At 61.2% G+C, this 115343-nt stretch carries 106 protein-coding genes, 1 tRNA gene, 1 other RNA gene and 1 riboswitch; of the genes, 54 read left to right on the top strand and 54 right to left on the bottom strand.

What is annotated here, in order from left to right; genetic code table 11:
• Window positions 1-166 precede the first annotated feature (166 nt).
• From AC3EA7_RS14780 to AC3EA7_RS14770, 3 genes are read right to left on the bottom strand one after another with little or no spacing between them, the layout of a single operon-like run.
• Window positions 167-1321: a DUF711 family protein gene (locus AC3EA7_RS14780; RefSeq protein ID WP_488614832.1), complete on the bottom strand. Its 1155-nt coding sequence runs from the start codon at window positions 1319-1321 to the stop codon at window positions 167-169.
• Entirely contained in the window at window positions 1322-1993 is a 672-nt protein-coding gene (locus AC3EA7_RS14775) for a Uma2 family endonuclease (RefSeq protein WP_488614831.1), read from the bottom strand.
• Window positions 1994-2003: 10 nt separating this feature from the next.
• Entirely contained in the window at window positions 2004-4133 is a 2130-nt protein-coding gene (locus AC3EA7_RS14770; protein ID WP_488614830.1) for a DUF5107 domain-containing protein, read from the bottom strand.
• 71 nt (window positions 4134-4204) lie between these two features.
• Between AC3EA7_RS14770 and AC3EA7_RS14765 the strand changes: the two genes are divergently transcribed.
• Window positions 4205-4480, top strand: a complete 276-nt coding sequence (locus AC3EA7_RS14765) for an AbrB/MazE/SpoVT family DNA-binding domain-containing protein (protein WP_488614829.1) — start codon at window positions 4205-4207, stop codon at window positions 4478-4480.
• Window positions 4480-4887: a type II toxin-antitoxin system VapC family toxin gene (locus AC3EA7_RS14760; protein WP_488614828.1), complete on the top strand. Its 408-nt coding sequence runs from the start codon at window positions 4480-4482 to the stop codon at window positions 4885-4887. The genes AC3EA7_RS14765 and AC3EA7_RS14760 overlap by 1 nt, the downstream gene beginning before the upstream one ends.
• A 14-nt stretch (window positions 4888-4901) precedes the next feature.
• Here the strand turns inward: AC3EA7_RS14760 and AC3EA7_RS14755 are convergent, their stop codons facing one another.
• The 4 genes from AC3EA7_RS14755 to AC3EA7_RS14740 all read right to left on the bottom strand — a co-directional run bounded on the left by AC3EA7_RS14755 (window position 4902) and on the right by AC3EA7_RS14740 (window position 7342).
• On the bottom strand, window positions 4902-5246 hold the full coding sequence (locus AC3EA7_RS14755) for a nucleotidyltransferase domain-containing protein (protein ID WP_488614827.1): 345 nt from the start codon (window positions 5244-5246) through the stop codon (window positions 4902-4904).
• Window positions 5218-5607 (bottom strand): HEPN domain-containing protein, encoded by a 390-nt coding sequence (locus AC3EA7_RS14750; RefSeq protein ID WP_488614826.1) that lies wholly within the window; start codon window positions 5605-5607, stop codon window positions 5218-5220. Before AC3EA7_RS14750 ends, AC3EA7_RS14755 begins: the two co-directional genes overlap by 29 nt.
• Window positions 5608-5735: 128 nt before the next feature.
• Window positions 5736-6425, bottom strand: a complete 690-nt coding sequence (locus AC3EA7_RS14745) for a 2-phosphosulfolactate phosphatase (RefSeq protein ID WP_488614825.1) — start codon at window positions 6423-6425, stop codon at window positions 5736-5738.
• Between the two features lie 371 nt (window positions 6426-6796).
• Window positions 6797-7342: a GNAT family N-acetyltransferase gene (locus AC3EA7_RS14740; RefSeq protein ID WP_488614824.1), complete on the bottom strand. Its 546-nt coding sequence runs from the start codon at window positions 7340-7342 to the stop codon at window positions 6797-6799.
• Between the two features lie 443 nt (window positions 7343-7785).
• Between AC3EA7_RS14740 and AC3EA7_RS14735 the strand changes: the two genes are divergently transcribed.
• Window positions 7786-8976, top strand: coding sequence for an acetyl-CoA C-acyltransferase family protein (locus AC3EA7_RS14735; protein WP_488614823.1), 1191 nt, complete (start codon window positions 7786-7788; stop codon window positions 8974-8976).
• A 309-nt stretch (window positions 8977-9285) separates the two neighbouring features.
• Window positions 9286-10029 (top strand): 3-oxoacyl-ACP reductase family protein, encoded by a 744-nt coding sequence (locus AC3EA7_RS14730; protein ID WP_488614822.1) that lies wholly within the window; start codon window positions 9286-9288, stop codon window positions 10027-10029.
• 217 nt (window positions 10030-10246) lie between these two features.
• Here the strand turns inward: AC3EA7_RS14730 and AC3EA7_RS14725 are convergent, their stop codons facing one another.
• Window positions 10247-10540, bottom strand: coding sequence for a hypothetical protein (locus AC3EA7_RS14725; protein ID WP_488614821.1), 294 nt, complete (start codon window positions 10538-10540; stop codon window positions 10247-10249).
• A 132-nt stretch (window positions 10541-10672) separates the two neighbouring features.
• On the opposite strand from AC3EA7_RS14725, the gene AC3EA7_RS14720 reads away from it, so the two are divergent.
• Complete coding sequence (locus tag AC3EA7_RS14720; protein WP_488614820.1) at window positions 10673-13918, top strand: AfsR/SARP family transcriptional regulator; 3246 nt, start codon at window positions 10673-10675, stop codon at window positions 13916-13918.
• Here AC3EA7_RS14720 and AC3EA7_RS14715 read toward each other — a convergent pair.
• The 3 genes from AC3EA7_RS14715 to AC3EA7_RS14705 form a co-directional block, all read right to left on the bottom strand.
• Entirely contained in the window at window positions 13896-14894 is a 999-nt protein-coding gene (locus tag AC3EA7_RS14715; RefSeq protein ID WP_488614819.1) for a 2-dehydropantoate 2-reductase, read from the bottom strand. The two genes, AC3EA7_RS14720 and AC3EA7_RS14715, sit on opposite strands and share 23 nt — an antisense overlap.
• The gene (locus AC3EA7_RS14710; RefSeq protein WP_488614818.1) at window positions 14891-16411 is read right to left on the bottom strand and encodes an acyl--CoA ligase; all 1521 of its coding nucleotides are present in this window, start codon (window positions 16409-16411) and stop codon (window positions 14891-14893) included. Before AC3EA7_RS14710 ends, AC3EA7_RS14715 begins: the two co-directional genes overlap by 4 nt.
• Before the next feature lie 321 nt (window positions 16412-16732).
• Complete coding sequence (locus tag AC3EA7_RS14705; protein ID WP_488614817.1) at window positions 16733-17380, bottom strand: RNA polymerase sigma factor; 648 nt, start codon at window positions 17378-17380, stop codon at window positions 16733-16735.
• Window positions 17381-18059: 679 nt separating this feature from the next.
• Here AC3EA7_RS14705 and AC3EA7_RS14700 point away from each other — a divergent pair.
• Window positions 18060-20966 (top strand): insulinase family protein, encoded by a 2907-nt coding sequence (locus AC3EA7_RS14700; protein WP_488614816.1) that lies wholly within the window; start codon window positions 18060-18062, stop codon window positions 20964-20966.
• On the opposite strand, the gene AC3EA7_RS14695 is transcribed toward AC3EA7_RS14700, so the two are convergent.
• Window positions 20950-21645, bottom strand: coding sequence for an ABC transporter ATP-binding protein (locus AC3EA7_RS14695; RefSeq protein ID WP_488614815.1), 696 nt, complete (start codon window positions 21643-21645; stop codon window positions 20950-20952). The two genes, AC3EA7_RS14700 and AC3EA7_RS14695, sit on opposite strands and share 17 nt — an antisense overlap.
• A gap of 84 nt (window positions 21646-21729) precedes the next feature.
• Here AC3EA7_RS14695 and AC3EA7_RS14690 point away from each other — a divergent pair, with 84 nt between their 5' ends.
• The 8 genes from AC3EA7_RS14690 (at window position 21730) to AC3EA7_RS14655 (ending at window position 34169) form a co-directional block, all read left to right on the top strand.
• Window positions 21730-22437 (top strand): PIN domain-containing protein, encoded by a 708-nt coding sequence (locus AC3EA7_RS14690; RefSeq protein ID WP_488614814.1) that lies wholly within the window; start codon window positions 21730-21732, stop codon window positions 22435-22437.
• Window positions 22438-22496: 59 nt separating this feature from the next.
• Window positions 22497-22733: a hypothetical protein gene (locus AC3EA7_RS14685; RefSeq protein WP_488614813.1), complete on the top strand. Its 237-nt coding sequence runs from the start codon at window positions 22497-22499 to the stop codon at window positions 22731-22733.
• A gap of 143 nt (window positions 22734-22876) precedes the next feature.
• Entirely contained in the window at window positions 22877-24019 is a 1143-nt protein-coding gene (locus AC3EA7_RS14680) for a DNA double-strand break repair nuclease NurA (RefSeq protein WP_488614812.1), read from the top strand.
• Window positions 24020-24030: 11 nt separating this feature from the next.
• Window positions 24031-26130, top strand: a complete 2100-nt coding sequence (locus AC3EA7_RS14675) for an ATP-binding protein (protein ID WP_488614811.1) — start codon at window positions 24031-24033, stop codon at window positions 26128-26130.
• 112 nt (window positions 26131-26242) lie between these two features.
• Window positions 26243-28150 carry a hypothetical protein gene (locus AC3EA7_RS14670; protein WP_488614810.1) on the top strand — a complete coding sequence of 636 codons (1908 nt, stop codon included), beginning with the start codon at window positions 26243-26245 and terminating at the stop codon, window positions 28148-28150.
• 218 nt (window positions 28151-28368) lie between these two features.
• Complete coding sequence (locus tag AC3EA7_RS14665) at window positions 28369-29568, top strand: hypothetical protein (protein WP_488614809.1); 1200 nt, start codon at window positions 28369-28371, stop codon at window positions 29566-29568.
• Between the two features lie 85 nt (window positions 29569-29653).
• Entirely contained in the window at window positions 29654-31051 is a 1398-nt protein-coding gene (locus AC3EA7_RS14660; protein WP_488614808.1) for a hypothetical protein, read from the top strand.
• A gap of 13 nt (window positions 31052-31064) precedes the next feature.
• Window positions 31065-34169 carry a tetratricopeptide repeat protein gene (locus tag AC3EA7_RS14655; RefSeq protein ID WP_488614807.1) on the top strand — a complete coding sequence of 1035 codons (3105 nt, stop codon included), beginning with the start codon at window positions 31065-31067 and terminating at the stop codon, window positions 34167-34169.
• On the opposite strand, the gene AC3EA7_RS14650 is transcribed toward AC3EA7_RS14655, so the two are convergent.
• Entirely contained in the window at window positions 34097-35656 is a 1560-nt protein-coding gene (locus tag AC3EA7_RS14650; RefSeq protein WP_488614806.1) for a radical SAM protein, read from the bottom strand. The genes AC3EA7_RS14655 and AC3EA7_RS14650 overlap by 73 nt on opposite strands.
• 1125 nt (window positions 35657-36781) lie before the next feature.
• Between AC3EA7_RS14650 and AC3EA7_RS14645 the strand changes: the two genes are divergently transcribed.
• Window positions 36782-36961 carry a hypothetical protein gene (locus AC3EA7_RS14645; protein ID WP_488614805.1) on the top strand — a complete coding sequence of 60 codons (180 nt, stop codon included), beginning with the start codon at window positions 36782-36784 and terminating at the stop codon, window positions 36959-36961.
• Window positions 36962-36971: 10 nt separating this feature from the next.
• Here AC3EA7_RS14645 and AC3EA7_RS14640 read toward each other — a convergent pair whose 3' ends face one another.
• From AC3EA7_RS14640 to trxB, 6 genes are all read right to left on the bottom strand, one after another.
• Window positions 36972-37163 carry a hypothetical protein gene (locus AC3EA7_RS14640; protein WP_488614804.1) on the bottom strand — a complete coding sequence of 64 codons (192 nt, stop codon included), beginning with the start codon at window positions 37161-37163 and terminating at the stop codon, window positions 36972-36974.
• A 55-nt stretch (window positions 37164-37218) separates the two neighbouring features.
• A complete protein-coding gene (locus AC3EA7_RS14635; RefSeq protein ID WP_488614803.1) occupies window positions 37219-38280 on the bottom strand; it encodes a thermonuclease family protein in 1062 nt (353 codons plus the stop codon).
• 688 nt (window positions 38281-38968) lie between these two features.
• Entirely contained in the window at window positions 38969-39076 is a 108-nt protein-coding gene (locus AC3EA7_RS14630; RefSeq protein ID WP_488614802.1) for a DUF3253 domain-containing protein, read from the bottom strand.
• Window positions 39077-39127: 51 nt separating this feature from the next.
• Window positions 39128-39679, bottom strand: coding sequence for a Uma2 family endonuclease (locus AC3EA7_RS14625; RefSeq protein ID WP_488614801.1), 552 nt, complete (start codon window positions 39677-39679; stop codon window positions 39128-39130).
• Between the two features lie 104 nt (window positions 39680-39783).
• Window positions 39784-41052 (bottom strand): molybdopterin molybdotransferase MoeA, encoded by a 1269-nt coding sequence (locus AC3EA7_RS14620; RefSeq protein ID WP_488614800.1) that lies wholly within the window; start codon window positions 41050-41052, stop codon window positions 39784-39786.
• Between the two features lie 13 nt (window positions 41053-41065).
• On the bottom strand, window positions 41066-42028 hold the full coding sequence (gene trxB / locus AC3EA7_RS14615) for a thioredoxin-disulfide reductase (RefSeq protein WP_488614799.1): 963 nt from the start codon (window positions 42026-42028) through the stop codon (window positions 41066-41068).
• A gap of 229 nt (window positions 42029-42257) precedes the next feature.
• Between trxB and AC3EA7_RS14610 the strand changes: the two genes are divergently transcribed.
• The 3 genes from AC3EA7_RS14610 (at window position 42258) to ffs (ending at window position 45200) form a co-directional block, all read left to right on the top strand.
• Window positions 42258-44009, top strand: coding sequence for a lamin tail domain-containing protein (locus tag AC3EA7_RS14610; RefSeq protein WP_488614798.1), 1752 nt, complete (start codon window positions 42258-42260; stop codon window positions 44007-44009).
• A gap of 80 nt (window positions 44010-44089) precedes the next feature.
• Window positions 44090-45064 carry an ROK family protein gene (locus AC3EA7_RS14605; RefSeq protein WP_488614797.1) on the top strand — a complete coding sequence of 325 codons (975 nt, stop codon included), beginning with the start codon at window positions 44090-44092 and terminating at the stop codon, window positions 45062-45064.
• A gap of 39 nt (window positions 45065-45103) precedes the next feature.
• Window positions 45104-45200, top strand: an RNA gene (ffs, locus tag AC3EA7_RS14600) — signal recognition particle sRNA small type.
• A 33-nt stretch (window positions 45201-45233) separates the two neighbouring features.
• Here ffs and AC3EA7_RS14595 read toward each other — a convergent pair.
• Window positions 45234-45671 (bottom strand): NUDIX hydrolase, encoded by a 438-nt coding sequence (locus AC3EA7_RS14595; RefSeq protein ID WP_488614796.1) that lies wholly within the window; start codon window positions 45669-45671, stop codon window positions 45234-45236.
• Window positions 45672-45920: 249 nt separating this feature from the next.
• On the opposite strand from AC3EA7_RS14595, the gene AC3EA7_RS14590 reads away from it, so the two are divergent.
• Window positions 45921-46304, top strand: a complete 384-nt coding sequence (locus tag AC3EA7_RS14590) for an STAS domain-containing protein (protein ID WP_488614795.1) — start codon at window positions 45921-45923, stop codon at window positions 46302-46304.
• Window positions 46291-46692: an anti-sigma regulatory factor gene (locus AC3EA7_RS14585; protein WP_488614794.1), complete on the top strand. Its 402-nt coding sequence runs from the start codon at window positions 46291-46293 to the stop codon at window positions 46690-46692. The genes AC3EA7_RS14590 and AC3EA7_RS14585 overlap by 14 nt, the downstream gene beginning before the upstream one ends.
• Window positions 46693-46996: 304 nt before the next feature.
• Here AC3EA7_RS14585 and AC3EA7_RS14580 read toward each other — a convergent pair whose 3' ends face one another.
• A complete protein-coding gene (locus AC3EA7_RS14580) occupies window positions 46997-47356 on the bottom strand; it encodes a response regulator transcription factor (RefSeq protein WP_488614793.1) in 360 nt (119 codons plus the stop codon).
• A gap of 409 nt (window positions 47357-47765) precedes the next feature.
• Between AC3EA7_RS14580 and AC3EA7_RS14575 the strand changes: the two genes are divergently transcribed.
• Window positions 47766-47906: a PH domain-containing protein gene (locus AC3EA7_RS14575; RefSeq protein ID WP_488614792.1), complete on the top strand. Its 141-nt coding sequence runs from the start codon at window positions 47766-47768 to the stop codon at window positions 47904-47906.
• 213 nt (window positions 47907-48119) lie between these two features.
• A complete protein-coding gene (locus AC3EA7_RS14570; protein WP_488614791.1) occupies window positions 48120-48320 on the top strand; it encodes a GDCCVxC domain-containing (seleno)protein in 201 nt (66 codons plus the stop codon).
• 221 nt (window positions 48321-48541) lie between these two features.
• On the opposite strand, the gene AC3EA7_RS14565 is transcribed toward AC3EA7_RS14570, so the two are convergent.
• From AC3EA7_RS14565 to AC3EA7_RS14550, 4 genes are all read right to left on the bottom strand, one after another.
• A complete protein-coding gene (locus tag AC3EA7_RS14565; RefSeq protein ID WP_488614790.1) occupies window positions 48542-49336 on the bottom strand; it encodes an ABC transporter ATP-binding protein in 795 nt (264 codons plus the stop codon).
• 82 nt (window positions 49337-49418) lie between these two features.
• Window positions 49419-50408 (bottom strand): ABC transporter substrate-binding protein, encoded by a 990-nt coding sequence (locus tag AC3EA7_RS14560; RefSeq protein WP_488614789.1) that lies wholly within the window; start codon window positions 50406-50408, stop codon window positions 49419-49421.
• Window positions 50405-51223: an ABC transporter permease gene (locus tag AC3EA7_RS14555; RefSeq protein ID WP_488614788.1), complete on the bottom strand. Its 819-nt coding sequence runs from the start codon at window positions 51221-51223 to the stop codon at window positions 50405-50407. Before AC3EA7_RS14555 ends, AC3EA7_RS14560 begins: the two co-directional genes overlap by 4 nt.
• Complete coding sequence (locus tag AC3EA7_RS14550; RefSeq protein ID WP_488614787.1) at window positions 51213-51509, bottom strand: thiamine-binding protein; 297 nt, start codon at window positions 51507-51509, stop codon at window positions 51213-51215. Before AC3EA7_RS14550 ends, AC3EA7_RS14555 begins: the two co-directional genes overlap by 11 nt.
• A 52-nt stretch (window positions 51510-51561) precedes the next feature.
• Window positions 51562-51676: riboswitch (TPP riboswitch) on the bottom strand.
• A gap of 450 nt (window positions 51677-52126) precedes the next feature.
• Between AC3EA7_RS14550 and AC3EA7_RS14545 the strand changes: the two genes are divergently transcribed.
• A complete protein-coding gene (locus tag AC3EA7_RS14545) occupies window positions 52127-53290 on the top strand; it encodes a PQQ-dependent sugar dehydrogenase (RefSeq protein WP_488614786.1) in 1164 nt (387 codons plus the stop codon).
• Here AC3EA7_RS14545 and AC3EA7_RS14540 read toward each other — a convergent pair.
• From AC3EA7_RS14540 to AC3EA7_RS14530, 3 genes are read right to left on the bottom strand one after another with little or no spacing between them, the layout of a single operon-like run.
• Complete coding sequence (locus AC3EA7_RS14540; RefSeq protein ID WP_488614785.1) at window positions 53277-54587, bottom strand: ABC transporter ATP-binding protein; 1311 nt, start codon at window positions 54585-54587, stop codon at window positions 53277-53279. The two genes, AC3EA7_RS14545 and AC3EA7_RS14540, sit on opposite strands and share 14 nt — an antisense overlap.
• 18 nt (window positions 54588-54605) lie before the next feature.
• Complete coding sequence (locus AC3EA7_RS14535; protein WP_488614784.1) at window positions 54606-55517, bottom strand: ABC transporter permease subunit; 912 nt, start codon at window positions 55515-55517, stop codon at window positions 54606-54608.
• 21 nt (window positions 55518-55538) lie between these two features.
• Window positions 55539-56234 carry an ABC transporter permease subunit gene (locus AC3EA7_RS14530; RefSeq protein WP_488614783.1) on the bottom strand — a complete coding sequence of 232 codons (696 nt, stop codon included), beginning with the start codon at window positions 56232-56234 and terminating at the stop codon, window positions 55539-55541.
• 511 nt (window positions 56235-56745) lie between these two features.
• Here AC3EA7_RS14530 and AC3EA7_RS14525 point away from each other — a divergent pair.
• On the top strand, window positions 56746-58497 hold the full coding sequence (locus tag AC3EA7_RS14525; protein ID WP_488614782.1) for a pseudouridine synthase: 1752 nt from the start codon (window positions 56746-56748) through the stop codon (window positions 58495-58497).
• 139 nt (window positions 58498-58636) lie between these two features.
• Here AC3EA7_RS14525 and AC3EA7_RS14520 read toward each other — a convergent pair whose 3' ends face one another.
• The 4 genes from AC3EA7_RS14520 to AC3EA7_RS14505 form a co-directional block, all read right to left on the bottom strand.
• Window positions 58637-59275 (bottom strand): CAP domain-containing protein, encoded by a 639-nt coding sequence (locus tag AC3EA7_RS14520; protein WP_488614781.1) that lies wholly within the window; start codon window positions 59273-59275, stop codon window positions 58637-58639.
• 145 nt (window positions 59276-59420) lie between these two features.
• On the bottom strand, window positions 59421-60503 hold the full coding sequence (gene dprA / locus AC3EA7_RS14515) for a DNA-processing protein DprA (RefSeq protein WP_488614780.1): 1083 nt from the start codon (window positions 60501-60503) through the stop codon (window positions 59421-59423).
• Between the two features lie 78 nt (window positions 60504-60581).
• Window positions 60582-61436, bottom strand: coding sequence for a fused MFS/spermidine synthase (locus AC3EA7_RS14510; RefSeq protein WP_488614779.1), 855 nt, complete (start codon window positions 61434-61436; stop codon window positions 60582-60584).
• A gap of 9 nt (window positions 61437-61445) precedes the next feature.
• Window positions 61446-63092 (bottom strand): ABC1 kinase family protein, encoded by a 1647-nt coding sequence (locus AC3EA7_RS14505; protein ID WP_488614778.1) that lies wholly within the window; start codon window positions 63090-63092, stop codon window positions 61446-61448.
• A 182-nt stretch (window positions 63093-63274) separates the two neighbouring features.
• On the opposite strand from AC3EA7_RS14505, the gene AC3EA7_RS14500 reads away from it, so the two are divergent.
• Entirely contained in the window at window positions 63275-63892 is a 618-nt protein-coding gene (locus AC3EA7_RS14500) for a histidine phosphatase family protein (RefSeq protein WP_488614777.1), read from the top strand.
• 181 nt (window positions 63893-64073) lie between these two features.
• Here the strand turns inward: AC3EA7_RS14500 and AC3EA7_RS14495 are convergent, their stop codons facing one another.
• Complete coding sequence (locus AC3EA7_RS14495) at window positions 64074-64409, bottom strand: DMT family transporter (RefSeq protein ID WP_488614776.1); 336 nt, start codon at window positions 64407-64409, stop codon at window positions 64074-64076.
• Window positions 64410-64442: 33 nt separating this feature from the next.
• Between AC3EA7_RS14495 and cobS the strand changes: the two genes are divergently transcribed.
• On the top strand, window positions 64443-65246 hold the full coding sequence (gene cobS, locus AC3EA7_RS14490; protein WP_488614775.1) for an adenosylcobinamide-GDP ribazoletransferase: 804 nt from the start codon (window positions 64443-64445) through the stop codon (window positions 65244-65246).
• Between the two features lie 137 nt (window positions 65247-65383).
• Here the strand turns inward: cobS and AC3EA7_RS14485 are convergent, their stop codons facing one another.
• Window positions 65384-65863: a DinB family protein gene (locus AC3EA7_RS14485; RefSeq protein ID WP_488614774.1), complete on the bottom strand. Its 480-nt coding sequence runs from the start codon at window positions 65861-65863 to the stop codon at window positions 65384-65386.
• 81 nt (window positions 65864-65944) lie between these two features.
• Between AC3EA7_RS14485 and AC3EA7_RS14480 the strand changes: the two genes are divergently transcribed.
• Window positions 65945-66700, top strand: coding sequence for a DUF5995 family protein (locus AC3EA7_RS14480; protein ID WP_488614773.1), 756 nt, complete (start codon window positions 65945-65947; stop codon window positions 66698-66700).
• A 20-nt stretch (window positions 66701-66720) separates the two neighbouring features.
• On the opposite strand, the gene AC3EA7_RS14475 is transcribed toward AC3EA7_RS14480, so the two are convergent.
• Window positions 66721-67164, bottom strand: coding sequence for a TlpA family protein disulfide reductase (locus AC3EA7_RS14475; protein ID WP_488614772.1), 444 nt, complete (start codon window positions 67162-67164; stop codon window positions 66721-66723).
• Window positions 67165-67273: 109 nt separating this feature from the next.
• Complete coding sequence (locus AC3EA7_RS14470) at window positions 67274-67720, bottom strand: DUF4395 domain-containing protein (RefSeq protein ID WP_488614771.1); 447 nt, start codon at window positions 67718-67720, stop codon at window positions 67274-67276.
• A gap of 278 nt (window positions 67721-67998) precedes the next feature.
• Here AC3EA7_RS14470 and AC3EA7_RS14465 point away from each other — a divergent pair, with 278 nt between their 5' ends.
• The 15 genes from AC3EA7_RS14465 to AC3EA7_RS14395 all read left to right on the top strand — a co-directional run bounded on the left by AC3EA7_RS14465 (window position 67999) and on the right by AC3EA7_RS14395 (window position 85043).
• Complete coding sequence (locus tag AC3EA7_RS14465) at window positions 67999-68985, top strand: lysylphosphatidylglycerol synthase transmembrane domain-containing protein (protein ID WP_488614770.1); 987 nt, start codon at window positions 67999-68001, stop codon at window positions 68983-68985.
• Window positions 68982-70325: an NAD(P)/FAD-dependent oxidoreductase gene (locus AC3EA7_RS14460; protein WP_488614769.1), complete on the top strand. Its 1344-nt coding sequence runs from the start codon at window positions 68982-68984 to the stop codon at window positions 70323-70325. The genes AC3EA7_RS14465 and AC3EA7_RS14460 overlap by 4 nt, the downstream gene beginning before the upstream one ends.
• A gap of 5 nt (window positions 70326-70330) precedes the next feature.
• On the top strand, window positions 70331-70669 hold the full coding sequence (locus AC3EA7_RS14455) for a hypothetical protein (RefSeq protein WP_488614768.1): 339 nt from the start codon (window positions 70331-70333) through the stop codon (window positions 70667-70669).
• A 117-nt stretch (window positions 70670-70786) separates the two neighbouring features.
• The gene (locus AC3EA7_RS14450; RefSeq protein ID WP_488614767.1) at window positions 70787-73258 is read left to right on the top strand and encodes a glycogen/starch/alpha-glucan phosphorylase; all 2472 of its coding nucleotides are present in this window, start codon (window positions 70787-70789) and stop codon (window positions 73256-73258) included.
• 239 nt (window positions 73259-73497) lie between these two features.
• A complete protein-coding gene (locus tag AC3EA7_RS14445; RefSeq protein WP_488614766.1) occupies window positions 73498-74493 on the top strand; it encodes a 2-hydroxyacid dehydrogenase in 996 nt (331 codons plus the stop codon).
• Window positions 74494-74496: 3 nt separating this feature from the next.
• Window positions 74497-76128: a glucose-6-phosphate isomerase gene (gene pgi, locus AC3EA7_RS14440; protein ID WP_488614765.1), complete on the top strand. Its 1632-nt coding sequence runs from the start codon at window positions 74497-74499 to the stop codon at window positions 76126-76128.
• Between the two features lie 449 nt (window positions 76129-76577).
• Entirely contained in the window at window positions 76578-77093 is a 516-nt protein-coding gene (tsaE, locus tag AC3EA7_RS14435) for a tRNA (adenosine(37)-N6)-threonylcarbamoyltransferase complex ATPase subunit type 1 TsaE (RefSeq protein WP_488614764.1), read from the top strand.
• 4 nt (window positions 77094-77097) lie between these two features.
• Window positions 77098-77748: a tRNA (adenosine(37)-N6)-threonylcarbamoyltransferase complex dimerization subunit type 1 TsaB gene (tsaB, locus tag AC3EA7_RS14430; protein WP_488614763.1), complete on the top strand. Its 651-nt coding sequence runs from the start codon at window positions 77098-77100 to the stop codon at window positions 77746-77748.
• A gap of 53 nt (window positions 77749-77801) precedes the next feature.
• Window positions 77802-79592, top strand: a complete 1791-nt coding sequence (locus AC3EA7_RS14425) for an aldehyde ferredoxin oxidoreductase family protein (RefSeq protein WP_488614762.1) — start codon at window positions 77802-77804, stop codon at window positions 79590-79592.
• Window positions 79593-79727: 135 nt separating this feature from the next.
• Window positions 79728-80495 carry an aminoglycoside phosphotransferase family protein gene (locus AC3EA7_RS14420; RefSeq protein WP_488614761.1) on the top strand — a complete coding sequence of 256 codons (768 nt, stop codon included), beginning with the start codon at window positions 79728-79730 and terminating at the stop codon, window positions 80493-80495.
• 192 nt (window positions 80496-80687) lie between these two features.
• Entirely contained in the window at window positions 80688-82613 is a 1926-nt protein-coding gene (ftsH, locus tag AC3EA7_RS14415; protein WP_488614760.1) for an ATP-dependent zinc metalloprotease FtsH, read from the top strand.
• A gap of 124 nt (window positions 82614-82737) precedes the next feature.
• Window positions 82738-83505, top strand: coding sequence for a YebC/PmpR family DNA-binding transcriptional regulator (locus AC3EA7_RS14410; RefSeq protein ID WP_488614759.1), 768 nt, complete (start codon window positions 82738-82740; stop codon window positions 83503-83505).
• A 3-nt stretch (window positions 83506-83508) separates the two neighbouring features.
• The gene (ruvC, locus tag AC3EA7_RS14405; RefSeq protein WP_488614758.1) at window positions 83509-84015 is read left to right on the top strand and encodes a crossover junction endodeoxyribonuclease RuvC; all 507 of its coding nucleotides are present in this window, start codon (window positions 83509-83511) and stop codon (window positions 84013-84015) included.
• Between the two features lie 74 nt (window positions 84016-84089).
• Entirely contained in the window at window positions 84090-84755 is a 666-nt protein-coding gene (locus AC3EA7_RS14400; RefSeq protein WP_488614757.1) for a class I SAM-dependent methyltransferase, read from the top strand.
• Window positions 84756-84761: 6 nt separating this feature from the next.
• On the top strand, window positions 84762-85043 hold the full coding sequence (locus AC3EA7_RS14395; RefSeq protein ID WP_488614756.1) for a YkoF family thiamine/hydroxymethylpyrimidine-binding protein: 282 nt from the start codon (window positions 84762-84764) through the stop codon (window positions 85041-85043).
• Between the two features lie 236 nt (window positions 85044-85279).
• On the opposite strand, the gene AC3EA7_RS14390 is transcribed toward AC3EA7_RS14395, so the two are convergent.
• The gene (locus tag AC3EA7_RS14390) at window positions 85280-86821 is read right to left on the bottom strand and encodes a glycosyltransferase family 4 protein (protein WP_488614755.1); all 1542 of its coding nucleotides are present in this window, start codon (window positions 86819-86821) and stop codon (window positions 85280-85282) included.
• Window positions 86822-87198: 377 nt separating this feature from the next.
• Between AC3EA7_RS14390 and AC3EA7_RS14385 the strand changes: the two genes are divergently transcribed.
• The 3 genes from AC3EA7_RS14385 to AC3EA7_RS14375 all read left to right on the top strand — a co-directional run bounded on the left by AC3EA7_RS14385 (window position 87199) and on the right by AC3EA7_RS14375 (window position 89736).
• On the top strand, window positions 87199-87846 hold the full coding sequence (locus tag AC3EA7_RS14385) for a GNAT family N-acetyltransferase (protein ID WP_488614754.1): 648 nt from the start codon (window positions 87199-87201) through the stop codon (window positions 87844-87846).
• A gap of 49 nt (window positions 87847-87895) precedes the next feature.
• Window positions 87896-89161, top strand: a complete 1266-nt coding sequence (locus AC3EA7_RS14380; protein WP_488614753.1) for a Glu/Leu/Phe/Val family dehydrogenase — start codon at window positions 87896-87898, stop codon at window positions 89159-89161.
• 173 nt (window positions 89162-89334) lie between these two features.
• Entirely contained in the window at window positions 89335-89736 is a 402-nt protein-coding gene (locus tag AC3EA7_RS14375; protein WP_488614752.1) for a response regulator, read from the top strand.
• Window positions 89737-89740: 4 nt separating this feature from the next.
• Here AC3EA7_RS14375 and AC3EA7_RS14370 read toward each other — a convergent pair whose 3' ends face one another.
• From AC3EA7_RS14370 to AC3EA7_RS14345, 6 genes are all read right to left on the bottom strand, one after another.
• Entirely contained in the window at window positions 89741-90319 is a 579-nt protein-coding gene (locus tag AC3EA7_RS14370) for a VTT domain-containing protein (RefSeq protein ID WP_488614751.1), read from the bottom strand.
• Between the two features lie 23 nt (window positions 90320-90342).
• The gene (locus AC3EA7_RS14365) at window positions 90343-91134 is read right to left on the bottom strand and encodes an anti-sigma factor (RefSeq protein ID WP_488614750.1); all 792 of its coding nucleotides are present in this window, start codon (window positions 91132-91134) and stop codon (window positions 90343-90345) included.
• A gap of 56 nt (window positions 91135-91190) precedes the next feature.
• Window positions 91191-91796 (bottom strand): sigma-70 family RNA polymerase sigma factor, encoded by a 606-nt coding sequence (locus tag AC3EA7_RS14360; protein ID WP_488614749.1) that lies wholly within the window; start codon window positions 91794-91796, stop codon window positions 91191-91193.
• Window positions 91797-92396: 600 nt separating this feature from the next.
• Entirely contained in the window at window positions 92397-92531 is a 135-nt protein-coding gene (locus tag AC3EA7_RS14355) for a hypothetical protein (protein ID WP_488614748.1), read from the bottom strand.
• A 245-nt stretch (window positions 92532-92776) separates the two neighbouring features.
• A complete protein-coding gene (locus tag AC3EA7_RS14350) occupies window positions 92777-93058 on the bottom strand; it encodes a sensor histidine kinase (RefSeq protein ID WP_488614913.1) in 282 nt (93 codons plus the stop codon).
• Between the two features lie 132 nt (window positions 93059-93190).
• Window positions 93191-95146, bottom strand: coding sequence for a histidine kinase (locus AC3EA7_RS14345; protein WP_488614747.1), 1956 nt, complete (start codon window positions 95144-95146; stop codon window positions 93191-93193).
• A 431-nt stretch (window positions 95147-95577) separates the two neighbouring features.
• Here AC3EA7_RS14345 and AC3EA7_RS14340 point away from each other — a divergent pair, with 431 nt between their 5' ends.
• Complete coding sequence (locus AC3EA7_RS14340; protein WP_488614746.1) at window positions 95578-97035, top strand: O-antigen ligase family protein; 1458 nt, start codon at window positions 95578-95580, stop codon at window positions 97033-97035.
• A gap of 16 nt (window positions 97036-97051) precedes the next feature.
• Here the strand turns inward: AC3EA7_RS14340 and ltaE are convergent, their stop codons facing one another.
• A complete protein-coding gene (ltaE, locus tag AC3EA7_RS14335; RefSeq protein WP_488614745.1) occupies window positions 97052-98104 on the bottom strand; it encodes a low-specificity L-threonine aldolase in 1053 nt (350 codons plus the stop codon).
• 533 nt (window positions 98105-98637) lie between these two features.
• Between ltaE and AC3EA7_RS14330 the strand changes: the two genes are divergently transcribed.
• The 6 genes from AC3EA7_RS14330 (at window position 98638) to cdd (ending at window position 103642) form a co-directional block, all read left to right on the top strand.
• Window positions 98638-99504: a bifunctional 5,10-methylenetetrahydrofolate dehydrogenase/5,10-methenyltetrahydrofolate cyclohydrolase gene (locus tag AC3EA7_RS14330; protein ID WP_488614744.1), complete on the top strand. Its 867-nt coding sequence runs from the start codon at window positions 98638-98640 to the stop codon at window positions 99502-99504.
• A 276-nt stretch (window positions 99505-99780) separates the two neighbouring features.
• A tRNA-Gln gene (locus tag AC3EA7_RS14325) sits at window positions 99781-99854 on the top strand.
• 44 nt (window positions 99855-99898) lie between these two features.
• Window positions 99899-100963, top strand: a complete 1065-nt coding sequence (locus tag AC3EA7_RS14320) for a bifunctional UDP-N-acetylglucosamine diphosphorylase/glucosamine-1-phosphate N-acetyltransferase GlmU (RefSeq protein WP_488614912.1) — start codon at window positions 99899-99901, stop codon at window positions 100961-100963.
• Window positions 100964-100968: 5 nt separating this feature from the next.
• Window positions 100969-101907, top strand: a complete 939-nt coding sequence (locus AC3EA7_RS14315) for a ribose-phosphate diphosphokinase (RefSeq protein WP_488614743.1) — start codon at window positions 100969-100971, stop codon at window positions 101905-101907.
• A 33-nt stretch (window positions 101908-101940) separates the two neighbouring features.
• Window positions 101941-103245 carry a hemolysin family protein gene (locus AC3EA7_RS14310; protein ID WP_488614742.1) on the top strand — a complete coding sequence of 435 codons (1305 nt, stop codon included), beginning with the start codon at window positions 101941-101943 and terminating at the stop codon, window positions 103243-103245.
• Entirely contained in the window at window positions 103238-103642 is a 405-nt protein-coding gene (cdd, locus tag AC3EA7_RS14305; protein WP_488614741.1) for a cytidine deaminase, read from the top strand. The genes AC3EA7_RS14310 and cdd overlap by 8 nt, the downstream gene beginning before the upstream one ends.
• Before the next feature lie 11 nt (window positions 103643-103653).
• Here the strand turns inward: cdd and AC3EA7_RS14300 are convergent, their stop codons facing one another.
• From AC3EA7_RS14300 to AC3EA7_RS14280, 5 genes are all read right to left on the bottom strand, one after another.
• The gene (locus tag AC3EA7_RS14300; protein ID WP_488614740.1) at window positions 103654-106152 is read right to left on the bottom strand and encodes a sugar phosphate nucleotidyltransferase; all 2499 of its coding nucleotides are present in this window, start codon (window positions 106150-106152) and stop codon (window positions 103654-103656) included.
• 719 nt (window positions 106153-106871) lie between these two features.
• Window positions 106872-107261 (bottom strand): phasin family protein, encoded by a 390-nt coding sequence (locus AC3EA7_RS14295; RefSeq protein WP_488614739.1) that lies wholly within the window; start codon window positions 107259-107261, stop codon window positions 106872-106874.
• Window positions 107262-107457: 196 nt separating this feature from the next.
• Window positions 107458-108606 (bottom strand): hypothetical protein, encoded by a 1149-nt coding sequence (locus AC3EA7_RS14290; RefSeq protein WP_488614738.1) that lies wholly within the window; start codon window positions 108604-108606, stop codon window positions 107458-107460.
• Window positions 108603-109046 carry a hypothetical protein gene (locus AC3EA7_RS14285; RefSeq protein ID WP_488614737.1) on the bottom strand — a complete coding sequence of 148 codons (444 nt, stop codon included), beginning with the start codon at window positions 109044-109046 and terminating at the stop codon, window positions 108603-108605. Before AC3EA7_RS14285 ends, AC3EA7_RS14290 begins: the two co-directional genes overlap by 4 nt.
• The gene (locus tag AC3EA7_RS14280; RefSeq protein ID WP_488614736.1) at window positions 109046-109498 is read right to left on the bottom strand and encodes a hypothetical protein; all 453 of its coding nucleotides are present in this window, start codon (window positions 109496-109498) and stop codon (window positions 109046-109048) included. Before AC3EA7_RS14280 ends, AC3EA7_RS14285 begins: the two co-directional genes overlap by 1 nt.
• A gap of 183 nt (window positions 109499-109681) precedes the next feature.
• Here AC3EA7_RS14280 and AC3EA7_RS14275 point away from each other — a divergent pair, with 183 nt between their 5' ends.
• The gene (locus AC3EA7_RS14275) at window positions 109682-109858 is read left to right on the top strand and encodes a hypothetical protein (RefSeq protein ID WP_488614735.1); all 177 of its coding nucleotides are present in this window, start codon (window positions 109682-109684) and stop codon (window positions 109856-109858) included.
• Window positions 109859-110209: 351 nt separating this feature from the next.
• Here AC3EA7_RS14275 and hypE read toward each other — a convergent pair whose 3' ends face one another.
• The 5 genes from hypE to AC3EA7_RS14250 form a co-directional block, all read right to left on the bottom strand.
• Window positions 110210-111268, bottom strand: coding sequence for a hydrogenase expression/formation protein HypE (gene hypE, locus AC3EA7_RS14270; RefSeq protein ID WP_488614734.1), 1059 nt, complete (start codon window positions 111266-111268; stop codon window positions 110210-110212).
• Window positions 111265-112380 (bottom strand): hydrogenase formation protein HypD, encoded by a 1116-nt coding sequence (gene hypD / locus AC3EA7_RS14265; protein ID WP_488614733.1) that lies wholly within the window; start codon window positions 112378-112380, stop codon window positions 111265-111267. The genes hypE and hypD overlap by 4 nt, the downstream gene beginning before the upstream one ends.
• On the bottom strand, window positions 112377-112643 hold the full coding sequence (locus AC3EA7_RS14260; protein WP_488614732.1) for a HypC/HybG/HupF family hydrogenase formation chaperone: 267 nt from the start codon (window positions 112641-112643) through the stop codon (window positions 112377-112379). Before AC3EA7_RS14260 ends, hypD begins: the two co-directional genes overlap by 4 nt.
• Before the next feature lie 260 nt (window positions 112644-112903).
• Window positions 112904-114007, bottom strand: a complete 1104-nt coding sequence (locus AC3EA7_RS14255) for an NHL repeat-containing protein (RefSeq protein ID WP_488614731.1) — start codon at window positions 114005-114007, stop codon at window positions 112904-112906.
• Between the two features lie 10 nt (window positions 114008-114017).
• Window positions 114018-114893, bottom strand: coding sequence for a NifU family protein (locus AC3EA7_RS14250; protein ID WP_488614730.1), 876 nt, complete (start codon window positions 114891-114893; stop codon window positions 114018-114020).
• Window positions 114894-115068: 175 nt separating this feature from the next.
• Here AC3EA7_RS14250 and AC3EA7_RS14245 point away from each other — a divergent pair, with 175 nt between their 5' ends.
• The gene (locus AC3EA7_RS14245) at window positions 115069-115338 is read left to right on the top strand and encodes a hypothetical protein (RefSeq protein ID WP_488614729.1); all 270 of its coding nucleotides are present in this window, start codon (window positions 115069-115071) and stop codon (window positions 115336-115338) included.
• Window positions 115339-115343 lie beyond the last annotated feature (5 nt).

The following is a 115343-nucleotide window of genomic DNA, read 5'->3' as shown; positions in this document are numbered from 1 at the left end:
GCATCGGCTTCAGAAGCCCCGGCGGGGCTTTCACGTGCTCAGCGAGGGCTTTCGCCCGCAGCGCCCCAGCGTCCTGCGGCACGCTCCGGCGGTATGGTACGAATGACCGCGCCTGAGTATAAAAACGCTCCACGTGCGAGCGCCTCTCGCCCCTTGCCTCCTGTTGTTAGAGCGCCATGACGCGCGTATTGACGAAGTACGGGAAATTGAACGCCGTCATATCGCCTGTGCGCAAGCCGGGGATGGGCATCAGACGCGCCGTGAGCGGCTTGCGTAGCGCGCCTGCCAGCGCTGCGACTTCCGCCAGTATGCCTTCGATCTGCTCGATGGGCGTGTCCCCCGGCAGCGGAATAGTATCGAGACCCGTGCCACACACCGTGCTGAACGCCAGCAGGTCGCGCCACCCATAGCGCCCCTCAGCGTTGCGCTGCGCGAGCACAGCATCCTCCAGCACCGGCAGCATCACCCCGCTGAACCCAATCAGGACGACCCCCGCAGCGCGAATAGCATCGGTACAGGCGCGAATAACCGCCAGTGTGCCGGGTCCGCCGAATGGTGCGCCGCTGACGCGCTCGATAGCCGCGCCAATACTGCAAGTCGGGTCGGGATGCGGCGCCAGCGACCAGTCACATCCCGCGACGTACACGCCATGCGCCTCATCGATTCCTTTGAGTGCGCCACGGATGTGTGCATCATGCTCTGCGATTCGCGTTTTCAGGTTTTCCTCGAAGTGCTGGATTCTGGCAGCCACTGCCTGAAACGATGAGGAAACGCCATCATCTTCGATCTCGTGCGCCGCTTCCACTGCCAGCGCCGCCGCTTCTGGCCCGACAGCGAGCCACGGGTCGCCGCCGCTGTGGTAACTCGCCGGAAAGAACGGCGATCCCGGCGCAACCGACGCCAGCGCCGCAAACCGCAGATTGCCAAACCCATTCGGCGTCGCCGATGACAGCGCGGCAATCACGCGCGCTGCGGCTGCGATTGCCGCTGCGTCCGTCCTGCCATCGCGCCTGGCAAGACGCGCCGAGGTAAACACGATCTCCGTCGCTGCCAGCGCCTCCGCCAGCAACGCCAGACGGTCAGTTGCCACCCTTCCGATCGAAACATAATCGAACCCGGCATCGCGCGCCAGCGCTTCAGCATCATGCGCTATAGTCACAAGATCGGCGGGACGGTTCATCCCGCTCATATCGAGCGCCAGGCGCAGCGTCTGCACCACATACCCGGCATCTTCGAGCCGCCGCCGCGCCTCCTGTGCTGCCCGCGCCGCCTGCGCCACATCGCCCTCACAAGCGCTAGCCGTTAGTGTGCGAATGCGCATTTACACCTTGTCCTGCAATACACTCATCACCCGTTCAGCCCCCACAATCCGTCCCAACGCGGCGAGCGGATTCGGATCGGGACGCCACAACCACGCCACATCAAGCCAGAAACCAGGCAGAACCATCGAACGGTAGATATTGTCGTCGTCCGGCGGAACGGCGCGATACTGACCGCGCGTGTCGAGAACATAGAAATCGGCGCGCAACCGACCAGAGCGCGGGTCGATGATCCAGTACTCGCGCACGCCGACCGCCTGGTATTCATAGAACTTCTCGTCGCGATTGCGCGCCACGCTGTCGTCAGAAATCACCTCGACCACCAGATCGGCGGGTCCGGCGAGTTCGTGACGGGTCAGTCGCTCTTTGTGCTCCTCCGCCAGGAAGAACAGGTCCGGTTCCCGTCCAGGACCGTCCGGCAGCGCACGCACGGCAAACGGCGCGCTGCGCACGACGCCGAGACGCAGCGCACGCACAAACAGTCCCAGCAGCCGGTTGAGAAGATCGACAACGCGCTGATGCTCCTCTTCTATCGGCATATGGACGATAACCTCGCCGTTGATCCACTCACTCAGCCCCTCGTGGTCCCACGCCAACCACTCAGCATAGGTCATCCTGAGTGGCGCGGGATGCTGCGCCGCAGCCGAGGGATCAACCGCAGTCGGCGCACTCATGGCAGCCTCCTCATGAACCGGGCGATGCCTCCAGCGCCCATCCGCCAGCCTCGACCCGCAGTGTACCATCCGCGCGCCCCGGCGGCAACTCGATCGTCAACGGCAGGTCGGGGCGCAACCCAATCGGCGCGCTGCGGAACACCTCACGCCCGTCGAGCAGGATGCGCACCGGCGTCGCCGTCTGAACACGCGCCGCAACGACGCTGACCGTTAGCGCTCCGCCAGCCCGGCGCTGCACCCCAAGCGCGCCGGACTCGTTCGCCACAGCGAGATCGCCCAACCCCTGCAACGGCATCCAGTTGGCGCGGATCACGCGCTGATCACCGGCGTTCAGCGGCGGATCGTCCCAGAAGGTCGGTTGTGCGCCAATCCAGAGTTCAGCATAATCGCTGCCGTCGTCGGTGAACAGGCGGCGGTCGAAGTTCGCGCTGAACGCAAATACTTTTGTCCCGGCGAACCCGGCGTCGGACAGCGCCACCATCCCCGCGTCCGCCTGAGCGTCGTAGAAGCCAGCGAAGCGCACCGGTCGCACGGCGAACAGCCCCACATACCCGTTCCACGCCGACGGACGCGACAGGTCGCGTTGTTGATGGCGCGGCCAGCCCGCCGTCGCGCGCGGCGGCGGCAGATCGCGGTCTTCCGTGGCGTGAACGATCATCTGATCCACCGGCACAACGAAGCGCGCCGCAGGTCCAACCCGATTGGCAGCAGAGGCAAGCGCAGCATTCATCCACATTTGAAGTGGTTGAGGAGTGGCAGAAGCATTGCGCGCCGTCAGTTGCGTACTGAAAAGACCCTCATCGGCGCGCAGGACGACAGCGGCGGTCATATCCAGACCACGCTGACGCTCGACCGTTGTCATGCGCACGGTGATGGCATTGGTTTGCCGTTCGACCGTCATATCCCACGGGAAGGCTTCCAGGTAGCCATGTTCCTCAGTTGGCGCCGCCCATTCCAGCCCGCCGGCGCCCAACCACCAACCGCGCTGACCGAACGGCGCCGGTTTGACCACCGGGTTCTGGTAGAACGCATTCTGCCCGGTAGACTTGATCACTGCACGGTACAACCGTCCGCCGAGTTCGGGGAGGAACGTGAGTTCCAGAAAGCGATTTTCGACTATGACGGCGGGGTAGGTGCGCGGTTGCGGCAGACCGACGCGCGTCGGATCGAGGCGCGGGTAGGGATAGATCGGGTCGCCGGGATTGGTGGGCGCCAGCGCCAACTCGTAGTCATAAGTTGGAATGGTTAGCGTCGTCTCGCGGACGCGCACGCCAGAGAAGGGTGGCGCGGCGTAGCGCAGCGGGCGCCCATAGCGCCAGAGAAAATAATGCTGCCCGACATTCCCCATCTCGACCTGCCAGCGCGACGGGTTGGCGGGATTATAGGTCAGCAGGCGGCGCTCGAACGCCTGGAACATCACCGGCATCTCGTTCCCGCCGACGCGAACCAGCGCCCAGTATGGCTCACTGATCGGATAGCCGAAGGCGAACAGCGCGTCAACCGGCGCGGCTCTCATAAAATCGCGAAAGACGCGCGGCACGTTATGGCCCGTCACCGGCTCATAGCGCACAATCGTCGTCGCCGGCAGCGCCAGGTCGGTCCGTTCGGCAAGACCGTCGGGACCGAGCAGCGTGCTGACCCGTGCGCCGATGCGTTGAGGCGCGCGCCCGCCGCCATCGAACGCGACATACGCGGCAAGTTGTGCATACGTCGGCGCCTGCGGATTATCGACCGGATCGCCGGCGACGGGGATGGCGGCGGGCGCGCGCTGCTCGAAAGTCTCGAATCCGGTTTGAATCCTGCCGGTGATCAACTCGACCACCAGCCGTCCGCCGGTGACAAACCAGGGGGATCGGCGGTTGCCGTTCGGATCATTGATTTCCATCCGCGCTTTATCGAAATACTGCACCAGGCGCGTATCTCCCGGTGCGCCTGGAAAGTATTCGTAGCGCATCTCGCCGGGAGCGGCGCCATACGTCCACGAGCGCTGCACCACACCAGTCGCAACAGCCCGGTCAGTGCGCGTCCACAACGCAGCAAAGGCGGAGTCGGCGAAACCATCGGGAAGGGGTGCGGCAGAGACCGGCGCAGCGGGAACCAGCAGCGCAACGGCGACGAGGAGCGCCAGGAGTGGTTTCATAAGGATGACTCTCTTCTTGACGTATATTGTATACCCATGCTATAGTCATACTATCCCAGAAAGGTATGACCATGGCATCCATTGTAGGACAAAAAGGGCAGATTGTCATCAATAAAGATATCCGCGAACGTTTGGGAGTCAAACCCGGCTGGATCGCACTTCAGCGTCTGGTAGACGGGCATGTGGAACTTTACTTCGTTCCGCCGGAGCATGATCAATCACTGAAAGGAAGTCTGGCAGCACACATCACGACCGGCGTCAGCAACGGGTCGTGGGCGGAGACGCGCATGCGAGCCTGGGAAACGGCGGCCCGACGGAAAGAAGATCTGTCAGGAGAGGACTCCTGATGAGCGGATTGCTGGATACAAGCGTGGTAGTGCGGTATCTCACCGGCGAGCCGCCGGATCTGGCGATGCTGGCCGCACAGGTGATCGACAGTGACGAACATCTGCTCATCACTGATGTTGTTCTTGCCGAAACCGCGTATGTTCTCACCTCCGTCTACGGCATCCCGCGTGAAGCTGTGGTAGATACGCTGGTTCTTTTTCTCCAGAAGCGCAACATCTTCCCATCTGCGCTGCGCAAAGAGACGCTGCTCCAGGCATTATTGCTCTGCCGCCCGTCAGGACGCATTTCCTTCGCAGATGCGCTCGTCTGGGCAGCCGCCATTGAAACGGACGACAAAATCGTCTACTCCCTCGACGCCCGCTTTCCGCGCGATGGCGTCGAAGTGCGACGCAGCAGGGCATCATAGCGCGAACAGGCAGATCAAGGTCTCGCCAGATCTTTGCCGGAGGCGATAGCCTGGAACCAGCCGGGAGATTCCGCTTTCAGGCGCTCAAATTCGGCGCGTGTGCAGACAAACAAGTCAATTCCCACCGGGAATCCGACCGGCAGAAAGCCAACAGCACGTTCACGCATCGGCGTATCCGTCGAGGAGAGGATCAGGCACAGGTCAACATCGCTCCCAGGTCTGGGGATGCCGTTTACCCACGAGCCGAACCAGATGATGCGCTCAATCTCCGGATGCGCAGCAAACAGGCGATTTGCATATTCCCTGACAGCCTGTTCGACGCGCGCTCGATCAATTGATTTGATGACGACAGAACTCAAGGATGGTCTCCGCATATCGGATGGCTTCTTCTGCTTCCTCTTTCGTGTAAAAATCGGTCGGCGCGCCGGAAGCAAACCCATTCGGATAGTGGGTAGGGATGTAGTGCTTGTCCAGGACGCGGCAATGGTCCACCAGTTTGGGCGGCGTCTGGATGTCTGGCGGCAGATTTCCGATCAGCGCGGTAAGCGTGTGCCCCCACGCCTCCATCCCCAACCGCTGAAACAATGACTTCAAAGCTTTTTCTGCGGCCTGCTGGGCGGCAAAGCAACTCCACTCATAATCGCCATCGTCCAGGGCATTCCGGGCATGGCGCAGGTCCGCCTCAGCCTGTCGAAACCAGTCTGCGTACCTGTTGGTCATCGTTCCGGGGCCTTTCATGCGATGTTCAGGCTCAGCGTTCATGGCTCTATTGTACTCCGATATGTAGACCGCCATCGATACACGTTACGCCTTTACGTCTCGTGCGTGAACCTTTCTGGAGAGCGCCATCATCCTCGAACCACCATCATTATCCCGTCCTGGTGCACAATCGGCATCGCAAAGTTGAACACATCCGCCTGCGCGCAGAGTTCCATATCGGCAAGCGGGAGGTGGGGATGGGCAGGATCGCCAAAGCGTCTGCCGAAGGTCGACTCGCGCACCCGGCGCTCGAACGGCGCCGGGTCGGGCGTCTGGCCGCGCAGATGCGCCGCAAGATACTCGGCGCACGCAATATCCTCATCGCCATCACGGTCGATATAGACCCCAGTAACCAGGAGGGTGACGCGTGACGGATCGAGGCGGCGCAGCAAACGTGCAGTAGCGACGGCGCACACCAGCGAGCCGCCAAGGAGCAGAGCGGCGTGTCGGGCGATGGTTGCGCCACGAACGCCGCCAGCCGTACAGAGCACAACATCCCGATTGGTCAGGCAAACATTGCGCAGAGCGGCAGGTGAATTGCCAAAGTCGAACCCATCAATGGGGAAACCGCCGGGCACTGCGCCAACCGTTGCAGCGGAAGGGAAACGGCTCGCCAGCACGCGGGCTTCGTCGGGGGTCGCTGCAAGCAGAAGCGCGCGCGCGCCGGCATGGAACAGGTAGGCAGCAGTTGTAAATGAGCGCAACACGTCAATGACAACAACCGCCTCATTGGGTGCAGCGCCGCAGTAGGTTTGCAGATCGGCGAGTGCGATCTCCATTGCAGTTCAGAGGGTGTCTGAAAACTCGCCTCACGAGGTGCAGTCGGGCGGGCGAAGGGAGCGCCTTTACCCGCCCGATTGACGTTTCAGACACGCTCTCATAGAGCGATCAACCAAACCTGGATCATCAAAGACGTGGAGCGGCTGAGCCCGTCGCAGCCGACGTTGGCTGAGCTTGTCGAAGCCAACGTCAGCAAATATGCGCGAGCGGTTCGACCGACTTCAGTGGAAGAAGCCGACGTTGGCTGAGCCTGTCGCAGCCAACATCAGCCGCAAGGCGGTCAACACGGGCAAGTATTGTGCACCATCTGGTTGATCGTTCTATCAGGCGTTGCGGATCGTTTGCAGTTGGCGACATCCAGGAGCACGCATCAGATGATGTGGTAGGCAAGGATATACAAGTGATGCCGCCTGCCCACATGGTCACGCGCGTGATCGCTAAACGTCCCTTCGATCTTGAACCCCAGGCGCTCGAAGATCGCAATGCCGCTCGTCTGCTCCTGCAGAATCTCAACGATCACCTTTGCCACCCCCAGGTCGCGGGCTGCATCGAAAATCGCCTGCGCCATGGCAGTGCCAAGGCCGCAGCGGCGATAATCTGTACGCACGATCAGATGAATATCACCGACGTGGCTCGACCATCCCGGCAATCGCCGCACCGCACTGTAGCCGACAATCTCGCCGCTCTCCGTCACCGCAACCAGCTGGCGCCAGTTTTCTGCCGCATATGCGTTGACCAGACGGTTGATGATCTCGGGGTTGTGCAAGTCGGTCTCAAGGTAGAGCCAGTCATCGTCCGGCAGCGAACGACCAAACTGGAGCAACGCATCGCGATCATGCTCAGCGAGCGGGCGAATCGTCACAGTCTGGCCGTTGCGCAACGTTGCGGCAATCGGCGCTTCTACGCGCTCAACCATACAATCACCTCCTGTCATGATACTACGGTTCGCTATCGCCTTCCGGCGTCGTCCAGTTCATTGTCGTTCGCCGATGGATCAGGCAGCACGCCCATGGATGTGGAGTGCTCTTACTTTACTATATCACAGACGCTGCCGCATGAGCGTCTTCGCCATATCTGGTGAAGAAATGGTTACTCGCTACAAAAACATCCTAACACCACATTGATAACCCTGCCACTACAATGGTACAATAGGAGTTGCAACCTATTCCTGCATACCTGCTGCGACGACGGATGTTGAGGGCTGTTCTGCATGCTGGCTGTCGCTCCGCGATACGATAACAGCCAGAGTGCAGGCAGTTGGGCGCTCACATGAATTACTCCAGAGCCGGATAATTTCACCTGGCGGCATCGCTGATGTGATGGCGCAGCTTTGCTATCGCAGACATTAAGGAGGAAGCAATGGCGACCAACGGACGCGACGTGGTGGTGCTGAGCGGTGTACGCACCCCCATCGGCAATTTTGGCGGCAGTCTCAAGGATCAACCGCCAAGCGAACTGGCGGCGCAGGTCGTGCGTGAGGCAGTGAAGCGGGCAGGGGTCGAGCCAACGGAGATCGGGCAGGTGGTGTTTGGCAACATTATTCATACGGATGGGCATGATCACTATCTGGCGCGGGTCGCGGGCGTGAAAGGCGGTCTGCCGGTGGACGTTCCGGCGCTGACGCTGAATCGTCTGTGCGGCAGCGGGTTGCAGGCGATCATCTCAGCAGCGCAGACGATTATGCTGGGCGATGCCGACGCTGCTGTCGCCGGCGGCGCCGAGTCGATGAGCCGCAGCCCGTATTGGGCGCCGGCGATGCGCTGGGGCGCGCGCATGAATGATGTCACGATGGTCGATGTCATGGTTGCAGCGTTGAGCGACCCGTTCGACGATGTGCACATGGGGGTGACCGCCGAGAACGTCGCTCGCAAATGGGAAATCACCCGCGAGGATCAGGATGCGCTGGCGGTCGAGAGCCACAAACGCGCCGCAGCAGCTATTGCCGAAGGGCGCTTCAAGGATCAGATTGTCCCAATTGAGATCAAAGTCAAGGGTGGGACGCAGTTGTTCGATACCGATGAGAGCGTTCGCCCCGACACAACCCTGGAGAAACTCGCCAAACTGCGCCCGGTGTTCGACAAGCAGGGCACGGTCACGGCGGGGAACGCGTCGAGCATCAACGATGCTGCGGCGGCTGTGGTGCTGATGGATCGCAGCGTCGCCGAGCAGCGCGGCTACAAGCCAATGGGTCGTCTGGTTGGATACAGTATGGTCGGCGTCGATCCCAAGTACATGGGCATCGGTCCGGTGCCGGCGGTGCGCAAGGTGCTGGAGCGGACCGGGTTGACAATCAGCGATATCGATGTCTTCGAGGTGAACGAAGCGTTTGCAGCGCAGGCGCTGGCAGTGCTCCGCGACCTCGAACTGCCGATGGACAAAGTCAATCCGAACGGCAGCGGCATTTCGCTCGGCCACCCGATTGGCGCCACCGGCGCGATTTTGACGGTGAAAGCGCTTTACGAACTGCACCGCACCGGTGGTCGCTATGCATGTGTCACCATGTGTATCGGCGGCGGTCAAGGCATCGCTGCGATCTTCGAGCGGATGTAGCAAGGTTTGGCAGCGGAAACGTTGAACCCATGCCTCGGCAGGCGTGCGGGTTGAACGTGGAAACCTTGAAGGGAGGGGCGTCCCCGGTGGGCGCTCATCAGGTTGCAAGTCGCAGAAGGTACGAGACATTAGAAGTCGAAGGGGTTGGGGGAAGGAGCGCTGGTTTCGGGTTCTCGGTTCTCGGTTCTCAGTTCTCGGTTCTCAGTTCTCAGTTCTCAGTTCTCAGTTCTCAGTTCTCAGTTCTCAGTTCTCAGTTCTCAGTTCTCAGTTCTCCTAACCCCTAACCCATACTAGCAAGGAGGTAACGGCATGGGTCGTCTCGAAGGAAAGTACGCAATCGTGACAGGCGCTTCGCGTGGAATTGGGCGCGCCATTGCAGTGGAACTGGCGCGTGAAGGGTGCACCGTTGGCGTCAATTATCAGCACAACCAGGCGCTGGCAGAAGAGGTCGCGGCAGAAATCAAGTCGATGGGGCGCGAATGCATGTTGTTGCAGGCGAATGTCGCCGATCCAACCGAAGCGCGCGCCATGGTCAGGCGATTCCTCGACGCCTACGGGCGACTCGATATTATGGTCAATAACGCGGGTATTACCCGCGACCGGTCGCTGCGGAAGATGACCGATGAAGACTGGCTGCAGGTCATTCAGACCAACCTCAACGCCGTCTTCTTCTGCACCACTGCTGCGATGCAGCCGATGATCGAACAACAGTACGGCCGGATTATCAACATCAGCTCGATGAATGGTCAGACTGCTGCGTTTGGTCAGGCGAACTACGGCGCCAGCAAAGGCGGAATTATCGCCTTCACCAAAACCGCAGCGCTCGAACTGGCGAAGTTTGGCATCACGGTCAATGTCGTCGCTCCAGGGTTCACGCTCACCGACATGCTCTCGAAAGTCCCCGAGGATGTGCAGAATCAGATCAAGGCGCGCATCCCCCTGGGACGTTTCGGCCTGCCGGAGGAAATGGCGAAGGCGGTTGTCTTCCTTGCCGCTGATGGCGATTACATCACCGGACAGCAGATCAACGTCAATGGCGGCGCGTATATGTAAGGCGCGAGGCGAGCGGGGTTGAGGGTTCAACCTGCAAAGATAGAGCCGTTGCACCGTAACGCGAGAAGGTAGATTCGTTGCATCGCAACGGCTGTCAGTGGAAGGTGAGCAGCGAGAGGGGTTACAGGCGGAAGGCAAAAGGGTGACAGGGGAAAACAAACATCACCTTTGAAGAGTGACCTCAAAGGCTTGCGCCGCCTGCGGCGCGTCTCCGGCATCATTCTTTTCGGGTTGTCTTGCTGATGATGTCGGAGACGCTCTCGGCATAATCCTTCCAGACGCCCATCATTTCTTTGGCAAAGCGCGCCTGCGTGTTGATGGCGTCTTCTATGGCCTGTTCCGCCGAGCTGCGAATGCTGCGGCTGTAGTTCCAGTTTTTCAGCACCATATCGTAGGCCATGTCGGTGCTGACAGCAACCAGGTCCGTCCAGGCTTTGACCGATTTGCCAACCATCTCTTGAGCGCTGCTGTAGGTTTTGCGCACGGCGTCTTCAGCGTTTTTGTTCGTCATGGGTCTGCTCCTTTCCGAACACAGCGCTTCCGGTCGAAAGATAGCAGTATTGAGTACTGTTCAAATTGAGTATAATACAATATACCATATCACATGCTAGTTTCACGAGTTACGGGTGAGTTCGGCGCTGCTGTGTCTCTTGTATCGACGGTATTGCTTCCGCGCCTGGAACCGCCGCCACAACCGGCTCGAACCATCGAGCGCCCGCGGATTGATGGGTTGCTCGCTGCGGTCGCCGATTATCCGGTGACTCTCGTTCTGGCGCCGGCCGGCAGCGGCAAAACGGTTGCGCTTACCAATTTTGCGCGCCACGGCGGATGGCCCGCAGCCTGGTGCCGACTAGATTCCGCAGATACGCCGTTGTCGCTGGCGCTGCATCTGATGTCCGCGTTTCGCCCGATGACCGGATGGGATCAGGTCTCGCTTGCGGCTGCGCATCCGGTTGATCTTCTCGATCAACTGATCAATGCGCTGACGGCGTTGGGTGATGAGACGTTACTGATCCTGGACGATCTCCACTGCGCCGACCGACGCCCTGAATTGCGCGTTCTGATTGAGCACCTGATTGATCGTCTGCCGCCTCGTCTCCACCTGGTGCTGGTCAGCCGGGAAATGCCTGCGCTCGCGTCCCTGCCGACCATCGCGGCGCGTGGCGAACTCTATCGCCTGAGCCGGGCGCAACTGGCGTTCACCGATGCAGAGGCGCGCGATTTCTTTGCGGCATACGGCCTGCCGCCCCATCCAATCGATGCCGACCTCAATGCCCTGGCGCGCGGGTGGCCCCTGGCGCTCCGCTTCTTTGCCGCAGCACGCATCGACTCCGCAACGCTCCCCGACCAACCGCCGACTCCAGAGCGCCTGCACGACATCATCGCGCCGCATCTCGATGCGTACCTGGCGCGTGAAGTCCTGGGCGATCTACCGTTCGCCGTGCGGACGTGGGTGCTTGGCACGGCATTGATGCGCTGGATCGACGAAGCGGCATGCGCCGCCGTTGCAGAACTGGCGAACCTCCATATCACCGTCGAATCGCTCGAACGATGGGAGTTGTTCATCGAAACCCTGCCGGATGGTCGGCGCGTCTACCAACCACTCCAGGCAGCCGGTTTTGCGCGCCTGGCGGAGCGCGACCTGCCCGACTGGCGCGCCATCCATGCGCAATTGGGACGATACTATGCCGCGCACGGCGACGACCACGGCGCAGCGCACCATTTTCTCGCCGCCGAACGATGGGATGACGCCGCTGCTGCATTGAGCCGGATGGCATTTTCCGGTATGTCCGGTTCGCAGGCTGCGGCGCTGCTGGACTGGATTGACCAGATTCCGCCGGCGCATCGGAGTCGCGCCGTATTGCTCGAGGCGCGCGCTGTCGCCGAACGCCGTCTCGGTCGCTATACGCAAGCAGTGGAGTTATACCGTAAGGCGGAAGAACTGTACCGGGCGCAGGGCGATACGGAAGGACAGGTGCGCGCCTTGCGCGGTCAGGCGGAGGTGTATATCGATACGGTGCAACCGGCGCCGGCTGCGGTTCTGCTGAAGCGTGCCATGAAACTCTTGCCGCGTCATCGCCATGCTGAACGCGCCACGATCCTCAGCCTGCAAGCGGAAAACTGGATCAACCGCGGTCGCGCCGATGTGTCGATCTTGATTATTGCAGCTGCGCACCGTGAGGCGTATGGCAAAACAGCGCACACTGACGCTGTCGGAGGCTATCGCCGTTCCGCCATCCTGTCGCCCCGCCTGTTGCTGCGCAGCGGCAGGTTGATTGAGGCGCGTCGTCTGCTCGAAGAAGAACTCGGTCTGGAAGCCGGTAGAGCGCGTTCGGAATGCTCACTGCATCGCGATCCGCTCCTGTTGCTGGCGTTGATTGAGTGTATGCTGGGCAATGGCGTGCGCGCATTGGCGCTTGCCCAACGCGGGTTGCTCGAGGCGCAACGCGGCGACTCGCCATTAACCGAGGCGATTGCTCATATGCGCCTTGGTCATGCCTGTCTGGTGACGGCATCGAGCGATGAGATGGCGCGCTACCACTACAGCGCTGCGCTCGAAATCATCGAGGCTGTCGGCATTCCGCGGGCGCGCGCTGAGGTGATGCTGGGGCTGACCTTGCTCGAGGGGCATGCCGGCAATCTTGCTGCTGCCGAAGCCTATGCCCGCGATGGTCTCGACCGCGCGTTAGATGCGGGTGATGAGTGGACGGCGGCGCTCATCTGGCTGGCGTTTGGCAGCGTTGCCGCCGCCGCCGGCGATCCGCGCGCGCTCGAATGGCTTGGCGAAGCATATCAGCGGTTTGTTCGCGGCGACGATCAGTACGGTCAGACGGTTGCGCTTCTCTGGGAAGCGCACGTCCATTTGCAGTCTGGCAACGAAGCGGAAGCCGACCGAAAGATCGAACGTCTCCTGGAACCGGTCGGCACGCATGGGTTCGATGGCGTCTTGACGACACGCACGCTGTTCGGTCCCTACGATCTGGCAATCCTGGTTCCGCTGCTCCTTCGAGGACGGTCATTGCGCGGTGCAACACAGCGTCAGGCAACGACAGCGCACCGCCTTTTGCGGCAGGGCTTCCCGTCAATTGCCGCTGACGACGCCGTTGATATCTACCATCCCGGCTATACCCTGCGGGTCTGTATGCTTGGGCGCTTTCGCATCTTCCGCGGCGCGCACGAGATTCAGGCGCGTGAGTGGCAACGCGAGAAAGCGCGGCAACTGTTGCAACTGTTGCTGACCTACCGTGGCATGTGGTTGCAGCGTGAACAGATCTGCGCCTGGCTCTGGCCCGATAGCGAACCGGCAGCCGCCGAGCGGCAGTTCAAGGTGACGCTCAATGCGCTCAACAATGTGCTGGAGCCGCGCCGACCGCCGCGCGTTGCGCCGTTTTTCATCCGGCGCCGGGGGTTGGCATACAGTTTTGCGCCATCCTACGGCTGCTGGATCGATGTGGATGAGTTCGAACTGCGTACCGCTGGAGCGCCAGGACGCGATGCGGAGGTCGAAATTCGCAGCCGTCGCACAGCATTCCAGTTGTACCGCGGCGACTATCTCGCCGAGGCGCTGTACGATTCCTGGACGCTCGAAGAACGCGAGCGTTTGCTGGCGCGTCATCTGGCATCAACAGCGACTCTTGCCAGATTACTGGTTGATCGCGGCGAATTTGATGAAGCCATTGATCTGTGCGAGCACATCATTCGCCGCGACCGCGGTTACGAAGAAGCCTACCAGACCCTCATGCGCGCCTATGCCCGCGCAGGGAGCCGTTCTCAGGCGTTGCGCGCCTATGCGCGCTGCGTTCAGGCATTGCAGGATGAACTTGGGATCGAACCGCTCCCGGAGACGACCGACCTCTGGGAGCGCATCAAGCGGAACGAGACCGTGTAGTGTGCGTTACCGTATGTTCCAGCAGTTTGACGGCGGCATAGATCGCATCAATATGCGGCGTTGGCACGTTCGTCAGCCTGCCGAGTTCAGCCACTGCCCCCACCAGCGCATCCACTTCGGTTGCACTGCCGGCCTCGATGTCCTGGAGCATCGAAGTCTTGTGCGCGCCAACCTGTTCGGCGCCGGCGATGCGCTGATCGATGGTGAGGCCGAACGTGATGCCCAATCGCTCGGCGACTGCCTGCCCTTCTTCCATCATAGCGACGATCAGCGCACGCGCCTGCGGATGGCGGCAGATGTCGATCAGCGTGGCGCGTGTCAGCGCGCTGACCGGGTTGAACGCCAGGTTGCCCCACAGTTTGATCCAGATGTCGGTGCGAATACGCGGGCGCACCGGCGCTTTCAGCCCTGCGCGCGCCAGTGTCTGTGAGAGATGCTGCACGCGCTCGCTGCGCGATCCATCGAGTTCGCCAAGCGTAAACCGGTCGCCTTCGATATGGCGGACGATCCCCGGCGCCTCCAGTTCGGTCGCCGGGTAGACGACACACCCGATAATGCGTTCGGTCTCGATGTTCGCAGCGATGACACCGTCGGGATCGACCGACTCGATGCGCCGTCCCTCGAACGGTCCGCCATGCCGCTGGAAGTACCACCAGGGAATGCCGTTCTGTGCCGGAACGACGATCGTTTCGTCGTGAAACAAGGGGCGGATCAGAGGCGCAACTCCCGGCAACTGATGCGCTTTGACGGCGACAATTACCACGTCGTGTGCGCCCGCGACTGATGGGTCGTCGGTTGCCAATGCAGGATGGACGGTCAACATCGTCCCGTCGGACTCGATGAGCGTCACGCCGCGTTCGCGGATGGCAGCCAGATTTGCGCTACGGGCAATCAGCGTGACCTGCTCACCCGCGTGCGCCAGCCGCGCCCCCAGATAGCCGCCGATCGAACCTGCGCCAACGATACAGATCTTCACTGCGCCCTCCCCGATGAGTCGTCGGTCAGTCCCAGCAGTTTCGCCATTGCGATCCGTTGCAATTTCCCGGTTGCGCCGCGTGGAATCTCCGGCAGGATGTGAATGACGCGCGGCACCTTGAAATCCGCCAAAAACGCGGCGCAGTGCTCGCGCAGTTCCTGCTCGGTCGCTTCGGTGCGCAGCACGACGGCGGCATGCACTTCTTCACCGAGCGTCCGATGCGGCGCAGCGAACGCGACAGCCTCCGCCACTGCCGGATGCCGGAGCAGAACATCGTCGATTTCGAGCGGGGAGATCTTCTCGCCGCCACGGTTGATCAATTCCTTCAGGCGGCCCGTCAGCCACAGATACCCCTGGGCATCGATCCGCCCCTGATCGCCGGTGCGAAACCAGCCGTTGGCGAACGCAGTCGCAGTGGCTTCGGGGTTATTCTCGTAGCCATCGAACACACTCGGTCCCCGCACCGCCACCTCGCCGCGTTCGCCGCGCGGCAGTTCGGCGCCGTGTTCATCAAGAATCGTCACCTCAACGCCGAAGCCATACCCGACAGACCCGGCGTAGTGCGGCAGCGGCGGCAGCGGATTGGTCGTCATCTGGTGGCTTGCTTCGGTCATCCCGTAGGACTCGATCACCGGCGCCTGAAACGTCGCTTCGAGCTGTTCCAGGACGACCGGCGGCAGCGGTGCGCTGCTGGAGCGAATGAAGCGCAGCGGCACGGCGCGAATCGCGGCCGTCTGGCGTTCGGCGCGCGCCAGCAGCATCTGGTGCATCGTCGGCACAGCCGAAAACCACGTTGGGCGAAACGCAGTCAGCCAGCCCCAGAAGCGCAGAGCGTCGAAGCCGGGGGGAATGACGACCGACCCGCCCGAGGCGAGCGGCGCGAACAGGGTGGCGACAATACCGTGGATGTGGAAGAGGGGCATCACACACAGCGCCCGATCAGCGGGCGTCAACCGGTACGCGCCGACGATATTGCGCGCCGAGGCGACCAGATTGCGCTGGCGCAGCGGCACGCGCTTAGGGCGGCTGGTGGTGCCGCTGGTGTGCAGAATCAGCGCCACATCATCGGGCTGTGGCGGCGTCAACGTCTGCGCCGGGCGCGCGCCGCGTTCGAGCGCCAGGTCGAGCGTGCTATCGGCACGGAGCGCCGCCGTCACAACGGTCATGCCGGGCGCTGCGGCGGCGCGCGCCGCTTCCATCCCGACAGGCGGCACGATCAGCGTCGTTGCGCGGGTATCCTCGAAGTAGAACGCAAACTCGTCCTGGCGATACTTCGGGTTGAGCGGCGCGGCGGTTGCGCATGTCGCCGCTGCAAGGAAACTCAGCGCCATTGCAGGACCATTGCCGAGCGCGATCGCCACTCGCTCGCCGCGCGCCACGCCAAAGGCAGCGAGGCGCTCTGCCAGTTCCAGCACATGCTCGCGCAACCGGGCGAATGGCAACGGAGGCGTGTCCGGCGCCAGCAATGCGAGAGCATCGGGTTCGCCGCGCGTCAGAATATCCAGGAGAGTAAGCACCAGTATTCCTTACAGTATCCAGAGTCGTGATTCCTGCCCCTATTATACCGCGCATCTCCGGTTTGCCTTATTTCTCCCTTACTGAACGGCGCCGGGCAAAAAAGATGCGCTTCCGCTCAGGGAGCGCAGCGCTTCAACCTGTATGTGCGCCAAGCGTGCAGGTGCGCTACCATAGATCAACAATCGCATTCTCTCTGTATACATCCGGCATGCACCGCGTGGGTATCATTGGCTGATCGCGTGCCTGAAAAAGTCAATTGGGTGGGCAAAGGCGCCGCCTTCTCCCACCCAACCAAGTACCTGGCAACACTCAAACTGTCCTTACGACGCATCCCCCGGCTGCAACCCGCGTGCCATCAGCAGCGTCCCGAGTTTCTGCAACCCAAGACGCACGCGCGTCTTGATCGTACCAAGCGGCCGATTGAGTTTCGTGGCAATCTCCTGGTGCGACAGACCGCCAAAATACGCCAGTTCAACCGCCTGTCGCTGCGCTTCGGGCAAGTGACCGAGGGCATCACGAATGACGCGCTGTTGCTCGAAGGCCCACGCGGCTTCTGGCACATCGGTCTGTTCATCGGCAAGTTGCTGAATAACCGGTTGATCGACATCCTCATAGACTTGGGTCGGGCGAGCGCGCATGCGGCGCAACTCATCGATGCACAGGTTGTGCGCAATTCCGAACAACCACTGCGCTACACGCCCGCGCTCGACATCGAAGCTTGTGCTACGTCGCCAGACGCGCCAGAAGACTTCCTGGACAACCTCCTCCGCCAGTTCACGATTTTTCAGCATCCGCAGCGCCATGCGATAGATCACAGACGAATAGCGATCATAAAGCACTTCGAGCGCATTGCTGTCACCTTCGGCAATTGCTGCAATCAGCACGTGATCGTCTGGCGTATCGGTGCGCGATGATAACGGCGCTGTGGTCGCTGGGCGGATGTGTTCACTAGTGTGTTGGTTGTCCATGGAAGACCCTCTTTCTCTTCCCCTGCTATGGCGAACATCTCTGCACTTGTTTGCACAGATTATACCCCCCATGCACTGTATTGTCAATGTTTTGAAAAGGCTTTGAACAGGTTTCTCATCGTTCTTTCATCCCAGGACTGAAAGGCGTTTTTGGTCATCAGGAAGCAAATGAAACGAGATAGCCAAAGGATTAGTTGATAAGAGGTTGCACAGGTTTATCATTGTCTTGCACAGGATTGGGTGTGCGGCGTGGCGGCGCGCGGTCGATAGATCCCCCCTCTCACCTTGTGGGAGAGAGGGGTGAGAAAGGTGTTGCCACGCGCAAAGCGCAGGTTTGATCGGCTCGCTCTCATGAAGAAGAGAGGACGCCTCCTTCGGATAAATCTGGTACAATTTGAGTCCACTGCAAAAAGGCTTAACCACAAGGGACACAAAGCACACGAAGGTGAATAAAAATGAAAAGCATTTCCTTTGTGTCCCTTTGTGACCTTCGTGGTTGCTTTTTGTAGTGAAGTCACAATTTTCAATACGTGTCTGTCTGGAAAATCTCGTTGGGCAAGCGAAGGCGTTGCCTTCGTCCATCTAGCGGTCGCTGGGTGGGTCGAAGCGCCGCACGTCACGCGGCGATTTTTTGGATAGCCTCTCAATGCCACTTGTGTATAAAAGAATCGAGGCAGCGATGAACGTATTCCATGGCTTTGAACTGGTTCGCGAGCAGCAGATCCCTGAACTGAACTCGCTGGCGCGCCTGTATCGCCACGTGGCAACCGGCGCTGAGCTGCTCTCCCTGATCAACGATGATGAAAATAAGGTCTTTGGCATTGCCTTCCGCACGCCGCCGCCCGACTCGACCGGTGTGGCGCATATTCTTGAGCACAGCGTGCTCTGCGGGTCCGAAAAATATCCTCTGAAAAAACCGTTTGTTGAGTTGCTCAAAGGGTCGCTCAAAACATTTCTCAATGCGATGACCTATTCGGATAAAACGGTCTATCCGGTTGCGTCCACAAATACAAAGGATTTCTACAATCTGGTCGATGTGTACCTCGATGCCGTCTTCCACCCGCGCATTACACCGGAGGTGTTGCAGCAGGAAGGGTGGCGCTACGAGGTCAACGAGGATGACTCGCTCGGCTATCGTGGCGTGGTGTTCAACGAAATGAAGGGCGCCAATGCGTCACCCGACCGCGTGCTCTACCTGGCAGTGCAGCGTTCGCTCTTCCCCGGTCATGTGTACAGTGTCGACTCCGGCGGCGATCCGGCGGAGATTCCGAATCTGACCTACGAGCAATTCAAGGCGTTCCACGAGCGTTACTACCACCCCTCGAATGCGCTGATTTTCTTCTACGGCGATGACGATCCGGAGGAGCGCCTGCGCCTGCTTGATCGTGTCTTGTCCCCATTCGAGCGTATCTCTGTCGACTCGACGATCCCGTTGCAACCGCCGCTCAGCGAACCGCAGCACGTTGAGGTTCCCTATCCCGCCGGTCCGAACAGCGCTGGCAAGCATATGGTGACGGTCAACTGGCTGCTCCCTGAACCGCCCGGCATCGAAGAGGCGCTGGCGCTCGACATCCTGGAGCACGCGCTGGTTGGCACGCCAGCCTCGCCACTGCGTAAGGCGCTGATCGACTCCGGTCTGGGTGAAAACCTCACCGGCTCCGGGTTCGCTCGCCTGCGGCAGACCTACTTTACCGTCGGCTTGAAAGGGGTCAAAGGCGAGCATGTCAGCGCAGCCGAGGATTTGATTATCGGGACGCTGGGACGCCTGGCGCGCGACGGGATCGATCCGCAAACGATCGAGGCGGCGGTCAATACCGTCGAGTTTCAGTTGCGCGAGAACAATACCGGTTCCTATCCGCGCGGTCTGGCAGTGCTGATCCGCGCGCTCGACACCTGGCTCTACGGCGATGATCCGCTGGCGCCGCTCATGTTCGAGGCGCCGCTGCGTGCGGTCAAGCAGCGGTTGAGCGACGGGGAACGCTTCTTCGAGCGCCTGATCGAGCAGAAGCTATTGCGCAACCCGCATCGCACGACGGTGGTGCTCGTTCCCGATCTGGAACTGACGAATCGCCAGAACGCCGCCGAACGCGAACGCCTGGCAGCGATCCGCGCAACGCTCGATGATGCACAGATCGAAGCGATCAACGCAACTGCCGCGCGTCTCAAGCAGATCCAGGAAACCCCCGACCCGCCGGAGGCGCTCGCGTCATTGCCTGGCCTGACGATTGCCGACCTCGACCGGACGATCAAGACCATCCCCGCCGAAGCGTTGGAGATTGGCGCAACGCGTGTGCTGCTCCACGATCTGTTCACCAGCGGCATCGTGTATGTGGACATTGGTATGAACCTGCGCGCGTTGCCGCAGGAGTTTCTGCCGTATGTCACCATTTTTGGGCGCGCGCTCCTCGAAACCGGCACGCAGCGCGAGGATATCATTCAGCTCATCCAGCGCATCGGGCGTGATACCGGCGGCATCTTCCCGCAGTCGTTCACCTCGGCGATGCGCGGACGCAGCATTGGCGCCGCCTGGCTGTTTCTGCGCGGCAAAGCGATCGTCGAAAAGAGTGATGCGCTGCTCGACATTCTGCACGATGTGGTGCTGTCGGCGCGGCTCGACAACCGTGAGCGCATCCGGCAGATTGTGCGCGAAGAGCGCGCCGCGCACGAAGCCAGCCTGATCCCCGCCGGCCATGCCGTCGTCAGCACGCGCCTGCGTGCGCGTTTCAGCGAAGCCGACTGGGTCGCCGAGCAGATCGGCGGCGTCAGTTACCTGCTGTTCCTGCGCCGGATCGAGCAGGCCATTGATGACGATTGGGAAACGGTGCGCGCGGTGCTCGAACAGATGCGCGTGCGGCTGGTCGATCGCAACGCGCTGCTGGTCAATGTGACGGTGGATGCCGCCGGATGGGAGCGGTTCCGTCCCCATCTCGAAGCGTTCCTCGACCGCCTGCCGGTCGGGACGCCGACGCCGGCTGCGTGGAATCCGCACAAGGGCGCGCCATCGGAAGGGTTGATCATTCCTGCGAATGTCAACTATGTCGCTAAAGGCGCCGACCTGTACCGCCTGGGGTATCGGCTGCACGGCTCGGCGCTGGTGGTGACGCGCTACCTGATGACAACCTGGCTGTGGGAGCAGATCCGTGAGCAGGGAGGCGCATACGGCGGCTTCTGTTCGTTCGACCCGCGTTCGGGCATGTTCAGTTACACGTCGTACCGCGATCCCAATCTGTTGCGCACGATCGATGTGTACGACCGTTCCGCCGCATTTTTGCGCCAGCTCGACCTGAGTGAGAAAGAGTTGACGCGCGCCATTATCGGCGTGATTGCCGACCTTGACGCCTACCAGCTGCCGGATGCGCGCGGCTTCACGGCAATGGCGCGTTACCTGGTCGGCGACGATGACGCCTACCGCCAGCAGGTGCGCGACGAGGTGTTGGGCACAACGCCGGCCGACTTCCGCGCCTTCGCCGATGTGCTCGATACGCTGCGCGACAACGCGGCGCTCGTCGTGATGGGCGGCGAAGACGCCATCACTGCCGCGAACCAGGAACGCGCGCTGTTCGCCGAGATCACCCGCGTGCTGTAACGTCGGCGATCTGCCCGTCGCGCATGTGGATGATTCGCTCTGCGTGACGGGCGACGTCATGCTCGTGGGTCACCAGAATCACGGTCATTCCGCGTTCGCGGTTCAGGCGCTCGAAAATTGCCATGATCTCCTCGCCGGTTTTCGTGTCGAGCGCGCCGGTCGGCTCGTCCGCCAGAATGATGCGCGGATTGTTGACCAGCGCGCGCGCAATGGCGACACGTTGCTGTTGCCCGCCGGAAAGTTCATTCGGCTTGTGGTGCATGCGATCGCCCATGCCGACGGCTTCGAGCGCCGCGCGCGCGCGCGCTGTGCGATCGCGCCCGTTGCCGTTGCTGTAGAGCAGCGGCAGTTCGACGTTGCGCAGCGCCGTGGTGCGCGGCAGCAGCATATACTGCTGAAACACGAACCCGATCTTCTGATTGCGGATCTCTGCCAGCGCGTCGTCGTCCAGACTGCCGACATCCACTCCGTCCAGCAGATAGACGCCTGATGTCGGCTGGTCCAGGCAGCCGAGCATATTCATCAGGGTGCTCTTGCCGCTGCCCGACGGTCCCATAATCGCCACCATCTCCCCCTCGTCGATAGTGAGCGAGACCCCGCGCAGCGCATGCACCTCGACATCTCCCATCCTGTAGATCTTAACAACATCGCGAACTTCGATGAGCGGTTTCATGGACATGAATGCGCCTTTGTACGGTTATAAACCGGTAATGAATCTCAGATACACTGACGGTGAACGCTGCGGAAGAGCAAAGGAGTTCCTGTGGTTACCAACTACGTCCTCATCGACTACGAGAACGTCCAGCCCAATCTCCTGCCGCTGCTCGACCACAAGCAGATGCGTGTGATCGTCTTTGTTGGCGCCTGCCAGAAATCAGTGCCGTTCGAATTCGCAGCGGCAATGCAACGCATGGGATCGCGCGCCACGTATGTCAAGCTTTCCGGCAATGGCTCGAATGCGCTCGACTTCCACATCGCCTTCTACCTTGGCGTGCTGGCAGTGCGCGACTCCGCGGCGTACTTTCACATTATATCCAAAGATACGGGCTACGACCCGCTCATCCAGCATCTGCGAGCGAAACATGTCAAGGCGCATCGGTTCAAGGATGTGCTGGACATCCCCGTCATCAAGAAAGCCCTTCCTGCTCCGCTGCCACCGGCATCAACGCCCGAATCGACAGGTTCTCCTGCGTTTCCCGGCGCGGCGCCTCCATCGATCCCCGACCAGAACGGCTCTCCCGCTTCTGGCGCAAACGCAACCAATGGCAGCGCCCCGCGTCTCAACGGCGCCCACGCCCCGGCAGCGCCGAACGGCGCAGTGGTGAAGGCGGTGAATGGCGAGGCTGCCTGCGCATATCCTGCCGGATCGATGAAAGGTACGGTTGTCGTATCGACGAACGGTCAGAATGGGAGTGCTGTCAACGCCTGCGGCGCTATGCCATTTCACACGACACACCCCCCAGTCCGGTGAACGGGGCGAACGGGGCAACATCGAACACCAGCACTGTACAAGTCACATCGAGCGGCGTTTTGCCATCTCAATTGAGCAAAGATGAAAAGATATGCCTTGTTATCGAAAACCTCCAGAAATACCGCACCGCTCGACCTTCGAGACTGGCAACGTTGCGCAACCACATCCACGCACTGTTCCGCAGGCAACTGACCGACTCCGAAGTTGAAGCTATCATTATCGGGTTATGTGTCAAGGACGTTATCTCCATCGAAAAAGATGCCCATCAGCGGATCGCCTGCCATCTGCCGCGCTGAGCGTGCGACTTCCTGGCTCTGCTCTCTGGTTGAAGGCGAAGGCGATGGTCACCTGGCAGAAAACGCTTTACATCATGAACGCAGGTATGTATAATCGTATCACCATTGCACAAAGGTGGTTGTAGGGATTCAACGGAAGACAGATGATCGACCCCGCCAGCCAGTCGCAACTACGCGAAGCCATTGCCGAGTGCATTCGCGCTGATCGGCGGGTGCTCGACCGGTTGCGCGCAGAGATTCGCTCGCTGAAGCATGCGACGTGCCGTATTCAGCCGCGCGCCACGACATCCATCTCACTGATCGGCGCCGACGGCGGCAACCACCAACTGCGCTTTGATCCCTTCCTGATCCATCTGGTGCGGGTGGTGGACAGCAGTAACAATGAGTACTGCCTGGAAGCGGTGTCTCCCACAACCCCGATCCGCCGGCTCAACGAGCGTCAGTTCGCTCCCGATGGATCAGCGCGCACGGCGCTTGGCGAGATGATGCGCTTTCTGGGTGTTGACAGCCTGACGGAACTTTCGCCCATGATCCGGTCAGCCAACCAGGAACGACCGGTTTCTCGCCGCTGGGTAGAGGCGTACCGCGAACTGGTCGAGTGGGCCGTCTTGTTCGCTATCCTGAAGAAGGATTTTGGCGCCGATACCCTGATTGTTCGTGATGGATTGCTGCGCAGTGTGGTGTTCGCCAGAGGTTTGTTTCAGCGCTTGCTCCGCGGTATGCAAGAGCGCGTCGATGCGCACTGGAGGAACAATCGTCGCCGTATCCACCTCGTCGGCGTCGCCAAGCACAGCAAGGTGCTGTCCCGCTACCGCCTGGCGATGGCGCTCGAGGGGGTGCTGCACACCGACTACCCGGCGTATGTGGAGGTGCCGCGTGAGTTGGAAGAGAAGTCCTACTTCCGGGCGGATTTCGCTCCGGGCGGCGACTATGCTGGCGAAGGCGACGACCCTGCCGGGTATGTCGGCGGCAGGATGTTTCTGGTGAAGTTCGGGTCGTATCGCCACGACCCGGTCTGGCCCGTCGACATCTTCGAGCCACAGACAGGCAATGCTCAGGAAATTCTTGGTTCGCTGCTCGCCGATGCCGTGAACGGATTTCCGATTCCGCACTACCCGCGCTGCTTGCAGAAGGCGCACGAGAACGCGGCGCTGGTCGATTTTGATCTCGATGTGCTCCAGGATTTCATCTACGAAGGGGTGCGATCGACCCTCGGCACAGAGGCAGGCATTCTGGACGCTTTTCAGTTGCTCGATCCTGATCCATCGCAACAACGGTACGAATGAGGGCGCTCGACATGGCAGACATCCAGCTCTTTCCGAAGGATAAAGTCGTCGGCATCTTTCGCGGCTTCCAGCATGGCGGGCTGGAGTTCCACGCCGATCTCGTCCTGCCGTACCGGAATGATTTCCAGAACATCCCGATGCACGGGCAATTCCTCCTTGTGCAGCTGGAGACGCCCGATGAAGCGGTGCTGGGTCGGATCGCCTCGTTTTCCTCGGAGGGAAAGCTGGCGTATGGCTCTGGCGAGGAGTTCAACCTGCGCGCCATCCGCGAGGATCGCCCGATCCCCGAAGATCTGCGCGAGCAGTACGTGAAGTATCGGGTCAACATTCGAGTGCTCGGCGTCCTGCGGCGGAACGGCGCGGGATTGACCTTCGTCCCATCGCATCGCTGGTTGCCTCACGTCGGCAGCCGGGTCGCCTTTCCGAGCGATGAGGTCTTGCGCGAGATCGCCGGTCACACCATCGATGGGGTGCCGATTGGCCATCTCGCGTTGGGTGAGTACGTCTACGCCGCCGGCAGCGAAACATTCGAGCCGCGCGAATGGATGCAGGTGCTCAAACCGGAGATACTGGTGCGCTTCCCAATCGAGTCGCTGGTATCGCGGCGCAGTTTTATCTTTGCCCGCGCAGGCTTCGGCAAATCGAACCTCAACAAACTGCTTTTCTCGAAACTCTATGAGACGACCCCCTTCGTCACCAAACGCGGCGGCAAACGGGTTCCGGTGGGAACCGTCATCTTCGATCCAGACGGCGAGTATTTCTGGTCCGACGACAAGGGACGACCGGGTTTGTGCGATGTTCCTGAGTTAGAAGACAAGATCGTCGTCTTTACTGAGCGGAAGAGTCCGAGTCCCTTTTACCAGTCCTTCGTAGCGGGCGGCATCAAACTGGATATTCGCCGCCTCCGCCCGTCCGATGTGGTTTCGATTGCGCTCGATCCAGAACGCCAGGAGCAGCAGAATGTGCGCAAACTGCGCGGGTTGCCGCAGGAGCGCTGGGAGATGCTGGTCAACCTGATCGATGCCAACGGCAACGCTGCACCGCTGGACGACGTCTGCCGCCTGCTCGATCTCGATCCGCAGCGGCAGGAAGCCGAGGCGGTGGCAGCCCGAAGCAACATGACGGTGATTGTGAAAATGCTGCACGACAAAAGCAGCCAGCTGATGGACATGCTGATCCACGCGCTCTCCGAGGGGAAACTGTGTATCATCGACGTCTCGCAGATGCGCGGCAACCAGTCGCTGACGCTTTCGGGTCTGATCCTGCGCCGCATCTTCGACCGGAACCAGCAGCAGTTTACCGAAGCCGATCCCAGGACGATCCCAACCATCGCGGTTGTTGAAGAAGCACAATCCGTGCTGCACGACAAGACATCCGCCGCCGAGCCGTACATCGCCTGGGTCAAGGAAGGGCGCAAGTACGACCTGGGCGCACTGCTGATCACCCAGCAGCCCGGCAGCATTCCGGTCGAAATCCTCAGTCAGGGGGATAACTGGTTCATCTTCCACCTGTTGTCGGCAGCGGATCTCATCGCCCTGCAACGCGCCAATGCCCATTTCAGCGACGACGTGTTGAGTTCGCTGCTCAATGAGCCTATTCCTGGTCAGGGAATATTCTGGAGTTCAGTTGGCGGCAAGTCGTATCCGGTCAGCATTCGTGTCCTGTCGTTCGAGCAGTTGTACTCGATGCGCGATCCTTCCTACAACCGCCCCGCCGGTCATACCTATGCCCAAACATTGCATCGCATCTTCGCCGGCGTTGGCCAGTCTGCAACCATCGCGCGCATTCCCGAAGCCGAAGACGAGTTGTTTCCAGAAGCAGCCGAAAGCGGGTCGATCGATGTCATGGCGACAATCGAACAACGCGCCATTGAAGCCCTGCGCCACAATAGCGAGATCCGCCAGAAACTCGAATCTCCAAACGGCATGCCCTGGTATGGGGTCCAACAGTTCTTGATCGACTGCTTGCCGGAACACCTGGAAGACCGCCGTCAATTCGCCTACAACCTGGTCTCGAAGGCGATGAACGCCATCTTCGGACCCAAGCCCGCAGGATGGGAAGCGTTCAAGAATCCGGCTACGGGCAAAACGTGGATCAGGGTCAATCGGTGACCGCCGTCCCGCGTTCGACATGGGACATGCGCCGTGGTGCGCCGTTGCACCGCAACGGCGCTGCCTGATGTATATGTGAGGGTGCATATGTCCGCAGAAGGGGGGAACGCTCATGCTGGCATGCTGGGTGGTGCCGGCGCTCCTCACGGTTGCCGTTGTCCTCTTCATGTGGCTCGACGCGGCAAAATACCCCGACACAACGGCGCAGCGCCAGAAGGATCGACTGTGGCCCGCCGTATTCGTGAGCATCTCCGTCGCTCTGGTGTCCTATTCCGTGCTCGTCAGGGTTGAGGAGGATGTCGCCGCCGCGCAGGCATTCGACACAATCCGGACGCCGCTTGCCGGGCATCATCTCCTCATCCGTTACCCGCATACGCTCCGGTTCGACGCGCCTGAGACCGATCCACCGACGCTGACCGTTTGGATCGAGCGCAACGCCGGCGCCGCACCACTGACCGTCACTGTCGAACTGAGCAGCGCCACGCTCCTGTTCGTTGATGCCGCCGGAATGTCGGGCGAGCCGCGTCTGACATTCGGTGTCAACGGCGGATCGCGGTTGCAAGACGTGCGTCTTGGACCGCTGCGGTCGAACAGCGATGAGCGAGTGGTCGTTGATGTGACCGTCCGTGATGCAAGCGGGAAGGAATTGCTGACGCAGCCGCTGACCATCGCGCGTGAGACGCGGGCGGCGTTCTACTGGCGTGTGTTTACGACTCGCTTCTTCGGCGATGCCGGGCTGGCGCTGGCAGTGGCGTCAGCCGTGCTCGGCATTGGCTGGCAACTGCTCAACGAAGGACGGCAGACGCGCGTCGGTCAGCAGCGTGAGCGCATTCGAGAACTACGCGATCTTTTTGAGCGTGACCTGATTGAATGGGCGCTTGTGTCCAGAACGTTGGAACAGGAAGCCAGGAAAGGCTGGGAGGAACAGGCGCGCCAGGAATTGCGCGAGGCTCTCAGGAAGCAAAACCAGCAACTGACAACCACGGCGACGCAGGTTCGCGTGAAACGTCTGTTGCACGACGCAGCCGAGTACTATCGCGCCGGCGATGTTCAGCGTTGCGCCACCGCCCTCGATCTCGTCATACGGGCGTATGCGTCGAAGGACGACCGCCTCACGGATCTGCCGCACCGGTTGTCGGACGCGCGCACGGCAGATAAGCAACAGGCTGAAACCATCCTGCGCGTCTGTGGAGTTCTGCTCAATCGCTTCTGGTTGGACGCAAATGAACTCGCAGCGGCGGCGCTCGAGGCAATGGCATCGCAACCCGATGATCATGAAGCGAAACAATGTCTGTTGCATACGATTCGTGCACCAGGCAATGAAGCCGACGCTGCGCTTAGCAAACTGGCGGTCAACGATCCCCGCATACGCAGGCATCTGACGAGTCATTTTCCCTGGACCTTCGCGTGGGCGCCGATCGCACCTGAGCCGGGAAGGGTCTTGCGAACGCGATCGGTCACTCCCTGGTTGGAAGCCAACGGGCTGAAGATGCACCCATTCGACGCACACGAGTTGCAGGCTCACCAAGCCTTTCTGGAGCGCGTCACCCTGCCGGCGGCGCAACGAGCGGCTATAATACAGTCACAATTGCTGGTGGCTGTCGGACTCCGATTTGATCGCTATGTCGCTGCGATTGCACTCTATCACGAACTGCACCAGCCAACCGCACGACAGATGCCGGTCATGGTGACGCTGTTCGACCACGATACCGCAGGACACCCCGCGCTGTTGAGCCGTGTCGCGCAGGCGGCGGGAAAAACGTGGGTCCGACTGATCGTCGATCAGCCGGGGGTGTTGTTGTGGTTGCCGGAAGATGAACAGGCGCTGCTGGCGGAATGGTTCGTGTGGTTGAGCGGTTCGCCGCAGGCAGTGCGGCAACAACTCCGACGCGCCGGGTTGCAGAGCGGCATTCAGGAGCAGATCGTTCTTCGTCAGCTTGATCCGTTGCTGTCCGGTGCTGATCGATCGACGCCGCATTCCGACAGGTTGCTCAACCGCCAGCATGTGAGGTTCTGGTGAGAATGCGGTGATGCAGCTGATAGCAGTGTGTGAATGGGCGGCATGGCGCGCGTAGTATACTGACCATTGGCGTCACATTCGACACGTTTGGGACGTGCGTCCGCAAGACAAGATTTGTCTGCGATTGTGAGGTCAGAGCGCTGTGCGGCAGGACGCTATCGGAGTTGCTGCATTGATGGCTATGGCGTGTAAAAACATTTTACACCTTTAGATTGTTTATGAACGCTTTAGAAGACAATCATCCCTCCACACAGACCCTTTCCGCCGACTGGTTTCGGCGCATTGGTCTGCGGTTCGACCCCTACGTTCACCTGGAAGCCTCGAGTGATCCGCACCTCTCTGAGTACACGGTCAACCTCGACATCTTCCGCACCGTCTGGGATGCTGCGCCGGCGGTCATTTTTGCGCCGCCGGGAGGCGGCAAAACGGCGATGCGCGTCGCCGTCACCCGTACCTGCTGGTACGATATCGGCGGCGCTTATCCTTTCCCGCTGCCGTATAACCTGGGTGCGGCGCCGCTGACAGGCGCGCCGCCAACCGCTGCGCAGCATCTGCGCCTGCTGCTCGAAGCCGGAACATGCGCGTTGCTCACCGGTCTGGCGTTTCGACCGGAACGGTTGTTGCGAGCTGCCCCCGCCGATATTCGCGCTATCGTCGGCTTGCTCCGCGCCGGGTTGCCCGGTCCGCTCGAGTATTACCTGGACGTGCTGCGTGAAACCGGCACGCCTGCCGGGTTGACCCCGCTCCTCGAGCGAACCTATGCGCTCACCGCGCCGCCGCTGCCGGAAGCGCTCCGCCGTTTCTGCGATGTCGTTGGGCGGATCGACGCCGATGCCATGCGTGGGCAACCGGAGGACCTGTTCAGTACATTCGTCGATCTGACGACCAGCGCCCTGGGATTCGGTCACGTCCTGATCCTGATCGACGGCGTCGATGCCATTTACGAGAATCAGGCAGACAACCGGCTGGCGCTGCAATGGGTCGCCGATCTATGTGATTATTCCAAAATGTGGCGAGAACGGAACGTTTTCATCAAACTCTTCGCTCCTGACATCATCGAACCACACATTGCCGGGTATCTCCAAACGCACGCCATTGCCGCACAGATTGCCCGTATTGTCTGGGACCCCGATCTTCTGGCGGAACTGCTGCGCAAACGCATCTTTGCCGCCTCCGACGGGCGGTTCGAGTCGCTCGATGCCATCAGCACACCGGCGCTCACCGATGTGGAACGGCAGATCGTCGCTGCGATCACGCCGCTGCCGCGCGTCGCGTCACCTGAAGCGCGACGCGCGCTCCTGCATTACGCAGCACGGATGGAAGAGGGACAACTCGATGAAGATGACATACGCTGCGCAATCAACTGGTATCAATTCCATGCGGCGCCGCGCCTGCAAAGGTCGGCGTCGCGTGCTTAAGAGTCGTAGTCAACCCTGTCTGGAAGGAAGCGTCCGCCGGTTTTTGCGGCGAACGCTGCTTCTGACTCAGGGAAGGGAGGATGGTATGACTCTGCCTCGTCCCCCGGCATACCGTCCGGGGCTGTTTGTCAACCGCGAAAGTGAAATCGGACGGGTGAGGGATGCCCTTCAGGACATAGCAGGCGGGAAAGCGGAACATGCGCGGACGATCGTGTTTCGTGGCGAACGTGGTTTGGGCAAAAGCTGGCTGGCGCTCCACCTCCACCGGCACGTTTTGAAAGAGGAAATGCCGCATCTGTTGTCGCAGCATCGCATGGTGTCGTTGCTGATCAATCTGACCCCGCCATCTGACCATTCCGTTGACGAAACCGCGCCGGAGGGAGAGTGGCATGTCACCCGCGAAGAAGCCGCGCGCATCGCTGCTCAAGACGATCAGGAGTTCGAGCCGATTCTCCGGCGCTTGCTGAACTGGCTGGCGGAACAACTGGACGTTATCCGCGCCCCGCATGCTCCTGTGCGCGATCTCGCCTCCTGGCTGGCAAGGGATGTCCAACAAAAACTGGAGAAAGAACCGAACCTCTTGATGTGTCTGACTCTCGATTCGGTCTTTGAAACGAATCAGGTGTTCCTCGATGCCCTGGAACGGCACGTTCTGGGGGCGCTGGCGGCGCTGCCGCGGGTGCTGATGATCATGACCGGGCGCGGACGACCGTATCTCTGGAAGTCGCCCTACCTGCGCGCCGAGCGCGAAGAACAACCGCTCAAACCCTTCATCGCCGACGAGGTCGTCGATCAAATCCGTCGCGCGCTGCGCGATACGCCTGATCTTCCTGAAACGGTCAATACCTTATCAGGCGACGCCCTCCTCCGGCTGGCAGAACGGGTGATCGCTACCGGTGGCGGATACCCGCTGACCAATCATCTGCTGGCGCTTGCGCTCGTGCAGCAGGCGCTCGACGTGCTGCCCGACGATCAGCGCGACAATGCAGAGCGACTGACGAGCATCCTCGATCAGACGCAGATCGATGCGGCAATTCTTGAACAGGTCGCCGACCGACTGCTGGACGTCATTCCGACAGACGAACGTCATCGTCTGCGCGAGGCGTTCGAGGCGCTCTGCGTGCTCAAAGACGGGTTCCGCGAGAATGAAATGCCCTATCTCCTGGCGGCGCGGCGGCATCAGAAGCCCGAAGGATCGGAATACGAACTCCCGGCAATACGCAACCTGCGTGATCGTCTGCTCGAAACCAACCTGGTGCGCTGGCGGGACAAACGCTACGCGATGGACGAAGCCGTGCGCGCAGTGCTTGAAGCATACCTGAAGCTCGCCCGCCCTGACGTATGGAGGCGTCTGCACGAAAGCGCAAAGCAGGTGTATGGGGAATGGGGAGAGAAGTACCGCAGCGCATACTACCGTGATCGGGCTGCGTTTCACGAACGGGTGCTGAGTGAAGCAACCGACGCCATGGTTAACGTGAGATGAAGAGGAGGTTCCCATGCATGAAGGTGAACGCTACACCGGCGCGTGGGCAACGCCTGACCTGATCGGGCGCAAGGAAATCCTCCGGCGGATCGATGAGGCGATCCACGCTGCTGCCGGTCCATCGGTCGTGGCGCTGTATGGACCCGGCGGCATCGGCAAGACGCGCATGTTGAGCGATGCTCTGAAACGACAGACCGGCGGCGCCATTTACACCGCACAACGCCTGATCGATCTGTACGACATTCGCTACCACAGCAGTCTCGATCTTGCCGCTGCGATCTGCGATGCACTCGACGTTGCAAAAGGGAGAGACTTTCGTCAATTTGAGCAGGCGCGCGATCAGCAGCGCAAAGCGCAGGCTTCTGGGGATGTCAGGCAGATTGCAGCATTGACCAGAGAAGCATTGCAGGCTTTCACCGCCGATCTCAATCGCTTCTCGCAGCACCGGCGTGTCGTGATTGCCCTCGACACCCTCGAACGCATCGCCTATGGCGCCGGTGAACAGCGTCCGCCTTTTCAGGTTGCGCCATCATGGGAATGGCTGGTTGAGTCGTTGCCCGACTGGGGGAATGTCACGCTGCTGGTCGCCGGTCGCAATCAGATTACCCATCTCTTTCCAGATCTTCAGCAGCAAACCCATCTGACGCCTCTCAAAGTCGAACCATTTACCGAAGATGAAACGCGAGATTACCTCGATGCTGTGGCGCAGGCAGCCGAAAACGCCGGTGAACAGGCGGTGGCGGAGACATTACGCCGCCTGACGCCGGAACGCAGGCATCAGGTGTATCGTTACTCAGGCGGGTTGCCAATCCTGCTGGCGCTGCTCGCGGACTATATCAGCATTGCCGGGTTTGGCAAATTGCCGCCGATCGTCGAGACCGAGACCGACCCGGCGCGTGCCCGCGAGGTGCTCGAAGAACAGTTGATCGCGCGCATGATGGACTCACAGGCGATCAAGGACACTCTCCAAATGCTCGGACGCGCGCCGAAAGGCGTCGATGCCGGATTGCTGGCGCACCTCCTTGACATCTTGCCCGACGAAGCACGCCGTCGCCTCGCCATGATCGAGCGTCTGTCCTTCGTCAAGGTGCGCGGCGAGCGTTACTTTCTGCACGACGAGATGTATGCCATTCTGCACCGGCAGATTTATAGCGCGCCGGACGATGCCCCTGAAGCGGAGCGCGTCAACACTGCCATCATTCAATGGTATGCACAACAGATCAACGAGCGCCGCGAATCCCTCGATGAACTGTACGCGCCGATCGAACAACCGCGCCGCGCTGTCAGTGTTGCGCCGCGTATCGACTATGAGCGTATTGCAGCGGTTCAACAGGAGATCCAGCAACTGCTGATCGATCAACTCTCCTATCATCTGCGCCTTGATCCGCTCGAAGGATTCCGTGAGTATTTCCGCGATACCTTCTACGCCGTGTTCACCGGCAATACCATGCTCGACATTCAGTTGCAGGCGGAACTTCTGGCATTTCTCGACGAACGTGATCGCTCAGGAGAGCAAGCGTCCATCGACGGTCTGGAGCGCGAGGTTGTACAGGGTGTTACGGCTATTCGCCCGGTTGCCCGTCGCTATGCGGAGAACGATTACGATGGCGTCGTATGGGAAGCGCAACGGCTGCGGCAGGAACACCCTGGTCTTCTGGCGACGGCAGGGCGCACGACCGAAGCGGCGCTCGATGTGTGGGAGGCGCTCGCGCGAACCGGCAGGGCGAAGGAAGAATACCAGGACAGCGTCGAAACGGATCGACTGCTCGCAGCCGCTGAAGCGATTCTGGTTCCCGTCATTCGTTCGGCGTCTCCCGACGTCTCCGAGGCGCGGCGGTGGCGCGCCCGCAGCCTGCTGGCGCTGGCGTACCACGCGCGCGGGTTCAGCCTGCGCGCTCGCGGTCAGACCCGTCCCGCAATCGAGGCATACCGCCGTGCTGCTGTGCTCTGGCGGCAGGTCGATGTGCCGATCTGCCTGGCGTGGACCCTCAACAATCTCGGGTTTGTCGAAGTGGAAGAAGGAAATAGCGCCACTGGATTGGCGCTGATCGAAGAAGCGCTGGAGATCCGCAAGCAACTCGGCGCGCGCGCGCTGACCGGCGTCAGCCACGCCACACGCGCGCTGGCGCTCGTCTACACTGGCGAGTATGCAGAAGCGAAAGAGGATGCCGAACGCGCCCTGCGCCTGTTCCAGGCGGTCGAGTATCGTCTTGGCACGGGGCTGGCGCTGCGCAACCTTGCCGAAGCATTGCGCCGGTCGGTCTCCAGAGGCGACGATCCGCAGGAACGGATGGCCGTGCTGCGTGAAGCACGCGATTACGCAAATGAGGCATACCGTATCTTTGAAGATATTGGCGACCGGTTGCGTCAGGTCGAGTCGCTGATCGAAGAAGGGTGCGCCCTGCGCGATATGAGCGGTGTGCTCCGTGATCATCCGCTGCCAGGCGAAGACCTCACCGAGATGGCGCAGGACAGCCGTAACGCACTCGAGCAGGCGGCAACCCTGGCGCAGCAGATTGGCAACACCTTTCGTCACGTTGATGCACTGGTCAACATCGCCTATCTCGGCGCCAACGTTGGACAGTTGGATCTTATCGAGAGCGGACTGGCGCGCGCGAAGGAGGCGATCCCCGGCGAGTATGTGATAACCGAGCGGGGACGGCCCGATCCAGCAGGGACGGGCATCCGCAACCGCCATCTGTTCACGCAACTTGCCAGGATCCATATGCTGCTCGGCGGGCGGCTGTTTGTCGCTGTTCAGGATACAAAGTCTCAGAGTCAAGAGTCTCTTCGATCAATCGCCGAGGCATATGCGCGTTTCGCAGACCTGTTCGGCGCAGGAGCGCCCGTGACTGTCACATCCGCAGATGATGCGCTTGATCGGGCGATCCGCCACTACACCCTCGCCTTCGAGTACGACCGACTTTACAACCCGCTCGACGCCAGGGTACGACGTGCGCAGGATACGGTATACAACAAGATCAAGGCGCTCGGCGCCGATCAATTGAAAGTCGTTGCGGACGCCATTAAAGCCGTTGAGCGCGACTATCGCCTGGGCAGATCCGCAATGCGCGACTTGCTCGAAAGCCGCGCGCTGCTTTTCGAGGAATTGGCATAGCCGTAGCGCAGCAAGCGCAGCCCTTCGAGGCGCAGCACGTCGGGGAAGAGCGCCTGGTAGATGCGGCAATTCGGCGATTTCACATCATATCGTCCGGTGGCGCGGTACGTCAGCGCCGGGCACCCGCCGGCGCACCAGTAACGCCACATGCATGCCCGGCATCCTTCCTTTTCATCAACCGGCACGTTCTGAATGCCAATGGCATCCTCGCGGATCAGGCGGAGGGGATCGGGCGCAGCCACATCGGTGACCGTGCGCTCGATCGCCATGTGACACTTCGCCACACCGCCACGATGGTCGATGACCATGTACGAATGCCCGACGCCACACGGGCGGTCGTGCGGCGTATCGAGCCACGCCAGGTCGATGAGTGCGCCAGGCAGATTGTAGGGCGGGGTGCGCCGGGCAATGACGGCGAACGCTTCCCGCATCGCCGCGATAATCTGCTCATCCTGGAAGGAAAGATCGGCAGCGTGAGCGGAACAATCGTTCTCTCGGTAGAAGTTGAGCGCAAACGGCAACCCGCGATCCAGCACATACTCGACGGTTGCCGCCAGCCCGGCGAGGTTTCGGTGCGACAGCGTGATCGAAATCGAGGAAGTGACGCCGTGCGCCGCCAGCCGGTCGAGCGTCCGTGCAACGCAGGCAAACGAACCGCGCCCGTTGGCGAAGCGGCGATTGGCATCGTGCCCATCGCCGATGCCGTCGAGTGAGATCATCAGGCGCAATCCGCCGTCGCGCAGGGCACGGATCAGACGGTCGCCGAGCGCCACGCCGTTGCTGAGCACAACGCCATCAAGCGCCAACCCGTGTCGGGCTGCACATTCGCGTGCATACCGGTGTGTCGCAATGACGAGTGGAGCGTTCAACGTCGCCTCGCCGCCGGCATACTTCAGTTTGATCCGTCGGAAGCCGTGTGCCACCGCAGAACGAACCACGGCATCGACCGCCTGCCTGCTACGCGCCATGTCCATGGCATCTGCGGTTTTGCGGACGTAACAGTAGTCGCAGCGCAGGTTGCACGCATTGGTGACATGCAGCCAGGCGGTAAGCGTCTGCGGCGTCGCGCACTTTGTACAAGCCGGTTGGTCGAGGCGTTGGAGCAATTCCAGTTTGGCGAGACGCTGCGCTGCCCGATACAGATTGTCATCTTCTCCGGCGTCCGCCAGCCGTTGAGGCTGGCGAAACCGATTCAGCAGCGCCCATGCCGCCTCGTCAAGCACCACGACGCCTGCGCTGCCGAGCGGATTAAACGCCAGCACGTAGCCGCCGGGAAGCGTGTCGGTATGAAGTGCAGCCGTCTGGTACGCAACTGACTCGTCTACGGCGTCTTCAGCAGAGGGTGCGGGGCGTTCCGCTGGGCAGGCGCAGTCGGTCTCCGGCGGGGTGAAGCAGTCGGTTTCAACGGCGCCAACCCCCTGATATGCCAGATCTGCCGCACACAAGATGAGCGGGAATACCGCAACGGGTCGACTCGCGTTGTTCATAAGAGCCTCCTGAATGCCGCGCTGCCATGTGCCGGATTCAATTCTTTCATCATCCATAACCGCTGTATCAGCGCCGCTCCAACACGCGCATATGTCTACTATACCTCATTTCTGACGATTGTCTATATGTTCCAGAATGCCTTGCCTTCCTGATTCCAGCCAATGCGGGAGGGTCTCAGCCTGCCCTGACCGCTGCTCTGCCATGGTGCGCGCATCCACGCCTGCCAATGGTATTCTGCGAGTGTGCGTCACTTTGCCTCGCCTCATACTAACTTGCGGTCAGTCAGACACGATGTTCGCATGTTCATTGGGCAAGGAGCAACGGTCAACGCGCGCCGGCAGTCCACCCGGCGGCTGAAGCCGTGGCCTACGGGCGCCAGGCCCGCCCGCGCGGGCCGCACCGGGCGATACCGGATTCTTTGCTCAAAAACCATTATTGACTTCACTGCAAAAAGCAACCACGAAGGTCACAAATGGACACAAAGGAAATGCTCTTCATTGTATGAACCTTCGTGCGCTTCGTGTCCTTTGTGGTTTAAGCCTTTGTGCAGTGGACTCAATATTGTCCAAATGACCGCGTATTAGTATCAGCATCCCCTCTATGCTGAGCGTGCGCAGCGGCGCCTGCCAGAGTCGCCTACGCCGGGTGTGAAGTCCCACTGACGTGAGTCCGGTAGAGCGCATGCGCGCCCTTTGCGCACGCCGTCTGACGCTGAGTCGTCAGGAATGGTCAGGATTTGAGAGATGGCTTCTTTTTCTCTGGTTCCCTTTACGCCTGCCGTCCGATACTGATTGGTTGGTATGGCAGGCTGCCGCTTGACCTTTCATGCCGTGCTTGGACGCCGACATGCAGAAGTGATGATGCCAGTTCTGTAACAAAGCCGGCTGGCTTTGCGTAGATCGGGTAGAACCACTTCCAACCAGATGTCCTGCACCACATCACACCAGCGCAACGCTCCCGGCGGCGGTTCGGGAGAGCCTGCGGAGAGGCAGGCGCAAGGTTCCCGCGAGGCGCACGATGCCGGTGCGCGAGCGACTGCACAGCCATCTCGAAGGTTCTAAGAGCACGGTTTGGGTATGCTACAGGTGAGCGGGAGACGATACTTACGGAGAAGGAGGGGAACCATGCTCGACCTGATCCTGACCATTGTCCTGGCGATTGTTCTGTTCGGCATGGCGCGCTGGTTGGTCGAAGCGCTGATCCAGGCGCTCATCAGCCTGTTCACTGCCTTCTTCAGTGCGGCTGGCGCAATCGTGCTGATCGGTGTGCTGGTCTGGTTGTTGAACAGTGTGGGGAACTGGTAGAAGGTAACTGTCACCACAGGTTGTCGCCGCGCATCGCAGGGGGCGACGCAGCGGCGGCGCGTGGGTGCGGATCGCAGGGCAAGCGGGCGGGGGGAGGTGACCAGCGCCCGCAGGTGATCAGGCGCATAGCGGTGACTGCGCCGCCACCGGACGCCGAGCGGAGCGCCGGGTGGCGGGCGGGGGTGCAGGTGACCGGCGCCATAAGTTGCCGCCGCGCATTGCAGGGGCGGCACAGCGGCGGAGCACGGGGGTAACTGTCACCTTGAATCGGGCCAGTAGGAGACGAGCCGCCCCTGCGGGTTGTACAATCCGCCTGGATCGGTCTCCCGGTTGTTCCAGATCGATGCACTGCTGGTGTGCTTGAAAGCGCGCGTTTCACCCGGCGCCAGCGTGCCGCCGATGCCCTGGTGGATCTGGCTCCCCTTGAAACTGCACATGATCCAGCCGTCCAGATTGATCGGCTCGCTGCTGATGTTGCGCAGCGTCACCGTTTCCGTGCGCTTGTTGATCCCAACAATGAGCACCGGCGCATTTGGCGCTTTGGCGGCGTTGGGGTCCGTTCGGCACTTGTTGTACGATGGCGGCGACGCCTGGTTCCCTGTGGCAGTGGGTGCGGCAGAAGGAGGGGGAGTGGCGGCGACGGGCGCGCGTTCGCCTTGCGGTGAGCGCAGCCGAACCGCGTTGCATGCGTCCGGCGCCCACAGCCCCGCCTGCGCTTCGCGCGCCGCGCGTTGCGCCGCCTTGAACTGCTCCTGATACCGGTAGGGGGTTCGGAAGGTGTACTCGAAGCCATACCCCTGCGCAATAATCTCATAATTGATCAATCGTCCGTCGGGCAGCCAGACGAACCGCAGCAACCGATTGTACCGGTCGCGATCGCCCTGACTCGCGTCCGATTCGAGGAGCACGGTTTGACCGTCTGCCAATTCTGTGAGAAAGCGCGCGGCTTCACGCCCGAAGCACTCCACCGGGCGCGATGGATGGGTCGTCTCAGGCGTATCGACGCCGATCAGCCGGATGCGTCGCGTGCGCCCACTGCTCCCTGAGCCTGCCGAAGGGTTGAGCGTCACGTCGAGTGTGTCCCCATCGACAACAGACTTGACGACGGCACGTTCAAGACCGCTTGCCGGCATCGGCGGCGCCTGAACGGTTTCAGTCGTTGCCGTCGGAAGCAGGGTTGCGGTGGCGGATTGTGCAACGCGCTGCGCCGGTTGCGCTCCTGCCGCGCCCGGACTGAGGGTTGCAATCAGTGTGAACGTCAGCGCAAATGCGATGACGAGTCGGGAGACGCCGGGTGACGCTCTCCTGCGCCTGATCATGTGTCGTGTCCCTGGGGAGTAAATAGGTCGATTGAATGTTTCCACGGTTTGAACTCCTTTCGGGTATGTAAATGTGTCTGCCAATCAGCAGCGCCGCTTGCGGTGAGCGCGCCGAACTGCTTGCGGTGAGCGCGCGCTGAGCCTGTCGAAGCGCAGAATCGGAAAACGCGCTGCTGCATGAGTCCTGGATTAAGATAAGGAAGGAGTGCTCGCCGGATTAAGCGACTATCCGAAAAATCGCCCCATGAAAAGAATGCGGTCAGGCAGGCAACGGCGCTGCTTCGCCCATCCAACAGGCTTTTCCAGACAGGCGCCTGATACTCATGCGCGGTCAAATACTGCCGGGATGTGCAGCGGGATGCCGGGGCGCTGCGGGCGAAAGCCTTCGCTGAGCAATTGGAAGCCCTGCTGGGGCTACTGATGCCATAGCGCAGTCTGCGTCCACGACACGCCTGCCGGTGCGCGTTGACCGTTGCGCCTTGCCCAACGAACGCGCAAACATCGTGGCTGACTGACCGCAAGTTCGTATAAGCAGGTATGGGGAACTATCGCCGATGAGTGAGCAGGTGCGGGCAGCACCGTGCGCATCGTAGTGAGGGCGCATCGGCGCCCTTTGTGCTCTCAGCCCTGCGTTCGCCGCATGACCGGCGCGCCGCAATGCCAGTCGTGCGCGCCGGTCATGCGGCGCTCATAGCCGCGCTGCCTCCGAGGGGCAGATGCTCTTCCCAACTCCGCGCTGCCGGACGGGACGTAGAATGACCGCGTCTGGCGATTCCTGGTCGGCTTGTTCGATCATGGCAGAAGACGCATCAGGCTTCGGATACACCGTCGTTCACCGCAGAACGGATCACTCGAACAATGCGCTGACGGTGCAGGAGAAACCGGGCAGGAGATCAGGAAACGAAAGCATATCGTGTTCGGTGAAGGTGCGCGCACTGCCATCTGACATATATGCGACCACCTCGCGAGTGCGCGGGTAAATGGTCCACACGAGCGGCGTGCCAGCGCGCAGGAAATCTCGAATCTTCTCCCGGACATCTTCCGCTGTTTCGTTGGGGGATACGACTTCGATGGCCAGGTCGGGGGCGAGATCCCAGAAGCCTTCTGGCACTCCGTCGGGCGGAATGCGCTCTCCCCGGACATACGAGACATCTGGCGCGCGCACCGTATCAGGATTGCGCGCGAGGAGATACCCCGCCTCGACGCCGACATATCCTCCGGTCGTCTGCCCGATCCAGAGGCGCAGCAATGTTGCGATGGCGGCTGCAATGGCGCCGTGTCGTCCACCTGGAGGCATGGTTTCGATCACCTCCCCGCGCACCAGTTCGCGACGCACCTCGGCGCCCGGCAATTGCCAGAACTCCTGTGCGGTCATTATCTGGCGTGCCACCAGACTCATGGTTTACGCTCCCCTCGACTGATCCGGCTGCCGTCACGCCGATGACGGACTGCCCGGTTTTTTCACGACCCGAAGGCATACTGTTGCGCTCTGGAGGGGGTCTCTCATCGCATTATCATATCCGGCGGCGCCAACGGTCCGGTGAGCAGCGCCTCAAGTTCGGCGCCGGCCGGGTAAACCGCCGTTCCAGGCGGAACGACCAGCAGCGCATTGGCGCTCAGCATCGACAACAACCGGCTGCTCCCCTGCCGTCCAGTGCTGTGTGCCACCAGCCGCCCTTCCTCCCAACTGACGATGACGCGCTGATATTCCGGGCGATCAGGAGGCGGCTGGAGTGGATCGCGCAGCATCACCCGCACCCGTGGTCGTTCAGGATGCGCGTCGCCTTGCAGTCGGCGAAGCGCAGGGCGCACGAACACCTCGAATGACACGAGCGACGAAACCGGATACCCGGGCAATCCAAACGCCAGAAGCGGCGATGACCGCGCCGAAGCGGGTCGTTCAATCGTCGCAAAGGTCATCGGCTTGCCCGGCTTGAACGCGATGCGTCCGAAATGAACGGTTCCCAACTCCGCCAGCAGCGGCTTGATCAGGTCGCGCGTCCCCATAGAGACGCCGCCGCTCGTGAGCAATACATCGGCGCGATCGAGCGCCTCGAGGATCGCAGCGCGCTGCACATGCACATCATCGCGCGCAATACCAAGCGACAGCGCCAGACACCCGGCTTCACGCGCCGCCGCCATCAAAGCGTAGCGGTTGCTGTCGCGCACGCCACCAGGAAAAACCTTGCCATCCGGCTCATACACCTCATCGCCGGTTGCCAGCACCGCCACAACCGGACGACGGTACACCTTTGCCCGGCCACGCTCCACGGTCGCCAGCAACCCGATCTCGGCGGCGCCAAGCGTCGTCCCGCGCGCCAGCACCAGTTGCCCGGCAGCAATGTCCTGTCCGACGGTATGAATGTTCTCTCCAGCGCGGGGGGGGCGCTGCACAATCAGATCGCCATCGCATTCCTCAGTCTGCTCTGCCATGATCACAGCGTCGGCGCCCTCCGGAATCGGAGCGCCGGTCATGATGCGCACGGCAGTCCCCGCTTCGACGCGTAACCCCGGCGTCGAACCGGCGGTCACCTCGGCCATCACCCGGCGTGGAGCATCGCCATCGGTGCTGCGTACCGCATACCCGTCAACCGCTGCCTTGGGCATGTCGGGCAGCGGTTCGACGCCGTAGACATCCTCCGCCAGCACCCGACCATCGGCGGATTCGCCGAGAATATCGACTTCTTCAACGCCAATTGGCGTCACCTGGGCAGTGATCAGGCGCTGCGCCTCATCGACCGAAACCATCGGATAGGGCGATTTGTGTTGCATGGGTTGCGCCTCGTTATGCCGGCATCGCCGCAAGATCCGCCGACTTCTTCGCCGCATGCTCCTGTTCGCTCAGGAACCAGGTCGCTTCCATTGCCGCTTTGCACCCCTCGCCTGCCGCTGTGATCGCCTGGCGGTAGATGTGATCGACCACATCGCCCGCTGCAAAGACCCCCGGAATGCCGGTGCGCGTCCGATGGTCGGCTACAATGTACCCGTTCTCGTCGAGTTCCAGTTGATCCTTGAACAGCGATGTGTTCGGAATATGACCAATGTACGGGAACACTCCATCGGTTTCAATGATCGAGACTTCACCGGTCTTGAGGTTGCGCACGCGCACGCCGGTCACCTTGTCGTCCCCCAGAATCTCCTCGACGACCGAGTTCCACACAAATGAGACCTTGGGGTTCGAGAATGCCCGTTCTTGCAGGATCGGATCGGCGCGCAGCGCGTCGCGCCGGTGCACAATCTTCAATTCAGAAACGTAGCGCGTCAGGAAGAGACCTTCATCCAGCGCGCTGTTGCCGCCGCCGACCACGACGACCTTCTTGTTGCGGAAGAAGAACCCGTCACACGTTGCGCAATAGGACACGCCACGGTTCGCCAGCCGATCCTCGCCGGGAACGCCGAGTTTGCGCGGCGATGCGCCGGTTGAGATGATCAGTGCGTCCGCCGTCACCTCCTCGCCGTTGTCGGGAAAGATGCGGAACGGGCGCTGCGACAGATCGACGCGCTCGACGATGGCATCCATGTAGCGTGCGCCGAAACGCGCTGCCTGCTTTTCCATATTATCGGCGAGTTCGAAGCCGCCGATCCCTTCAACGAAGCCGGGATAGTTCTCGACTTCGCTCGTCGTTGCGATCAGTCCCCCCGGCTGCAACCCGCGGATTACCAGCGGCTCGAGGTTGGCGCGCGCCGCATAGAGCGCCGCAGTCAGTCCCGCCGGACCAGAACCAATAATGACAACTTTGCTGTGCATGTTGCGGTCTCCCTGTACCTTGAATCAACGGCGCTTCTGCGCCGCCACTCTTATGATGATACCACACCGGCAAAGGTTACGCAGACAGATTCGCTATTCCTGTAGGACTCCGGCGCCCTTGCCTGCCACTCAATGAACCAGCGCAGGCAGGGATGATCGTCTGTCTTTCGTGAAGCGCAATCCCGTGGCACTATCTGCATGGCGTTTCATATGTGCGACGGGAGGCGGTATGCGCTGGCTTGCTCTCGGACCAATCCTCCTTGCGATCATCATGATGATGGCAGTCGCGCCGACATCCACCACTGCTGCGCCAACTGCTCTGATCAACGAGTTCATGCCTGCCCCGTCAAGCGGGCCGGAGTGGGTCGAGATCGTCAACTCCAGCGACACACCGCTCGACATAAGCGGCTGGAGGATAGATGATGATACCCCTGGCGGCTCACAAACCGTCATACCCTCTGGCGTGCTTATCCCGCCATACAGTCTGATCGTCATCGAACTGAGCACGAATATTCTCAATAACACTGGATCCGACGCTGTGACCCTGATCGACGCTTCCGGCGTTGTTGTTGACAGTGCGCCCTATACGGCTGCAACGGTCGGCAAGAGTTTTGCGCGCTTCCCCGATGGGAGCGGCGTCTGGGTGAAGAGCAAGCCATCGCCAGGTGAGTGGAATGCGCCACCCGGACTGGCGCCATCCGCCACGCCGACATTGCCGCCTGATGACACGCCTGCTCCTGAGCCGTCGCCTACCGATGACCCATCGCCAATGGCGACGCCCGCCGATACCCCGGAGATTACGCCATCGGCGACGCCATCCAGCACCTCTGCAATACCGCCGACCGCAACCGGAACCGAGACCATCGAACCAACCGCAACGCGGACGCCGACGGCGACCACCGAGCCAACTGCAACGTCCGAGCCGGCCGCGACGCGCACGCCGACGGCGACCACCGAGCCAACCGCAACGTCCGAGCCGACGGCGACGCGGACGCCGACGGCGACCGTGGAACCGAGTGCGGTCGTGGAGCCGACGGCGACGCGCACGTTATCCCCGACGCGCACCCCCTCGCCGACGCGGACGCCGACGGCGACCGCCGAACCGACCGCGACGCGGACGCCGACGGCGACCACCGAGCCAACCGCGACGTCCGAGCCGACGGCGACGCGCACGCCGACGGCGACCGTGGAACCGACCGCGGTTGTCGAGCCGACGGCGACGCGCACGGCATCGCCCACCCGCACCCCCTCGCCGACGCGCACGCCGACAGCGACTGCCGAACCGACCGCCGTCGCCGAACCGACGGCGACGCGCACGGCATCGCCCAGCCGCATGCCGACGGCGACGCGCACCCCATCGCCCAGCCGCACGCCGACGGCGACGCGCACCCCATCGCTCAGCCGCACGCCGACGGCGACGCGCACCCCATCGCCCAGCCGCACGCCGACGGCGACGCGCACGGCATCGCCTAGCCGCACGCCGACAGCGACGCGCACGTTATCCCCCACGCGCACCTCATCGCCAACCCGCACCATGCAACCGGGCAACGCCGCCGGCAGCAGCGGGCCGTCGAGCCTGACAGCATCGCCATCATCAGGCGGAAGCGCACAAACGAGAGAAAGCGTCGCCCCTGCCGTCACCCGTCGTCCGTATGATCATCTGCCCGCCTGGGGTCCCGGCGGGTTGCCGACAGCGGCGCCGTTCATTGCTATGGGAGCGCGTGAGCCGTACAGAACGCTGCTCACACCTTCGGCTGCCCCGTCTATTTCACCCATACCGGCGCCGCAACCGACAATCATCGTATCCACAACGACCACATCAGCGGCGCGTGTTGTCGATTTCCCAATCATCGCCATCAAGATAAGCGCCGGAGTGCTTTTGCTCATCGCTGCCACATGGCTTGCCGTTCGTTCGCTGCGCCGCCAGAAAGCGAACACCTCCGAAAGCGGCGTAGAGGCGGAATGGTTTTACGAGATATGACACGACCGTAAGCGCTGTGCTACAATGGCGCTTTCAGATGTGCTCGTTTGCATTGCCGCGCTATCACAGGGAGGTGTGCCATGCTTGACCCGACGCCGCTCATCCAGGAGCGATTGTCACAAAACCGCTGGGGGTTGCTTGGCGGTCAGGGATGCGTCCTCGGGTTCGATGTCGGCAGTTATGGATTGCGGGCGGCGCTGGTGGATCTCAGCCGTCATACCTATGTCAGCGCACACCGTGAACCGGAACCCGAGACGCCGCAGGAACTCGTGGGGGGGGCAATTGATCTTGGGAACGAACTCATGGCTGCACATAGCGTCATCTCCTCGCAACTGGTTCGTGTCGGGGCGGGATTCGGCGGGCCAGTGGATGTCCGCCAGGGGATTGTGCTGCTCTCGCCGCGCGTCCCGGGTTGGGAACGCTATCCGCTGCGTGAAACATTCGAGAACGCCTTTGATGCGACGTGCGTCGTCGATAACGATGCCAATCTGATTGCTCTGGCAGAAGCGACCTTTGGGGTGGGGCGCGATACGCAACATATGGTCTATATTCATCTGAGCACCGGCGTCGGCGCCGGTCTTGTGCTCGATGGGCGTCTGTACCACGGCGCCACCACGACTGCCGGTGAGATTGGGCATGCTGTTGTCGGTCCGGTCGATCCGACGCGCCCCGGTGAGCGACCCAAAACCCTGGAAGAGCATGTATCGATCAAGGGGTTGCTGAACCGGGCGGCGGAACTTGGCCTGCACACGACCTTGCTGAGCGATATTTTCAGTGATCATCCCGCAGCGCAACAGGTCGTCGCCGAAGCGATCGACATTCTGGCAGTGCGCATTGCGCAGATTGTCGCTCTCATCGATCCGCAAATGGTCGTGATCGGCGGCGTCGTTGCCCGCAACGGCGGCGAAGCATTTATCAGCGCGATTCGTGAACGGATGCACATGTACATCGGGAAGATGGTCGAACGCCCGGTTCAGGTCGTTGGCGCCATGTTGGGCGCTGACAGCGTTGCGATTGGCGCCGTGGCGCTGGCGCTCGAAAGTATGCGCAACTGAGCCAGGTTGCGCTGCCGGGGTGAACACGCTATAATATGCGCTGCACCGCGGGGCGGCAGATACTTGCCGAACCCCGCCAGGACCGAGAGGTAGCAACGGTAGGCGAGTTCCTCTGGGTGTCCTGCGGTGTCACCACCGGCGCAAGGCGTCGGTGTTTTATGAAGATCGGTCAACTGCACAACTCGATGGCGCGGCGTCCTAACTCGCGAATATCCTCGGAAATATCAGGATCATCGAGTTCATCCCAAGTGACCCAGCGCGCTGCTTGCACTTCGCGTTCGGCGGTCGTCAGTTCGCCGTTTCGCACCCGCGCGAAGTAGATCAGATCGATATGTTGATGTCCTGGCGTAATGTCTTCGAGCAGGATGCAGTAGGGTTGTGGCAGCACACGCACCTTGCCGAGGATGCCGCCGCTCGTCAGCAGTTCCACCTCAAGCCCGGCTTCTTCGCGCACCTCGCGGATGGCCGCCTCGTCGGGCAGTTCGTGCGGGTCGATGTGTCCGCCGGGCGGCAGCCACTTCCCTAACTTTCGGTGCAGGAGCAGTAAGGTTTGCCGTTCGTGGACAACGAACGTCGTGGCAGTGAAATCGCGGGTGATGTCTGACATGGCATGTTCCCTGGTAATACTGCTGTTTCGAGAGGGTAGTATACTATACGGCGACAGGCATTCCTGGGTATGCAGCAGGACCGTTAGCGTATAGACGGGCGTGATGCATGTGGGTTATAATTGGCAGTTGTCTGGCGCCGCAATCGCCGTCAACTTCGTGTCGCATCGTTATTCGGGTTCATGTTTGTTCACCTGCTCTGGCAACCCTGAGAGACCAGGACCATCCCCGCGCAGGTTGAGGAGGGATCGTTGGAAAGCTTCAGAATACCCATTCTGAAGATCGGCGATGTGCTGATCGCCTCGATTCAGGTGGCGTTGCACGATGCGTCTGCGGTGCAGTTCAAGGACGATCTGCTGCAAAAAATCTACGACACCAAAGCGCGAGGTCTGATCGTCGATCTTACCGCTGTTGATGTGGTTGACAGTTTTATCGGGCGTCTGATCAGCGACATCGCTTCGATGGCCGGCCTGATGGGGACGAAGGTTGTCATTACCGGTCTTCAGCCGGCTGTTGCCATTACACTGGTGGAATTAGGGCTGGAACTAACCGGTGTGATGACCGCGCTCAATCTCGAGAAAGGTCTGGCAATGCTCCGCCGACAGGCTGAGGAGGACGCCGATGGCACAGGCTAAGGTTGCGCCGATCCGTAGCGACCTCGATATAGTGATCGCTCGCACCCTTGCCCGTGATACTGCAAAGGCGCTCGGCTTCGGTGCGATTGATCAGGCGCGTATTGCAACCGCCGTCAGTGAACTGGCGCGGAATATCTTTCTCTATGCCGGCACCGGTACCGTAACCATTCGCGAAATTGAGCGCGGCGGTCGGAAGGGGATCGAAATCATCTGCGAAGACCAGGGACCCGGCATCGCAGATATCGATCTCGTCATGCAGGATAGCTACAGCACGTCGCGCGGCATGGGGATGGGGTTGCCCGGCGCGAAGCGATTGATGGACGAATTCGATATTAAGTCCGCCGAAGGGCAGGGAACGATCATCCACTGCCGGAAGTGGCGCACCTGACCGGATACAGTCCAGAAGAACGAAGCGCCGACGAGTCGTCAACCTGCACAACTCGCCGGCGCTTAATTGTGAGAGAGTGTTGTTACTTCTCTGATAGAGCGATCAGCCGGGTGTCGCCCAATTTATTGCCTGTAGTGACCATCTTGCGGCTGACGTTGGCTGAGCGTCCAAAACGTCGCCAAAGCGACGCTCTCATCGTTTTTGCCGTGGTGACCGTCTTGCGGCCAACGTTGGCTGAGCCTGTCGAAGCCAACGTCAGCCGCTCCATGTCCAGGTTGTGGGTGATCGCTCTATCAGGAGCCTGTTACCCTTGTGCCCTGGCGAGGCGCTCGATCCGGTTGAGCAGATCGCTGATTTCAAACGGTTTGAGCATATGATCGTCGGCGCCGGCGGCGCGACTGCGCTCGATATCGACGGCTTCGGCGCGCACCGACAGAACAATGATCGGCACGGAACGCCGCGCCTTGATCTGCCGGCAGACTTCCCAACCATCCAGATATGGCAGATTGATGTCGAGCACGATCAGATCCGGCCGATGTTCGGCTTCACGCTGAAGCGCCTCCATGCCATTACGGGCAACGATAATATCGTGACCTTCAGCAATCAGGACACGCTGCACCAGATCAAGGATGTCACGATTGTCATCGACAATGAGAATGCGCATCGGAGTAGTCGGGCTGTCTTTCTTTGCGGCGTATTATACCGCAAGACGTTCCTCTATCAATGCGGATGTCGTTCGTTTGCTACGATGCGCCGTTTTTGCTCATCTCATACATGCGCGGTCATTCGTACCATACTGCCGGGGCGCTGCGGGCGAAAGCCCGCGCTGAGCAAGTGAAAGCCCCGCCGGGGCTGCTGATGCCAATGCGCGGTCATGCGTCCACGACTGCCAACGCGCGTTGTGGATCGTTACACCTTGCGAACCGGGCGCTCGAACATCTTGTCTGACTGACCGCAAGTTTGGGTCAATACCGTAGGTGTATCCGTGTATAGATGTTGCCGGGGGATGTATGTCAACAGGATGGCCTGTATACGATAATGAGTCCCAGTATCGCCGTATTGTGGCGTATCTTATGCCTGGCGAAACCCTGTACGCTGTCTATGACTGCAAAGGCGTAGGAACCGGTTTTGTCGGCATTACTGATCGGCGCGTCATTTTCTACGACCAGGGAATGCTGGCGAAAAAACGCTCGATGATCTCTATTCCCTATTAGAATATTCTGGCTGTCGCCGTTGCCGATGAAGGAGTGATCTTTCAGAGCGGCGAAATTGTTCTTCTGACCGCGTTTGGTCGGTTTGCCTTCGAATTCCGCAGTCCCGACAAGGCCGATTGGGTGTATCGGTTCATCCTGGGACAGATTATGGTATCGAAATATCCGAACCCATCAACAGGATTGGGATAATGATCAGGGATCCCCGGAGGGGGTATGAAACACAACACCATCATCTCTTGCCCGGTCTGTGGTTACGCCAGCGCTGCGGATATGCCCGCTAATGCATGTGTGGTTGTGTATGTGTGCGCGCAGTGCGGCTCGGCGCTACGCCCGCTTCCTGGCGATTGCTGTGTGTTCTGCTCCTATGGCGACGACCTCTGCCCGCCGGAACAGATGCGTGTGGCTGATGCCTGAAGCGGCTCTGCTCCGATCAGCGCCTATCACAACACCCTCTGATCTGGTGGGCGCAGGCACTGCCTGCGCCCACCCAATTTAGACACGCTCTCGTTGACCGTCTTGCGGCGGACGTTGGCTGAGCCGGTCGAAGCCAACGTCCGCCGCTCCACGTTCTTGATGATCCAGGTTTGGGTGATCGCTCTATACGCCCCTGTGCAAGCATGCCTGCACAGCGCTGGCTATTCTCGCTGTCGCAATAGCGCACCCGGAGGATCTGCCTCGTTCATCATCAGCACCTGCTGCAACCGCAGTTTGAGGTGCGCGAAGGCTGGCTCAGCAACCACAGTGTAGGAACGCGGACGCGGCAGATCGACCGTCAGTTCCAGTGCAACCTGCGCCGGACGCGGAGTCAGGACGTAGACGCGGTCCGCCAGGAGCAATGCCTCGTCGATGTCGTGGGTCACCAGGAGAATCGTCCGGTCGAGCCGATCCCACAGCCCCAGCAGCCATTGCTGGAGCTGGGCGCGGGTCAGGGCGTCGAGCGCGCCAAATGGTTCGTCGAGCAACATGATCGGGCGATGCCAGAGGACGGTGCGGAGCAGCGCGGCGCGCTGCCGCATGCCGCCGGAGAGCATGGCAGGGCGGGCATCGCCCCATCCCGCCAACCCGAAATCGTGGAGCAGGGCGCACGCCTCGCGGCGGACAGCCGCCACGTCACCGCGCTGCACTATCGTTGCCAGCACGGCGTTGTCGATAATACTGCGCCAGGGAAGAAGCGCATCGCGCTGCGGCATGTACGCCACCTGCCCGCGGCGCCCGGTGACATCGATGCTATCGATCAACACTGCGCCTGCGTCGGGCGCCTCCAACCCGGCGATGATATTGAACAACGTGCTCTTGCCGCTGCCGCTGGGACCGATGATCGCCACAAATTCGCCCGCCTCTGCGTGGATCGTCAACCGATCGATGACGGTCACCGGTCCATCGGGCGTCCGAAATGTCTTACTGACTTCACGCACGTCGAGCATCGCCATACCACGACCGATCCTCTACACAATCCGCTTATTCAGCGTGTTGCGTTCGGCGCTGGCTTCGACAGGCTCAGCCAGCGTGTTGTTACGGCAGAAACGCATTGGTGAACGCCTTCTCCGGCTCGATCATGCGCGCAATCAACCCGCGATCCGCCATCCACTGCGCGTAATCGCGCCAGACGTCGAGTTTCTGTTCGCCCCAGCGCGGCGCTTCCGCCTGATACTGGCTTGCCAGATACTGCTGGCTGCGTTTGACCAGTGTTGGGTCGAGTTCGGGCGCTGCTTTCAGCAACACGTCGGCGGCTTCGTTCGGCTGCTCGATAGCGAAGCGATATCCGGCGCTCGTGGCAGCGAGGAACCGACGCACCAGATCGGGCTTTTCGACGATCATCCGTTCGCTGGTGATCAGCACCGGGGTGTAGTAATCGGGAATGCATTGGAGGTCGTTCATCATCAGAATCGTGAGCGGCGCCCCGCGCACTTCTGCTTCAACGCCTGTCCATCCTTTGAAGATCCAGGCAAAATCCACATCGCCGCGCTCGGTCGCTACAAAGAAGTCGGTGCTGCCGATATCCACGAATTCGACCTCGTCGAAGCGATCACCGGCGCCATCACACTCCATTAATCCGCGGATTGTCGCCTGTTCGATGGGGGAACCGAAGGCGCCATACTTTTTGCCGGCAAAGTCGCGCGGTCGGGTGATGCCTTCATCGGCGCGGCTCGCAAAGCCGCTGGTGTTGTGCTGAATGATTGCGGCAATCGACACAATCGGCACCCCCTCGACCCGCGCATACGTGACGGCTTCCTGGAAGGAGATGCCAAAGTCGAGTTTACCCGCCGCAACCAGTTGTTCGGCAGTTCCGCCCTCCTGCGCGCCCAGGATTTCGACATCCAGCCCCTGCTCCTGGTAGTACCCCATGTCGCGCGCCACGTACAGCCCCGTATGGTTGGTGTTTGGCGTCCAGTCAAGCCCGACACGAACCGGCGTCAATTCCTTCGCCGGCGCCGCCGGTGCAGCGCCGCCACAGGCGGCAAGCACGAATGCTGTCAGCAACAGAATACTTGTTCGTTTCACGATTCATCCCTCCATGAGATAATCCAGCGTTCCAGCACGGTCACGAACGCAAACAGCCCAATCGTCAGCAGCGAGGTCACCAGTGCCGCCACGAACACCTGATCGGTGCGAAAGGCGCGCAGTGAACGCGCGATGTACACGCCAAGGCCGGCGCTCGCGCCGATCCACTCGGCCAGCACGGCGCCAATGATGCTATAGGTCACTGCAACTTTGATGCCGGTGAAGATCGCGGGCAGCGCCGCAGGCAGCCGCAACAGGCGCAGCAATTGCCAGTAACTCGCCCCCATCGCCTCCAGCAAACGCCGCTGGTCGCGGTCCGCCGCCTGCAACCCATCGGCGGTGTTGACCACGATGGGAAAGAACGTCACCAGTGCGACGACCAGCACCTTGGGCAGCATGCCAAACCCAAATCCCACCACGAGCAGAGGAGCGATTGCCACAATCGGGATCGTCTGTGAGGTGACCAGCAGCGGGTACACGGCGCGCCGCAGGAATGGCGACGCATCAATCAGCACGCCCAGCGCGAAACCGCCGATCAGTGCCAGCCCAAAGCCGGGGGCGGTCACCGACAGCGTTGCTGCGATGTGTTCACCCAGCACCGGCAGGTTGTTCATCAGGGTGGTCAAAATGCGCGACGGCGGCGGCAGGAGCCATGGCGGCAGCGCCAGGCGCCACACGGTCAGTTCCCACGCCGCAACCAGCGCACTCAGGAGCGCGAAGGGCGGCAGAACCTGCGCAACGCGCCGCTGCCATCTGCTGCTCCTTCCGCCAGGCGATGCCGCCTGAACGACATGCTGCGCCTGTTCACTCTGCATACTTCGCCAGCTTCTCGGCAATCGTAGAGCCGCGCGGGTCATAATCCACTTTGATCAGCGTGAAGACCCGCGTTGCTCCTGCCTGGAGCACCGCTTCCTGCGCCTGTTTGATCACTGCCATAATTGCGTCGTACTCCCCCTCGATCGTCGTTTCCATTGGACCGACGCGATATGGCAGGCCACTTGCAGCGACTACGGCGATGGCAGCGTCGACAGCCGCGTAGGTTGCGGCTTTATCCGGTAATCCTCCCGGCAGGACCTCGAAACTGATGGTTACTGATGGCATGGCGCCCTCCCGATACAAAACCGCCGCCCCCAGAAGTAGGGAGCGGCAGTTCATACACCATCCATTGCATTCCCTACGCTGGCATAACCCAGGTCAGGTTCGAAGGGTCAGCGGCATTGTCGGGCCGCACTCTCAGCCAGGCTCTCCTGGCTCCCCTAGCTGCGCCGTGCACGGCGCAATCGGTTGTTCTATGAATCATACGACTTTCTGTAGCGCCTGTCAAACGTGTACAGTCTGCGGGGTGCAGTCATGAGTTGACAGGAACCACTGCGGTTCTGGCAGACGGCGCCCGCGCTGAGTGGACGAAGCCCCGCTGACGCGGGGCTGGCGCGGTGCGGGCGCATGCGCCGAAGCGAGGGCGCGGTCGCGCCCTTCGTGCGCTCAGCCCGACGGTTCAGCGTCGGGCGACGCAGCGGGTTGCCGCCTGACAAATCGTGCCTGGACCCTGCGATCGTGATAATCTGTTAGTCACCAACACAAAAACAGGACCATCGTCCTGCTCTCAGCGCCTGATCCGCCTTTGCCGCCGAAGCGGAATATGCGAGAATGCCGCTGCACCTATCGACTCGATCTGCAACCGTGCTTTCGTGTTCCGCCTTTCTTGAAGAGGGAAGCGTATGTCTCGACATCTGCTGTGGATGGTTCTTTTCCTGATGATTGGCGCAACAGTACTGCCTGGAAGAAACGCGGCGCATGCAGCGCCCGGCTACGAGATTCAGGTGGTGAAGACCCGCCTTGATCGACCCTGGAGCATCAATTTCGCGCCCGACGGGCGTTTGTTCTTCACCGCGCGCAACAGCGGTCGCCTGTATGCTCTGAACATCGCAACCGGCGCGGTGCAGACGTTCAGCGGTCTGCCGCCTGACAGATTCCGCGCTGAACAGGAAGCCGGCATGCTGGGAATGGAACTCGACCCCGATTTTGCCACGAATGGGTGGGCGTATATCTGCTATAGTCACTTCGATGACGGGGGCAATCGCCGGAACCGTCTCTCGCGGTTCACCGTCAATCCTGCATCCCGCAGCGTCGCCGAAGAGCGAGTCCTGATTGATGCCATGGTCGGCGCACTCTACCACAATGGTTGTCGCGTCGTTGTGTCGCCTGATAACCAGTATCTGTTCGTATCGATGGGCGATGCCGTCGTTCCATCGCTCGCGCAGGACCTCGACAGCACCGGCGGCAAGACCTTCCGCATCCTCAAGGACGGAAGCATTCCGACCGATAACCCGTTCTATGATAACGGCCGGTTGCCGCGTTCGTTGATCTGGACATACGGGTACCGCAATCATCAGGGGCTGGCGTTTCATCCGACGACCGGCGATCTCTGGAGCACCGAGCACGGACCCGACATCATGGACGAACTCAATGTTTTGATCGCCGGGCGCAACTACGGCTGGGGGTGGGGCAATTGCCTGGGAACAGTAAACTGTAATGGCGTGCCCAATTTTATGCCGCCGGTGGCGGTGTTCAACCCCGAAAGAACAGTGGCCATGTCGGACATGGTCTTCTACACCGGCAGCGCATTCCCCGAATGGTTCGGCGATCTCTTCTTCGTTACATTGAGAACTGGCAGGCTCTACCGCCTGAAGATCGATGATCGCACGATTGTTGAGCAGGAAATCCTGATCGATGGTCAGTACGGTCGCCTGCGCGACGTGACGGTCGGGCCGGATGGGTTCATCTATGTGTCCACTGACGAGACAGAGGCGAGATTGCTGCGCATCCGCCCGACGATCGAGGGACCGTATCGCGTGCAACTGCCGCTTGTTATGCGGGGGTAGCGATCTCTTCGAGGAAAAAGCGCCCCTGTGCATCGTCGTAGCCGAAGAGTTCGGCATAGCGCCCCCATTTGCTGGCGATATCGAGTTGCTGTTCCGCCTCATCGGGCGGGAAGTCGCGCTCCAGAGCGGTGAGGAGTACATCGCGGCGCAACGCGCGTTCTCCCGACGCTTCCAGCATGCGCAGCATCCAGCGAAAGAAGGGCAAGCGCCGCAGCCGTGAGGCAAAGATTTCTTTGCGTGCCAGAATGCTGGCGTCGGCAAACGTTTCGCCGAGCGGCGTAATGATCAAGTCGCCGGTTTCGACGCGGGCGAAGCCAAGGAGTTCCGCCGCTTCGATCAGCGCCTGCAAATTGTTGAAACCCAGTTCCAGTTCTTCCGCCAGCTGGTAAATATCGTCGCGCTCGGTGGGGGTGTTGTTCACGTGCTCGAGGAGACCGGCGAGTTCGGTAACCTCGGCGGCGGGCAATGCGCGTGTGCGCCCGGCCTGCCCCGGTTCCGTGCCGAACTCGACATGCTCCGGTTGTGTCTGCCCCATGAGAATGCCGTAGACGCGGTCGGTCAGCGCAACGAATGCGTCTGATTTGCGGTCACGCGGATGCGGCAGGGTCACCGGCACTTCGGTGATAATCCGCCCTGGACCTTTGTCCATCACGACGATCCGATCCGCCATGAAGATTGCTTCTTCGATATTGTGGCTGACCATCAACACGGCGCGAATCTGAAGTTGACCGCCGGTCCAGAGTTCGAGCACTTCGCCGCGCAGCGTCTCGGCGCTCAGCACATCCAGCGCGCTGAACGGCTCGTCGAGACAGAGCAATTCGGGGTTCGCGGCGAGCGCGCGGGCAATCCCGACTTTCTGGCGCATGCCGCCCGACAGTTCGCGCGGATACGCCTGCTCGAAGCCGTCGAGTCCGACCAGATCGATGAGTTCGACCGCGCGGGCGCGCGCCTGCTCCTCCGGTACGCCACGCGCCCGCATAGCGACTGCCACATTCCCTTCGACGGTCAGCCACGGAAAGAGCGCAAACGACTGGAAGACAATCGTGGCATATGGATTGACGCCATGCAACGGCTTGTCGCGGTAGCGCACCTCGCCTTCGCTCGGCCGGTTCAGCCCGGTAATGATACGGAGCAGCGTGCTCTTGCCGCAGCCTGATGGACCGAGCAGCGCGACGAACTCTCCTTCGCGAATGGTCAGGTTGATATGCTCAATGGCGGTGAAGCGTTTCTCGCCGCGCCCGTAGCGCTGCGCCACATTCCGCAATTCGACCAGCACTGCGCCGTTCGATGTCGCCATACGCCAACTCCTGGTTCATCATTCCATACGATAGACGTTTTCCGCCAGCCGGTAGAGACGCCGCCAGACGAGGCGATTGATTGCCACCACAGTGATGACCATCGCCAGCGTCGCCGCCAGGAGGCGCGGGTAATCGCCATCGGCAGTTGCAGAGGTGATCTGCGCGCCGACGCCGATGCTCTGGTACACCTGCCCGCCAAAGACGACGTACTCAGCGACGATGCTGGCATTCCACGCGCCGCCGCTGGCGGTGATCATCCCGGTGATCAGGTACGGGAAGAGCGCCGGCAGGATCAGGGTGCGCCAGCGCTGCCAGCCGCTCAGTTGCAACAGGTCGGTTGTGTAGCGTAAATCTTGCGGGATGGCCGCAGCGCCGGCAATGACGTTGAACAGCAGGTACCACTGCGTGCCGAGCAGCATGAGCAGCACCGCAGCGATATTCAACCCGCCAGGCGCGGCAAGCAGCGCCAGCACCAGCACCGGGAAGAGCGCCGTCGCCGGAATGGAGGCGACAATCTGCACAATCGGCTGGAGCACTGCCGCTGCGCGTGGTTGCGTACCGATATAGACGCCGAGCGGCGCCGTCCAGAGCAGCGCAATAATCAGCGCCGCCACAACGCGCAGGAACGTTGCGCCGACTCCAAACCCGATGTCAATCCACCGGTCGAGCGGAACCTGGAGCAGCAATCGCCCGCCAAGCGCAGCGCCCGCCAGCGCTGCCACGATAATGCCGGCAACGAACAGCCATCCGACCCCGAAACCACTGTTCGCTCCGGCGCTGACGCTGTGGGGAAGCGGCAGCACCCGGTCCATGAGCCTGTCAAACGCGCGCCCTGGCGGCGCGAGAACGCCGGCCGCCGCGTCTTTCAGCGCAGCGCGCTGCAACAGGTCATAGAACCACGACTGCGGCGGATTATCGCTCTCGACCATTTCGAGTTTGAAGCGATCCGCCTAGACCAGCAGCGGACGCCAGACCAGTTGATCGAGCAGAACGATGACGATGATCAACGTAGCGATGCCATAGCCGATGGCTGCAAGGTTCTCTTCATTCGCTGCGGTCTGCAAATAGGCGCCCAGTCCGGGCAGTCGAAAGTCGCGCGCGCCAAGGGTGAAAATCTCGGCTGCCATGAGGAAGAACCAGCCGCCTGCCCAACTCATCATGCTGTTCCAGATCAACGCCAGGGCGCCGAATGGCAATTCCAGCGTCGTCAACCGGCGCCAGCGGGTGAACCGGAAGATCCCGCTCGCTTCGCGCAGTTCACCAGGCACAGTGGTGAGCGACTGATACCAGGCGAAAGTCATGTTCCAGACCTGGCTGGTGAAGATGAGGACGACCGATGCCAGTTCGACTGCAATCCCCTCTGGCAGGATCGCCGTAAGGCTCAGAAGGACAACCGGCAGGAACGAGAGGATTGGCACGCTCTGCAACACATCGAGCAACGGCATGAGCACCCGTTCGGCGCGCGGGTTGTATGCGGCGATGTAGCCGTAGATCAGGGTAAAGACGAGCGACAGGGCATACGCCGCCGCCATGCGTCCAACCGAATGCAGCGCATAGAACGGCAATGCGCTGATCGACAGGCTGATCTCTGGTCCACGAACCTCGGCGGGAGCGGACTCTCCTGCCCAGATGCCAAGCGCCAGCAACCCGACAACGACCAGCAGAATGATGCCATCCGCCCCGGTGAACTATGGACGGTCTGGCGGGGTTGGCGTGAACCCCCGGCGAGTTGGTGCGGTCATAAACGCTCCGGGCAACCAGAAGTGACAGGCGAACGTGAGAAATCTGCTGCCACGCAGGCGGGGAAACAGGCAGCCGCCGTGCTGCCTGTGCGACGAGTGCTATTATACTACTGGCAGAGATGGGCTCGTTCGTTCTCCGTGGTTCGCAAGTGTGACGAAGATGTGGTATAGTGTGGCAAGTTCACGCTTCATTGCTCCTCGTTGGAATGAAGTAACGAGACCTGCTATGACAATCCCCCGGCGCAGAGCCGCAGGGAAACGAAGAAACATCCGCAAGAGCGGCGCGTCCGTTTATCGGTGAGCATAGAGCGGCTTGATGATCAAGCCTCATTGAGAGATCGGCGCTTCCTCCAGACGCCCCGTTGCGCCGAGATGCTACAGCTGAACGTCCGCGTGGTGAGGAGACAATTCAATCTTGAGTGCAGAACGATTGCAGAAAGTGCTGGCAAGCGCTGGCATTGCGTCGCGGCGTGACTGTGAAGAGTACATCGCCGCAGGACGGGTCATGGTCAATGGCAAAGTGGTCCGCATCCCCGGTACACGCGTGGACCCGGAGCACGATGAGATCTTCGTCGATGGAAAGCCGATCGGCAAGATTCACCACCGCACCTATGTGATGCTCCACAAGCCGGCGGGCGTGGTCTCGACGACCGATGATCCGCAGGGTCGCCCGACGGTGGTTGATCTGGTCAATCTTGAACAACGATTGTTCCCCGTGGGTCGGCTCGATTACGATTCGGAAGGATTGCTGCTGTTGACAGACGATGGCGAATTGACCCAGAAGTTGACCCACCCCAGCTACCAGGTCGAGAAAGAGTATCGGGTCCTGTTAGACGACGCCCCCTCGCCGAATGCGCTGCGCGCCTGGCGCTCTGGCGTCGAACTGGACGGTGTGAAAACGGCGCCGGCCTGGGTCGAACTGATTGAACGCACACCCGAAGGAGCGTGGGTGCGCGTGATTTTACACGAGGGGCGCAAGCGCCAGATCCGCGAAGTGGCGCGATTGCTCGGATATGAGGTGCGGCGGTTGATCCGTGTGCGCGAAGGTCCGCTGACTCTGGGAGACCTTCCAATCGGTACGTGGCGCTTTCTTACAGACGAAGAGGTTGACATGTTACGAGAACACGCCGAACGAAGCGTGGCGGTCGCCGATGCGGAACAGCCGCGTCAGCGCGAACGGGACGAAACAAAAGCCGCTGGCGGTCGACGGTTGCGGCGTATCAATCCGTCAGCGCGGTTGTTGCAGAAAGGTGAAAGAGTGACAGAGACGGCTCTGCCCGAACTCGATGAAGCGATTGGCGCAGAGGAAGGTCTTCCGCCGGTCGTTGAAGAAGGGCATAAGGTGCACGACAAAGAGGTCGTCCGTCGTGATGTCCCTCCATCGCGCGACGTCCGGCGCGACGAGCGGGGTGGCGGGTACCGGAGCGAGCGCCGCGACGAGCGGGGTGGCGGCTACCGGAGTGAGCGCCGCGATGAGCGGAGTGGTCCACGCGACGTCCGGCGTGACGAGCGGAGTGGCGGCTACCGTAGCGAACGACGCGACGAGCGCGGGAGTGGTCCGCGCGACGTCCGGCGTGACGAGCGGGGTGGCGGCTACCGGAGCGAGCGCCGCGACGAGCGCAGTGGGAGCGGGCCACGCGATTTCCGGCGCGACGAGCGCGGGAGTGGTCCGCGCGACGTCCGGCGTGACGAGCGGAGTGGCGGCTACCGGAGCGAGCGGCGTGATGAGCGGAGTGGCGGCTACCGGAGCGAGCGGCGTGATGAGCGGAGTGGCGGGTACCGGAGTGAACGCCGCGATGAGCGCAGTGGGAGTGGGCCACGCGATTTCCGGCGCGACGAGCGGGGTGGCGGGTACCGGAGTGAACGCCGCGATGAGCGCAGTGGGAGTGGACCACGCGACTTCCGGCGTGACGAGCGCGGGAGTGGACCGCGCGATTTCCGGCGCGATGAGCGGAGTGGCGACTACCGGAGCGAGCGGCGTGATGAGCGGAGTGGCGGCTACCGGAGTGAACGGCGCGACGAGCGGAGTGGGAGCGGGCCGCGCGATTTCCGGCGCGACGAGCGGAATGGCGGCTACCGGGGTGAGCGCCGCAATAAGCGCGGGTCGGGCGGCTTTTCGCGCAACGACCGCCCTGCACCGCGCTACTCCGAAGATGATGAGGAATAACCCTGCTTGGCGCAACCGGGTAGGCGAAGGCACTGCCTTCGCCTACCCGACAATCTTTTTTCTCCCGCCGCAAGGCGGGTTCTTCCGCGCTACGCAGAAAGAAGGCACTGCCTCCGCCTACCCGACAATCTTTTTTCTATCAGTTCGTTGAGCGAGGGGTGGCAAAAACCTGCGTCCAGTACCTTCCGTATGAACCGCCGTCAGCGTAGGCGACGCCGATCTCGCGTAAATTGCAGTTCAGCATATTTGCCCGGTGCCCTGAACTGCTATACCATCCCTGAACCACCTGTTCGGCAGTGCGATACCCGGCTGCAATGTTTTCGGCTGCCGTTGAATATGTATACCCCGTGCGTCGGATGCGATCCCACGGAGTGAAACCATCCGATCCGGTGTGGCCGAAGAAGTTGTTCGTCGCCATGTCCTGGCTGTGCGCCGCAGCGGCGGCTGTCAACTGCAGCGAGACCGTTAGCGGGGCGCATCCTGCCGCCACACGATACTGGTTCGTCAGATCGACGACCTGCTGGGCAGGCGGCGATACGGTGGTTGTGCCGCTGTTACTGGTCGTTCCCGGCACAATAACAAGCGGCAGGTACACTCTCACGGTCGCCGCTGGCACAATTCCACTTTCGGCAGAAACCGAGATGTCTGCATCCATGTCTGTTGCTGGTGCACCAATGTCGGCAGGGGGATCGACCGTCGTCTGAGCAGAGAGCGTGAGCGGTATCAGACTCAGCGCAACGGCCATGATGAGAACTGCAATGCGATATGGTAAAGACATGTACGCGCTCCAGAAAAATGTTGTAGGAGAATGAGGGCGCCATACCTCTTTACCCTAATTTTAAGGTTTGCCGGCTCGCCTGGAAATAGCCCGATAGTCCCCGCGTTGCATGGCCCCTGGTACGCCAGTCGATCAGGTCATCCGGTCAATGCGCCAAAACATAGCACATTGGCGCACACTGACGCACAAAGCCCTTGAGTTCCAGGACCGCCAGTGCGGCGGATACTTCGTAGACCGGCATGGATGTGCGACGCTGCAGATCGTCGATGTGGAGCGGTTCGTACCCGACCAGCGCCAGCACCGCAGCCTCGACCGGATCATCGGGGAGGGCAGTGCGCACCTCTTGCTGGCTGGCTGCCACACTCATGTCGAGCGCTTCCAGAATATCGCCGGCACACGTTACCAGACCGGCGCCGGCGCGGATCAGTTGGTTGGTTCCTTCGGATCGCGGGCTGAAGATTGGTCCTGGCACAGCAAAGACGTCGCGCCCCTGTTCGAGCGCATAATCGACGGTGATGAGCGCGCCGCTTTTCGCTCCGGCTTCCACCACCAGCACGCCACGCGCCAGACCGCTGATCAACCGGTTGCGCACCGGAAAGAGTTGCGGTATAGGGCGTGCGCCAAGCGGGAATTCCGAAATCAACGCGCCGCTGTTGGCAATACGTTGCGCCAGAGATGCATGGCGTTCGGGGTAGACCATATCGGCGCCGCACGGCAGAACCGCCAGGGTGCGCCCGCCAGCGTCGAGCGCCGCCGTATGCGCGATGCTGTCGATGCCCAGCGCCAGCCCGCTCACAATCGTGACCCCCGCCTCGACCAACCCCGTCGTCAGGCGGCGGGTGGCTTCGCGGCCATAAGCGGTTGGCTGGCGCGTGCCGACCACTGCAACACTCCAGGCATCAGCGTCGGAGAGGGCGCCGCGCACATAGATCAGCGGCGGCGGCGAAGGAATATGGCGCAGGGATGCAGGATATGCGGGGTTCTCGCGGTCGATGAGGGTGATTCCGGCACGCCGGGCGCGCTCCATCTCACGGTCGAGATCGAGTGTGCGCCGTGCTTCGATGAGGGTTTCGATCAGTTTGGGCTCCAGTCCGGCGGCGGCAAGTTCAGCAGCCGACGCATGCCAGGCGGCTGCGATCGAGCCGCACCGTTCGATCAAGCGGTCGAGCCGAGCCGGACCGATGCCATTCACCCGGTTGAACCCCAGGTAGTAACGAGTGTTCTCCATGGCGCACCTGGCTCTTCAGGGAAAGCGGCAAACGGCAGACCCCTATCTGCCGACAGTATGTAGTATACCGGGCGCCCATTACCAGAGTTCGATCGCGCGCAATGGGCGCAATGCAGCGGCGAGATCGCTCAGATTGGCGTCGAAGCCGTATCGCTGCGCTATATCGTGTGCACGGGCGCTGAGAGCGGTAACCGGAGCAGGCATGCGGCCGGCGCCGAACACGACGAGGGAATGGCGCAGTGGCGCCGCCAGGGTGGTGTGCCAGGAGGAACGAAAGACCTTCACTTTTGTGGAAAAATGTGGGTCGCTGCGCAGCATGTTGACGCCAATGACCCCGCCGGGACGCAAACGTTCTCGACAGAGCGTGTAGAACTCTGCTGTCGCCAGATGATCCAGATGGTCGCGGGCGTCGCTGAACGCATCCATGATGATGATGTCGTAGCGGTGCGACGTTGACCGGAGATACTCCTGCGCATCGGCGGTATGAAGGCGCTGTCGTTCGTCGAAAGTCACGCCGAAGTAGTCGGCGGCGATGGTTGCGAACGCTGGATCGATATCGATATTATCGATGACCACATCGGGCAGATGGGCATGCAGCGCCAGCGAGATGCGTCCGCCGCCGAAACCGAGCATGCAGACGCGCTGCGGCGCCGGATGCCAGAGGAGCGTGAGCAAAAGGGCGCGGATATAGGGCGCCAAAAGATACAATGGGCGCTCAATATCGATCCGTGACATCGGTCCGTCGAGGGCGCCGGTTTCCGGGTTCAGAAAGAAGAGGCTGATGAACGTTGCGTCCTTGATCACCCAGAGCCGCACCTGCGCCAATGACCGATCATCAATGACGCCGTCGGGAAGCGTGCGGAGCCGCGCCAGGCGTTGGGACAGCGCCGCAGTGTATGCGGTAAGGCGCGACGATGCGTGTGCGGGTGTCATACGCCGCCCTCAGCGATCATTGCGGGGCCAGATCGTCCAGAGCGCGGCGCCGGCTGCCGCAGCCCACGACCAGAGCGCCTCGTCGGCGAAACCGTTGATCCGCAGCAACACCCCGCCGATAAACAGTGCAGCGGCGATAATACCGCCGGAGAGCCGGTTTGTCGCCTGTTCGACACGCTTCATACCGCGCTCGAGTCGTGAGAGGTCGACGCGCATCTGCAATTCGCCGCGATTGGCGGCTTTGTAGTAGGCATCCATTTGGCGCGGCAAGGTCGCCGCTACCTGACTGAGCGCCGTCACTTCACAACGGATCTCTTCCAGCCAGTTGCCATTGCGCCGTTCGCGGTCGAGCATGGCTTGCGCAAATGGTTGCGTTTCTTCGAACAGATTGATATCGGGATGCAGCCCGGTCACAATGCCGCTCACCAGGCTGATTGCTCGCCCCAGGTAGATCAGGTCTTGCGGTATCTGGAAAGGGAGATCGCGCACGAGGTGCTCCGTTTCATCGAACAGTTTCTCGACGTCGATGTTGGTCAACTCGCGTTGCGAGCGGGCATAGGTATGTCGCAGGACAATCTGGATCGCCTGAATAATCGGACGCCGGTCGGCGCCGGGCAGAATCATGCCCAGGCGGTCGAGCGTCTCCACAATCCGCTCCGGATCGTTGGTCGCAAGCCCGATCACGCCGTTTCGCATAATTTCCATCGTCGTCGGTGGCAGATACCCGACCATGCCGCAGTCGAGGAGAATGAGCGTAAATGGCGCGCCGGGTTTGACGCCGTTGGTTTGGGGCGGCGGCGGACCATTGACGCGCACGAAGATGTTGCCGGGGTGCGGATCGGCGTGGAAGAAGCCGTCGATGAAGAACTGTTTCAGGTAGGCGCGGTTGAGGCGAGTGGCAACTTCGGTGCGATCGATGCCAGCCTGCTCGAGTGCGGCATAGTCAGTGATTTTGATGCCATCGACGCGCTCCATGATCAGCACGCGCCGCGTCGAGAGGTCAGGATAGGGTTTGGGGAAGTACACCCCCGGCGTATCGGCGAAATTGATGCGAAACCGCAGCGCGTGCTGCGCCTCGCTCACGTAGTCGAGTTCCTCGCGCAGCACACGGGCGAATTCCTCGAAGAGAAGTTCCAGATCGGCGCGCCGCCGGATCAGTGGATAGTTCTTCACAATACGCACTGCCCACAGCACAGCGCTCAGATCGATCTCGACAATCTCATCGATGCGTGGGCGCTGAACCTTGATTGCGACCGGTCTCCCGTCGCAGAGTTCGCCATAGTACACCTGGCCGAAAGACGCCGCTGCAACCGGCGTCGGGTCGAAATGCGCAAAGATCCGTTCGGGTGACGTGCCCAACTCGACAAAGAGCGTTTGCAGCACATATGGCAATGGCGCCGGCGGCACTTCGTCCTGCAGACCGGCAAGTTCGTCGGTGATTGCTGCGGGAAGCACATCAGCGCGGGCGCTGAGAAACTGACCAAGTTTGATCAGCACGCCGCCCATTCGGACTGCCAGATGCCGAAATTCGCGCGCGATGCGCTGATAGCGCACAACGCCGGTGCGTTGCGCGTACCAGCGGGTCAGTCGGTAGCGGTTGAACAGAATATCGAAAATGAAGACGTGGACAATCACCCGGAAGAAGAACCAGGACACACGAATAAAGCGCCGCCGCCTTGGGACCGGGAAAGGGCGAAGGTTGGGCGGTAGCGGCGGAAGCGAGCGTATGGCGCCGGGGTCTGAACCGGTCGTTGTCGGCTTTGTGACCGTTTGCACATGTCGTATTATAGCATCACCTTTCGCGCGCAAACCTCTGATTTCTGTTATCATTCCCCATTATGCGCACCGCCCTCTGGCTTATTCGACACGGGCAAACGCTGCTCAACAAACAGCGTCGCTATCAGGGACGTACCGATAGCCCCCTGACGCCGTTTGGCGTCCGGCAGGCGCAGGCGCTGGCGTGTCGCCTGCAACGGCTTCCTTTCACGGTTGCCATCATCAGCCCCTGTGAGCGGGCGCGGGCGACAGCAGCAGAAATGTTGCAGGGGCGGGAAATCCTGCGGATCGAAGATGCGCGCTGGAGTGAAACGGATCACGGTCGCTGGGAAGGATTGACGTATGCCGAGGTGCGCGCGCGCTTTCCCGAAGAAGCAGTTGCGCGCTTCGCCGATGCGCTGCACGGTCGAGCGCAGGGCGGTGAAAGCCTCGCCGAAGTCAATGCGCGCGTTCTGGAGGCGTGGAACAGCCTGTTAAGCGAATATCCCGGCGGGCGCATTCTCGTCGTGACCCACGCCGCCCCCATTCAACTGATCCTTTGCCGTATCACCGGTCTGGCGCCGACCGATCACTGGCGCTGGCGCATCGATCTGGGCAGCCTGACCGCGATCGATGTCTATGGCGGCAGATCAATCGTGCGTGTAGTCAATGAAACGCCGTTGTTAGGAGTTAGGGGTTAGGGGTTAGGAGTTAGGGGTTAGGAGTTAGGAGTTAGAGTTAACCTGCAACTTGGAACCTTTCTACTTTCCCACCTGTAATCGTCGCCTTCCGCCTTTGTGTAATCGGACCGTTCACTGCACAACCTGTCCATTCCTGGGCACGCCAGCGGCGTGCCCCTACTACCAGGCGCCGTCCCAAACTTCAACGTCCGCCCTCGCCGAACATGTTCAGCAGCACGACACCGGCGATGATCAGCACAATGCCGATGACTCCCGCGATGTTCAACTGTTCGCGCCATACCAAAACGCCGATGACTGCAATGGCGGCTGTCCCCAGTCCCGACCAGATGGCATAGGCGATGCCGAGCGGGATCGTGCGCAGGCTGAGGGACATGAGGTAAAATGAGACGCCGTAACCGGCGATCACCAGAAGCGTTGGAATCAGGCGCGTAAAGCCATCGGCGGCTTTGAGCGCATTGGTTCCGATCAGTTCACAAACAATAGCGCCAAACAGGAACATCATGCCACGCGGATCCATACCACCTCCGTATCGAAACAGGAACATACGCTGATGTCCTCTGAGCATACCACGTCGCAGCGCGCGCCGCGCAACTGGTGGGGTCCATTGTGGCCCATCGGCGAAGCGTTGCGTTTCCTGACGATCATTCCTGTGCCAGGGTTGCCGCCGATGACAGAGGCCTTCTCGCGCACCGTTCCAGGCTTTCCGGTTGCAGGGCTGGCACTCGGCGCGTTGCTCGCCGTCATTGGCTGGATCGTCGGGGCGCTCTGGAACGAAACGGTGCGCGCGGTTGCGCTGGTGGTCGCCTGGGGTGTGTTGACGGGAGGGCTGCACCTTGATGGCTTGTGTGACACCTTCGATGGTGTGATGAGCTGGCGGTCGCGTGAACGTAAACTGGAGATTATGCGCGACAGTCGGATCGGCGTGATGGGAGCGCTGGCGCTGGCTGCCGTGGCGGGATTGAAGGCTGTGTTTCTGGCGGCTGCCGGAGATGCCTGGCTCTCTGCGATATTGCTTGCACCGGTCGCAGGGCGCTGGGCGATGGTGTATGGCGCTGTGCGCTTTCCGCCAGCGCGTGAAGGCGGGTTGGGACGCACCTTCCACTCGCAGGTGCGCGTCGGCGATGTCCTGATTGCCGGCGGCACGACGCTGTTCCTGGCGCTGGCGCTGGGCGGCGCGCAAGGACTGATCGCGCTGGCGCTCGCCTGGTTGGTTGCCCATCTCCTGGGGCGCTGGTGGACGCACGCCCTTGGCGGATTGACGGGCGACACCTATGGCGCACTCTGTGAGATTGCCGAGGTTGTCGCCCTCGCGGCGCTGACTGCGAGCCTTCCGGTGCGCATGGTGACAATGTGATGCCCGGATCTGCAACCGGCGTCCTGGTAATCTCGCACAAAGGCGCAAAGGCTTTCCATACAAGTAAGGACGAGCCGTCATCGGCGGCTACATATCTTTGCGCCTTTGTGTTTTCGTGTGCGATTGAGACATTTGATCTAAGGCCATAACCCCATCACGCCGCGCATGATCGCCAGTTCGCCGATGTGGTATGAATTGTGCGTGGCAATGATGGCAATCTCGCGCACGATGGAATGCCGATACGCGCCGCTGTTTGACAATGGCGCAAAGAGATCGACGTCAGGATCGTTGATAATATTCACCAGTTGCTGTCGGTCGGCGAGGAACTGCTCGATGGTCCGGGTCCAACCAGCCTGATCGGTGGTCGCCGCCGAATCGGGCCAGAGGTCGTCGGGGAAATGGGGCCAGGTATAATGGTCCGACTGGATGTACTCCAGAATATCACGCTGGCAGATACGCAGATGTTCCAGCAGATGCCAGAAGGTGTAGGGACAGTTTGGCAGGTGCGTGTTGATCTGCGACTCAGGAAAATCGGCGACTGCATCCTCGAAAGTCATATGCGCCTGGCGCTCGGTCAGCATGTTGGTCAACTGTTTACGCAGTTCAGCGTTATCCATCGCATGGTTCCTTTCAGCATCAATTCGGCGACCTGTGCTGGTTGAACAGACGCCCGTCGCCTGAGTCAGGGGATTTTTTCAATGATACACCACTCATTGATCGAGCGTATGCATGCCCATATCGACGAATGGGAGGTGACTGGTGACCGCAGGGCGATCTTTCTGGCGTGCTATGCGCTCATGACGCGCAACATGCTCGATGGTATCGAAGCAGAACGTTTTGATGACAATGCCTGGGTGTATACGCTGGTGCATCAGTTTGCGGAGTACTACTTCATTGCTCTGGAAGGGTACGAACACGGTACGGGCTGGTTGCCGGATGTCTGGCGGCAGGCGCACGATCTGGCGCGCACCCCGCACATGGCGCCGCTGGTGCATCTCCTGCTCGGCGTCAACGCGCATATCAACTGTGATTTGACGCTCGTACTCGATGATATGCTGCGTGACGAGTGGCATGATCTGGCGCCGTCGCTACGCGACTCGCGGCTCACTGATTACCTGATGGTGAATACGATCATCGGCGAAACGATCGATGTTGTGCAGGATACTGTGCTGGAACGCTACTCGCCAGCCATGAACATTGTCGATGTGGCGTTTGGTCCGTTGGATGAGTGGTGCACCTCCCGCCTGATCCGCAGCTGGCGACGTGATGTGTGGGATCAGGCGATGGTGCTGGTGCAGACGCGCGAATCGCAAATGCGAGAGGAACTGCGTCGGCAGGCGGATCGTCAGGCGCTCAAGCGGATGCAGCTGGTTGTTGCAGGAGGTGCATTGGGAGCGCGCGCCTTTGGTTTGTCACAGCGTTGGTTACGCCGCCTGGGTATGATAGCGGATTGAGGTTGTCGAAAGCCGGGACCTCACGCAGCGAAGGCATCCGCCGGGTTTGCAGCGCCGGATGTAACGTTACGAACTTGCACAGCAAGCGTTGCAGCGTCGGTAAAACCGAGATTCACAAAGTGCACCACACCCGCTGCATCGAGTACGACCGTCGCCGGAGCGGTGAGGATGCCGAGCCGATCAACGAGGTGCGGGTACTCCGGCGCTGCCAGGGTGCGCACGGTCACTGTTCCGTGCAGAGCAACCGCCAGGTGCGCCAGCGCCGGCGCCTGACGGGTGCGGCACTCGACGCATCCAGGCGTCGAAAAGCCGACCACTGCCGGTTTTCCGACCGGAATAATACCCTCGAACGGGGATTCGTTTGCCAGTGAGCGAACCTTCCAGGCGCGCCAGATGCGGATGCCTGCCCACGCCAGCGCAACTACAGCAATAATCGCCAGAATCAGCAGCAATCGTTCTATCATCGTTTCCGCCTATGGCATTGGAAGAGTCGGGGTGCCACGCCTGATCCGTAAGAATCCGGCGTGTCCCATTCGTACCCGTGTTCCATCACGCGCCGTATTCGGATAGCGCTCAGTGTAACGCGCGCAGGCGCCGGATCTGGAAGAAAATGAAACAGCCAGCGCAGAAGCCAAAAACCAGGTTAATCGCCGCCAGCGCGACCACCAGCAGCGCCAGCGCCCATCCGAACGTCGGTGCGCCAAGGAACAGCGCGACACTTGCCAGGATCAGCACCGCTGCGCCCATCCCCTGCGCAAAACGGTGGGGCGCTCCGTCTTCCTGATGGATGTCGGGGCGCAGCAACCCGGCGGGGCGCAACACGTCACGGTAGAGCCGCTGAATGAGCGCCAGTTCAGGCGACGCCGCACCGAGTGCCATCACAAGCGCAACCACTGCGACTAGCCACGGCAGATCGATGATAAATGCAACCAGCAGCAGCGCGATGATCGCCGCCTGATTGACCCGCAGCGCCATGCGGTCGAAAACCGGCGCTATGGTGTTCATCTGTTCGACAGGCATCTTGAGTTCCTCGCGTAACTTTAGCAAGATTTGTCATGATCTTAGACAAATCCATCGATTTTGTCAAGATCATGAGATGATGCATTACCATCGACCGGGCTTACGCAGTGGCGTATTTCTGGGGCCGTCACAGCCCGCAGCAGCGTGGCCCTCCCGATCATTGACAGACCCGTATGCGCAGAGTATCATGCCGTTTTGACGCCGGGTATGCGCTGCCGCGGCATCCTTGCAGACATGCTATCGCGCGGCTGACCCGCGCTGTGGGAGAGGCTTCTTTGGTGCGCAATTGGAAGTTGTGGCTGGGAATCGTCGTTAGCGCCGTTTGCCTCTGGATTGCGCTTCGCGGACTCGACTTCCAGACCTTCTGGCAGGTCATGCGTCAGGCACAGTACTGGTGGCTTGCGCCTGGAGTTGGCGTCTATTTCCTGGCGGTCTGGGCGCGCACGTGGCGCTGGCATTATATGTTGCGCCATCTCGCGCCGATCCCGGTGTCGCGTCTCTTCCCCATCGTCGTCATTGGCTACATGGGCAACAACGTCTACCCCGCGCGCGCTGGCGAAGTTCTGCGCTCGTATGTTCTGAAGCGCAAGGAACAGGTGCCGATCAGCGCATCGCTGGCGACTGTCGTGCTCGAGCGCCTCTTCGATGGGCTGGTGATGCTGCTGTTCGTCTTTGTGACGCTACCCTTCGCGCCGCTGCCGCCGGTCTACTCTTCATTGGTCACCGTTCTCAGCGTTCTCTTTCTGGCGGCGCTGGCGGCATTTCTGGCGATTGCCGCGCGACCGGCGCGTATGAGCCGCGTGTATGCCTGGGTCGTGGACCGGTTCGTTCCTGAACGCTTCCGCGCCACCGTTCATAGTCTGTTCGACCGCTTCGTCGAGGGGTTGCAGTCGCTGCGCAGCCCGCGCGACCTGGCGCTGATCTTCGTGTCGTCAACACTCATCTGGTTGACCGAGACCGGCAAGTACTGGTTCGTGATGCATGCCTTCCCGTTCGAGACATCATTTCTGGTGCTGATGCTCATGACAGCAGTGGTGAATCTGTTTACCACGCTCCCTTCGACGCCAGGGTACATCGGCACCTTTCACGTGCCCGGCATCGCGGTGCTGATGGCGTTTAACGTCGATCAGGCAGTAGCGACCAGTTACACGGTCGTGCTGCATGTGGCGCTCTGGTTGCCGATCACGGCGCTCGGCGCCTGGTACATGCTCAGTGAGCATCTGGGGTGGCGCGATTTTGGCAGGGCGACGGAGGCAGTTCAGTGAAAGTCGCAATCATTGGCGCGGGTGTTGCCGGGCTGACGGCTGCCTACGACCTGGCGCGCAGCGGTCATAGCGTGGTGGTCTACGAAGCGGCGCCGGTCGCCGGCGGGCTTGCGTCGGGGTTTCGCGATGAACGCTGGGAGTGGCCCCTCGAACGTTTCTACCACCATCTGTTCGAGAGCGATGTTGCCATCAAAGCGCTGGTGCAGGAGATCGGATTTGCCGATCACCTCTTCTTCCGCCGACCGATCACCGCGCAGTGGTGGAATGGTCGTGCGTATGCGCTCGATGGCGTGCTGCCGGTGTTGCGGTTCCCGGCAGTGTCCTTCCTTGATCGGCTGCGCTTCGGGCTGGCTGCCGCCTATCTGAAATACGTCACGAATGACTGGCAGGCGCTCGAGAAGGTGACGGCGGCGCAGTGGACGCTGCACCGGTGCGGTCCGCACGTCTACCGCGAGATCTGGCGTCCGTTGCTGGAGGGCAAGTTTGGCCCCCATGCCGACGAGGTTAACATGGCGTGGCTCTGGGCGCGGCTCAAGGCGCGCAGTTTCCGGCTGGGCTACTTTGTCGGCGGGTTTCAGGCGTTCTGCGATGCGCTGCTCGAACAGGTGCGACGCCTCGGCGGGGTGGTGCGCCTTGGCGCTCCGGTGGCGGCGCTGACGCCGCTGGACGATGATGTGTGGCAGGTGACGGCTGGCGACGCGCTCACCGGCGCCGCTGAGGACGTTGATGCGGTGATCGTCACCGGCTCACCGGCGCTGCTGGCGCGCCTGGCGCCGCACCTGCCGGTGGAGTATCTCAGCCATCTGCGGGCATTGCGCTCGATGGGGGCGGTGGTGATGCCGATTGCGCTGCGGCAGCGCCTGCTGACCGATGGCACATACTGGTTGATGCCGCCAAAACGCGAGTTCCCCTTCCTGGCGCTGGTCGAACACACGAATTTCATCGAACCGGCGCACTACGGCGGTGATCACCTGATCTACTGCGGCGATTATCTTGACCCGGATCACGAGTATTTTCGCCTTACCCCCGATGAATTGCTTCAGCGCTTCCTCCCGGCGCTGAAGCAGGTCAACCCGCACTTCGAGCCGTCGTGGGTGCGGGCGTACTGGCTCCACCGCGAACCGTATGCGCAGCCGATTGTGCCGGTCAATCACGCGCGCAACATTCCACCGCTGGCGACGCCGCTGCGTGGCCTGTTCTGGGCAAGTATGAGCCAGGTGTATCCGTGGGACCGCGGGACGAACTATGCAGTCGAACTCGGGCGGCGTGTGGCGGCGGAGTGCCACCGGTACGCCGAGACGCTGCGGCTGCGCGGCGGCGTGGCGCTGCGCGCACGGTAATGCGTATGGCGGACACAACCACAGCCTGGGTTACGGCGCTCGGCGGCGCGTTCATGGTGACGCTGGCGACGCTGCTGCCATGGTTCCGTCTGCGGTTCGGCGGAAAACCATGGGACGAGACGTTCCGCGATCCGCGATTGCGCCGTATCGCACGCATCCAGGAACGACTGGCGCAGGGGTCGCTTGGGGCGATGGGAGCGGGTTTTCTGGTGTCAGGCGCCGGCGTTTTGCTGAACCTTCCCCCCGTGCCGGCGCAACTCGTCGCCTCGATCTGCTACGGACTCGCGCTCGCCGGTCTAGTGGCGCAGGTGGCGTTGATCATTCGTTCGCGCAAGATTGAGTGACCAGTCTACGTCGAAAGGCCGCCCATCGTCGGTGTTGTCGTGAACGGTCAGGCGAGACGATGCTTTCGATGTTCCACACATGCGAGGAGGAGAATTTCATACGAGGAGGAGAGGGAGATGACCACACAGTACATCCCCACCCGCACCGGTATGACGGTCGAGGCGTTCAAGCGCGCATTCCTCGATAACCTGTACTACATTTTGGGGAAAGACACCGGTTCCGCCGCGCCGGCCGATTTCTATATGGCGCTGGCGTACACGGTGCGCGACCGGATGATCCACCGCTGGCTGGAAACTATGCGCGTCTGTGAACATTCGCGCGCGCGCACAGTGTACTACCTCTCGGCGGAATATCTGCTGGGACGCCAGTTGGGGAACAACCTGCTGAACGAAGACCTGACGGAGATTGCGCGCGAAGCGCTCGCACAGTCAGGGTTGAACCTGGAAGAATTGTGTGAACTCGAACCTGAACCCGGACTGGGCAATGGCGGTCTGGGACGGCTGGCGGCGTGTTTCCTCGACTCGCTGGCGTCGCTCGATTATCCTGCCGTCGGGTATGGCATTCGCTACGAATATGGCATCTTTCGCCAGACATTCGTGGATGGATGGCAGGTCGAGCAGCCGGATCACTGGCTGGCACGCACCTATCCGTGGGAATTTCCGCACCATGATATGCGGGTGGAGGTTGGGTTCGGCGGGTATACCGAGCCGTGGACGGATGAGCGCGGTCATTACCGCGTGCGCTGGAAGCCGGCGCGCACGGTCTTCGGCGTTCCGTACAACGTGATGGTCCCCGGCTATGGCACCGATAATGTGAACACCCTGCGCCTCTGGAGCGCGCAGGCAGTTGAGTCGTTCGATCTGCGCCTGTTCAACGCAGGCGACTACATACGCGCTATTCAGGATCGCGTGCTCTCCGAAAATATCACGCGCGTGCTCTACCCGGACGACACGACGCCGCAGGGACGTCAGTTGCGGTTGGAGCAGCAGTACTTTTTCGTCGCTTGCTCGCTCAGCGACATTCTGCGCACCTTCCGTTCGCAGGAGAGCGATTGGGAACGGTTGCCGGAACGCGTCGTCATTCAACTGAACGATACGCATCCTGCAATTGCGATTGCTGAGTTAATGCGATTGCTGCTCGACCACGAAGGGCTGACGTGGGAACAGGCGTGGGGGATTACATCGCGCTGCTTTGGGTACACCGTCCATACGCTGTTGCCAGAGGCGCTCGAAGAGTGGCCCGTCGAACTGTTCGAGCGTCTGCTGCCGCGTCACCTGGAGATTATCTACGAGATCAACGCGCGCTTTCTTGCAGAAGTGGCGCAACGTTATCACGGCGATGTGGAACGGCTGGCGCGGATGTCGATCATTCGCGAACACCCGGAGCGTCGCATGCGCATGGCGCATCTGGCGTGCATTGGCGCGTATGCGATCAACGGCGTCGCTGCGCTGCATAGCCGCCTGCTGCGGGAACATACTCTGCGCGACTTCGCCGAATACTGGCCCCATAAGTTCTCGAACAAAACCAACGGCGTGACGCCGCGCCGCTTTCTGAAACTGTCGAACCCGCGCCTTGCCGACCTGATTTCAGCGCATATCGGCGATACGTGGCTGACCGACCTCGATCAGTTGCGGCGCCTCGAACCGCTGGCGGACGATCCGGCGTTCCGCGCTGCCTGGCGCGAGGTGAAGCAGCGCAACAAACAGGCGCTCGCCGCTGATATTCAGCAGAGCCTGGGGCTGGCTGTCGATCCGACATCACTCTTCGATGTGATGGTCAAGCGTCTGCACGAGTACAAACGGCAACTGCTCAAGGCGCTGCACATTATCACGCTCTATCGGCGTATCCTCGAAAACCCGTCGCTCGACATCCTGCCGCGCACCTTCATTTTTGGAGCGAAGGCGGCGCCGGGTTACTGGAAGGCAAAACTGATCATCCGCCTGATCAATGGCGTCGCTGAGGTGGTCAACGCCGATCCGGTCGTCTGCGGACGGCTGCAGGTTGCGTTCCTGCCCAACTTCAACGTGTCGCTGGCAGAGCGCATCTACCCGGCAGCCGATCTGTCGGAGCAGATCTCACTGGCCGGCAAGGAGGCGTCGGGCACGGGCAACATGAAGTTCGCCCTGAACGGCGCTGTTACGATCGGGACGCTCGATGGCGCCAACATTGAAATTCGCGAGCGCGTCGGTGAAGAGAACTTCTTCCTCTTCGGTCTGACGGTGGAAGAAGTGTTTGCGCTGCGCAACGGCGGTTATCGTCCGCGCGAGATCTATGATCGCTCACCGGCGCTGCGTGGTGTGATCGATATGATTGCTGGGGGATGCTTCTCGCGTGGCGACCGCGAGATGCTGCGCCCGCTCGTCGATGACCTGATCAACCACGATCCGTTCATGCTCCTGGCGGATTATGAGTCCTACTGCGCCGCACAGGAAGCGGCTGATGTCGCCTACCGCGATCAGGAACGCTGGACACGTATGTCGGTCCTGAATACGGCGCGTTGCGGCTACTTCTCATCGGATCGCACGATCCGCGAGTATTGCACGGAGATCTGGAAGGTTCATCCGGTGCGCGTTCGGTTGCCGGGATAGATGATGAGGCGTGAGGTGAGAGGTGAGAGGCAAGAGGGGTTTCAGGCGGGAAGGTTGAAGGTTGAAGGTGTTTCGCGTTGAACGTGGGAGGATGGAAGGTGAGAAGGTAAAAGGTGGAAAGCGAGTCCCCACTCCCTACTCCCTGCTCCCTACTCCCAAAGCCCTGACCAGTTCTCGGTTCTCAGTTCTCGATTCTCGGTTCTCCACCTGACCAATCTATCTGAAAGGATAATGCATATATGGACGTACTCGTATACGACTCCCACTCCTACGACCGGACCTTTCTCGACGCCGCCAATCAGGGGCGGCATCGCCTGACGTATACCGCCGCGCAGCTTGACCCGCAGACGGCGATGCTGGCGCACGGGTTTCCGGCGATCTGCTGCTTCGTGAACGACCAGGCGACGGCGGAGGTGATCGAGCGCCTGGCGGCGGGGGGCACGCGCCTGATCGCACAGCGTTCCACCGGCTACAACAATATCGATCTTGTCGCTGCGGAGCAGTATGGCATCACTGCCATGCGCGTCGGTTACTATTCGCCCTACTCTGTCGCGGAGTTTGCCGTCGGTCTGTTGCAAACGCTCAACCGGCGCATCCATCGCGCCTACAACCGTACCCGTGAGTTCAACTTCCGCCTCGCGGGCCTGCTGGGGCGCGACATCTACGGCTCGACGGTCGGGGTGGTTGGCACCGGCAAGATCGGCGCGGTCTTTGCCCGCATTATGCACGGCTTTGGCTGCTCGCTGGTTGGCTACGATGTGACGCAGAATCCCGACTGCCTGGCGCTGGGGATGCGCTATGCTTCGCTCGAAGAACTGCTGCGCGTGTCGGATATCGTAAGCCTGCATGTGCCACTGTTGCCGGAGACGTATCATATCATCAACCGTGAGACGCTGGCGCTGATGAAGCCCGACGCCTTTTTGATCAACACCAGCCGTGGCGGTCTTATCGACACCGATGCGCTGATCGAAGCGTTGCGCGCCAGCCGCATCGCAGGAGTTGGTCTCGATGTGTACGAAGAGGAAGAGGGGGTATTCTTCCACGATCTTTCCGACAAGGTGATCACCGATGATACCCTGGCGCGCCTGATGACCTTTCCAAATGTGCTCGTCACCGGGCATCAGGCGTTCTTTACCCGTGAGGCAATGACCACAATTGCGGAAACAACCATCCGCAACATCACCGACTTCGAGGAAGGGCGCGAGAATGAGAACATCCTGCGACCGAGGAGGTGAGCGATGACGGTTCTGACGCAACTCCCTGCCTGGCGCGCGTTGGAAGCGCATTATCAGGCGATTCGTGATGTTCACTTGCGTCGGTTGTTTGCCGACGATCCCGGTCGTGGCGAGCGTCTGAACGCCGAAGCCGCCGGTCTGTTCTTCGACTACTCGAAAAACCGGGTGACCGACGAAACGCTGCGTTTGCTGATCGCACTGGCGGAAGCGCGCGGGTTGCGCGCCCGCATCGATGCCATGTTTCGCGGCGAGCGGATCAACGTCACCGAGAACCGCGCCGTTCTCCACGTTGCCTTGCGCGCGCCGCGCGATGCGGTGATCCTGGTCGATGGCGTGAATGTGGTTCCTGATGTGCACGCCGTGCTCGACCGTATGGCGACATTCGCCGAACAGGTGCGCAGCGGCGCCTGGATCGGGTTCACCGGCAAGCCAATTCGCAATATCGTCAACATTGGCATTGGCGGTTCCGACCTGGGACCGGTGATGGCGTATGAGGCGCTCTGTCACTACAGCGACCGCAATCTGACGTTGCGCTTTGTATCGAATATCGACGGCAGCGATTTTGCCGAGGCGACCCGCGACCTCGATCCGGCGGAGACGCTGTTCCTTGTGGCGTCGAAGACCTTCACGACCCTCGAAACCATGACCAACGCGCGCACTGCGCGCGCCTGGCTGCTGGCGGCGCTCGGCGATGAGACGGCGGTTGCGCGCCATTTCATCGCCGTCTCGACCAATGCCGACGAGGTGGCGACGTTCGGCATCGACACGACGAATATGTTCGGTTTCTGGGATTGGGTCGGCGGACGCTACTCGATGACCTCGGCGATCGGTCTTTCGACTATGATTGCGCTCGGTCCCGACCGTTTCCGCGAGATGCTCGCCGGTTTTCACGCGATGGACGAGCACTTCCGCACCGCGCCCTTCGAGCGTAATCTGCCGGTGATCCACGGGTTACTGACCGTCTGGTATGCGAACTTTTTCGGCGTTGAGACAGTTGCTATTCTTCCCTACGACAATTACCTCAAGCGTTTCCCGGCATACCTGCAACAACTGACGATGGAGAGCAACGGCAAATCGGTGACGCTGTCGGGTGCGCCGGTGACGTATCAGACCGGACCGATCTACTGGGGTGAGCCGGGCACGAATGGTCAGCACTCGTTCTACCAGTTGATCCACCAGGGGACGCGGCTGGTGTTGTGTGATTTCATTGGTTTTGCGGAGACCCTCAACCCGCTTGGCAACCACCACGATCTGCTGATGGCAAATATGTTCGCGCAGGCAGAGGCGCTGGCGTTTGGCAAAACCACCGAAGAGGCGCTGGCGGAGGGCGTGCCGGAGTGGCTGGCGCCGCATCGAACATTCCCCGGCAACCGTCCGTCAAATACGATTCTGGCGGAACGGTTGACGCCGGCGATCCTCGGTGCGCTCGTCGCCCTCTACGAGCACAGCATCTTTACGCAGGGCGTCATCTGGGACATCAACCCCTTCGACCAGTGGGGCGTCGAGCTGGGCAAGGTTTTGGCGGGGCGCATCGCGCCTGAGTTGATGAGCGCTGATGCGCCATCACTGGCGCACGACAGTTCGACGAATGCGCTCATCCGGCGCTATCGCGCATTACGCAGGCGCGCGTTGTAGTAAGGTGTCAGGTCAAAGCGCGGTTCTTCTCTGCCTGTTGAGGCATGGGGTCCAGGCATGAATTGTCAGGCGGCAAGAAAGCGCATCCCTGCCTGCGCCTTGGCTGGCGACTGAAATGGTTTTTGAGAAATTAATCCGGTATCGCCAAATCTAGCCCGCGAAGGCGGGCTTTGCAGCAGGAGCCCGCGACTTCAGTCGCCAGGCAGGTAGGCGGATAGCGGAATATCTAATCAAAGTCCATAAGTCGCGCCGGGCGGGCGTTCCGCCTGGCGTCCACCTGCGTGGACGCCATCGTTCCCGTCCGCGTAGGCGGACGGTCGGCTGCAGGTCCGTCAGGGGCGATTTCAATCGCTGGCGACCGGAGCGTCGTTTCCTGACAAACCATGCCTGTACCCTGAGGCATGGCGGTCGTTGTAAGGACGACCGTTCCATGTGCTACAATGACATCTATGAGCGTACGAAGCGTTGTCCATTCGCCGTATGTCCTTGATTTTGTTTCGCATAGCGTCGCGCAGACGATGCGCATCGGTCAGCGCCTTGGCGAATTGTTGCAGCGCGGCGACGTCGTGGCGCTTCGTGGCGACCTTGGCGCGGGAAAGACGCATCTGATCAAGGGCATTGTCCTTGGTCTCGGCTCGACCGATGTGGTCAACAGCCCGAGTTTCGTGCTGATCAATCAGTATCGCGCCGGTGCACGGCATGGCGGGATGCCGATTTACCATGCCGATCTGTACCGCATTGAGCGGCTGGCGGAAGTGTATGGCGTCGGGCTGGAAGAAGCGCTCGACGGTGATGGTGTTTGCCTGATCGAGTGGGCGGAACGCGCCGAAGCATTGTTGCCGGACGAACGGCTCGATGTGCATCTCGGTCACCTGAGCGAAACCAAGCGGGTGGTGCGCTTCACGCCGCATGGTCGGCATTATGAGGAGTTGGTCGATACGCTGAAGAAGACAGCGTTCACCTGATTGTATGCTGCTTGCGATCGACACATCAACGGCTAATGCCGGCATTGCCTGCTACGACGGGGAGCGCGGCGTGATCGGCGAGTGCGTCTGGCGTGCCGGGCGCGATCATACCGCGCAACTCCTGCCGCAGATTGACCTGTTGCTGCGCCACATTCGCGGTGCGCGCAGCGATATTCGGGCGGTCGCTGTAGCATTGGGACCAGGGAGTTGGAGCGGATTGCGGGTCGGGATGAGCGTCGCCAAAGGGTTTGCGCTAGCGCGCGACCTGCCGCTGATCGGTATTGGCACGCTTCAGGCGCTGGCGTACCAGCACCGTGTTGCTCATTTGCGCGTCGTCCCGATCATCAATCTGGGGCGCGGCAGAGTGGCCGCGCTTGCCGATGATGCACCGGAACCGCAGAACGTGACGCTCGCCGATCTTGCGGCAATGATCAACGAACCGGCGCTCTTCTGCGGCGATATCGATGCCGAAATCCAGGCGACGCTGCGCCGCCTGCTGCACGACCACGCCCGCTTTCCGTCGCCGGCGGCGAATGCGCGTCGCCCTGCATACCTGGCAGAACTGGCGTGGATGCGGCTGGTCGCAGGAGAACGTGACAGCGTCGCCACGCTCGAACCGATCTATCTGGGGCAGCCGGTCAGAACCGCCGGCTGAGCAATGCCCGACACGAGACATCCAACCCTGATGCGCAGACGGAGGAACACGTCATGCCGCTGCAAACACTCCAGATTGCACTGACCGATCAGCGCGTGATGACAGAGCATCTCCCTGCTGAGGTTGAACAACGTTTCCTCGGCGGGCGTGGCGCTGCCGTCTGGCTTCTCGCACACCGTGTGCCGCCGACCACCGGTCCGCTCGCGCCTGCCAATCTCCTGATCTTTAGCGCCGGTCCGCTCGCGGGTGTGACGTTCAGCGGGTTTACCGTCACAACGCGTTCGCCGATTACCAATTCCATTTCGCACGGATGGGCGTCGGGGCGATGGGGATCCCACCTCCGTCGCGCCGGTCATGATCTGCTCGTCCTCGAAGGGCAAAGCTCTGAGTGGTGTTGGATTCAGATCAATGGATCGCAGGTGGATATTCGACCGGCGACGCACCTCCTTGGCCTCGACACGCAGGCGACGAACCAGGTGCTGCGCCAGGAACTTGGCGATGAGTATGCGGTGCTCTGTATCGGACCGGCGGGAGAAGCGGGGGTTTCGTATAGCGCTATTGTTGCCGAAGGCGCGTTTGCTGTCGAACCGGCGGGCACCGGCGCAATCATGGCGCGCAAACGTGTAAAAGCGATTGCCGTGCGTGGCGTGCAGCCCTGTCCGGTTGCCGACCGGCAACGACTCGATCAGGCGCTGGCGAGCATTGCCCGTCGCATCGCCGCCAGTGATGTCGCCGCCGGTTTTCGCCAGTATGGCAGCCTGTACTACGCGCAGCGCGCCGAAGAACTGGGCGCCTTGAGCGCGCGCAATGGGCAATCCCATGCCGTGTCGCATGCCAGCGCGATCAGTCGAACAGCGCTGGCGCAGCGCGGTCGGCGGGAACCACGCGGTTGCGAAGGATGCCCGCTTGCCTGCCATAGTGTGTATATCCGCAAAAATGGCGAACCGGTCGCCTATCCCGACCTTGAGGCGCTTGCTGGCTTTGGCTGGCGGTGCGGGCTGGCAACCCCTGATGCGATCATTCTGGTGAATGATCTCTGCCTGCGCCTGGGTCTCGATGTGTCGGAAACCAGCGCAGCGCTGGCGTTCGTCATGGAGTGCCGTGAGCGCGGGTTGATCAATGCTGGCAATCTGGCATGGGGCGATCTCGAATCGGTGGTCGGCGCGATTCGCCGCCTGGGGCAGCGCCAGGAAAAACGGGACATTCTGTCGCTGGGGGTTGGCGAGATGCAGGAAGTCTACTTCGGAAGCAGTGCATTTGCGCCACAGGTGCGGCAACTCGCGTTCCCGGCGCTCGATCCGCGCGCTTTGCCCGAAATCGCCCTTGCCGACGCCACCGCGCCGATTGGCGGCGACTACCGCTACGCGATGATCTATGAGCCATTCCTTGTCGAGCCGCCTGTCTGGCTTCCCACCGACCCCAGCAATCCCCACTCGATCCAGGGCGTCGTCCCGCGCCTGATCTGGCACGAACGGTTCGCAGCGGCGATCGACGCCGCAGGGTTGTGTCGCCGTCTGGCGCTGCTGGCGTATCAGATCGCTCCTGCTGACCTGAACGAACTGCTGGCAGCGACGCTGGGACGATCGTTTACCAGCGTTGATGTGGCGAAGATTGGCGAACGGATCGTCACGCTGGAGCGCCGGCTGGCGGTGCAGTACGGCGCCGGACGCGATGCGCTGCCCCATCGCTGGATGGAAGAACCGCTCGAAGATGGACCGGCAGCGGGGAAATTGCCGCTCCTCGAAGAGATGCTAGCGGAGTATTATCGCCGCCACGGATGGGACGAACAGGGACGACCTTCGGAAGCTCGTCTGGCGGAACTTGGGATTGCGCTCCCTGCCTGATCTATCTTCCTGCATGGTGCAACCTGCTCGCGGGTTCCAGCGTCTCACTGGCGAAGAGCCTGCTGGAAAATCTCGATGAACAGGCGAAGGCGTCGCCTTCGCCTGTTATGCTTCAGTGCGCCGGAGAACCACAATATGACGCTCCATGTCGATGATGTCTTTGCGCCGCTCGACCACGACCACGTCCTGGAACGGCTGGCAGGGGGCAATGAAACTGAGGTGTACTGGACCGATGACCGTCGCTACGTTGTCAAACTCAAGTACGACCTGGGGGGGAGTCTGAGCCAGGCGCTGCAATGGGCGCGGTGGATGCGCGAGGTCGCCGACCGCTACACGTCATGTCTGGGAGAGCGCCACACGATTCCGAACCATTTCATCCTGGCGCGCGGTAGTGATGGGCACATCTATCCGTTGACGATCCAGCCCTTCCTCCCCGATGCCCGACCGCTCGATGCGCTCGACTATCATACGCTGACGCCGGAACAGCGCGCGATCGTCGCCCTTCAGATCGGCGAAATCCTGCGTCGAGCGCATGCCTTCTATCACACAACCGGCAGCATGCCCGATCTGTATGGGCAATCCGCTCGCAGCAACGATGAGCGTGAGCAAATGAAAGCGATTAGTCGTCTACCGCAACGTCTCTGGAGTTTTCTTGTCGAGCGTACCGTGCTGCGGTCGCACAATCTGTTGCTGCTGCGCGACCCGGATATGCGCATCGTGTTGATCGATTATGACTCGGTGCGACGAAGTCGCCTCTACCGCCTGATCTATTTCGCAGTGCGTCGGATCCTGCTGCTGCGCGACCTGGCAGCGATCGCATGGCTGCGTTGCGGAATCGATAAGACCGCGAGCGATCAGGCGCCGACGCCGCAGACATCCATATCGCTGCACGATCCGTCATGACATAGCGATACAGATCGCACTGAAACGCGCGAAACATGACCGAAAATTGTGATCTTGCCACATTGTCGCGCCGGAAGGCGTCTGCTATAATATTGGTACGAGCGGTTGAAGAGGACAATCGTCATCTGTCCGTATCCGCTGTTGTGCCGCGCAAGATCAATCAGGAGCAGCGCTCCTAGAACGTGAACGATTATGGGTGACAATCGCTGGCTGAAGAATAGTTTCGTCTACCTCATCATTCTGGTTGCTGCATTGGCGCTGTTCTTCAATTACTTCAACAATGCGCAGGGTCAGGCGGAAGAACGGGGCATCTACCAGGTGCTCGCAGATGCCAAAGATGGCAAGGTTGAGAAGATCGAGGCGCAATCGGGCAACACCGAGATTCTGGTGACATACCGCGACACCAGGACGAAAGTGCGGTCACGCATCGAGTCGAACGATAGCGTCACCATGCTGCTGGTGCAGGCTGGCGTGCCGCTCGACGCGGTGAATGTCGAAGTGCGGGCGGCGCCTGCCTGGGGCGGGTTGTTGAACGTCTTCACGTTCCTGTTGCCGGTGTTGCTGATGATCGGCTTTTTTGTCTTCTTTATGCGCCAGGCGCAGGGGTCAAACAATCAGGCGTTGTCGTTCGGCAAGAGCCGGGCGCGTATGTTCTCCGGCGATAAGCCGACGGTGACATTCGCCGATGTTGCCGGGCAGGAAGAAGCCAAGCAGGATTTGACCGAGGTTGTTGAGTTTCTCAAGTTTCCCGACAAGTTTGCCGCACTCGGCGCACGCATTCCGCGCGGCGTGCTGATGGTTGGTCCTCCCGGCACCGGTAAGACGCTGCTGTCGCGCGCGGTCGCCGGAGAGGCAGGTGTGCCGTTCTTCTCGATCTCTGGTTCGGAATTCGTCGAGATGTTCGTCGGCGTCGGCGCCAGCCGCGTGCGCGACCTGTTCGACCAGGCGAAGCGGAATGCGCCCTGCATCGTATTCATCGATGAGATCGACGCAGTTGGCCGGCAGCGCGGCGCCGGGCTTGGCGGCTCGCACGATGAGCGCGAGCAGACGCTCAACCAGATCCTGGTCGAGATGGACGGTTTCGATACCAATACAAACGTTATCGTCATTGCCGCCACCAACCGGCCGGACGTGCTCGATCCGGCGCTGGTGCGCCCTGGCCGTTTCGACCGCCAGGTGGTGCTCGATGCGCCGGATGTGAAAGGGCGCATTGAGGTGCTCAGGGTGCATACCAAGGGTAAGCCGCTTTCGGATGACGTGCAGCTTGATGTCATTGCGAAACAGACGCCTGGCTTCTCAGGCGCCGATCTGGCGAACGCAGTGAATGAGGCGGCGATCCTGGCAGCGCGCCGTTCGAAGAAGAAGATTGGCATGGCAGAGTTGCAGGACGCGATCGAGCGCGTTGCACTCGGCGGTCCTGAGCGTCGCAGCCGTGTGCTGACCGAACGGGAAAAACTGCTGACGGCGTACCACGAGTCTGGTCACGCAATCGCTGCGGCGGGTATGCCGAAAGCCTTCCCGGTTCAGAAGGTGACAATTGTGCCGCGTGGACGCGCCGGCGGGTATACGCTCTACCTCCCCGAAGAGGATAGCATCCGCTACACCACGGCGTCGCAGTTTGCGGCACAACTGGTGTCGGCGCTTGGCGGTCGCGTGGCGGAGGAGATCGTCTTCGGTCCCGATGAGGTTTCGACTGGTGCGGCAGGTGATATTCAGCAGGTGACACGCATTGCGCGTGCAATGGTGACCCGCTATGGCATGAGTTCCAAACTCGGTCCTATCGCCTTCGGCGAGCGCGAGGAGTTGATCTTCCTCGGGCGCGAGATTACCGAGCAGCGCAACTACAGTGACGCTGTGGCGCGCGAGATCGATAATGAGGTGCATCGCATCGTGTCGGAAGCGTATGAGCGGACACGCTTGATCCTGACGTACAATCGCGAGGTGCTGAACGATATGGCAAGCGCTCTGATCGAGTACGAAACACTCGATGGCGAACGCTTGAAAGAACTGATCAGCCGCGTCGTGAAGATTGACCAGATCGAAAGCCGTCCAGGCGGCGGCAACGGCGTGCTGGATACGTCATCGACGCTGAATATGCCGTCGTCGCCACAGGCGTAGCAACGACGGCGCGATGGTCTGGAACGGGGGAGGCAACGCCTCCCCCGTTCCGTTTGTCGTGTGCTATAATGCCAGAACGATGCGAGGTTGGTTTTGATACGTGGCAGTCCCGGAGAATCTTGCTATGTCTGGTCACTCGAAATGGCACTCGATCCGGCGGACGAAGGGGGTGCTCGATCAACGGCGCGGGCAACTCTTCACCAAACTGGCGCGCGATATTACGATTGCGACGCGCGAAGGGGGAAGCGGCGACCCTGAAGCAAATTTTCGCTTGCGCCTTGCCGTTGATAAGGCGCGCGCCGCCAATATGCCGCTGGACAACATTCAGCGCGCGATTGATCGGGGGCTGGGGAAAGGCGGCGGCGATGCTGCAGCGCTCGAAGAGATTTACTATGAAGGGTACGCCCCTGGCGGCGTCGCGTTGCTGATCGAAGCCACGACCGATAATCGCAATCGCACGGCTTCCGATGTTCGCGCGACGATGACAAAGAATGGCGGTAGCCCCGGCGAACCGGGTTCAGTGAGCTGGATGTTTGACACCAGGGGATTGATCACCATCGATCTTTTAGTCAAGCCGCTCGACCCGGACGAAGTGATGCTGATTGCCATCGACGCAGGGGCGGAGGATGTTCAGATCGAAGATGATATCGTCGAGGTGTATACCGATTTCAAGCAACTCGCAGCAGTGCGCCAGCAACTGATCGCCGCCGGTCTGCCGGTGACCGGCGCCGAGAAGACGATGATCGCCAGAACAACGGTGCAGCCCGATACCGCCGATGCGCTCAAGGCGATGAAACTGATCGAGAAACTCGAAGACCTCGACGATGTGCAGAAGGTGTATAGCAACCTCGAGATCACCAGCGAACTGGCTGAGCAGTTTGTGAGTGGGTGATGCGTGACCGCTACGCGCACAATCGGCATCGATCCTGGCACTGCACGGATGGGATGGGGCGTCGTCGAAGAGATCGGTGGGATACTGCATCTGGTCGAGTGTGGCGTGCTGACGACTCCCGCAGGTGCGTCGCAGGCGTTGCGGTTGCTTCAACTGTACAACGATCTGCGCGCTCTGATCGAGCGCTACCGCCCCGCCGCCGCCGCAATCGAAGAACTATTCTTTGGCAAGAATGTCAACACGGCGCTGACTGTGGGGCAGGCGCGCGGCATTGCGTTGCTGGCGTTCGCCCAGGCAGGCATCCCTGTCTACGAATACAAGCCATTGCAGGTCAAACAGGCGCTGGCAGGGTACGGCGGCGCCGACAAGCGCCAGGTGCAGGAGATGGTTCGCCTGACGCTTCGCCTGCCCGCCATCCCGCGCCCCGATGATGCCGCCGACGCCGTGGCAGTGGCGATCTGCCATACCTATGCTGCGCCGATGATCCGGCGGATCGAGGAGGGGCGTTAAGTCTCTTCCACACTCATCCTTTTTGCATACGACTCCGCACATCTGTCAAACCCCGTATCAGGAAGCCGTTGATTATGGCTCGTGCTCCTGTGTTCAATCCGTTTGACGATCCTGAACTGGCATCCGGGTATGAAGCCTGGTATGAGACGGAAGGGCGCGCTGCGGATGAGGCGGAGCGCCGCCTGCTCACGTGGTTGCTGTCCGGTCTGCCGCCAGTACAGACGGTGCTGGAGATCGGGGTTGGAACCGGGCATTTTGCGCGCTGGCTGGCATCGCAGGGGTATCGCGTCATCGGTGTGGATCGATCAGCGCCGATGCTCGGCGAGGCGTTTCGGCGCGGCAGTGTGCCGCTGGTGCGTGCGGATGCGGCTGAGTTGCCGTTTGCCGATAATGCCTTCGATGCCGCGCTGTTGATCACAACACTGGAATTTTTGCCATATCCTGAGCGTGCGTTGCACGAGGCGGCGCGGGTGGCGCGGCTGGGTGTCATCCTGGGAGTGCTCAACCGCTGGCATCCGCTGGCTTGGCAACGGAAACACAGCGGCTTGCCCGTCTGGCAGGTCGCCCACTTCTACTCCCCGCCTGAACTGGTGCGGTTGGTGCGAAAGGCGCTGCATCCGGTCGCCGCTATCACCTGGCGTACCACACTGTTACCAGGTCCTGCCTGCCAACACGTCTCTCGCCTGCCTGCCGGTGCCTTTATTGGTATGCGTGTGCTTCTGTCGAAGTCGAAGGGGTGAGGAACGATGAGCCATGACGATTACCCCCTGGGGCTGACGGCGCAGGTGAGTCTGTATCCCCTGCGTCAGGAACATCTTAGCCCGGCAATCAACGCCGCGCTGGCGATCTGGCGCGACCGGGGGCTGGACGTGCATCCAGGACCGATGAGCACCCTGATCGCCGGCAATGAGGAGACGGTATGGGAGGCGCTGCGCGCAGCGTTCGCTGCGGCTGCCGCCAACGGCGAAACGGTGATGGTCGTCACTGTGTCCAATGCCTGTCCGTGGCCGCCGTCCCAGCATCAATAATGAAGCGGAAAGACAGAACATCTGTCCTTGCATCGATTCTTCGCGCCTATCCAGAAAAGTTCGTCGGGTGGGCGAAGCAGTGTGTCGGGCGGGCGAAGGCATTGCCTTCGCCTGCCCAGCGCACCTTCAACAGGTTCACTCTTCTCTGGGGATGTGCACAGCTTGTCCTCGAACCCTGATGCAGGCGGGATGCCTGCGCTCCCAGGTTGGCGGGACGCCTGCGCTCCCAGGTTTCGCTACGAATGTGGCAGAGAAACAGGCGGCGTGGTTGCCTGATCGGTTCCGGCGTCCGGCAAAGGTGCGGGCGCGTTTTCCGCTGCCTGCATTTCCTCAGTCGCGCGCGTCTCATCAATGGCAACATCGGGTGATGACTGGAGCGCGTCTACGGCTTGCGTCTCCATCGGAGAAGACATCGCGCTTGCAACCGGCGTTGGCGCCTCTCGTGAAGCGGCCTCTGCGGGAACCGCCAGCAATTCGATGTGTCCGCAGCGGGGGCATACCCATGCGCGGGGAGCAATCTGACGTTCTTCAGACGCTTTAATGACAACCGTTCCCTCAACCGACACCGGCGCCAGGTGCTGACCGCAGTGTGTACACATCACAAGGCGGTCAGGCGGAGGCGAATCCGCGGAGAGACCGGTAGGCGCCGGTGAAGGGCGCGGCACACCTGTCGCCACTCGTCGATAGACTGCCAGCGTCTCGCGGGCGGCGCGCTGCCACGAGAACTGCTCTGCCCGCGCGCGGGCAAGCCGCCCCATGGTTTCGCGGCGTTCCTCATCATCCCACAGCGTCTCAATGCTATCCGCCCAGGCGCAGATGTCGAGCGGCGGAACATATTCAACCGCGTCACCGCCAATTTCGGGCAAACTGGCGCTCGAGGACGCCAGACACGCAGCGCCGCATGCCATTGCTTCCAGGAGCGGCAGGCCAAATCCTTCGTAGAGCGAGGGATTGACGTAGAAGCGGCACGCATTGTACAGCCAGCGTAAATCATAGTGCCCGATGCGCCCGGCGAAGAGAACGTGTTCTTCGAGGTGCAGATCGCGCACGGTTGCGAAAATATCCTCATCGCGCCAGCCGCGCGCACCCGCAACGACAAGGCGATACGCGCGATCAGGGCGTCGGTCGAGGCAGACCCGCAGTGCGCGCAGCAGCGACGGCAGGTTCTTGCGCGGTTCGAGCGTGCTGACGAAGAGCATGAACGATTTCGCCACCACCGGTGTTCCGGCAAGCACACGCGTCTCGTCGGGGCGGAGGGAGATCGATGTGTAGATTGGCACAGCGGCTTCGTAGATGACGTCGATCCGCTCAGGCGGAAGATCGAGGAATTGGGCGATGTCCTCACGGGTTGTCTCGGAGACGGCAACCACTGCATCGGCACGCGACACACTCTCGCCAACCTGGCGATAGTACGCAGTGGCGGCGCGATCGAGAATATCGGGGTAGCGCAGGAATGCCAGATCATGAACGGTCACGACAGTCGGGCAGCAACGATGCCGGGGGGCAATGAAATCAGGAAGATGAAGCACATGGGGGCGCACCAGCAACAGTTCCAGCGGCAGCGTCCAGCGCTCGAAGCAATGATGGGGCGGCGTGTAGAGCGGATGACGCAACACGTTGGGCGCCACAACCAGCGGACGCAAATGGTCCCGGTGTTGGAGGCTGATAATCTCATCGTTGGGGGCGCACACAGATAGCGCCGCCATCAACTGGCGCGTGTACTGAGGAATGCCGCCGGTGCGATAAGCATTCAAACGGGCGTCGATTGCAATCCGCATGACGCTGATCTGATCTTTCAGGAAGATGCTTCTCTCGGCGCCGCAGGTCAGGGCGTCGCAGCAGTGCGTGCATCGATGCTTTAAGCGCCTGGCCAGAAATGCCCACCGGGTAGGCGAAGGCATTGCCTTCGCCTACCCGAATTCACTTCCATGCTGCGTGTTTTCGGATAGCCTCTAAGTGTGCAGCGGTGTTGGCGTATCATACCTGATTCATTATATCACATCAGTGATCGGTGACACCGCTTTGACCCGCTGTATGAAAGTTGACGACCATTCCCGGCAAGGGTACAATGAGGCACTGCTGCGTGTGCGTTGTCCAATGGCATTTCTCCGCAGCATCGCACGATGTGCCGTCTCGAGTGTTCGTGTTGAATGGTATGCTGACGATCTCGCGCGTTGCGACGCCCACTCCCATCCCGCTGCAGATCCGCGCAGCGCACATGGACGACATCTATCCCATTTTGCGGTTGCACTGTGAAGCCTTTGCCGACAAGTTCGGCGCCGCTTTCGGCGTCAACGGCACAGCGCGCGGCATCGAGGCGATGGCTGAAGCATGGCGTCGTCAGGGGCGCAGCGCCTTGCGCGGCATGTTCGTTGCCGACTCCAATGGTCTGGTGGTCGGCACCATCTCACTGCGCACCTGGGATACAACCAGCGATGCCAGCGGCGCTGCCGAACTCGCGTTTCACCAGGTGCTTGGGGTGTGGGGCGCGGTTCGCTCGATTTTTGCACTGTCGCTGCTCGAGCACACCATCGAGCGCAGCGAAGGGTATATTACCGATGTGGCCGTGCTTGCGCGTTATCGACGCAACGGTATTGCCCGCGCGCTGCTCGATCATGTCGAACAGGCGGCCCGGCAACGAGGGAAGCGTTTCCTGGGATTGTACGTGAGCGCGTCGAACACCCCTGCTCGCCGTCTCTATGCCAGCGTAGGGTTCGTTGACCATCGGACGCGTCGTTCGTGGCTCGTCGGTGTTATTCTTCGTCAGCGCACCTGGATCTATATGCGGAAGGAACTTGGATAGGGCGCCTTCGTTTTGATTTCGCAATCCCTGAATGCGAGAGGAGCAGACAATGAGGTCTGATCGCGACAATCCGTTTCGGATTGCCCAGGAGCAATTTGATCGAGCAGCGGCGTTGCTCGATCTGCCCGACAATGTGCGCGAAGTGCTGCGCGTCCCCCAGCGTGAGTTGACCGTCCGTTTCCCGGTGATGATGGACGATGGCGCTACTCGCATCTTTACCGGGTATCGTGTGCAACATAATCTCGGACGTGGACCGACCAAAGGCGGGATTCGCTACCATCCGAGCGTCGATATCGATGAGGTGCGCGCACTGGCGATGTGGATGACCTGGAAGTGCGCTCTGGTCAATATTCCATATGGCGGCGCGAAAGGAGGGGTTGTTTGTGATCCCGCGCATCTTTCTTCCAGCGAACTCGAACGTCTGACACGCCGTTTTGCAACCGAAGTCGCAATTGTGGTCGGTAGCGAGCGCGATATTCCTGCCCCCGACGTCAATACCAACCCCCAAACCATGGCATGGTTCATGGATACTCTGTCCATGCAGCAGGGTCATACGATCAATGCAGTGGTCACCGGTAAGCCTGTCGAGGTTGGCGGGTCGCTCGGGCGAAACGAGGCGACCGGGCGCGGTGTCAGTCTGATGGTGCGCGAATGGGCGCGGCGACGGGGGTGGCGGCTGGAAGATTTGCGCGTGGTGGTGCAGGGGTTTGGGAATGTCGGCGGTGTGGCGGCAGCGCTCATCTCAGCCCTGGGGTGCAAAGTGATCGCGGTTGGGGATGCCAGTGGCGGGTATGTGTGCCGTGATGGTCTCGATATTGCGGAGATGCGCCGGTATGCGGCGCGGCATCCGCGCCGGTTGCTGGAAGGGTACAGCGCGCCCGGCGTGGAGCGCATCGACCACGCAACGCTGCTTGAGACGCCGTGTGATGTGCTGATACCGGCAGCGCTGGAAAATCAGATTACCGACCAGAATGCGGAACGCATCCGTGCCACGCTCATCGTCGAAGGCGCAAACGGACCAACGACGCCCCAGGCGGACGAAATCCTCGAGGAGCGCGGGATTATGGTGATCCCCGATATTCTGGCGAATGCCGGCGGTGTGACGGTCAGTTACTTCGAGTGGGTTCAGGGGTTGCAATCATTCTTCTGGAATGAACAGGATGTCAATCATCGCCTGGAGCAGATTATGGTCAGCGCCTTTGAGCAGGTGTGCGACCTTGCAGAGCAACGCGGCATCTCCCTGCGTCTGGCGGCGTACCTCGTGGCAGTGCGTCGCGTTGCGGATGCCAATCTGATACGGGGACTGTATCCGTAGTCTTCTCCTCCGAACGGTGCGTATCCTCCCGCACAATTCTAACGGTTTCTCTACGTAGCGCCCAACGCATCCGCTGTTTTCGCTCTCTGCCTCACGCCGTCACTTCTCGTCCTGAAAGCGTTGGGCGCCATTATGGTTGTGATAAATGGAGATGGACGCGCAGGAGGGGTGCAATGCAGGATTTGTGTCGCGGACGTATCCTGGTGATCGAAGATGATCACGACCTGGGACGACTCTTCGAGACGGTGCTGACCATAGAGGGATATCACGTGACAGTTGCTCACCATATCTATGATGCGCACCGTCTCCTGCCCCAACTGGAACCAAACCTGATTATTTTCGACTGGTCTTTTCACAATGCCGCAGGGTATGTGTGGGTGGATGAACTGCGCACGTCGAGCCAAACGGCGCATATCCCGGTGTTGCTGGTGTGCGGCGTGCTGCCGCCGCGCAGTATCTACGAAATGCTGGCGAATGCCGGTGTGCCGATCATTGAGAAACCGTTCGATCTGATCGCGTTCAATCGCTGTGTTGCGGTGCTCATGCATCCGCGAGAACGGGTCATTGGCGCCTGATGCTCTATGTCGCTCCGCCAAAGAGGGCAATAGCGCCGAAGCGCACGAGCCGCGCCAGGAAGACGGCGCCGAGGAAAATCCAGTACGGCAGCCCCATCGCCCCTGCGGTGATCCCCGCCACGTCGAATGCGGGGTTTGGCGGCGCCGAGAGTGCGAATAATACCACGAATGCGCGCCAGGGATGTTCAAGCTGGCGCTGGACCCAGCGGTAGAACCGTGTCTGTTCAACCACGCCGCGCCCCGATCGCCCCACGAAAAAACTAACCGACTCGCCAATCACCGATCCCAGCGCGCCTGCCAGTCCCACCCCAACCATGCTCAAGCCAGGAGAAAGCGCTGCAACCAGGCCAAAGTAAGGGATGGGCACAACGATCGTCGCGTTGGAGATCAAGGTGATCAAAAAGATGCCAAGATACCCTAATGCTCCCAAACGAGAGGCAAGATCCGGCGGGATCATGAGGTAAGCGATGATGTTCAACACGATGGCGATGGCGGCAACCAGCGCCGGACGCAGCCAGGCGCGCCAGCGGGGAGTGATTGCAGTCTCGTGTTCGTGGGATGCCTGGCGTCCTGCTTCTGACACCTATAACCTCTAATAACGCACGCTTAACCCTGACCCCTGCCTCGTTTCCAGAGCAGAACGCCGCCGCCTGCCAGTGCCACGATCACAACCACAACCAGTAAAAGCGTCAGATCGGGAACGCCGCCAGGCGTCGATGAATCGGCGATGGGCGTGGGTTGCGCCAGGTCCACCGTGCCCGGCGATGAGATCGCGGGTGGTGCGATTGTCGGTTGTGGGAGGACTTCTGGAAGCGTCGCCACTTCTGGTGTGATAATAACCGTTGCCAGCGCTTGTGGCGCCCCCGGTTCGGAACCATTATCGAGCGTCGATGGCGCTGCCGCCGTGTCGCCACGCTGCAGCGTAGCGGTTCCTGTTGGATATTGAGCGCTCTCGCGCGCTTCTGCGGCGATCGTCGGCGGTTCAGTAGGCACAGCCGCAAGCATCGGCTCAGCCGCAGGAGCAGTAGGTTGCGCTGCCATTTGCGGCGCGCCCGCGCCCATTGATCCAAGCACGTTGAGCACGCCAATTGCCGCAATCAACACACCGGCAAAGACACCGACCACTTGCAGCCACCGCCTCCATCCAAGACGCACGGCAGGCGGTCGGTGCGCCGCAACCTGCGCCGGATCGAGCGTAAACGAGCGCGGCGGGCGCAGCGGCTCAAGGTCGCGCAGCGCCTGGACGGTTGCGCGCAACTCTTCGTATGCCTGGCGCAGTTCTGCTTCCTCATCGAGCCTGCGCTCGACGGTACGCCGCTCATCGGCGCTCAACTGCCCGTCGAGATAGGCGGAAAGCAGTTCCAGGTCGTGCTCGTTCAATTGTGGCTGCGTCGTCATAATCCTGGTTCGCCGGCGAAGATTGAACACAATCCGTGCGCGCTCTGCGCCATCCGTTATTCTTCCCTTTCATGACGGAACCGTAGCGGCAGAAGTTCCTCGTGGCGCAGCAGGTCGCGCAGGCGGGCGCGCCCACGGCTCAGGCGTGACTTGATCGTGCCCAGGTTGGCGCCTGTCACCTCGGCGATCTCCTCGTAGGTCAATCCTTGCAGATCGCACAGCACGATGACCAGACGCTGATCGACCGGCAACTGCGCCAGACCGGCTTCGATGGCGCGCGCCAGTTCGCGGCGCAGCGCAAATTCGTCTGGCGTCTCCGACGTATCGGTAATTTGAAGCGATGATGGTTCTTCGGCGGAGGACTCCCCGGCTGCGTCGAGGGAAACGACCGGACGACGCTGGCGGGCACGCAGCGCATCATAACAGACATTCGTGGCAATCCGCAGCACCCACGAGCGGAATGACCCGCCGCGAAATGCATGCAAATGCCGATAGGCGGACATAAACGCATCCTGTGCCGCGTCCGCCGCACTGTCGGCATCACCAAGCAGGCGATAGCATAGATTGTAAACGCGCCCCTCATACAGCCGCACCAGTGCGTTGAAGCTTTCAACATCGCCACGCTGTGCAGCTGCAACCAGACGCAACTCTTCGTTTGCCACCGCGTCGCTCCCGCCATTGATTATCGGGCGAGAGTATTATACTCGTTGTTTGCCATTCAAGGTGTAACGTGCAACGTGTTCCCCAAGACCCTTGATGTCATACTGATGCGCGGTCTCATTTATGCAAGAATGGTTTTTGAGAACATCTAAGCCCGCGCAGGCGGGCTTTGCAGCAGTAGCCCGCAGCTTTAGCCGCCGGGCGGACGAGTGGCTGGCGGAATACGTATGCAACAACCATGATTGAGTCCGCTGCACAAAGGCTTCACCGCCAGGGACCCGAAGCGCACGAAGGGGGAGAACCATGAAGCGCATGTCCTTCGTGTCCCTTGGCGCCCTTCGTGGTTGCTTGGTTCCATCTTTTTGCAGTGAAGTCAACAACGCAAAGGCGCAAAGGTGCGGAGGAGGGATGCGCTTACGCGAGCGCTGCTGGCGAGCGGCGCGCCCTACGCGCACCCTGGCGCGCAGCCCCAGCGGGGCTTGCACTTGCGGTGAGAGCAGTCGAACCGCGTCCCCTCTCAAAGGAAGAAACAGCCCCCTCCCCCCGCGGGGGAGGGGCAGGGGTGGGGGCTTTGCCCCCTGCCCCCCCTCGCGCCTCGCGTCTCACGCCTCACGCCCCTCACGTTGCACCGTACCGAACTCTTCGCACCCCGGCATCCCGGCATTGATCCAACAACGAGTCCGCTGCACAAAGGCTTCACCGCCAGGGACCCGAAGCGCACGAAGGGGAAGCAACATAAAGCGCATGTCCTTCGTGTCCCTTGGCGCCCTTCGTGGTTGCTTGGTGCAGTGACCTCATGATTGCCGGGGCTGCTGATGCCACTGCGCAGTCATGTGCCCACAACACGCCTGCTGGGGCGCGTTGACCGTTGCGCCTTGCACAACGAATGCTCGAACATTTTGGCTGACTGAACGCCACTTGGTATCAGAATGCACGCAAGCGGGAAGAAAGGGTCGCTCTGCACCCTTTGCCTGCCCATCGTTCACGCATGCTGCGACAAACTCGCCAACAGGTCGTTCGCCCCCTCCACATTCGCACCGTTTACCCGCAACGTTACGGTCGTTCCCTGCCCTGGCTGAGACTCGATGGTAAGCGTGGCGCCGATAATCCGCGCTCGCTCACGCATCGAGAACAGACCGAAGCCATTGTTCTGTTGCAGGCGCTGCGGATCGAAGCCGCACCCGTCATCAGTCACCCGACACGTCCATCCGTTGCCATCCGCTGTAATGCACACTTCAAGTTGCCCGGCGCGCGCGTGCTGGATGGCATTGACAATCGCCTGCTGGATGATCCGGTAGGCATGGCGCGCGGTCGATTCGTCCAGCGGGTATACGCTCCCGGCGCCGTGAATTCGTGCAGTGACACCGTAGAGATTGCAGATTTCCTGGGTAAACGCCTAGATTGAAAGGCCAAGGTGCGTTGCTCCAACCAGCGGCGGCTGCAAATGACGGAGAATACTGCGCAGTTCTTTGGTCGCCTTGATGGTGCGCTCCCGGTATGCCTTGCATGTCGTGATGATCTCGTCTACCGGAACGTCTGCCTGAACAAGCCGTTCGATCTGCATCAGTCCCAGCGGAATAGCGCTGAACGATGGCATGATCCCGTCATGGATCTCCTGCGCAATGCGTTCGCGCTCCTGTTCCTGCGCTGCGATGATCTGTGCCGGCACCACCGAAAGGCGTTGAATTTGTGCGCGAATATGGATTGCATTCGCCAGCATAGTTGCCAGTAAGCCGATCAAGTGTTCATCTTCCTCATCAAGCGGTTCTGGCGTGCGACGCGGTCCCACATACAGGGTTCCCAGCATTTCCCCTTCGCTGATGAGTTGATGGGTGATCGCAGGCGCTTCGGGAAGAAATGCGGAATCGGCTTGTACTGGATCCGCCCGGCGCATCTCTGTAGTTGTCGTCGTCGCCAGCCACGCCCGATCCGGGGCAAGTGAGGAATGCACCGCAACCCATTCGCACATGACCGCCTGGCGTATCAAGCCGACGCCCTGCTGCATGGCTGCATTGAGATCCGATACCTGGTTCATGCGCGTTGCGAAGTCGAGCGTCGCCTGGTAATGATGCTGATGCCGCAAGAAAAAACGTCGGCACAGGCGGCGAAACGGACTGTCGGTGTGCCAGAAGAGGGTCGTCGCAAACGTTGCGCTCCACAATGCCATAAACAACAGACCATCCACCGGCATGCGGATGATGCCGATCAGTACGATGACCATAATGACGCATGCTACTGCGGCGCTGAGGTAGATCATTGCCAGGATGTTCAAAATACGACCGCGATAGGCGAAACTCTGGTAGCGCAGCGTGATATAGGCGATACCGGTGCAGAGGATGACCAGACCGAAGAGGAATGGCTGAAGCGAGGTTCCCAGCGGCGCGCGGTAGGTGATCAGGTAATACGCGCTTGCCAGCGTCAGCGGTCCTGCGCCAAGCCCCCACGAGATCAACAGCACCCACATCTGATCGGCGATGGTGCGGTCGCCACGCCATACCCAGAACCCTGCACGCCCCAGGAACGCCGTCAGCCCGATCAGCATGGTCGTCCCATTGACTGTACTGGCTATTCCTGGCGCTGCATCTCGCCATGGTTGAAGGAACGGCAGGAATTCCAGCATGCTATCAAGATGCAGGATCATCGCGCCCAAACCGACGGGGTGGAGCGCAAAACGCAGGAAGGCAAAGCGTGTGATTGGTCGTGGCGTCAACAGCGCCAGATGGTGCAGGAGCGGTCCAATCCATGCCATGCTGCTCACAATGGTGAAGGCGGTGTAGTACTGTCCCTGCGCATCGTTCAACCCGTGAAACAGCCCGGCGATCGCCAGCGCCAGCGTCAGGAAAAGCGCGGCGAAAACCTGATTTGCTTCGCTGTGGGGTTGTGCCAGCAACACGACCAGCGCCAGCGCCCAGACGAACAAAATGATCGGAATGATGCCCGCTTGCAGCTGGAGAACGTGCAGCCACGCCAGTCGCAGCACTGCGACTCGAACCGTCAGCAACTCGCTGCCGCGACGAATGGTGACATCAACCAGATTGCTCCGATCCTCACTGCTGGCGTAACGCTCCAGCTCCTCCAGCGGCCATGTGCGAGCCGAAAGGCTGTTGATCGTTTCGATGCAGTCCCCGGTTTGCAACGCACCGCTCGCCATGCCGGGCCAGGATGGCGGCGTAATCGGCGATACGGCGTTGCACCGGATCGCCCCCTGCCACAATGGCAGAATGCCGATCGATGGTTGCCCGATGAGATTGAGCGCACTGATGAAACTGATGACGCCAGCGATGATCGGCGCCCATGCGAAGATGAGCAGTGCGTGCGCCTGCCAGGGAAGAGGATGGCGTTGCGTGTTCATTTCGGTTGTTCGACATTGTCATTGTGTTAATGGGACGACGTTCAGGTGGACCACTGCTGCGCTGCGCCGGTTGTGAGCGTCGCTCCGTCGTAGATATCGGCTGACACCGGCGCTCGACGCTCCAGCAACGAATCCTGCCATAGACACGCAAAAGGCTATACTTGTGCACGTATCGTACCACAGACTGTGTACCTGCGCGTAACGAATCGTACTTGCCGTATCGCCGATGCCGCTTGCCAGACATCAGAATATGCGGTACAGTTGCAATGTGACGTGTGGATGCTACAAAAACCTTAAGTGTAGGCGAAGGCATTGCCTTCGCCTACCCGGTCGCACTTCAGTCAGCGATTTTTCGGATAGGCTCTTAGTATTATCGATCTGTCCTTCTGTAAGACACCCGCTTACGCGGTTGTTTTTGGCGGACACAACCCATGAGTCTTTTCTCGCGCTCTGCCCGTGATGACCTGGCAATAACGCTGGGCCGCAGTCCGCTGACTGCGGCGCTGGCGGCGACGCTGCTCGGTCTGGCCGGCGGCGCTACGGTGGCGTTCGGTCCGTTCTGGCTTGGTTTTGTTGCGCTGGCGGCGCTGATCGGCATCTATGCGATCCTGATCGATACCCGCGTCGGGCTGGCGACGGTTATCGGCATTGCGACGATCCTGCCGTTTGCCACGCTTCCCTTCCGGGCTGTGGTGACCCCCACGCTGCTGACGCTGGCACTGGCGGCGCTCATGGGGGTCTGGTCGCTGCGTCTGCTGGTGCGCAGTGATGAGCGCCTGATCGTGACCCCTATCGGCACGGCGCTCCTCGGTTTCCTGGGGATCACGCTGTTCGCCTTGCTGCTCGGCTCGAATGCCAGTCCTGAACCTTCGCTAATCCACAACTATGTCAAATTTGTCATGGCCACGTTGTTCTTCTTCAGCGTCGTCAACTGTGTGCGCGACCGCGAGACGGTGCGCTGGGTCATCCGCTTTTTGATCATCGGCGCTGCACTCTCTGCTGTCATTGCGCTCGTTCTGTATGTCATTCCTGCGCAACTGGCGCTTCAGATACTCATAGCGTTCGGTCGCATCGGCTACCCGACCGAAGGGCGCGTGCTGCGGTATGTCGAGGACGATCCCAACGGTTTGATGCGCGCAATTGGTCTCTCGGTCGACCCAAACAGTTTTGGCGGGATGCTGGCGCTGATCGGGGCGCTGGCGGCAACCCAGGTTGTGAGTGAACGTCCGGCGTTGCCGCGACGCATGTTGCTGATCGCCACCGGCGCCATCCTGCTGGCGCTGTTCCTCACGTACTCGCGCGCGGCGCTCGGCGGCATGATTGTCGCCGCGATGTATGTGGCGACGCTGCGCTATCGGCGACTCTGGTGGATCATCGTGGCAGCCGGGGCGCTGGCTGCTGTCCTTTTCATCGGGCTGGGCGTCGGGGAGCGCTTCGTCGAGCGCGTGGTCGAAGGGGTGCAGTTCCGCGATCAGGCGAACCAGATGCGTCTGGCAGAGTACCGGAATGCGATTGCGATCATCCAGGCATATCCGGTGTTCGGCATCGGCTTTGGTCAGGCGCCGGAGATCGACCTGGTTGCCGGGGTGTCGAGCATTTATCTGGCGATTGCGCAACGCACCGGTCTGGTCGGTCTGGCGGCGTTCCTGGGGATTGTGACGTGGTTTTTCACGCGAAGCTGGAATGCGCTGCGCGCCGCCGTTCGTATCGGCGACGAGGAACGCGCCGCGTGGCTAGTGTCGCTCCAGGCGGCGCTGGCTGCGGCGCTGGCGGTGGGGTTGCTCGACCACTATTTTTTCAATATCGAATTCAGCCACATGAGCGCGCTGCTGTGGGGCACGGTCGGGCTGGCAGTGGCAGTGGAAGGGTTGGATGGGATGGAAGGTTGAAGGTGACCCCTAACCCCTAACCCCTAACCCCTCTCACCACCTCCGCCACAACTGCAATCGTTTCAGCAATATCACCGGCATCGATCCCGTCGTGGGTGACGGCGCGGATTCGTCCGCTTCCCATGTCGCCCATCAGAACACCGCGCTCGCGCAGGTGCGCGACGAATGTATCAGCAGACCATCCATCGCGTAGGGTAAAGATGACAATGTTGGTCTGCACACGCGCCGGTTCGATAGCGATCTGCGGGAAACCCGCCAGACCCTCTGCCAGCATCCGCGCATTCGCGTGATCCTCTGCCAGCCGGTCTACCATCGTCTCCAGTGCGACGATGCCCGCGGCGGCAATCACGCCTGCCTGCCGCATGCCGCCGCCCAGCACCTTGCGCGCGCGCCGGGCGCGGCGGATGAAGGCTTCGTCACCGCAGAGCACCGACCCTACCGGCGCCGACAGCCCTTTCGACAGGCAGAACATGACGCTGTCTGCGTGGCGCGTCAGTTCGGTGACATTCACGCCGAGCGCTACCGCAGCGTTGAACACACGCGCCCCGTCGAGATGCACCAGAAGGTCGCGTTCGCGGGCGAATGCTGCGACGGATGCCAGATATTCCGGCGATAGAACCGTGCCGCCACAACTGTTGTGGGTGTTCTCCAGGCAGATCAGCCGCGTCTCGGCACAGTGCAGGTCGTCGGTCCAGCGCACTGCTGCGCGCAGGTTATCAAGCGCAATGGTTCCATCCGGCTGATTGGGAACGACATGGAACGCCACGCTCCCCACGACCGATGCTCCGCCTGCCTCGTAGTTGTAGATGTGCGATTGGTCGCCGACGATCGCCTCATCCCCGCGATTGCAGTGCGCCAGCAACGCACAGAGATTCCCCATCGTGCCGCTGGGAACGAACATCGCCGCCGCTTTGCCGACGCGCTGCGCTGCGAGTTCTTCCAGACGGTTGACCGTCGGGTCTTCACCGTATACATCATCGCCCACTTCGGCGCGCGCCATCGCTGTGCGCATCGCCGGGGTCGGCAACGTTACCGTGTCGCTGCGGAGATCGATAGGTCTGGTGAGCATCGTGAGGGCTTCCCTCCGTGTATGTACGAACCGAGAACTGAGAACTGAGAACTGAGAACTGAGAACTGAGAACTGAGAACTGAGAACCGAGAACGCTGAACATGTCAGGGGTTCGAGAGCAGGAGAGGGCGTTGGGGATTCACCTTTGTGCCTGCCACTTTTCACCTTCGCATGTTCAACCTTCGCACCTTCGCGCCTGCCCCGCCCCTCGCGCCCCTGCGATCCACTAAGATCACGAACGGCACGAAGGGCAATGCAACCGTGTGACGCGCGCTTCCTGCCTTGTGCTACAGCCGTTGCATTGCAACGGCTCTACGCGCCTGCCACCTGCCCCTGCCCCTCCCCCTCGCGCCGCTGCTATCCTCTAAGGTCACGAACGGCACGAAGGGCAAGGCAACCATGTGACGCGCGCCTGCAACCTTTGCACCATCTTGCCTCTTGCCTCTTGCCTCGCGCCTCTTGCCTCGCGCCTCACGCCTCGCGCCTCGCATATAATACACCTCGTCAAGGCATGTGAACACGGAGACACCTCGATGACCGCTATGATACTCGATGGGCGCGCGCTTGCAAAAACGCTGCGTGAGGAACTGCGCGCCGATATTCAGGCATTCGTGCAGACGACAGGCGTCGCGCCGTCGCTTACGGTCGTCAAGATTGCGGGCGATCCCGCATCGGAACGCTACACCCGCACCATCCGCAAAGGGTGCGAGGAGATCGGCATTGTCTTCCACGATTATACACTTCCACCAGATACGACGCAGGCGGACCTTGAAGAGACGCTGCATGCGCTCAGTTTCGACCGTACTGTGCATGGCGTTCTGTTGCATCTGCCGCTGCCGCCAGGGTTCGACGCCAACCGCGCTATTGCGCAGATCGACCCGCATAAGGATGTCGATGGCGTGCATCCGTACAACATCGGTTTGCTCGCCATGGGGCAGCCGGTACTGATTCCCAACACGCCGGCCGGCGGCATGGAATTGCTGCTGCGCAACAACATTCCGATCAAAGGACGGCGTGCAACCGTCGTTGGGCGCAGCGTCGTGGTCGGCAAACCGATGGCGCTGCTACTGCTCCAGGAACACGCGACGGTCACCATTGCCCATTCGCGCACCGAAGACCTGGCAGCCGTCGTGCGTGACGCCGACATCGTTGTGGCAGCGACGGGGAAACCGGGGTTGATTACCGGTGATATGGTCAAACCCGGTGCGGTCGTCGTCGATTTTGGCGTCAACGTCCTCGAAGATGGGCGCATGGTTGGCGATGTGGATTTTGCTGGCGTTGCTGAGGTCGCTTCCGCGATTACGCCGGTTCCCGGCGGCACAGGACCAGTGACCAACGTGATGCTGCTGCGGAATGTCCTGCGTGCAGCGCGGTTGCAGGGGGTGGGGAGTAGGGAGTAGGGAGCAGGGAGCAGGCGGTGGGCAAGGGGGATTCACCTTCGCACCTTTCACCTGCCACCATCCCACGGACGCCGTGCACTCCACAGGGGTGCGCCAGCGGCGCGCCCCTACCGGTCACCGTCCCACGCGCAACGTGCAACATTCAACGACTGCCTTCAACCTGCAACCTTTCCCTTTACACTCTCTTGCCTCTCGTCTCTTACCTCTGCCTCTCGTCTCTTACCTCGCACCTGTCAGGAATCCGCATCGCGTATGCTATAATGTATATGGCAACAATGCCGGGTTGTGTAATGGCAGCACAGCGGACTTTGGATCCGTTTGTCCAGGTTCGAATCCTGGCCCGGCAGCCACGATTGTGCAAATAAACGCAGGGGATCATGGAAGCATTGCTGTGATGGTCCCCTTCTTCACGACAGTGCGATTGGGAGTTGTTGTTCTTGCCGCCGGCGAAGGCGCCCGCATGCGGTCGGCGCTGCCGAAGGTGTTGCATCTGCTCTGCGGGCGACCGCTGCTCGGTCATATCCTCGCGGCGGTAGACGCATTGCAACCGACAATAAGCACAGTCGTGCTCGCTTCAGATACGCTCGATACGGTACGCGCGCGCTTTGGTGAAACGTATCGGTACGTTGTCCAGGCGGAACGGCTTGGCACCGGACACGCGACTGTTCAGGCGCGCTCGATCATGCGCGGAGCGTGCGACGAGGCGCTGGTACTGGTCGGTGATGCTCCGCTGGTTCGCAGCGCTACGCTGCAGCGCCTCGTGGCGTTGCGCCGCGAAAGCAACGCCCTGGTCGCGTTGCTCAGTTTCACGGCAAACCCGCCAACCGGCTATGGTCGGGTCATCCGCGATGCGGCAGGCAATGTGACGGCAATCGTCGAAGAGCGTGACGCAACTGACGCCCAACGCGCCATCACCGAAGTCAACAGCGGCATTCTCTGCTTCGATGCCGCCTGGATGTGGCCCGCGCTCGACCGGATACAGCGTAGCCCCGTGAAAGGCGAATATTACCTGACTGACCTGGTTGCTCTGGCGATTGCCGACCATGGCGTCGGTGCAGTGCAGGCGCTCCTCGCCGACGACCCGACGGAGGCGCTCGGCGTCAACGACCGTGTGCAACTGGCGCAGGCGGAACGCCTCCTGCGGATGCGCTTGCTCGACGCGCTCATGCGCAGCGGTGTGACGATTGTCGATCCCGCTGCAACATATGTGGATGTCGATGTGGTTGTCGGGCAGGATACGACGCTGCTGCCGGGAACCATGCTGCGCGGGGCGACCTGCGTAGGCGCTCGTTGCACCATTGGTCCGCATACGACATTGATTGATGCCATCGTTGCTGATGATGCGCGTGTACGCTATACGCTCGCCGAAGGAGTTGCAATACCGGCGCACGCTGTCATTGGACCGTTTGCCCATCTGCGCGGCGTTCAGCGCGCACATGACGAAGTCTATCAGGCATAACTTCTATGGAAGGTCGTCTTCAAATCTTTAGCGGCAACGCCAACCGGCTCCTGGCGCAGGAGATTGCGTCGTACCTGAATATCAATCTTGGTCGCGCCATGGTCGGCACGTTCAAAAACGGCGAAACGCGCGTCAAAGTCGAGGAAAATGTGCGCGGCTCCGATGTATTCGTGGTTCAACCGACGTGCACGCCGGTCAATCATAACCTGATGGAGTTGCTGCTTCTGATCGACGCACTGCGACGCGCATCGGCGGCGCGGGTCACAGCGGTCATTCCCTACTATGGCTATGCCAAGCAGGAGAAGAAAACCACCGGTCGCGAACCGATCTCGGCAAAACTGGTCGCCAATCTGATCCGTACCGCTGGCGCCGACCGGGTGTTGACTATGGATCTGCACGCCCCGGCAATCGAGGGGTTCTTCGATATTCCGGTCGATCACTTGCAGGCAGGTCCGATTCTTGCTGAACATATTCGTGACATGAACCTGCCGCGGCTGGTGGTCGTTTCGCCCGATGCTGGCGGCGTGGGGCGCGCCAACAGTTTCCGTGAGCGCATTGGCGTCGGTCTGGCAATCATTGCCAAGCAGCGTCCACAACCCGATGTCGCCGAAATGCTCGACATGGTCGGCGACGTCGAAGGGAAGACCGCTGTGATTGTCGATGACATGATCTCAACCGGCGGTACGCTGGCGGAAGCAGCCCGCGTCTTGCGCGAACGCGGCGCCGTGGCGGTGTATGCCTGCGCGACCCACGGCATCTTTGCTGGCGATGCAACCGAGATCATCGCGCAATCGGCGCTCGTTGAAACGATTGTCACCAATACCATCCCGCTCCCCGAGGGTTGCCGCAAAGCGCGTATTCGCGCGATCAGCGTAGCGCCGCTGTTTGCGGAAGCCATTATGCGCATTCACAAAGATCTTTCGTTGAGCGCACTCTTTTCGTGAACGTCCTGCGAACGCGTGGGTGAGGATAGCACGTTGGACGTTGAAACTGGCCTGGTTCTGGCAGGCATCATGCTCTGTCTCTTCGTCCTGGCATTCACGTCGGCGGTCGATGCTGCAATGACCGCGATCAGTCGCCACCGTCTGGGGTTGCTGCACGAGACCGATGCGCGGCGCGCACAGGTGGTCGACCGCTTGCTTGCCGAACCGTATCGCTTCAAGGCCACGGTCCTGCTGCTCAACAGCACGGCGACCATCACGGCAACTGCGCTGACCCTGCGCCTGTTCGACAGTCAGACGTGGCAGTGGCGCATAACGGCGCTTGTCGGCTTGCTGCTCTTCATGCTGATCTTCTCTGAAGCGCTGCCCAAAGCCCTGGCAATCAGCAATCCCACCGCAGCAGCGCGCATCCTCGCCGGTCCGATGGCGTTCAGCGCGCGCGTCCTGGCGCCATTCATCTGGCTGATCGGGGTGCTCACCCGCCCGTTCGTTCGCGTCGCCAGCGGTCAGACCTCCTCACAAATGCCGCTGGTGACCGAAGAAGAACTCCGCATGCTGGTGAATGTCGGCGAAGAAGAAGGGTTGATCGAGCCGGAAGAGCGGGAAATGATCGAGGGAATCTTTTCCTTCGGCGAGACAACCGTGCGCGAGGTGATGATCCCGCGGGTGGATATTGTGGCGCTCGAGGAAACCGCGTCCGTCGATGAGGCGCTGAACATCATTATCACCACCGGTCATTCGCGTATTCCTGTCTATCGCGAGACGATCGACCACATCGTGGGGATTCTTTATGCGAAGGATTTGTTGCTCTGGCTGCGCTCCGGGCAACGTGATGCATCGATCGAGTCGCTCCTCCGCACTGCTCACTTCGTCCCCGACACGATGAAAGTGGATGCCCTGCTGCGAGATCTTCAGGCGCGCAAAGTCCATCTGGCGATTGTCGTCGATGAGTATGGCGGCACTGCCGGTCTTGTCACCATCGAAGACGTGATCGAGGAAATCGTCGGTGAGATTCAGGACGAGTACGATGTGGACGAGCAGCCGATCAGGAATCTTGGTCCAGGGGATCTTGAGGTCGATGCGCGGGTGCCGATTGATGACATTAACGATCTGACCGGATTGCGCCTGGTTTCGGAGGAGTCGGATCGTATCGGGGGCATTGTCTTCGAGCGCCTTGGTCGCGTGCCGAAGGTTGGGGATGTGGTGCAGATTACCGATGGCGTAACCATTGCCGTGCTCTCGATGGATGGCCTGCGCCTGCGGAAGTTGCGCCTTCAGTATCGTTTGCCGCGGGAGGACGAGGTCTCGGCAATACGCGGCGAGGATCGGAACAATGAATGAACTGACGCCCGAACAGGCGGAACTCCTTGCCGCCGCCGCTGCTGCGCGCGAACGCGCCTACTGCCCCTACTCACGGTTTGCCGTCGGCGCTGCGGTGCGAACTGCCTCTGGCGCATCGTTCTACGGCTGCAATATCGAAAATGCCGCCTACCCCTCGACGATCTGCGCCGAACGGGTGGCATTGTTCAGCGCCTATGCAGCTGGCGAGCGCGCGATCGTCGCACTGGCAGTCATTGCCGATACCCCAGAACCGGTCACCCCATGCGGTGGATGTCGCCAGGTCATGTTCGAGCTGGCGCCGCGCGCAGTTGTGATCCTGGCGAATCTCAGGGGCGCGTGGCGCATCACGTCGGTCGAGGATCTTCTTCCTGCCGGGTTTGCGCTCATTGATCGCTAGTGCGCTCCAGGCTACTGCAACCCGGTTACCAGCCCGGCATACTTCTCCGCCAGCACCCGCGCCTGCTCATCACTGCCGCCTTCGGCAATCACGTGAAAGAACGGCCCGTCAGGATCGGGCAGAATCAGCACCCACTCGTCGCCGAGATCGATCTTCACCCCATCGACCTGATCGAGTTTGCGATCCTGATACTGCTGGTTCAGAATGCGCATCACTTTGCCTTTGAATTCCCAGCGGCACGGAACGCGCGCCTGGTTCATAAAATAGTGCGGCAGGTTGCGCACAATTTCGGACAGGCGCACCTGCTGGAGCGCCAGCAGCTCGACAATTTTCACAATGGCGAACATGCCGTCGGCAATCGGGTAGAACGAGGGGAAGATCACACTTCCGGCGCCATCCCCTAACAGCAGCATGTCGCGATTGGCTGCCGCCGTGCGCATGAGCGCGCCGAGTGTGGCCCGGGTTCGAACGATCCGTCCGCCATACTGAGCAGCAATGACCTCGAATGCGCGTGGCGCTGTTACCGGCACAGCCACGGTTCCTCCGCCATTGACCGCCATCGCCAGTGCGGTAATGGCTGCGAGCGCCTGCATGCCCGGCAGTCGTTTTCCTGTATCGTCCGCCAGGAAAAGTTTCTCTCCCCCCGCATCGAGCCGCGCCCCCAGCGATGCTTCGAGCACCGGCGTAATCCGCGCCAGCCGCTCCATGCCCGCCTCGAACTGTTGCGGCGTCTGAAACAGGAGTTGCGCGTCGAGGTTGGCATTCAGTTCGACGGCTTCAATTTGCAGCCGCCGCAGAATGGCCGGAAGGAAATTCGACGTGTTGGCGTTGGCATAATCGATCACCACCTGAAAATTGCGTGCAATGCTGGCGATTGCGTCGGGGCGCAGCGCGCCAAGGAACATATCGGTGTAGATCTGATTGATATGCTCCACCTCGTTGATGCGCCCGATTTCGTCGAGATAGACCCGCCGGTAGTCTTCGCGGAAGAAGACCCCTTCGATCTTGCGTTCGGTGGCGGTGTCGATATCGAGGCCGTCGGAGTCGAAGAACTTGATATCCACCACGCGACTGTCGAGAGGCGACAGTCGAACGTGGGTGCCGCCGGCTGCATTGATGGCGCGGGTAATCACGCGCGCGACCGGCAATGGCACATCGTGCAGTTCGGCCACATGCACGCCGGCGGATGGCAATCCGGCGACCAATCCGCGTTTGATCATGCGCGGCGTATAGTGCGTGTCGCGGCTAGTCGTCACCACTGCGCCACGCGGCAGCGTCGCGCCAAAGGCCGCGCCGAGGCGCGCGCCGAACTCGGGGGTCAGGTCGATGTTGACCAGCCCCGAAATCCCCGACCGTCCAAACAGCACGCGGCGTCCCTGCGATCCCCAGATGATACTGGAACTGATCGTCGCCCCTTCCTCGACTTCTTTACTGGGCCAGATTTTGACGTTGGCGCCGATCACTGCGCCGGCATTGATGATTGTCTGATCGCCGACAACGGTTCCCTCGAACAGCACGGCGCGGCTTTTGATGTTGCACTGCCGCATCACGATGGCGCCGCGCAGTTCGGCGCGCTCGCCAATGTACGAGTTGCGCCAGATGATCGAGCGGTCGATTGTTGCGCGCGTGTCGATGATGGTATAGTCGCGGATCGCAGACGGACCATGGATGATGGCGCCACCCTTGATTTTGACTCCATGCCCCAGAAAGACCGGACCGTGGAACTGCGCATCGGGCGCAATTTCGACATCCCCTTCGACCCATACCTCGTCGAAAATGCGTTCGCCGACGCGTGGCAGATTGACTTTTCCCTGCATATAGTCGCGACTGGCGCGCATGTATTCTTCGATCGTGCCAATATCGGTCCAGTATCCTTCTGCAACATATCCGACCAGCAGGTTCCCGCTTCGCAGCATGTGCGGAAAGACATCTTTCGACCAGTCGGTAAACGCGCCTTTTTCGATATAGCGGAAGATTTCGGGAGTGACGACATAGATGCCGGTATTGACCGTATCGGAGAAGACTTCGCCCCAGCTTGGCTTTTCGAGAAACTGGCGCACGTAGCCGCGTTCATCCACCACCACGACGCCGTAATCGAGCGGGTTGGGGACGCGGGTCAGGGTAATCGTGGCGGTTGCACCGTGGCTTTGATGAAACTCGATAATCTTTGTCAGATCGAAATCGGTCAAGGCATCGCCGGAGATGACGAGAAACGGCTCGCGCAGGAAGCGCTCGGCATTTTTGACGCTCCCCGCCGTGCCCAGCGGTTGTTCTTCGAGTGAATACTCGATATGGACGCCATATGCCGATCCGTCGCCAAAATGGTCCTGGATGACATTCGCCAGGTACTGGACAGTCACCACAATATCGGTAATGCCATGTCGCTTTAGCAACTCGATGATATGCGCCATCACGTGGCGATCAACAATCGGCACCATCGGTTTTGGGCGGTTGATCGTGAGAGGGCGCAAGCGCGAACCCTCGCCGCCAGCCATGACCACAGCCTTCATCGATCACCTCACCCACGATATATGCGATATATCGGTTTTGTGCATGATGTCAGTATAGCACGAGGAGCGAGTTAGAGGGAGGGAGCGCCGGGAACCGAGAACTGAGGACCGAGAACTGAGGACCGAGAACTGAGGACCGAGAACTGAGGACCGAGAACTGAGAACTGAGGACTGAGAACTGAGAACCGAGAACCGAGAACCGAGAACTGAGAACCGAGAACTGAGAACTGAGAACTGAGGACTGAGAACTGAGGACCGAGAACTGAGAACCGAGAACTGAGGACCGAGAACTGAGGACTGAGGACTGAGAACTGAGAACCGAGAACCGAGAACTGAGAACTGAGAACCGAGAACTGAGAACTGAGAACTGAGAACTGAGAACCGAGAACTGAGAACTGATACTAAATCGCAGTCAGTCAGTTCGCAAGACGCAACGGTCAACGCGCTCCGGCTGGCTTGTTGTGGACGCATGACTGCATAACCGCGCATGCGGATCAGCCCGGTCCAGCCCGCGCAGGCGGGCTTCGCAACCGTCGCCTGCGGCTTCAGCCGCCGGGCGCAGCGCGGCGCCGGATTATGTGGTCAATGTTCATTAGTCGCCGGGCCGGGGAGACTCAGGAATCGAAAACCAGGCGCCGGAAGTTTGCAACGTGACCTTCACGTGCTACGCCCCCGGCGCCTGGTTCCAATCAGCCCTGTGTGTCAGTTTCTGGGTTCTGTTACTCCTGGCTCTTTCGCAGTTCCTCGACGCGCGCCGCCAGTTGCGCAATCTTCTCGCTCAACTCATCAATGTCGCGCTTGGAGGGGATGTTCAGGCGGTTGAGGAACTCTTCCATGCCCTGCTCGACGCGGTCGCTCACTTTCTCGACTTGCGGGCGATTCGCCGTCAGGCGGTTCTGCATTTCGTGCAGAAGTTTCTCTGCGTCCTTCTGCGCCAGTTCGCCGCGCTCGACGAGCTTCTTGACGAAGGCTTCGACTTCATCGAAGGTCATGGCGACAGCGCCAAAGCTGGCGAGCAACAACCGGCGCATGCCGTCGATAATCCACTTGTTGGCGCCAGGCGCGCTCTCCTCGACTTCGGTGACTTTGACTTCGACTTCCTCGGTCATGGGTTGCCTCCTGCTGCTACGATATGTACGGGAAGGAGCATCTTTCGATCCACCTTCATAACGCATCGCGTTATGACTGTAGTATAGCACGATGGCGGATAGGAGTCAAGCAGCGCTCCTGGTGGGGGTGCAGCCGTTTCGTTATTGACTGGTTCGAGCAGGCTGCTGCTGAACAGAGCAGCGAGTGACGGGATGTTCAGTGCGCCTCTCCCGCTCCGTTTGGGCGAAACGACGCCTGGCGACCCTGCCGGATGCTGAGCGCAGTCAATCCCAGAAACAACAGGATCGCCATTGCATTGAGCATGCCGCCCCAGCGCCGCACATCTCCCAATCCTGCCAGATCGCCGCCAATGCGCACCAGAAGCGACAGGTGCAGCAGCGCCAGCGGCAGGTAGCTCCAGGTGCGGAATCGCACCGGCAGGTGCAGCAGCGCAGGAATAATAATCGGCGCGTGCCCAAAGATCATGGCAAAGACGAAGCCGACGAAAATGGCGTGCAACAGCGCATCATAGAACGGACCGGCATACAATGCGCCGGAGAGCAGCGCAATGATTCCGCCGATGACGAGCCAGACGCTCCCCGATAGCATGCATGTAGCGCTGAAGCGCGGCAGTCCAGGCTTTCGCAGTGTGCGGCGCGCGATGTCGTATTGCACCAGCCACGCTCCCAGCGCCAGAAATCCGGCGCCTGTTGTGCGCATGCCGGCATCCATGGCGACGCCCGCCAGGAGCAATCCTCCCAGCAGCAGGATTACCCCTGCGGCAAACCACCACAATGCCAGCGGGGGAAGATTGCGCAGGCGCCCCAATTCCAGCCGTTCGCCGAGGATGGTCAGGATCAAAAACCCCGCCCACCAGAGCGACGCCAGCGCCAGCGGTCGCCCGGCGAGCCAGAAGAGGTTGCCGCCGAGCCAGGCGGCGGCGCCGAGCGCCATGGTCATAGTGAAGCGCGCCGGCTGACGCCTGATGATCACCGCGAAGATTGCCAGCAGCACCAGGCTGCCGCCGGTTACCAGGAGCGCCGCCAGGCTGACGGGCGCGCCGAGCAGCATGGCGCCGCCGCTGATCAACGTCAGCGCAGGACCGACAAATGTCCAACTGCGCCCCACTGCTACTGCCCGCTCTAACCCGATGACTGTGCCCAGCATACCGCAGACGAACAACGGTCCGTGGAGCAGCGCCAGCCGACCATGCGGTGCGGGCAGCGCCCACCCCATACGCATCAACCCTGACCAGATGCCGCCGATCAACAGACTCGCCACGCCAACTGCCAGCACGATGCGAATCACAGGCGTCAGACGGGATGTTACTGTCAGCGGCAGGACCTGTGCAATGGCACGTTTCATGTCACCCTCGCAGGAACTGAGCCAAATGGCCTGATTCGCCGCCACACATGCCCGATGAATGCCGCAATGCCGGCGACGAGGAGGAAAGCGGCAACCGGCGGCATCCAGGCGACGCGCTCGCGCCCAGCCATTCCGGCAAACGGCGCCGACAGGGTTGCAAGCAGAACGCCGCCGTTGAGTGCGCCATAACAGAGCCAGGCGAGCCACATCGCTCCCCGTGTCCCGGCGGCATCCAGGCGCGGCAGAATCCAGATTGCCGTCCCGCACGCAAACTGAACCGTCCATCCCAGCAGCATCAGATGCACATGCCCGGTGCGCCACGTCCAGAACGACGGCCAGAGATGCACCCCCTTGTCCGCCAGTAGCATGCCGCCGATCAGCGCTCCCAGCGCCAGGTATATCAGTGCCGTGCGGATCATGAAAACGCTGACCCGTGGCATCAGCCGCCTCCCATCCGCGAACGATTCATGTCAGGTCGTCCTCGAACCCGGGGCCAGAGTGCGATCACCAGCAGCCAGACGGCGCATACCTGGAGGAGGGCGGCGACTGCCAGCGTCCACGCTGACCAGGGGCGCGGCGTCATGGCGTGCATCGGTTCCGCCACGGCGCGCAGGAGCAGCCCGCCATTCAGGGCGCCATACGCGATCCAGCCGAGGCGTTCGTTGCCGCGTGGACGATCACGTGAAAGGACGGGAAACATCCAGAGCGCCACCCCGCCGATCAACTGTGTCGCCCAGCCGACCATGAGCAGGTGGTAGTAGACGGGCAGGAGCAGACCGAGACGCGGGTGCAGCGGCGTCCCGGCGTTGATCAGCAGCAGTGCGCCAACAATGACACTGACCAGCAACTGAACGAAGGCGGTTTTGACATACACGCGCGCCTGACGGTGCATCCATCCACCTCTGTGATACCTGATACTAATACTAATGTGCGGTCATTTGGACAAGAATGACTTCGCTGCAAAAAGCAACCACGAAGGTCACAAAGGGACACAAAGGAAATGCGCTTCATGTTTATTCACCTTCGTGCGCTTCGTGTCCTTGGTGGTTAAGCCTTTTTGCAGTGGACGCCAGGAATGGTTTTTGAGAAAAGAATCCGGCATCGCCTGGTGAAGACCGCGCAGGCGGGCTTTGCAACTCCAGCCTGCGGCTTCAGCCGCCGGGCGAGCGCCAGCCGGCGCAAACGGGCTGCGCCAGGGCAGGCGCGGCGTGGACTGGCGCCGGAATGCGTCAAGCGCGCGCAGGCGGGCTGAAGCCTGCCCTACTCCTGCGCGGCGCATCCCCGCTCCAGCCCGCGCAGTGGCATCAGCAGCCCCGGCGGGGCTTTCATGTCCTCAGCGAGGGCTTTCGCCCGCAGCGCCCCGGCGTCCCGCAGCGCGCCCCGGCAGTAATGACCGCGATGAGTATGGCATCACCACGAGTGTAGCACGTGACAATGAGCAAAGACAGCGACTTTTGTCGCACAGGCGTCGTGTTCAGTGGAAGATGGATTCAAAGTGCCTCAGTCGCCATGCGAACGAGCGGAACGCGGCGCGAGGGCGAGCAAAGCCCCGCGCCTTTGGGTCTTGGGTGAGCGGTTTTGCAGCGTAGAAAAATGGAAAGGATCAACAGATCCGCGGCAACTGTTCGCCGACCATCATATCGACGATGCGCGTCCCGCCGATGCCGGTGCGCGCCGCCACCAGCCCCGGATGGTCAGCGGTGACGCGCCCGATGATGGCCGCCTGCCGCCCCAGCGGATGCGCGCGCATGCGCGCCAGCAGGCGTTCAGCGTCGGCAGGCGGCGCCATCGCAATCAATTTCCCCTCGTTTGCCACATAGAGCGGGTCCATACCGAGCAATTCGCATGCTGCGCGCACGGCGTCCTGCACCGGCAGGTTGCGTTCGTCGATCACGATGCCGACCTGCGAGGCGCACGCGATTTCGTTGAGCGTCGATGCCACCCCGCCGCGCGTCGGGTCGCGCAGGACGTGGATGGCAGGGGTTTCGTCCAGGAGATCGGCGACCAACCCGTTGAGCGGCGCCGTGTCGGATTCGACCGTTGCGCCGAACTCAAGCCCTTCGCGCACGCTGAGAATGGCGATGCCGTGGTCGCCAATCGTCCCGCTGACGATGATCACGTCTCCCGGTTGCGCTCGTGTCGGTCCGATGTCGATCCCTTCCGGCACGATGCCGAAGCCGCTGGTGTTGATGTAGACGCCGTCGCCGTGCCCGCGATCAACGACTTTGGTATCGCCTGCGACCAGGGTGACCCCGGCGCGGCGCGCAGCCGCGCCCATGCTGCGCGCAATGGCGGCGAGTTGATCGAGCGGCATCCCTTCTTCCAGAATGAACCCGGCGCTGAGGACAAGCGGCTGCGCGCCGCGCATAGCGATGTCGTTGATCGTGCCGTTCACCGCCAGATCACCAATATTGCCGCCGGGGAAGAAGAGGGGCCGCACAACGAACGAATCAGTCGAGAATGCCAGCCGCGCCCCGCCGATCGCAACCAGCGCCGCATCGCCCAGATCGACCGCGCCCGCTTTGGCGAATGCGGGCAGAAACAGGTGCTCGACCAGTTCCGCCGACAGTTTGCCGCCGCCGCCGTGCCCCATGACGATGTTCGGGTGATCGCGCAACGGCAGCGGGCAGGACCATCCCTCGAAGTTCAGTCCTTCGCTCATCGTGCGACTCCCACCTCTTCAGCCTTGATGAACCGTCCGTACTGGTAGTATGCCGCGCAGGCGCCTTCGCTCGACACCATGGTGGCGCCCAGGGGAGTGCGTGGGGTGCATTCCCTGCCAAACGCCGGGCACTGATTGGGCTTGAGCATACCCTGGAGCACCTCGCCGCTGCGACAGATCGGCGACTCGCGCGTCTGAATGTCACCGACTGCGAAGCGCGCCTCGGCGTCGTAGGCGCGATAGGCGTCGCGCAAGCGCCAGCCGCTCTGCGGGATGACACCAATACCGCGCCAAGCCCGGTCGGTCGTCTCGAAGACTTCGGACAGCACCTGCTGTGCTGCGACATTTCCCTCTGGTCGCACAGCGCGTTCATAGGCATTGTCGAGTTCGGCGCGCCCCGCCTCCAGTTGCAGAATGATGCGGCGGATGCCTTCCAGCACGTCGAGCGGCTCGAAACCGGTGACCACAATCGGCACGCGGTAGCGCTCGACCAGCGGCTGGTACTGCCAGGTGCCCATGACGCTGCACACATGCCCGGCTGCCAGAAACCCCTGCACGCGGTTCGTCGGCGATTCCATAATGGCGGAGATGGCGGGCGGCACCAGGACGTGCGACACGAGCATCGAGAAGTTGCGCAACCCCAGGCGATGCGCCTGCAACACCGCCATGGCGTTGGCAGGCGCCGTCGTCTCGAAGCCGATGCCGAAGAAGACCACCTCGCGGTCGGGGTGCTGCTGCGCCAGGCGCACGGCGTCGAGCGGCGAATAGACCACGCGCACATCGCCGCCTTCGCTCTTGATGCGGAACAGGTCTTTCGCGCTACCGGGCACGCGCAGCATATCACCGAACGAGCAGAAGACAACGTTGGGGCGGGACGCGATTGCCAGCGCCTTGTCGATAATCTCCAGCGGCGTCACGCAGACCGGGCAGCCCGGACCGTGGATGAGTTCAATTTCCGGCGGAAGCAGTTGATCGATCCCATTGCGAATGATCGAATGCGTCTGCCCGCCGCAGACTTCCATAATCGCCCACGGGCGCGTCGTAATGCGACGAATCTCGGCAAAGAGCCGCTGCGCCAGCTCCGGGTCGCGGTACTCGTCCAGGTACTTCATGCCGCTTCCTCCTCCGCATCAGGGCGCAACTCTTCGTCGAGCAAGCCGATGCTCTGGAACAGCGCCAGTGTCTCCAATGCCGATTGCTCATCGAGGCGTGTAATGGCAAACCCGACATGCACAATCGTATAGTCGCCAACGGTAATGTCGGGCAGGTATGCCAGGCAGACATCCTTGACAATGCCGTTGAAATCGACTTTGCCCATGCGGATGCCGTTCATTTCATAGATTTCTTTGATCTGACCTGGAATGCCGAGACACATGGCGCTCACCCTACCCTTTCCCACGTTATCGATTCAGATGATGCGGTTGCGTATTGCCTTCTGTGCGGTTGCCGGATTCATCAATCCGGCGGTTCCACATCAATGGGCGCCGCTCTGATGCCTTTCCGCCGCCGGTTAGATTCTTCGGAGGGCGAGACGCCCTCCGACCCTCCCTGCGCTATGCGTGCGTCGAAAAAGGCAACATGCCAGACGTTCAAAGGACATGTCCGAGAAAAAAGAGTCAAGGACGGAGAAGGACGTCAGTCGTTGATATCCCATATGATAACACGATTATTGCCCGAGTCGGCGATTGCCAGCCGGTCGTTGCAACAGGATATGCCATAGGGCCAGCAAAGGGTGTCGCGTTCGACCGCCTGCCAGCGATTTTCGCCGTTGCCGGCGAAATCTGGCTGCCCGATGACGGCGCCCGCCGGCAGGAATGCGCCTTCACGCGGCAATGTATGCCACACCAGCACCCGGTTGTTGGCGGTATCGGCGACGATCAGCCTGCCTGATTCGCACACGACCGCATACGGAAACCGGAGCGCAGACGGTCCTGGCGGCGTGTGCGGCATCTCCCACGCGCTCTGGAAGTCGCGTTGCCCGAGCGCCAGGCGCGCCGGCGCGTCGCGCGCAGGAATGGGCGTCCATCCGAGCACGCGGTGGTTGCCCGCATCGGCGACGTACAGGGTTGTATGGTCGCCAGCAATCGCGTGGGGCCAGCGGAACGAACAGGCCGACGGCGCATCGCCGCGATTTTCGGCGTGGCTGTACTCGTCGTTCTGTCCCAGCACCATGTCGGGCGGCTGTCGATCTTCAGGGATGCCGTTCCAGCCGAGGACGCGGCGGTTGCCGGTGTCGGCGACGTAGAAACGACCAGCGACCCACCCAATGCCATAGGGCCAGTAGAAGCCGCATCCTGTGACGTCGCCGCCGCGATTCGGTTCGCACCCATCCAGGTCCGCCTGCCCGATGACGCTGTCCGGCGGAACGTTCGATGTCTCAGGCACGCGGTTCCACACCAGAATGCGATGGTTCCATGAGTCGGCGACGTACAACCGTCCTTCGATAACCATCACGCCGGTTGGCAGGTACATCCCATGCTGTGGACCGCGACCGGCAGCCTGTGGTCCTTCGCTGTAGAAATCGGGTTGCCCTAGCGCGACGTCAGCCGGTTGCCCATCACTGCCGGGAACGCCGTGCCAGATGAGTACGCGATGGTTGCCGGAGTCGGCGACAATCAGCATCTGATCGTCGAGATAAACGCCCCGCGGCGCGTACAGTTGCGACGGCGTCGGGTCGGCGGGAGGAAGCGTCAGCGCACCAGGCGAGTGCGCGCCGATCCAGACGAGCGGGCGCACCATCGGTCTCCTCCTATCCCTGTGCCGGGCGCACCCAGATGCGCCCCTGTTCAATGCGCAGCGGGAATGGCTCCAGTTGCGCCTGCGGCGCGGTCAGGCACTCGCCGCTGCCAGCATCGTAGCAGAAGCCATGCCACGGGCAGGTGAGCGTACCGCTCTCCGGGTCGAGCAACCCGCCGTCGAGCGGCAGCCCCTGATGCGCACAGGCGTTACGAAAGGCGCTCAACCGGCCATCGAGATTGATGATCAGAATATCCGCCTGATCGGTTGCCATGCGATGCATCGCGCCGGGAGGCACATCATCCGCCAATGGACCGACGATCCATCCGGCGAGATGGTCGCGCACGCCGATGCTTTCGGGCATGATCAGCGCCGGGACCGCTTCGGCGGCGACAACCTGCACGCTGGTGATTTCGGGAACATTGGCGTGCAGCGCGGCTTCGATTTCGTTGCGTAACGTCACCGCCGAGAGCGAGCACCCGTTACAACTGCCATGGAGCCGGACATAGACCACATTCTCGCGCACTTCGACGAGTTCGACATCGCCGCCGTGCGAGCGGATGTAGGGGCGCGCCGCGTCAAGGACGCGCGAGACGCGCACGACGACGTTCGGGCGCACGATCTCGTGGCGGGCGAAAAGTGCGTAGATCAGCGGGTCGTCCACCATCTCGAAGAGCAGTTCCTTGCCGCGCGGATCATTCTTGAGACGGCGTACTAAGCTGGTAAGCGCCGCTTTGTGGAAGGCTTCGACGGCGTGTTGCAGTTCGAGCGCGGCGTCGCGCGCCTGCTCATCCAGTTTGTTCACCGCTGCTGCTGCCTGGTCGATCCGCGACGCAAGTTGCTCCAGTTCGCCGATGGCAGAATTGTGTCCGTTGAGTGTCGTTGTCATGGCAGATGCTCACGTCTCAAGAGCTATGGGCTAATGGGATCCGGTATACCGTCTCCATCACGCCGCGCATCCTTCGAGCTGCGGGCTAATGAAAATGTACACAATAATCCGGCATTCGCCTTGTGCCCGGCGGCTGATGAGTCTGTAAACTACGTTTTCCGGTGAGGGTCCAGGCATGCATGGTCAGGCGGCAATCACGCGCGTCTCTGTGGCGCTGCGCCTGGGCTGGCGACTGAAGTTGCGCCGGGCAGGCGTTCCGCCGGGCGTCCACCTGCGTGGACGCCGCCGTTCCCGTCGGCGCTGGCGTCGGGGCGGCCGCAGGCCCGTCAGGGGCGATGTCAATCGCTGGCAGCCGGAGCGTCGTTTCCTGACCCATCGCGCCTGCACCCTTCCGGTGATTCATCGGTTGCGTGCGGCGAAGAATCCGCCGTGTCCTGATGCATGATAACC

The organism is Roseiflexus sp., assembly GCF_057785375.1.
Note: the sequence above shows the minus strand (reverse complement) of the source record. Positions and strands in the feature narration are given on the sequence as shown.

Excerpts from the sequence above, each read along its gene's own strand:
- AC3EA7_RS14450 (WP_488614767.1), top strand. The coding sequence starts at position 70,787 with ATGACCACACAGTACATCCCCACCCGCACCGGTATGACGGTCGAGGCG.
- AC3EA7_RS14300 (WP_488614740.1), bottom strand. The coding sequence starts at position 106,152 with ATGAAGGCTGTGGTCATGGCTGGCGGCGAGGGTTCGCGCTTGCGCCCT.
- AC3EA7_RS14485 (WP_488614774.1), bottom strand. The coding sequence starts at position 65,863 with ATGGATAACGCTGAACTGCGTAAACAGTTGACCAACATGCTGACCGAG.
- AC3EA7_RS14455 (WP_488614768.1), top strand. The coding sequence starts at position 70,331 with ATGGCGGACACAACCACAGCCTGGGTTACGGCGCTCGGCGGCGCGTTC.
- AC3EA7_RS14565 (WP_488614790.1), bottom strand. The coding sequence starts at position 49,336 with ATGGCGATGCTCGACGTGCGTGAAGTCAGTAAGACATTTCGGACGCCC.
- AC3EA7_RS14255 (WP_488614731.1), bottom strand. The coding sequence starts at position 114,007 with ATGGTGCGCCCGCTCGTCTGGATCGGCGCGCACTCGCCTGGTGCGCTG.
- AC3EA7_RS14735 (WP_488614823.1), top strand. The coding sequence starts at position 7,786 with ATGGCGACCAACGGACGCGACGTGGTGGTGCTGAGCGGTGTACGCACC.
- tsaE (WP_488614764.1), top strand. The coding sequence starts at position 76,578 with ATGAGCGTACGAAGCGTTGTCCATTCGCCGTATGTCCTTGATTTTGTT.
- AC3EA7_RS14780 (WP_488614832.1), bottom strand. The coding sequence starts at position 1,321 with ATGCGCATTCGCACACTAACGGCTAGCGCTTGTGAGGGCGATGTGGCG.
- AC3EA7_RS14630 (WP_488614802.1), bottom strand. The coding sequence starts at position 39,076 with ATGATCGAACAAGCCGACCAGGAATCGCCAGACGCGGTCATTCTACGT.
- trxB (WP_488614799.1), bottom strand. The coding sequence starts at position 42,028 with ATGCACAGCAAAGTTGTCATTATTGGTTCTGGTCCGGCGGGACTGACT.
- AC3EA7_RS14740 (WP_488614824.1), bottom strand. The coding sequence starts at position 7,342 with ATGGTTGAGCGCGTAGAAGCGCCGATTGCCGCAACGTTGCGCAACGGC.
- AC3EA7_RS14775 (WP_488614831.1), bottom strand. The coding sequence starts at position 1,993 with ATGAGTGCGCCGACTGCGGTTGATCCCTCGGCTGCGGCGCAGCATCCC.
- AC3EA7_RS14285 (WP_488614737.1), bottom strand. The coding sequence starts at position 109,046 with ATGCCACGGGTCAGCGTTTTCATGATCCGCACGGCACTGATATACCTG.
- AC3EA7_RS14545 (WP_488614786.1), top strand. The coding sequence starts at position 52,127 with ATGTCTCGACATCTGCTGTGGATGGTTCTTTTCCTGATGATTGGCGCA.
- AC3EA7_RS14390 (WP_488614755.1), bottom strand. The coding sequence starts at position 86,821 with ATGCGGATTGCAATCGACGCCCGTTTGAATGCTTATCGCACCGGCGGC.
- AC3EA7_RS14665 (WP_488614809.1), top strand. The coding sequence starts at position 28,369 with ATGAACGCTTTAGAAGACAATCATCCCTCCACACAGACCCTTTCCGCC.
- AC3EA7_RS14675 (WP_488614811.1), top strand. The coding sequence starts at position 24,031 with ATGGCAGACATCCAGCTCTTTCCGAAGGATAAAGTCGTCGGCATCTTT.
- AC3EA7_RS14470 (WP_488614771.1), bottom strand. The coding sequence starts at position 67,720 with ATGCCTGTCGAACAGATGAACACCATAGCGCCGGTTTTCGACCGCATG.
- AC3EA7_RS14640 (WP_488614804.1), bottom strand. The coding sequence starts at position 37,163 with ATGGCGCCGGTCACCTGCACCCCCGCCCGCCACCCGGCGCTCCGCTCG.
- AC3EA7_RS14605 (WP_488614797.1), top strand. The coding sequence starts at position 44,090 with ATGCTTGACCCGACGCCGCTCATCCAGGAGCGATTGTCACAAAACCGC.
- AC3EA7_RS14290 (WP_488614738.1), bottom strand. The coding sequence starts at position 108,606 with ATGAAACGTGCCATTGCACAGGTCCTGCCGCTGACAGTAACATCCCGT.
- AC3EA7_RS14380 (WP_488614753.1), top strand. The coding sequence starts at position 87,896 with ATGAGGTCTGATCGCGACAATCCGTTTCGGATTGCCCAGGAGCAATTT.
- AC3EA7_RS14480 (WP_488614773.1), top strand. The coding sequence starts at position 65,945 with ATGATACACCACTCATTGATCGAGCGTATGCATGCCCATATCGACGAA.
- hypE (WP_488614734.1), bottom strand. The coding sequence starts at position 111,268 with ATGAGCGAAGGACTGAACTTCGAGGGATGGTCCTGCCCGCTGCCGTTG.
- AC3EA7_RS14550 (WP_488614787.1), bottom strand. The coding sequence starts at position 51,509 with ATGCCATCAGTAACCATCAGTTTCGAGGTCCTGCCGGGAGGATTACCG.
- AC3EA7_RS14745 (WP_488614825.1), bottom strand. The coding sequence starts at position 6,425 with ATGGAGATCGCACTCGCCGATCTGCAAACCTACTGCGGCGCTGCACCC.
- AC3EA7_RS14575 (WP_488614792.1), top strand. The coding sequence starts at position 47,766 with ATGCCTGGCGAAACCCTGTACGCTGTCTATGACTGCAAAGGCGTAGGA.
- AC3EA7_RS14295 (WP_488614739.1), bottom strand. The coding sequence starts at position 107,261 with ATGACCGAGGAAGTCGAAGTCAAAGTCACCGAAGTCGAGGAGAGCGCG.
- hypD (WP_488614733.1), bottom strand. The coding sequence starts at position 112,380 with ATGAAGTACCTGGACGAGTACCGCGACCCGGAGCTGGCGCAGCGGCTC.
- AC3EA7_RS14725 (WP_488614821.1), bottom strand. The coding sequence starts at position 10,540 with ATGACGAACAAAAACGCTGAAGACGCCGTGCGCAAAACCTACAGCAGC.
- AC3EA7_RS14670 (WP_488614810.1), top strand. The coding sequence starts at position 26,243 with ATGCTGGCATGCTGGGTGGTGCCGGCGCTCCTCACGGTTGCCGTTGTC.
- cobS (WP_488614775.1), top strand. The coding sequence starts at position 64,443 with ATGTCCTCTGAGCATACCACGTCGCAGCGCGCGCCGCGCAACTGGTGG.
- AC3EA7_RS14495 (WP_488614776.1), bottom strand. The coding sequence starts at position 64,409 with ATGGATCCGCGTGGCATGATGTTCCTGTTTGGCGCTATTGTTTGTGAA.
- AC3EA7_RS14730 (WP_488614822.1), top strand. The coding sequence starts at position 9,286 with ATGGGTCGTCTCGAAGGAAAGTACGCAATCGTGACAGGCGCTTCGCGT.
- AC3EA7_RS14400 (WP_488614757.1), top strand. The coding sequence starts at position 84,090 with ATGGCTCGTGCTCCTGTGTTCAATCCGTTTGACGATCCTGAACTGGCA.
- ftsH (WP_488614760.1), top strand. The coding sequence starts at position 80,688 with ATGGGTGACAATCGCTGGCTGAAGAATAGTTTCGTCTACCTCATCATT.
- AC3EA7_RS14650 (WP_488614806.1), bottom strand. The coding sequence starts at position 35,656 with ATGAACAACGCGAGTCGACCCGTTGCGGTATTCCCGCTCATCTTGTGT.
- AC3EA7_RS14765 (WP_488614829.1), top strand. The coding sequence starts at position 4,205 with ATGGCATCCATTGTAGGACAAAAAGGGCAGATTGTCATCAATAAAGAT.
- AC3EA7_RS14535 (WP_488614784.1), bottom strand. The coding sequence starts at position 55,517 with ATGGTCGAGAGCGATAATCCGCCGCAGTCGTGGTTCTATGACCTGTTG.
- AC3EA7_RS14700 (WP_488614816.1), top strand. The coding sequence starts at position 18,060 with ATGAACGTATTCCATGGCTTTGAACTGGTTCGCGAGCAGCAGATCCCT.
- AC3EA7_RS14250 (WP_488614730.1), bottom strand. The coding sequence starts at position 114,893 with ATGACAACGACACTCAACGGACACAATTCTGCCATCGGCGAACTGGAG.
- AC3EA7_RS14275 (WP_488614735.1), top strand. The coding sequence starts at position 109,682 with ATGGTTTTTGAGAAAAGAATCCGGCATCGCCTGGTGAAGACCGCGCAG.
- cdd (WP_488614741.1), top strand. The coding sequence starts at position 103,238 with ATGAATGAACTGACGCCCGAACAGGCGGAACTCCTTGCCGCCGCCGCT.
- AC3EA7_RS14315 (WP_488614743.1), top strand. The coding sequence starts at position 100,969 with ATGGAAGGTCGTCTTCAAATCTTTAGCGGCAACGCCAACCGGCTCCTG.
- AC3EA7_RS14365 (WP_488614750.1), bottom strand. The coding sequence starts at position 91,134 with ATGACGACGCAGCCACAATTGAACGAGCACGACCTGGAACTGCTTTCC.
- AC3EA7_RS14280 (WP_488614736.1), bottom strand. The coding sequence starts at position 109,498 with ATGCACCGTCAGGCGCGCGTGTATGTCAAAACCGCCTTCGTTCAGTTG.
- AC3EA7_RS14330 (WP_488614744.1), top strand. The coding sequence starts at position 98,638 with ATGACCGCTATGATACTCGATGGGCGCGCGCTTGCAAAAACGCTGCGT.
- AC3EA7_RS14620 (WP_488614800.1), bottom strand. The coding sequence starts at position 41,052 with ATGCAACACAAATCGCCCTATCCGATGGTTTCGGTCGATGAGGCGCAG.
- AC3EA7_RS14580 (WP_488614793.1), bottom strand. The coding sequence starts at position 47,356 with ATGCGCATTCTCATTGTCGATGACAATCGTGACATCCTTGATCTGGTG.
- AC3EA7_RS14475 (WP_488614772.1), bottom strand. The coding sequence starts at position 67,164 with ATGATAGAACGATTGCTGCTGATTCTGGCGATTATTGCTGTAGTTGCG.
- AC3EA7_RS14420 (WP_488614761.1), top strand. The coding sequence starts at position 79,728 with ATGACGCTCCATGTCGATGATGTCTTTGCGCCGCTCGACCACGACCAC.
- ltaE (WP_488614745.1), bottom strand. The coding sequence starts at position 98,104 with ATGCTCACCAGACCTATCGATCTCCGCAGCGACACGGTAACGTTGCCG.
- AC3EA7_RS14610 (WP_488614798.1), top strand. The coding sequence starts at position 42,258 with ATGCGCTGGCTTGCTCTCGGACCAATCCTCCTTGCGATCATCATGATG.
- AC3EA7_RS14660 (WP_488614808.1), top strand. The coding sequence starts at position 29,654 with ATGACTCTGCCTCGTCCCCCGGCATACCGTCCGGGGCTGTTTGTCAAC.
- AC3EA7_RS14750 (WP_488614826.1), bottom strand. The coding sequence starts at position 5,607 with ATGACCAACAGGTACGCAGACTGGTTTCGACAGGCTGAGGCGGACCTG.
- AC3EA7_RS14520 (WP_488614781.1), bottom strand. The coding sequence starts at position 59,275 with ATGTCTTTACCATATCGCATTGCAGTTCTCATCATGGCCGTTGCGCTG.
- AC3EA7_RS14705 (WP_488614817.1), bottom strand. The coding sequence starts at position 17,380 with ATGGACAACCAACACACTAGTGAACACATCCGCCCAGCGACCACAGCG.
- AC3EA7_RS14410 (WP_488614759.1), top strand. The coding sequence starts at position 82,738 with ATGTCTGGTCACTCGAAATGGCACTCGATCCGGCGGACGAAGGGGGTG.
- AC3EA7_RS14540 (WP_488614785.1), bottom strand. The coding sequence starts at position 54,587 with ATGGCGACATCGAACGGCGCAGTGCTGGTCGAATTGCGGAATGTGGCG.
- AC3EA7_RS14585 (WP_488614794.1), top strand. The coding sequence starts at position 46,291 with ATGGCACAGGCTAAGGTTGCGCCGATCCGTAGCGACCTCGATATAGTG.
- AC3EA7_RS14645 (WP_488614805.1), top strand. The coding sequence starts at position 36,782 with ATGCTCGACCTGATCCTGACCATTGTCCTGGCGATTGTTCTGTTCGGC.
- AC3EA7_RS14555 (WP_488614788.1), bottom strand. The coding sequence starts at position 51,223 with ATGCAGAGTGAACAGGCGCAGCATGTCGTTCAGGCGGCATCGCCTGGC.
- AC3EA7_RS14570 (WP_488614791.1), top strand. The coding sequence starts at position 48,120 with ATGAAACACAACACCATCATCTCTTGCCCGGTCTGTGGTTACGCCAGC.
- AC3EA7_RS14385 (WP_488614754.1), top strand. The coding sequence starts at position 87,199 with ATGCTGACGATCTCGCGCGTTGCGACGCCCACTCCCATCCCGCTGCAG.
- AC3EA7_RS14760 (WP_488614828.1), top strand. The coding sequence starts at position 4,480 with ATGAGCGGATTGCTGGATACAAGCGTGGTAGTGCGGTATCTCACCGGC.
- AC3EA7_RS14680 (WP_488614812.1), top strand. The coding sequence starts at position 22,877 with ATGATCGACCCCGCCAGCCAGTCGCAACTACGCGAAGCCATTGCCGAG.
- AC3EA7_RS14595 (WP_488614796.1), bottom strand. The coding sequence starts at position 45,671 with ATGTCAGACATCACCCGCGATTTCACTGCCACGACGTTCGTTGTCCAC.
- AC3EA7_RS14340 (WP_488614746.1), top strand. The coding sequence starts at position 95,578 with ATGAGTCTTTTCTCGCGCTCTGCCCGTGATGACCTGGCAATAACGCTG.
- AC3EA7_RS14625 (WP_488614801.1), bottom strand. The coding sequence starts at position 39,679 with ATGAGTCTGGTGGCACGCCAGATAATGACCGCACAGGAGTTCTGGCAA.
- AC3EA7_RS14425 (WP_488614762.1), top strand. The coding sequence starts at position 77,802 with ATGCCGCTGCAAACACTCCAGATTGCACTGACCGATCAGCGCGTGATG.
- AC3EA7_RS14695 (WP_488614815.1), bottom strand. The coding sequence starts at position 21,645 with ATGTCCATGAAACCGCTCATCGAAGTTCGCGATGTTGTTAAGATCTAC.
- AC3EA7_RS14395 (WP_488614756.1), top strand. The coding sequence starts at position 84,762 with ATGAGCCATGACGATTACCCCCTGGGGCTGACGGCGCAGGTGAGTCTG.
- pgi (WP_488614765.1), top strand. The coding sequence starts at position 74,497 with ATGACGGTTCTGACGCAACTCCCTGCCTGGCGCGCGTTGGAAGCGCAT.
- AC3EA7_RS14345 (WP_488614747.1), bottom strand. The coding sequence starts at position 95,146 with ATGAACACGCAACGCCATCCTCTTCCCTGGCAGGCGCACGCACTGCTC.
- AC3EA7_RS14635 (WP_488614803.1), bottom strand. The coding sequence starts at position 38,280 with ATGATCAGGCGCAGGAGAGCGTCACCCGGCGTCTCCCGACTCGTCATC.
- AC3EA7_RS14655 (WP_488614807.1), top strand. The coding sequence starts at position 31,065 with ATGCATGAAGGTGAACGCTACACCGGCGCGTGGGCAACGCCTGACCTG.
- AC3EA7_RS14510 (WP_488614779.1), bottom strand. The coding sequence starts at position 61,436 with ATGACACCCGCACACGCATCGTCGCGCCTTACCGCATACACTGCGGCG.
- AC3EA7_RS14320 (WP_488614912.1), top strand. The coding sequence starts at position 99,899 with ATGGTCCCCTTCTTCACGACAGTGCGATTGGGAGTTGTTGTTCTTGCC.
- dprA (WP_488614780.1), bottom strand. The coding sequence starts at position 60,503 with ATGGAGAACACTCGTTACTACCTGGGGTTCAACCGGGTGAATGGCATC.
- AC3EA7_RS14260 (WP_488614732.1), bottom strand. The coding sequence starts at position 112,643 with ATGTGTCTCGGCATTCCAGGTCAGATCAAAGAAATCTATGAAATGAAC.
- tsaB (WP_488614763.1), top strand. The coding sequence starts at position 77,098 with ATGCTGCTTGCGATCGACACATCAACGGCTAATGCCGGCATTGCCTGC.
- AC3EA7_RS14770 (WP_488614830.1), bottom strand. The coding sequence starts at position 4,133 with ATGAAACCACTCCTGGCGCTCCTCGTCGCCGTTGCGCTGCTGGTTCCC.
- AC3EA7_RS14500 (WP_488614777.1), top strand. The coding sequence starts at position 63,275 with ATGCGCACCGCCCTCTGGCTTATTCGACACGGGCAAACGCTGCTCAAC.
- AC3EA7_RS14245 (WP_488614729.1), top strand. The coding sequence starts at position 115,069 with ATGCATGGTCAGGCGGCAATCACGCGCGTCTCTGTGGCGCTGCGCCTG.
- AC3EA7_RS14445 (WP_488614766.1), top strand. The coding sequence starts at position 73,498 with ATGGACGTACTCGTATACGACTCCCACTCCTACGACCGGACCTTTCTC.
- AC3EA7_RS14375 (WP_488614752.1), top strand. The coding sequence starts at position 89,335 with ATGCAGGATTTGTGTCGCGGACGTATCCTGGTGATCGAAGATGATCAC.
- AC3EA7_RS14355 (WP_488614748.1), bottom strand. The coding sequence starts at position 92,531 with ATGTTGCTTCCCCTTCGTGCGCTTCGGGTCCCTGGCGGTGAAGCCTTT.